Origin of the sequence: Gilvimarinus chinensis DSM 19667 (genome assembly GCF_000377745.1) — a bacterium.
GTDB lineage: Bacteria > Pseudomonadota > Gammaproteobacteria > Pseudomonadales > Cellvibrionaceae > Gilvimarinus > Gilvimarinus chinensis.
The window spans coordinates 173,015-254,397 of the sequence record NZ_KB898711.1; the positions used below are offsets into that span (position 1 = coordinate 173,015).

At 52.7% G+C, this 81,383-nt stretch carries 72 protein-coding genes, 2 tRNA genes, 1 other RNA gene and 1 pseudogene (1 of these 76 cut by a window edge); 27 read left to right on the top strand and 49 right to left on the bottom strand.

Going from position 1 to position 81,383, the window contains the following annotated elements; translation table 11 throughout:
* The 6 genes from nadA to queE all read right to left on the bottom strand — a co-directional run.
* A protein-coding gene (gene nadA, locus D568_RS0115490) for a quinolinate synthase NadA (protein ID WP_020210517.1) crosses the window boundary here: on the bottom strand, window positions 1-697 show its 5' portion. 371 nt of this gene lie to the left of the window's left edge; only the first 697 of its 1,068 coding nucleotides appear in the window; its start codon is at window positions 695-697; its stop codon lies off the left edge, out of view.
* Window positions 698-861: 164 nt separating this feature from the next.
* A non-coding RNA gene (locus D568_RS21520) (RtT sRNA) lies at window positions 862-979 on the bottom strand.
* A gap of 12 nt (window positions 980-991) precedes the next feature.
* Window positions 992-1,067: transfer RNA gene (locus tag D568_RS0115495), tRNA-Lys, on the bottom strand.
* Between the two features lie 69 nt (window positions 1,068-1,136).
* A tRNA-Lys gene (locus D568_RS0115500) sits at window positions 1,137-1,212 on the bottom strand.
* Window positions 1,213-1,359: 147 nt separating this feature from the next.
* Window positions 1,360-2,037, bottom strand: a complete 678-nt coding sequence (gene queC / locus D568_RS0115505; protein ID WP_020210518.1) for a 7-cyano-7-deazaguanine synthase QueC — start codon at window positions 2,035-2,037, stop codon at window positions 1,360-1,362.
* A gap of 47 nt (window positions 2,038-2,084) precedes the next feature.
* Window positions 2,085-2,735 (bottom strand): 7-carboxy-7-deazaguanine synthase QueE, encoded by a 651-nt coding sequence (queE, locus tag D568_RS0115510; RefSeq protein ID WP_040516940.1) that lies wholly within the window; start codon window positions 2,733-2,735, stop codon window positions 2,085-2,087.
* Window positions 2,736-2,822: 87 nt separating this feature from the next.
* Here queE and D568_RS0115515 point away from each other — a divergent pair, with 87 nt between their 5' ends.
* Window positions 2,823-3,140, top strand: a complete 318-nt coding sequence (locus tag D568_RS0115515; RefSeq protein WP_020210520.1) for a hypothetical protein — start codon at window positions 2,823-2,825, stop codon at window positions 3,138-3,140.
* Between the two features lie 9 nt (window positions 3,141-3,149).
* On the opposite strand, the gene D568_RS0115520 is transcribed toward D568_RS0115515, so the two are convergent.
* The 4 genes from D568_RS0115520 to lpxL form a co-directional block, all read right to left on the bottom strand.
* On the bottom strand, window positions 3,150-4,253 hold the full coding sequence (locus D568_RS0115520) for a phosphoribosylaminoimidazolesuccinocarboxamide synthase (protein WP_020210521.1): 1,104 nt from the start codon (window positions 4,251-4,253) through the stop codon (window positions 3,150-3,152).
* Window positions 4,254-4,323: 70 nt separating this feature from the next.
* A complete protein-coding gene (locus D568_RS0115525) occupies window positions 4,324-5,031 on the bottom strand; it encodes an SDR family NAD(P)-dependent oxidoreductase (RefSeq protein WP_020210522.1) in 708 nt (235 codons plus the stop codon).
* Between the two features lie 56 nt (window positions 5,032-5,087).
* Window positions 5,088-6,041 (bottom strand): magnesium/cobalt transporter CorA, encoded by a 954-nt coding sequence (gene corA, locus D568_RS0115530; RefSeq protein ID WP_020210523.1) that lies wholly within the window; start codon window positions 6,039-6,041, stop codon window positions 5,088-5,090.
* Between the two features lie 71 nt (window positions 6,042-6,112).
* The gene (gene lpxL, locus D568_RS0115535; protein WP_020210524.1) at window positions 6,113-7,057 is read right to left on the bottom strand and encodes an LpxL/LpxP family Kdo(2)-lipid IV(A) lauroyl/palmitoleoyl acyltransferase; all 945 of its coding nucleotides are present in this window, start codon (window positions 7,055-7,057) and stop codon (window positions 6,113-6,115) included.
* A 111-nt stretch (window positions 7,058-7,168) separates the two neighbouring features.
* Between lpxL and D568_RS0115540 the strand changes: the two genes are divergently transcribed.
* Entirely contained in the window at window positions 7,169-7,513 is a 345-nt protein-coding gene (locus D568_RS0115540; protein WP_020210525.1) for a hypothetical protein, read from the top strand.
* A 142-nt stretch (window positions 7,514-7,655) separates the two neighbouring features.
* Here the strand turns inward: D568_RS0115540 and grxD are convergent, their stop codons facing one another.
* The 4 genes from grxD to D568_RS0115560 all read right to left on the bottom strand — a co-directional run bounded on the left by grxD (window position 7,656) and on the right by D568_RS0115560 (window position 14,389).
* Window positions 7,656-7,985: a Grx4 family monothiol glutaredoxin gene (grxD, locus tag D568_RS0115545; RefSeq protein WP_020210526.1), complete on the bottom strand. Its 330-nt coding sequence runs from the start codon at window positions 7,983-7,985 to the stop codon at window positions 7,656-7,658.
* A gap of 336 nt (window positions 7,986-8,321) precedes the next feature.
* On the bottom strand, window positions 8,322-10,340 hold the full coding sequence (locus D568_RS20375; RefSeq protein ID WP_020210527.1) for a TonB-dependent receptor family protein: 2,019 nt from the start codon (window positions 10,338-10,340) through the stop codon (window positions 8,322-8,324).
* Entirely contained in the window at window positions 10,340-12,805 is a 2,466-nt protein-coding gene (hrpB, locus tag D568_RS0115555; protein ID WP_020210528.1) for an ATP-dependent helicase HrpB, read from the bottom strand. Before hrpB ends, D568_RS20375 begins: the two co-directional genes overlap by 1 nt.
* A gap of 18 nt (window positions 12,806-12,823) precedes the next feature.
* Entirely contained in the window at window positions 12,824-14,389 is a 1,566-nt protein-coding gene (locus tag D568_RS0115560; protein ID WP_020210529.1) for a hydantoinase B/oxoprolinase family protein, read from the bottom strand.
* Window positions 14,390-14,786: 397 nt separating this feature from the next.
* Between D568_RS0115560 and D568_RS0115565 the strand changes: the two genes are divergently transcribed.
* From D568_RS0115565 to D568_RS0115580, 4 genes are read left to right on the top strand one after another with little or no spacing between them, the layout of a single operon-like run.
* The gene (locus D568_RS0115565; protein WP_020210530.1) at window positions 14,787-15,962 is read left to right on the top strand and encodes an aspartate aminotransferase family protein; all 1,176 of its coding nucleotides are present in this window, start codon (window positions 14,787-14,789) and stop codon (window positions 15,960-15,962) included.
* 18 nt (window positions 15,963-15,980) lie between these two features.
* Window positions 15,981-16,916 (top strand): ornithine carbamoyltransferase, encoded by a 936-nt coding sequence (argF, locus tag D568_RS0115570; protein WP_020210531.1) that lies wholly within the window; start codon window positions 15,981-15,983, stop codon window positions 16,914-16,916.
* Window positions 16,917-16,974: 58 nt separating this feature from the next.
* Window positions 16,975-18,000, top strand: coding sequence for a CAF17-like 4Fe-4S cluster assembly/insertion protein YgfZ (gene ygfZ / locus D568_RS20380; RefSeq protein ID WP_020210532.1), 1,026 nt, complete (start codon window positions 16,975-16,977; stop codon window positions 17,998-18,000).
* A 21-nt stretch (window positions 18,001-18,021) separates the two neighbouring features.
* Window positions 18,022-18,858, top strand: coding sequence for an HDOD domain-containing protein (locus D568_RS0115580; protein ID WP_020210533.1), 837 nt, complete (start codon window positions 18,022-18,024; stop codon window positions 18,856-18,858).
* A 70-nt stretch (window positions 18,859-18,928) separates the two neighbouring features.
* Here the strand turns inward: D568_RS0115580 and ung are convergent, their stop codons facing one another.
* The 3 genes from ung to D568_RS0115595 form a co-directional block, all read right to left on the bottom strand.
* The gene (gene ung / locus D568_RS0115585; RefSeq protein ID WP_020210534.1) at window positions 18,929-19,612 is read right to left on the bottom strand and encodes a uracil-DNA glycosylase; all 684 of its coding nucleotides are present in this window, start codon (window positions 19,610-19,612) and stop codon (window positions 18,929-18,931) included.
* Between the two features lie 38 nt (window positions 19,613-19,650).
* On the bottom strand, window positions 19,651-20,835 hold the full coding sequence (locus D568_RS0115590; protein WP_020210535.1) for a type III PLP-dependent enzyme: 1,185 nt from the start codon (window positions 20,833-20,835) through the stop codon (window positions 19,651-19,653).
* Window positions 20,836-21,116: 281 nt separating this feature from the next.
* A complete protein-coding gene (locus D568_RS0115595; protein WP_020210536.1) occupies window positions 21,117-21,719 on the bottom strand; it encodes a peroxiredoxin in 603 nt (200 codons plus the stop codon).
* A gap of 409 nt (window positions 21,720-22,128) precedes the next feature.
* Between D568_RS0115595 and D568_RS0115600 the strand changes: the two genes are divergently transcribed.
* Together D568_RS0115600 and bfr are read left to right on the top strand one after the other, a co-directional pair.
* Window positions 22,129-22,338 (top strand): bacterioferritin-associated ferredoxin, encoded by a 210-nt coding sequence (locus D568_RS0115600; protein ID WP_020210537.1) that lies wholly within the window; start codon window positions 22,129-22,131, stop codon window positions 22,336-22,338.
* Window positions 22,339-22,487: 149 nt separating this feature from the next.
* Window positions 22,488-22,964: a bacterioferritin gene (bfr, locus tag D568_RS0115605; protein WP_020210538.1), complete on the top strand. Its 477-nt coding sequence runs from the start codon at window positions 22,488-22,490 to the stop codon at window positions 22,962-22,964.
* A 79-nt stretch (window positions 22,965-23,043) separates the two neighbouring features.
* Here bfr and D568_RS0115610 read toward each other — a convergent pair whose 3' ends face one another.
* Both D568_RS0115610 and D568_RS21205 read right to left on the bottom strand, forming a co-directional pair.
* Window positions 23,044-23,811 carry a hypothetical protein gene (locus D568_RS0115610; RefSeq protein ID WP_020210539.1) on the bottom strand — a complete coding sequence of 256 codons (768 nt, stop codon included), beginning with the start codon at window positions 23,809-23,811 and terminating at the stop codon, window positions 23,044-23,046.
* A gap of 35 nt (window positions 23,812-23,846) precedes the next feature.
* Window positions 23,847-26,120, bottom strand: coding sequence for a serine/threonine-protein kinase (locus D568_RS21205; RefSeq protein WP_020210540.1), 2,274 nt, complete (start codon window positions 26,118-26,120; stop codon window positions 23,847-23,849).
* Between the two features lie 285 nt (window positions 26,121-26,405).
* On the opposite strand from D568_RS21205, the gene gcvP reads away from it, so the two are divergent.
* Window positions 26,406-29,309: an aminomethyl-transferring glycine dehydrogenase gene (gcvP, locus tag D568_RS0115620; RefSeq protein ID WP_020210541.1), complete on the top strand. Its 2,904-nt coding sequence runs from the start codon at window positions 26,406-26,408 to the stop codon at window positions 29,307-29,309.
* 204 nt (window positions 29,310-29,513) lie between these two features.
* Here gcvP and D568_RS20390 read toward each other — a convergent pair whose 3' ends face one another.
* Window positions 29,514-29,987 carry a tellurite resistance TerB family protein gene (locus D568_RS20390; protein WP_020210542.1) on the bottom strand — a complete coding sequence of 158 codons (474 nt, stop codon included), beginning with the start codon at window positions 29,985-29,987 and terminating at the stop codon, window positions 29,514-29,516.
* 834 nt (window positions 29,988-30,821) lie between these two features.
* Between D568_RS20390 and D568_RS21725 the strand changes: the two genes are divergently transcribed.
* Complete coding sequence (locus D568_RS21725) at window positions 30,822-32,543, top strand: polysaccharide lyase family 7 protein (protein WP_020210543.1); 1,722 nt, start codon at window positions 30,822-30,824, stop codon at window positions 32,541-32,543.
* A 105-nt stretch (window positions 32,544-32,648) separates the two neighbouring features.
* Here D568_RS21725 and D568_RS0115635 read toward each other — a convergent pair whose 3' ends face one another.
* Both D568_RS0115635 and D568_RS0115640 read right to left on the bottom strand, forming a co-directional pair.
* Window positions 32,649-33,638 carry an ion channel gene (locus tag D568_RS0115635; protein ID WP_020210544.1) on the bottom strand — a complete coding sequence of 330 codons (990 nt, stop codon included), beginning with the start codon at window positions 33,636-33,638 and terminating at the stop codon, window positions 32,649-32,651.
* Window positions 33,639-33,903: 265 nt separating this feature from the next.
* Window positions 33,904-34,881, bottom strand: coding sequence for a sugar phosphate isomerase/epimerase family protein (locus D568_RS0115640; RefSeq protein ID WP_020210545.1), 978 nt, complete (start codon window positions 34,879-34,881; stop codon window positions 33,904-33,906).
* Window positions 34,882-35,270: 389 nt separating this feature from the next.
* Here D568_RS0115640 and D568_RS0115650 point away from each other — a divergent pair, with 389 nt between their 5' ends.
* A complete protein-coding gene (locus D568_RS0115650; RefSeq protein ID WP_020210547.1) occupies window positions 35,271-35,756 on the top strand; it encodes a glutathione peroxidase in 486 nt (161 codons plus the stop codon).
* A gap of 38 nt (window positions 35,757-35,794) precedes the next feature.
* On the opposite strand, the gene hda is transcribed toward D568_RS0115650, so the two are convergent.
* Both hda and D568_RS0115660 read right to left on the bottom strand, forming a co-directional pair.
* Window positions 35,795-36,508 carry a DnaA regulatory inactivator Hda gene (gene hda / locus D568_RS0115655; RefSeq protein WP_020210548.1) on the bottom strand — a complete coding sequence of 238 codons (714 nt, stop codon included), beginning with the start codon at window positions 36,506-36,508 and terminating at the stop codon, window positions 35,795-35,797.
* On the bottom strand, window positions 36,505-37,572 hold the full coding sequence (locus tag D568_RS0115660) for a DUF2066 domain-containing protein (protein ID WP_020210549.1): 1,068 nt from the start codon (window positions 37,570-37,572) through the stop codon (window positions 36,505-36,507). Before D568_RS0115660 ends, hda begins: the two co-directional genes overlap by 4 nt.
* 215 nt (window positions 37,573-37,787) lie before the next feature.
* On the opposite strand from D568_RS0115660, the gene purM reads away from it, so the two are divergent.
* Genes purM through D568_RS0115680 form a run of 4 tightly spaced genes read left to right on the top strand, consistent with a single transcriptional unit; the run spans window position 37,788 to window position 40,803 of the window.
* Window positions 37,788-38,843: a phosphoribosylformylglycinamidine cyclo-ligase gene (purM, locus tag D568_RS0115665; RefSeq protein WP_020210550.1), complete on the top strand. Its 1,056-nt coding sequence runs from the start codon at window positions 37,788-37,790 to the stop codon at window positions 38,841-38,843.
* Window positions 38,840-39,499 carry a phosphoribosylglycinamide formyltransferase gene (purN, locus tag D568_RS0115670; RefSeq protein ID WP_020210551.1) on the top strand — a complete coding sequence of 220 codons (660 nt, stop codon included), beginning with the start codon at window positions 38,840-38,842 and terminating at the stop codon, window positions 39,497-39,499. Before purM ends, purN begins: the two co-directional genes overlap by 4 nt.
* Before the next feature lie 26 nt (window positions 39,500-39,525).
* Window positions 39,526-40,275 carry a DUF3108 domain-containing protein gene (locus D568_RS0115675; protein ID WP_020210552.1) on the top strand — a complete coding sequence of 250 codons (750 nt, stop codon included), beginning with the start codon at window positions 39,526-39,528 and terminating at the stop codon, window positions 40,273-40,275.
* A gap of 45 nt (window positions 40,276-40,320) precedes the next feature.
* Window positions 40,321-40,803, top strand: coding sequence for an FKBP-type peptidyl-prolyl cis-trans isomerase (locus D568_RS0115680; RefSeq protein WP_020210553.1), 483 nt, complete (start codon window positions 40,321-40,323; stop codon window positions 40,801-40,803).
* A 186-nt stretch (window positions 40,804-40,989) separates the two neighbouring features.
* Here the strand turns inward: D568_RS0115680 and D568_RS0115685 are convergent, their stop codons facing one another.
* Window positions 40,990-41,175: a hypothetical protein gene (locus D568_RS0115685; protein ID WP_020210554.1), complete on the bottom strand. Its 186-nt coding sequence runs from the start codon at window positions 41,173-41,175 to the stop codon at window positions 40,990-40,992.
* 109 nt (window positions 41,176-41,284) lie between these two features.
* Between D568_RS0115685 and D568_RS0115690 the strand changes: the two genes are divergently transcribed.
* Both D568_RS0115690 and D568_RS0115695 read left to right on the top strand, forming a co-directional pair.
* On the top strand, window positions 41,285-42,109 hold the full coding sequence (locus D568_RS0115690; RefSeq protein ID WP_020210555.1) for a polyphosphate kinase 2 family protein: 825 nt from the start codon (window positions 41,285-41,287) through the stop codon (window positions 42,107-42,109).
* Between the two features lie 157 nt (window positions 42,110-42,266).
* Window positions 42,267-43,727 carry a catalase gene (locus tag D568_RS0115695; RefSeq protein WP_020210556.1) on the top strand — a complete coding sequence of 487 codons (1,461 nt, stop codon included), beginning with the start codon at window positions 42,267-42,269 and terminating at the stop codon, window positions 43,725-43,727.
* Between the two features lie 44 nt (window positions 43,728-43,771).
* Here the strand turns inward: D568_RS0115695 and D568_RS0115700 are convergent, their stop codons facing one another.
* Together D568_RS0115700 and D568_RS0115705 are read right to left on the bottom strand one after the other, a co-directional pair.
* A complete protein-coding gene (locus D568_RS0115700; protein WP_020210557.1) occupies window positions 43,772-45,370 on the bottom strand; it encodes an inorganic phosphate transporter in 1,599 nt (532 codons plus the stop codon).
* Window positions 45,371-45,580: 210 nt separating this feature from the next.
* Complete coding sequence (locus D568_RS0115705) at window positions 45,581-46,462, bottom strand: chemotaxis protein (protein WP_020210558.1); 882 nt, start codon at window positions 46,460-46,462, stop codon at window positions 45,581-45,583.
* A 143-nt stretch (window positions 46,463-46,605) separates the two neighbouring features.
* On the opposite strand from D568_RS0115705, the gene D568_RS0115710 reads away from it, so the two are divergent.
* Entirely contained in the window at window positions 46,606-46,860 is a 255-nt protein-coding gene (locus D568_RS0115710) for a DUF7218 family protein (protein WP_020210559.1), read from the top strand.
* Between the two features lie 270 nt (window positions 46,861-47,130).
* On the opposite strand, the gene D568_RS0115715 is transcribed toward D568_RS0115710, so the two are convergent.
* From D568_RS0115715 to D568_RS0115740, 6 genes are all read right to left on the bottom strand, one after another.
* The gene (locus tag D568_RS0115715; RefSeq protein WP_020210560.1) at window positions 47,131-50,298 is read right to left on the bottom strand and encodes a hypothetical protein; all 3,168 of its coding nucleotides are present in this window, start codon (window positions 50,296-50,298) and stop codon (window positions 47,131-47,133) included.
* A gap of 236 nt (window positions 50,299-50,534) precedes the next feature.
* Entirely contained in the window at window positions 50,535-51,149 is a 615-nt protein-coding gene (locus tag D568_RS0115720; protein WP_026287091.1) for a dUTP diphosphatase, read from the bottom strand.
* Window positions 51,150-51,191: 42 nt separating this feature from the next.
* Window positions 51,192-51,983 carry a TatD family hydrolase gene (locus D568_RS0115725; RefSeq protein WP_020210562.1) on the bottom strand — a complete coding sequence of 264 codons (792 nt, stop codon included), beginning with the start codon at window positions 51,981-51,983 and terminating at the stop codon, window positions 51,192-51,194.
* A gap of 39 nt (window positions 51,984-52,022) precedes the next feature.
* Window positions 52,023-52,373 carry a PilZ domain-containing protein gene (locus tag D568_RS0115730; protein ID WP_020210563.1) on the bottom strand — a complete coding sequence of 117 codons (351 nt, stop codon included), beginning with the start codon at window positions 52,371-52,373 and terminating at the stop codon, window positions 52,023-52,025.
* A 64-nt stretch (window positions 52,374-52,437) separates the two neighbouring features.
* Window positions 52,438-53,481 (bottom strand): lytic murein transglycosylase, encoded by a 1,044-nt coding sequence (locus tag D568_RS0115735; protein WP_020210564.1) that lies wholly within the window; start codon window positions 53,479-53,481, stop codon window positions 52,438-52,440.
* Window positions 53,482-53,493: 12 nt separating this feature from the next.
* A complete protein-coding gene (locus D568_RS0115740) occupies window positions 53,494-54,495 on the bottom strand; it encodes a DNA polymerase III subunit delta' (RefSeq protein WP_020210565.1) in 1,002 nt (333 codons plus the stop codon).
* Window positions 54,496-54,588: 93 nt separating this feature from the next.
* Between D568_RS0115740 and D568_RS0115745 the strand changes: the two genes are divergently transcribed.
* Entirely contained in the window at window positions 54,589-55,221 is a 633-nt protein-coding gene (locus D568_RS0115745) for an RluA family pseudouridine synthase (protein WP_020210566.1), read from the top strand.
* Between the two features lie 87 nt (window positions 55,222-55,308).
* Window positions 55,309-56,460: a conjugal transfer protein TraF gene (traF, locus tag D568_RS0115750; RefSeq protein ID WP_020210567.1), complete on the top strand. Its 1,152-nt coding sequence runs from the start codon at window positions 55,309-55,311 to the stop codon at window positions 56,458-56,460.
* Between the two features lie 5 nt (window positions 56,461-56,465).
* Here the strand turns inward: traF and tmk are convergent, their stop codons facing one another.
* Complete coding sequence (gene tmk / locus D568_RS0115755) at window positions 56,466-57,089, bottom strand: dTMP kinase (protein ID WP_020210568.1); 624 nt, start codon at window positions 57,087-57,089, stop codon at window positions 56,466-56,468.
* Between the two features lie 218 nt (window positions 57,090-57,307).
* Between tmk and D568_RS0115760 the strand changes: the two genes are divergently transcribed.
* The 6 genes from D568_RS0115760 (at window position 57,308) to D568_RS0115785 (ending at window position 63,862) form a co-directional block, all read left to right on the top strand.
* Window positions 57,308-59,650 carry an efflux RND transporter permease subunit gene (locus D568_RS0115760; protein WP_020210569.1) on the top strand — a complete coding sequence of 781 codons (2,343 nt, stop codon included), beginning with the start codon at window positions 57,308-57,310 and terminating at the stop codon, window positions 59,648-59,650.
* Window positions 59,647-60,453 (top strand): outer membrane lipoprotein-sorting protein, encoded by an 807-nt coding sequence (locus D568_RS0115765; RefSeq protein ID WP_020210570.1) that lies wholly within the window; start codon window positions 59,647-59,649, stop codon window positions 60,451-60,453. Before D568_RS0115760 ends, D568_RS0115765 begins: the two co-directional genes overlap by 4 nt.
* Entirely contained in the window at window positions 60,450-61,799 is a 1,350-nt protein-coding gene (locus D568_RS0115770; RefSeq protein ID WP_020210571.1) for a DUF1302 family protein, read from the top strand. Before D568_RS0115765 ends, D568_RS0115770 begins: the two co-directional genes overlap by 4 nt.
* An 81-nt stretch (window positions 61,800-61,880) precedes the next feature.
* A complete protein-coding gene (locus D568_RS21215) occupies window positions 61,881-62,597 on the top strand; it encodes a TetR/AcrR family transcriptional regulator (RefSeq protein WP_020210572.1) in 717 nt (238 codons plus the stop codon).
* 45 nt (window positions 62,598-62,642) lie between these two features.
* Window positions 62,643-63,134: a peptidylprolyl isomerase gene (locus tag D568_RS0115780; protein ID WP_020210573.1), complete on the top strand. Its 492-nt coding sequence runs from the start codon at window positions 62,643-62,645 to the stop codon at window positions 63,132-63,134.
* Between the two features lie 5 nt (window positions 63,135-63,139).
* Window positions 63,140-63,862 (top strand): UDP-2,3-diacylglucosamine diphosphatase, encoded by a 723-nt coding sequence (locus tag D568_RS0115785; protein WP_020210574.1) that lies wholly within the window; start codon window positions 63,140-63,142, stop codon window positions 63,860-63,862.
* 10 nt (window positions 63,863-63,872) lie between these two features.
* Here D568_RS0115785 and hemN read toward each other — a convergent pair whose 3' ends face one another.
* The 7 genes from hemN to D568_RS0115820 all read right to left on the bottom strand — a co-directional run bounded on the left by hemN (window position 63,873) and on the right by D568_RS0115820 (window position 71,515).
* On the bottom strand, window positions 63,873-65,294 hold the full coding sequence (gene hemN, locus D568_RS0115790; RefSeq protein ID WP_020210575.1) for an oxygen-independent coproporphyrinogen III oxidase: 1,422 nt from the start codon (window positions 65,292-65,294) through the stop codon (window positions 63,873-63,875).
* Between the two features lie 22 nt (window positions 65,295-65,316).
* Window positions 65,317-66,501: a patatin-like phospholipase family protein gene (locus tag D568_RS0115795; protein ID WP_020210576.1), complete on the bottom strand. Its 1,185-nt coding sequence runs from the start codon at window positions 66,499-66,501 to the stop codon at window positions 65,317-65,319.
* Window positions 66,502-66,524: 23 nt separating this feature from the next.
* Entirely contained in the window at window positions 66,525-68,129 is a 1,605-nt protein-coding gene (locus D568_RS0115800; RefSeq protein ID WP_020210577.1) for a long-chain-fatty-acid--CoA ligase, read from the bottom strand.
* 78 nt (window positions 68,130-68,207) lie between these two features.
* Window positions 68,208-68,792 carry an NUDIX hydrolase gene (locus tag D568_RS20410; protein WP_083915381.1) on the bottom strand — a complete coding sequence of 195 codons (585 nt, stop codon included), beginning with the start codon at window positions 68,790-68,792 and terminating at the stop codon, window positions 68,208-68,210.
* Window positions 68,764-69,075, bottom strand: a complete 312-nt coding sequence (locus tag D568_RS0115810) for a YqfO family protein (RefSeq protein WP_020210579.1) — start codon at window positions 69,073-69,075, stop codon at window positions 68,764-68,766. Before D568_RS0115810 ends, D568_RS20410 begins: the two co-directional genes overlap by 29 nt.
* Window positions 69,076-69,151: 76 nt before the next feature.
* Window positions 69,152-70,327: a phosphoglycerate dehydrogenase gene (locus D568_RS0115815; RefSeq protein ID WP_020210580.1), complete on the bottom strand. Its 1,176-nt coding sequence runs from the start codon at window positions 70,325-70,327 to the stop codon at window positions 69,152-69,154.
* Between the two features lie 72 nt (window positions 70,328-70,399).
* Window positions 70,400-71,515 (bottom strand): phosphoserine transaminase, encoded by a 1,116-nt coding sequence (locus tag D568_RS0115820; protein ID WP_020210581.1) that lies wholly within the window; start codon window positions 71,513-71,515, stop codon window positions 70,400-70,402.
* A 195-nt stretch (window positions 71,516-71,710) separates the two neighbouring features.
* Between D568_RS0115820 and rrtA the strand changes: the two genes are divergently transcribed.
* On the top strand, window positions 71,711-72,322 hold the full coding sequence (gene rrtA / locus D568_RS21220; RefSeq protein ID WP_020210582.1) for a rhombosortase: 612 nt from the start codon (window positions 71,711-71,713) through the stop codon (window positions 72,320-72,322).
* Here rrtA and D568_RS0115830 read toward each other — a convergent pair.
* The 8 genes and pseudogenes from D568_RS0115830 to D568_RS0115870 form a co-directional block, all read right to left on the bottom strand.
* On the bottom strand, window positions 72,307-72,792 hold the full coding sequence (locus D568_RS0115830; protein WP_020210583.1) for a regulatory protein RecX: 486 nt from the start codon (window positions 72,790-72,792) through the stop codon (window positions 72,307-72,309). The genes rrtA and D568_RS0115830 overlap by 16 nt on opposite strands.
* Window position 72,793: 1 nt before the next feature.
* Window positions 72,794-73,819 (bottom strand): recombinase RecA, encoded by a 1,026-nt coding sequence (gene recA / locus D568_RS0115835; RefSeq protein WP_020210584.1) that lies wholly within the window; start codon window positions 73,817-73,819, stop codon window positions 72,794-72,796.
* Between the two features lie 163 nt (window positions 73,820-73,982).
* Window positions 73,983-74,486, bottom strand: a complete 504-nt coding sequence (locus D568_RS0115845; RefSeq protein WP_026287093.1) for a CinA family protein — start codon at window positions 74,484-74,486, stop codon at window positions 73,983-73,985.
* 97 nt (window positions 74,487-74,583) lie between these two features.
* The gene (locus tag D568_RS0115850) at window positions 74,584-76,773 is read right to left on the bottom strand and encodes an FdhF/YdeP family oxidoreductase (protein WP_020210586.1); all 2,190 of its coding nucleotides are present in this window, start codon (window positions 76,771-76,773) and stop codon (window positions 74,584-74,586) included.
* Window positions 76,774-76,875: 102 nt separating this feature from the next.
* On the bottom strand, window positions 76,876-79,257 hold the full coding sequence (locus tag D568_RS0115855) for a PVC-type heme-binding CxxCH protein (protein ID WP_020210587.1): 2,382 nt from the start codon (window positions 79,255-79,257) through the stop codon (window positions 76,876-76,878).
* 2 nt (window positions 79,258-79,259) lie between these two features.
* Entirely contained in the window at window positions 79,260-79,961 is a 702-nt protein-coding gene (locus tag D568_RS0115860; RefSeq protein ID WP_020210588.1) for a 3-keto-disaccharide hydrolase, read from the bottom strand.
* Window positions 79,962-80,044: 83 nt separating this feature from the next.
* Window positions 80,045-81,193: a galactokinase gene (galK, locus tag D568_RS0115865; RefSeq protein ID WP_020210589.1), complete on the bottom strand. Its 1,149-nt coding sequence runs from the start codon at window positions 81,191-81,193 to the stop codon at window positions 80,045-80,047.
* Between the two features lies 1 nt (window position 81,194).
* Window positions 81,195-81,383, bottom strand: a pseudogene (locus tag D568_RS0115870) (galactose-1-phosphate uridylyltransferase); the annotation flags it as partial.

The following is an 81,383-nucleotide window of genomic DNA, read 5'->3' on the forward strand; positions in this document are numbered from 1 at the left end:
CTGGGTATAGGGTTTTTAAATCTTCGATACCGCGCGCCTTAAATTCTTCATGCACAATACAAGCGCCGTCCCACATTAGAACATCCGCACCGGTTTGCTTTTGCACGTAAGCACCTAAATGTTTGTCCGGCGCCCACAGTATTTTTTCACCTTTTTTATCCAGGTAATCCACCACATCCAAAGCAATACTAGAGGTGACCACCCAGTCGGCGCGCGCTTTAACCGCTGCCGAAGTGTTGGCATAGACCACGACCGTGCGATCTGGGTGCTGATCGCAAAAATCAGAGAACTCGTCAGCCGGACAACCGATATCCAAAGAACAGGTAGCCTCAAGAGTTGGCATTAGCACGCGTTTATGAGGGGTGAGGATTTTTGCCGTCTCACCCATAAACTTTACCCCGGCCACGATCAGCGTCGAGGCTGGATGGTCGCGGCCAAAGCGGGCCATTTCCAAAGAATCAGACACACAGCCACCGGTCTCTTCAGCCAGCGCTTGAATAACAGGGTCTGTGTAATAGTGAGCCACCAGCACTGCGTCGCGCTCGATCAGCATTTGCTTGATCTGCGCTTTATAGGCGGCTTCTTGCTCAGGAGTTAACTCACCATGTCGGCCAATACCAGCCAAATGGTCTTTGACCACCTGCCGATCAGAGGCCAACGATTCTGTCTCGGTATTTTCGACAACTTCAACGGACATACTCAGGTACCACGGTTGGCGCTCAGCACTGGGTAATGGAGCGCTTTATAAAGGGCGCATTCTAACACAAGCGAGAAATATGGCGGGAGCGTGCAAACGCCGCAAACTGGCGGCTTAGGCGTAATAAAAAAGCGCCAAGTGATGTTCACTTGGCGCTTTTTGAATGGTGGGTCGTACTGGATTATTCGGCTTCGCCTCACCCTTCGGGTCGTCGCATTCGCGACGATGTCTCGCTTACGCTCGGCTCGAACCGGTTCTCATCCAGAACGACAACTTTGCCCAGCGGGCAATATATGGTGGGTCGTACTGGATTCGAACCAGTGACCAATTGGTTAAAAGCCAACTGCTCTACCAACTGAGCTAACGACCCATAAAACTGTTTGTCTGCCAAATCCTGTGGCGGGTGACCGGCGGCGCTCAGTAAACAGCCTGTCGAATATGGTGGGTCGTACTGGATTCGAACCAGTGACCAATTGGTTAAAAGCCAACTGCTCTACCAACTGAGCTAACGACCCGCTAACTTACGCACCTGCTTGCTAAGGCACCCAAATCAGAGGCGCACATAATAATGATTTGGGCGGAAAAAACAAGCGCTTTTTTGCATTTAATTGGCAATAATCGCCAAGTGATCAATAACTTACCAAAGTGTGCGTTTTACACACTCAAAATCGGTAACGGGTCGGGTCGCCCACCCCTGCCTGCTCAAATCCAATTTTGCGCAAGCGGCAGCTATCACAGCGACCGCAGGCGCGGCCATCGTCGTCAGCTTGATAGCAAGACACCGTAAGACTGTAATCCACACCAAGCGCCAACCCCTTGCGAATAATGTCAGCTTTGCTCAAATCAATCAGTGGAGTGCGAATAGACAGTTTTTGGCCTTCGGTGCCTGCGCGAGTGGCAAGGTTGGCCATAACTTCGTAAGCGGCAATATAATCCGGACGGCAGTCCGGGTAACCGGAATAATCAACGGCGTTAACCCCAATAAAAATATCCACCGCCCCCAAGACTTCAGCCCAGCCCAACGCGATCGACAAAAATACGGTGTTGCGGGCCGGCACATACGTCACAGGCACGCCCTGGGTTTCCTCTTCAGGCACATCAATGCCATCATCGGTCAGCGCTGAGCCACCAATGGTGCGTAAATCCAACTGAATCACTTTGTGCGCAGCACTGCCCAAAGCTTTGGCAGCGCGCTCGGCCGCCAACAGCTCGGCACGCATACGCTGACCGTAATCAAAGCTGATGGTGTAACACTCATAACCTTCGTTGCGAGCAATCGCTAGGGCCGTTGTTGAATCCAGCCCCCCGGAAACTAACACCACGGCTTTTTTATTCGCCATTACAATTCTCCCCTGATCGTTTTGCAGGATTACGGTGTGCGAAATCGCTAGTGCCCGGGAATATCGTCCCAGAGCAATTTATGCAGCTGCAACTGAAATCGCACCGGCAGATTATCCTCAATAACCCACTCAGCTAGCGCTCTCGGCTCAATTTCGCCAAAGCTGGGGGACAACAACACATCCGCCACTTTATCGGCCAACTGATACTCATCGATTTTCAACTTGGCCCATTGATAATCTTCACGTGAACAGACCACAAATTTAATCTGGTCGCGCTTGCCCAGCAGCGGTAAATTCTCCCAACGGTTGCGGTGTGACTCTCCCGAACCGGGTGTTTTCAAATCCATCACTTTCACTACCCGGCCATCCACATCATCCAATGCCATGGCGCCACTGGTTTCCAAGGACACCTCGTACCCCTGATCACACAGCGCTCGCAAGAGCTCAGGCGTATGCTTTTGCGCCATCGGTTCGCCACCGGTTACGCAAACATAAGTCGCCCCATACGCCGACACTTTATCCAGCACCTGCGCCAAGCTCATGCGCGTACCGCCGTAAAAAGCGTATTCGCTGTCACAATAGCCACAGCGCAGCGGGCAACCGGTCAAGCGCACAAACACGGTGGGCAAACCCACGGTATTTGACTCGCCTTGCAATGAGTAAAAAATTTCAGTGATTTTGACGTTTGCTTCTGTCATGTTTGTGCCAATTGCGGCCATAACTTCACGGTTAGCGGGCCAAGTGATATTCTAAACGGCTTTGCTATTGCCGCTTCGGATTGCAGTATGAAACCGATCAAATCCAAAAAGGAGCAACGCCAGGAGCTGGATGCCCAAATTCGCGAGTACCAATCCCGTGGTGGCGTCGTTGAACAGGTACCCCAAGGTATTTCCGGGCGCGAGGAAACGCGTCAACCCCTGCCCCATGTGTTTGAGAAAAAATCAGAAGGTGATACCCGCACCGCCGTCAACGATGTCATCGCCGCAATTGAACAGCGCCGTAAACCGGGTAAACCACCCACAGGTAAAAACAACAAAAAACCGCGCAAAAAAATCATTTACGATGAGTTTGGTGAACCTTTACGCTGGGAGTGGGACAGCTAAAGCCGCCCCTTAATCCACCAAGCCGTACTGATCTCGCAACACCTCAATAATTTCTTGCTTGGGATTTTTTGATAACTCAACCTTTTTACCGGTAATTTTCTCGGCGATACCGCAATAGGTTTGTGAAACCTGCATCAAGACCGACTCGGGCAAGGCGTTGTTTTTCGCCAGCGCGCTACGCTCATCCATACGCTGCTTGTTGAGCAGGATATCTGGATCGTCAAAATAGCCAAGCAGCAGCTGCCGGAAGGCCTCTTTGGACTGCTCCACCACCTCGCCTTGGCGATAGCTGGGGCCATCCCAAATGCGTGATGAATCCGGCGTACCCACCTCATCCATATAAATCAGCTTATCGTTACCAGCCGCGTCGGTGACGTAACCAAACTCAAACTTGGTATCCACAAACACCTGATCCAGACCTTCCAGCTCGCGGCTGATCAGCCTGAAACCGTCTTTCAACAGCGCTTCGTACCGATCAATATCGCTTTTTGACTGAAACTTAAAAGCCGCGAAATTGGCCTCTAAATTATGGCGGGTGACATTAACGTCATCCACCGCGGGCACACCGGGAATCCCCTTTAACACCCCTTTGGTGGAAGGTGTAATCAACAGCTCTGGCAACTTCTGATCTTTCTGCAAGCCGTCTGGCAACTTGATACCGCAAAACTCGCGCTCACCGCCGGCGTAAGCTCGCCACATGGAACCGGTAATATACTGCCGACAAATGGCCTCGATCATTACAGGGCGAGCCTTTTGGACAATCCACACTAAGGGGTGGGGAATATCGAGGATATGACTGTCAGCCAAACCGTGCTCACGGAACAAACCAAACCAGTGATTAGAAATCGCGTTCAATGCAGCGCCCTTGCCGGGAACACCGTTCATGCCGCCTTCACCATGCCAAATGCAGTCAAAGGCTGAAATGCGATCACTGATAACCATAATCGCCAAGGAGGCGTTTTCGGCCACATCGTAGCCTTTTTCTTTTATCAGGCGCTGACTGTCGGCATCGTTCAACCAGTACACAGAGCGCACTTTACCGCTGTGTACAGGCAACTCGGTACGAATCGGAAGATCGTCGTTAACGGCTAGAACTCTGTCGGCAAGCCCCATAAAAACACCCTATCAGCGGAGGTCGAAAAACCGGCGATATTAACACATTTACCGACCGCACCAAGACTCTTTACCAAGGCAGACGCTCACCACTCCAGTGATAAAACTGACCCGTATTTTCAGCATTCAGACCTTGCAGCACCGCAAACAAACGTGCCGCGGAGACATCGGGGCTGTACAGCCGGTGAGCGGGGATACGACCAGCAAAGGGTTTAGAGAGCGGCGAGCGGGTCGTTCCAGGGTGCAACGCGACAACACAAGACCCTTCGCAGCGGCGCGACAGCTCAATAGAGGCCGTTTTAATCAGCATATTGAGCGCCGCCTTACTGGCCCGATAACCATACCAACCACCCAACTGGTTATCGCCAATGCTGCCCACCTGCGCGCTTAAAAAAGCCACTTTCGGCGCTTCAACGCCCGTCAAAAGTCCTGGCAGGCGTTTCATAATCAGAGCTGGAATAACGGTGTTTACAGAAAAGTAATGCGCAAGCGCCTCGCCATTCAATTCTTCAAGCCGCTTTTCCGGGGTGGCCTGGTCATCGAGCAAAACGCCCACACAACACAGAATCACCCGAGGCGTCACATTGGCGTTTTTCAGTTGGTCCGTCAGCTCGGACAGGGCATTGTCGGTGTAATCACAGAGGTAGAAATCGTCGTAGATACCTCTTTCGACTTCCGTGCGCCCCACCCCCAGCACCCGATAGCCCGCGGCGGCGTAGCGTTTTGCAAGAGCGCAAGCCAAGGCGCTGCTCGCCCCAAAAATCAGAACTTCAGACATAAGACCTCCGGTTAGCTGGGCTTTAGGCCCATTAGCAGCCGGCGGCGGCCGGATGCTTATAACCAGTCTTTACGCTTGAAATACCAAAGTGGTGCAATCGCCGATGCCAACATAATTAATGTACCGGTCACATAACCCCACTCCCAGTGCAGCCCAGGAATAAACTCAAAGTTCATCCCATAAAAACTGGCGACCACAGTGGGCGGCAAGAAAATGACCGCGGCAATAGAAAAGGTTTTGATGATCTGGTTTTGCTCGATATTGATAAAACCCTGAGTAGAGTCCATCAAAAAGTTAATTTTATCGAACAAAAACGCCGTATGAGACATCAAGGTATCCACGTCACGCTTGATCTCTCGGGCGGTTTCCTGCAATTCAAAATGCTCGCGCAAATGCCGCTGCAAAAAAGAAATAGAGCGCTGGGTATCCATAAGACACAAGCGGATTTTCCCGTTGCTGTCTTCAAGCTTGGCCAGGCGGTCGATGGCATCTTCAAGGTCAGCATCGTCATCTTCCAATACGGTATGACTGACATCTTCGAGTTTGCGGTGAATATCCTCCAGCACGTCAGCGAGGTTTTCGACCTTTTGCTCGAACATGGTAATCAGCAAGTCTTGCGGCGAATGCGCCTGCACCTGCCCACGACGGGCCCGCATTCTCAACAGGCGAAAATCTGCCAGCTCGCCATCGCGCAAGGTGATTAAGCGTTTATCCTGCAAAATAAAAGCGACCGTAGTGGTGCTGTGCCGACCTTCGGTGGGAGCAAGAAACAAGGAGTGGACGTGAATGCCCGCCGAATCTAAAAAGTAGCGCGCAGAAAACTCAATCTCTTCAACATCGTCGGACTCAGGCAGCTCTGCCCGCAAAAAGGTATTAAGCTGGTCGCGCTCTTCATCCGTCGGCTCATGGGCGTCAATCCAGACAGCGTGATTCATGGCCTCGCGGACATTTTCCGGATCCACGTTCTGATCCCGCAACTTCGCGCCCTGAATTTCAAACATTCTCAGCATGCTTTACTCCCCTACTGCCAACCGTGTGATTACATCACTTCCAACTATATAAGTGTACTGGGTTATACGCTTTATTTCTTACGCCTGGGTGAATAAGGCGATACCTCCCCGTCTGGGCGAGTTTTAAAGCGCCGGTGAACCCATAAGTACTGTGTGGGATGACGCCGCACGACCGACTCCACCACCGCATTGGCAGCCGCCGCATCCGCAACGTCATCACCACTGGGAAAGTTCGCCAAAGGCTCTTTTAGCTCTACATGATATACGCCGTCTTCATCACGATAGTGCTCAAAAGGCACTACCGCAGCGCGCCCCATTTGCGCCATTCGCGCCGTCGCGGTCACAGTAGAGGCCTGAACACCGAAAAATGGGGCGAATACCGTATTCTGCACGCCGTAATCCTGATCGGGGGCGTACCAAATGCGGTGGCCTTTACGCAGATTCTTCACCAGCTGACGCACATCGTCACGGGGAATGGTGCTGCCCGAGTAACGCTCGCGGGCACGAGCCATAGCGGCGGCCAGCAAGGGGTTTCGGTCCACGCGATAAATCATGTCGCATTCAATATTGAGCCCCATTATGCGGCCAGCAACATCCAAGGTGGTGTAGTGCCCTCCCAGCAGCAACACCCCTTTCCCCTCATTTTGCAGACGATGAAGAATGTCCAGCCCTTTTAGGGTATAGCGATTATCAAACTTGCGGTCTGGCCCCCACAATGCAATCGCCGTCTCCACAAAGCTCAAGCCTACATTGCGCAAAATTTGCCGTACACGCTCTTCGGCTTGCTCCTCATTTAAATCGGGAAAACACAAATTGACGTTAACCCGTGTGATATCTCGCCGGGACTTGGCGTAGCGATAAAACAAAGCGCCCAACCACTCACCGAGTTTGCGTGACACGCACCAAGGTAAATGCGCAACAAGAACAAACACCCCCAGCGCCATCCATGTGGTCCAATAACGGGGGTGCGTGTAGCCTTTTAAACTGGTGCGTGAGTCGTCCATCTGAGGTGCCATTAGCGATGCCAAAACCGTGAATGAAAAAACGGCGAGATTATAACAGGCACACGGCTTAGCGGTGGTGAATCTGATATGGTTACCACTTACCATCCTTAAACGAGGCCAACCTTGCAATCAAATACAGACCCCCGGCTTGCACAGCTGAGTGAACGCATCGACAAAACCCTCGTCGCGCTAAACCAAAAACTGGATGAGCTGTACCGTTTGCGCGAAGCATCCAGCGGTGAGCAGTGGCGCCACTATGAAGAGCAGATCCGGGCGCTCAAAGAGCAAGAAATTCGACTTCTGAAATCCAAAAACACCGCCTGGATGGCGCACTGGTTACGCCGCGATGGCGAAGTGGAAATAGTGGAACGGCCCCATCGAACCCTGGGCTTAAGCTTAATTGCTATCAGCGCAACCGGACTGGCATTGCTCGGATACTTAGCCTGGAAAGTAAATTCCGGAAGCTAAACCTCATTGAAAGAATTGTCTTCGGAAATAAATGATGGGCAATGGAATAAGGAATGGAGGTACAAAATGGAGGCACAACAGGGAGAGCTAAAAAGAAACGGGCAGCGCCCGGGACCGGGAGCTGCCCCAACAGGAGCATGAATCAATCAGAAGAATCTTCTGAGGCGGCAGACTCAATCAATGTCTTGAGTTCACCATTTTCGTACATCTCGGTCACAATATCGCAACCGCCTACTAACTCGCCGTTAACCCATAATTGCGGGTAGGTCGGCCAATTAGCGTACTGCTTGAGTCCTTCGCGCAGCTCTGGATTGGATAAAATATCCACATAAGCGAACCGCTGACCACACGCCATCACAGCCTGTGATGTGCGCTGCGAAAATCCGCACTGAGGGGCGTTAGGAGAACCCTTCATGTACAAAATAACCGGATTTTCAGAAAGCTGTTGTTTGATGGTTTCCATCACGTCCATAGACAATGTATACCTCTGTGGCTTTTGGATGACCTACCGGAATAGGTTCAGATGAATCAATTGAATAAAAACCGTATAACCTAGTGGTTTACTCAGGTATTTTATTCTACCTCACACTGCCATCCGTTCCAAATAGCAACTTGCCAGCCTAATGGACGTCCTGATTGCAAATAAACAAGCATTGCGTCACAGGTAGTTTGCATATCATACCCGATTCGGTTGACAAATGGGACTATAAATTGGCAGCAATTTGCCATTTTCGGCTATTTTTTGCGCTTTTTTACCTATCAAAATGACAATTTTATGAGAACCGTTAAAAACGCCTGTATGACAGCGTTACCACGACCGACTGATTTCCACCCCCACATTAATTTGCCGCGGAGGTGCGGGCTCCAGGGTTCGGCCACGGCTTTGATTGACAATCACAGCACCTACGTATTTCTCATCGAGGGCATTCTCCAGCTTAAGCCATGAGCTCAAAGAGATTTCACCAAAACGATGTTCCGTCTGCGCGGAAAAATCCAACACCAAAGAGTCCGGCGCCCACTCTTCATTGTTATCGCCCGTTGCCACTTCACCTCGGTACTGAGCAGCTGCACTCAAACGCAACCAAACCCGCCCCTGCCAATCCAATTGTGAATAAAGGTTTTCTCGGGCTACACCTGGCAATCTATTGCCTTGGAATGGCCCTGCAGAATATTCGGCATTTAACCACGTCGCCCCCAAACGCCACGATAAAACGTCACTCAATCGCCACACCCCTTGCAGCTCTAAGCCCGAGCGTTGGGTGTCAGCCCCATTGCGATAAGTGGTTCGCCCACCCTCTGAAACATCCACCACCAATTCATCCCGACTTTGCATGGCAAATACCACAGCACTGGCCTCGCAAACCCCATCGGTCAGACGCCACCCTACTTCACCTTGGCGATTGCGCGCGCTTTGCAAATCCAAATTCAGCCCAGTGCCTTGATTTTGATAGGCCATCTCAGTCAAGGTAGGCGTTTCAAACCCTTCTCCCACACTGCCAAACAGACGCCAGTTGCGCTCGCCGTAACTCACCCCAAGGCCATAAGAAGGCTCACGGTAACCCATTCGGCCAGAATCATCGGGATTAGTCCCCTGCACATAATAATCACTGACTTTAAAATCTATGTCGTTTTGCCGAGCCCCAAACTGTAAACGCCAATGCTCATCGGGCGTCCAGGTCAAAGCCGTGTAGAGATCGGTGTTTCGCACCTCACCCAGCTCGGAACGTTTAAGCTCCCCCTGCTCTCCCCGGTTATTAACATAACCTTTACGCCGATCCCGCATCTGCCCAAATTCAGCCCCCAAAGACCACTCAAGAGCACCAAACTGACGGGCCAGCGTGAGATTACTACCCGCGAAATCTCGTGCCAAATCTATTACCGCGCCGTTGTCGTTTTCACCATCCCCTGGAAAACTCAAAAACTGCTGAATTTCGCGCTGCCCTGCCCAGCCGGCCCATTGCCAGCGCCCCCAGTCGGTGTTTTGTTTAAGTGATACTGAGGCCTGCTGATGATCAATAGACTTACGCGGATCAAATATCAGCGCCACCGGGTGCACCTGGGTGGGATCTTCTTGCCATTGATCGTAGGTAAGGCCCTGTGGGTCTTCAGTGTGAGGGTCCCGGCTGATATCTATCCGCGCCACCGCATGTACCCCAGACGCCGAGCGATAAAACCATTGCGCCGTAAATTGGTTGCGCTCTGCACTTGAGTGCTCACGAAAACCATCGGTTGTAAACTGACTGGCTTGTACACGCAATGCCGCCTGCTCTCCCGCCCATTCGCTGCGCAGGCGGTAACGCCTTTGACGCGCATCGCCAAAAGCCCCCAGCAAATCAACCGAGTTTTGCTCAGGAACCTCTGTGTGAAACAAGATAGTTCCACCTGCCGCATTGCCATACAATGTCGCCAGAGGGCCGCGCATAACTTCAACTCGGTCAATGGTATCCAGGGCGATACTCGATGTCTGGCTTTGACCGTCCGGCATGGTCAAGGGTATGTCATCGACCCGTAAATTAATGCCGCGCACCCCGAACGCCGAGCGCGCGCCAAAACCGCGCAAACTAATACGTGTGTCTTGAGCGAAATTAGAACGGCTGTCAGCTTGAAGCCCCGGCAACCCCGCTAACAGCTCAGCACTGTCAAAACGAAAACCCGGCAATTGCTCACTCATTTTTACGGTATCCACCGTTGCCGTGCTGCTCAACCAGGTTTCAGGCATGCGACTTGCGGTGACTATTATCGTCTCTTCAAGCTCACGCTCCTGCCCCAGCGCAGGGGAGGAAAATACGGTAATACCCAATAACACCAAAAGACAGAAATTACGCATTAAGACTCCAATCGTTTTTTGGTAAAACCCGTAGCCACATGATCGAGAGGGTTTTCCGGCCAGGGATGTTTCGGATAACGTCCTCGCATTTCTTTGCGAACCTCTGGGTAAACGTCGGACCAAAAAAAAGCGAGATCACGAGTAATCGCCAGCGGCCTGCCAGCGGGAGAGAGCAGCTCGATGCTTAAAGGCACCCCATCGGCAGGCAGGGTAAAAGCTCGCGCACCAAAAAACTCCTGCAACTTGCCTCGAATGGTGGGTTTACAGGGCTCAGGGTCGGCAAGCAGTGCCGCGGATTCCATTTCTCCAAGATAATCGACGACTACACGACGCCCACTAGGCAAGGTTAATGAGGCAGGCAACAACTGATCTAGCTGGGCCACCGCCTCAAACCCCAGGTGGTAGGCCAAAGCCTCCCAAAGTGGCATAAGCTCAAGTTGAGTTTCGGCACTAATAAAAGCGCCCAACCACTGATCAAGGCAATCGGTCAGCGCCTGCTCATTCAGATCCGGCAAGTTGATTAAGTTGGCATTTTGCGCCAGCCGCGCCCGGCGCAACAAGGTTAAAGCAGGCTCCGCCCAAGGGACACTCGCCAAGCCTCGTTGCCGTATATAGGCCACCACCGCAGCAGGAATTTCTTGCGTACTCAGTGTTCGGCGCACCTCATCAACTACCTGCCCTCCCATACGGTAACGGCGTGTCTCTACCCAGCGCTGTCGGTTCCCACTGCCAGCCGCTTCGACGGCTGTTTCGACCTCAGCCAAAGTGTGCTTTTGCTCATCGGTCAGTTCAATATCAAGCCCAACGCCCATTAGGGCTTTACCCCGGCTGCTTATATGAAACACCATGGCCCAGTTTGTACGGCAATCGAGAGTAACTGTTGCCCCCGTATTTAAACGGTATTGGTTGAGACTTGTCATCCGTCCAATGCGGTCGGCAAAAACACTAGCCAATACACCGCTCAACGCTGGAGGCAAACTAAGCTCTGTTGCTTTAGGGGTAAGGGTTACCCCCAAAACTCGACACCAACGAGCCCATTGCTGCTGCCAGCGCCTATCGCGGTGTAAACACTGCTGCGCCTCTCGTAACCAAGCGGTGAAGTCTCTCTCTGGCATCAAATCAAAATGCAGTGCCAAGGCAAGTAGCGCCAGCCAACTTTGCCGCTGTAAATCAACGTTCGGGTTTTGAAACAGGTGCAATAAAAGAGCGGCAATGCGCGGATGCGTACCCAGTGCAGCGACACTACGCCCCACATCGGTGATTTTTTTCTGCTCGTCCAACAACCCCCAGCGCTGCAAATGTTTTTGCGCATAACCTAACGCCAGGCTACCAGGAGGTTCGAGCCAGGGTAAATCCGCCACAGGCGTTCCCCAGTGAGCCAGACGCAAGGCCAAAGGCAGATAATCCGTGCGGCGAATTTCCGGCAATGTTTGTGGCACTAAAGGTTCAGACTCCGGCCACAGCCGAATGCAGTGCCCTGCTTGTACGCGCCCGGCGCGCCCGCGGCGCTGTTCGGCGCTCGCCGCCGAAACACGGCGGGTACTTAGCCGGGTAACGCCCGTGCGCTGCTCATAATCCGGCTCACGGGTCAAACCAGAGTCCACCACCAGAGTGACATCGGCAATCGTCAAAGAAGTTTCGGCGATATTAGTGGAGAGAATCAGCCGCGGGCCAAGAGCGGGATTAAGCGCGGCTACCTGTTCAGAGCGCTCAACCCGACTGTGTAGGCAGTAAATTTTGTGCTCAGGATAATGCTGTGCAATGTGCCGCTGGCAACGCTCAATATCCCGCCAGCCGGGTAAAAACACCAACACTGTACGCTCGCACCAGTCATTCACCTTATGCAGCGCGCGCAGCAGATGCTCTTCGAGTGCTTCCGCCCGGCCCGCAGTCCCTGCGGCGGGACAATAATGCAATGTCACTGGAAAGCAACGGCCGGGACTGAACAGCGAGCGCTCAACCTGAGTACGCAGCCCGGCGTCGGCGGTTGCCGACATTAAAACCAGCTTTAAATCGTCGCGCATTAGCGCAGTTTCTTGTACGAGAGCCCAGGCGGTGTCCTGGTTAACCGAGCGCTCGTGGATTTCATCTAACATAACCACAGCGACACCAGCTAAGCCAGGATCCGCCAACAAGCGTTGCAAAAAGACCCCCGGTGTCATTAACAATAAGCGGGTTTGTTCTGAGTCGGCGCGATCAAATGGCACCTGATAACCCACACCTTGCCCCACCTGCCCGCCCTCAAGCTCAGCCAGTCGTTCAGCCAGTGCTACAGCGGATAAGACTCTTGGCTGAATAAGCCAAACTTGCTGCCCGGGCGGTGCCCACTTTAAAGCCCACAAAGGTGCCAGAGTTGACTTACCCGCTCCGGGTTCAGCTTCCAGCAGCAGGCTTGTAACGGAATCCAACGCAGTGGTGAATGCCTCGTGAAGCGATGTTAATGGCAATACGGGGTACCTTGTCATAACCCAGGCTCCAACAGCTTACTTTTCATCTAAAAGAGGTTTTCCCCAACCACCGCCCCCGGCGGTAGCCAGCGTGAGGCAATCTCCCGGTTTTACACACAAGGCCACTTTGGCGGGCAGAGCCTTATTATTTAACCAGTTTTCCCCTGGGGCCGCCGGTTCACCTCCGGCTAACCCCCAGGGTCGATGTGAGCGCCTCTCCGTCAATAGAGTCACTTGCGCCGGGGCTAAAAATTCGTATTCACGCAACAAACCGTCCCCACCAGAGTTAAGTCCGGCACCGCCGCTACCTCGGCGCACCTGATAACGCCTGATTCGAAGCGGGTAATGAGTTTCCAGACTTTCTACGGGTGTGTTTAATGTGTTGGTCATGTGTGTCTGGACGGCCGACCAGCCACCGCCCCGTTTTCCCGCCCCCATACCCCCGCCGTTCGTTTCGTAATAATCCCAGCGAGGGTGCGTAGTATTGGCCTCCGCCCCCATAGCCACGTTATTCATCGACCCAGAGCTGGCGGCCGGTATACGTTCAGGTAAAGCTTGGGACAAAGCCCCCAGAACAACATCCACTATGCGTGTAGAGGTCTCAACATTGCCCGCCGCAACAGCAGCGGGACGACGGGCATTGACCAAACTACCTTCTTGAGCGTGCAGTTCAATGGGCCGAAACGTTCCCGCACACGCGGGTGTCTGTGGGGGCATCAAACAACGCAAAGCGTAAAATACGGCCGCAGCTGCCACTGCCAAGGGACAGTTGATGTTGCCCGCAACCTGATGACTGGTGCCAGCAAAATGAGCAGTAACACGGCCATCAAGAACCGTTAGCGACACACTGATAACTATGTCTTTATTCTCTAGTCCATCATCATCCATAACATCCGAAAACACATACCTCCCGCCGGGAATCGTGCGTAATGCCTCACGAGCCAGGCACTCGGCATAATCATTTAGCTTTAATAGGGCTTGCTGGTACTTCTGTACCCCCATCGATTCCACCTGAGTGCTGAGCCGCTCAGCACCGAGTCGGCAGGCACTGATTTGCGCTGAAAAATCTCCGCGAGCCTGAATCGTATGCGTGGCGCTAGCATCTTCACCACACAATTGGCGTAATACCGACTCTACCACTTTGCCGTCACGAACAATCGGAGTGGGAGCAATGACAACCCCCTCTTCGGCCAAGGTTCGGGAAATCGGCATCGAGCCAGGAGACGTCGCACCGATATTGGCATGGTGAGCACGGTTAGCGGCAAAGCCCACCAACTGGCCACCGTGCCACACCGGAGCGATGACCGTGACATCCGGCAAGTGGGTACCGCCCAGGTAGGGATCGTTGACAACCAGCATATCGCCCTCCCCCCACTCGACGCCGTTAACGATGTCCGCCATGGCGTAGGCCATACTGCCTAAATGAACGGGTATATGCGCGGCCTGGGCAGCAAGCCTGCCTTGCGCATCGAAAAGTGCGCAGGAAAAGTCCAATCGGTCCTTAATATTGGGAGAGAAAGCCGAACACTTCAGCACTGCGCCCATTTCATCGCAAACTGCCGCCATGCGACTGGCAAAGACGCTCAGTTCTATCGCGTTCATTACGCCCCCAATGTTATCGGCAAACGGATTAAACGCGGCATCTTACCAGCCTGCGAATGGACCGTCAGGCGGCTATTTGCCAAGCCTCAGGATTCCATATACTATCGGTCGTTTGGTGTTTGGTCTGTTGACTACCCTTTGAGCCCGCCGCAATAAAGGTGGCGAGACTAGCGCAGGCAAGCGAGCTATCGCTAACAAAGCTGCCATTAACGCCTTCGGCGCTGTGGCGGCTTTTTCGTTTGCACTGCTACCAATGCAACAGACTTACACTCCCGTCCGGGATCAGCAACCGAGCAGGTTCGCCAACCCAGCAAGACGCGAGAACCAGATTCCCTAAAATTGATGACAGCCAGAGCCCCTGAACGGGTTCGGGTTTTATTTTTGTTGGAGAAAGCTCATGTCAACCTTAATGAACACCTACGGTGCCAGAACCCTTACCCTAACCAAGGGCTTGGGCAGCCGAGTGTGGGACGATGCGGGCCACAGCTACCTTGATGGCATTAGCGGTATCGCGGTATGCGGCCTGGGCCACTCACACGCGGCCGTTACCCGCGCCATTAACGAGCAGGCAGACACCCTTTTACACGTGTCAAACCTGTACAACATTCCCGCGCAAATAGCGCTGGGCGACAAGCTGTGCCATACAGCGCAGATGGACAAAGCGTTTTTCTCCAACTCCGGCGCGGAAGCGAATGAAGCGGCCATCAAGCTGGCCCGCAAATACGGCAACGACAAAGGCATAGAAAACCCCGCTATAGTGGTCATGAAAAGTGCCTTTCACGGCCGCACCATGGCCACCTTAACCGCCACTGGTAACGCGAAAATCCAGCAGGGCTTTGAACCCCTGCTCCCCGGATTTGTGCGCGCCCCTTTTAACGACATTGCCGCCATCGAAGTCTTGGCCGCCGAGCACAAAAACATTGTCGCGGTGCTGGTCGAGCCCGTTCAAGGTGAAGGCGGCGTACGCATTCCCGACGCAGATTACTTACCCAAACTGCGGGAGCTGTGCGATCGCCACCAGTGGCTGATGATGCTGGACGAAATTCAAACCGGTAACGGCCGCACCGGTAAATACTTTGCCTACCAGCACACCAACACCCTTCCCGATGTGGTCACCACCGCCAAAGGCCTGGGCAACGGCGTGCCTATCGGCGCCTGCCTGGCGCGCGGGGCGGCGGCAGAGGTGTTTGGCCCCGGCAATCACGGCTCCACTTTTGGCGGCAATCCGCTGGCCTGTCACGCGGCGGAGGCAGTCGTGGACACCTTGATCGGTGGCGATTTGATTGATCGGGTAGCAGCGCGCGGGGCGCAAATGCTACAGGCGTTTAAAGACAAGCTGGGCGATAACCCCAAAGTGGCCGATATTCGTGGCCATGGCTTGATGCTTGGCATCGAGCTTGAAGCGCCATGCCTGGAGCTGGTGGCCAAGGCACGGGAAATCGGCTTACTGATTAACGTAACAGCGGGCAACACCATCCGCTTACTTCCTACCTTCATCATGACCGATGAAGAAACCGACGAACTGGTCAACGGCGTTGTCCAGCTTGTTGAGCAATTTGAACCAACCGAATAAAACAGTAAAGGCATTACTATGGTTGCAATCAAAGCACCACAGACAACACACAAAGTGCGGCATTTTCTGACCCTTAACGACATCAGCAAAGATGAGCTGAAGTCGATCATCGACCGTGCCATCGAAATGAAACAAGCACTGTACGAGGGCCGCGCCCAACCTTTACTGGAGCGCAAAGTAATGGGGATGATTTTTGAAAAGTCCTCTACCCGTACCCGCGCATCATTTGAAGCGGGCATGGCGCAACTGGGCGGCCACGCGCTGTTTTTATCCCCGCGCGACACCCAACTTGGCCGCGGTGAGCCTATTGAAGACTCGGCCCGTGTGCTCTCGCGAATGGTCGATATTGTGATGATTCGAACCTTTGGTCACGACAAAATTGAGCGCTTTGCCGAGTTCTCCCGCGTACCGGTAATCAACGCTCTGACCGATGACTTCCACCCCTGTCAGCTACTGGCCGACATTCAAACATTTGTTGAGCTGCGCGGCTCCATGGCGGGCAAGTCGGTCGCTTGGGTGGGCGACGGCAACAATATGTGCAACTCATACATTAACGCCGCCGCCATGTGCGACTTTGAGCTGCGCATCGCCTGCCCCGAGGGTTTCAACCCTTCCAGCGACTTGATCAACGCCCACAGCGACAGAGTTAAACTGTGCGCAACACCCCAAGAAGCGGTACAAGGAACCGATTTAGTCGTCACGGATACCTGGGCCTCTATGGGGCAGGAAGACGAGAAAAACGAGCGCGAACGCGCTTTTGCAGATTATCAGGTAAACGCCGAGTTAATGAGTTACGCTGCCAGCGATGCGCTGTTTATGCACTGCCTGCCCGCCTACCGCGGCAAAGAAGTGAGCGCCGAGCTGTTGGATGCACCAGACTCAGCCGTGTGGCAAGAGGCAGAAAACCGCTTGCACGCACAAAAAGCGTTGATCGAGTTTTTACTGACGCAATAAAGCGTCAGTAACTCACGCTCTCAGCCGTATAAAACGTTTTATCCTCTAAGGAGTCAGCATGAGCCTGTGGCATGGTCTTTTCGCCGATCAAGGCGCCAAGCGCCGCGACGATGGCGGCTTTGCTTTCCCCCCAAATGTCTCTGCCCCGGCAGATACCGACACCCGTCTAAGCCCGCTGAGTCATCAGGCTTTTATTACCTTAACCGGGCCCGATGCGCGTAAGTTTTTGCAGGGCCAGGTTACCTGCGACGTACGTGAACTGGAACAAAGCCATTGGCTGTTAGGGGCGCAGTGCAACCTTAAAGGTCGGGTGATCGCCAGCTTTACTTTGGCAGCCCTCAGTGATGAAACTTTGCTGTTAAAAACCAGCGGCGATCTGGTTGAAACCTTGTTATCCAACCTGAAGAAATACGCCGTGTTCTCTAAAGTCACACCTGAAGCCGAGGGCGAGTGGATCGCCTTTGGTTTAAGTGGCTCCGGTGCAAGCAGGCTAATCGAGCAAAACACGGGGCTCAATCTTGCCGATCTGACCGATAATCACTTTCTCGCTACAGACTCCACGATCGTACTACAGCGAGGGAAAGACCGCTTTGAGCTATGGGTTAACGCCGATCACGCAGCGACACTCTGGAGCCAGTTGGCGGCGCAATGTCAACTGGCGGACACGGCCTTGTGGCAACTTGCCGATACCGAGGCGGGAATTGCCGAAATTCGCGCCGACACCAGCGAACACTTCACGCCGCAGGATATAAACTATCCACTCATCGGTGCGGTTAGCTTTAAAAAAGGCTGCTATACCGGTCAGGAAGTGGTCGCGCGCTTACACTATAAAGCCAAGTTAAAAAAGCACTTGTACCGTATTGAAGGCTTAGGCGCGCCACCGGCACGCCTGGCCTCGATTGTGGACAAACAAGGGAAAAACCGAGGGGAAATCGTTCAGGCCAGCGCGACCGATAAAGGCTTTGAAGCCCTGGCGGTACTGCCTGCAACAGACGATACCTCTTTACAAATGAGCGAAACCGGCGGGCACATTACCCGATTAAGCTTGCCCTATAGCATTCCCTCAGCCGACAATAGCGATTGAAATACAAAAACGGGACAACCGATGAGTCAAGTAGTAGACACCGTCCGCCAGGACATTATCGCCGCCATTAAATCCGACCGACTGGTGCTGCCCACCTTGCCCGAAGCGGCATTGAGGGTGCGAGAAGTAGCGGAAGACCCTGACGCGAACATGGACCAGCTGACCAGCGTTATTGGCAATGACGCCGCCTTGTCTGCACGCATTGTTCGTGTGGCCAACAGCCCTCTGATGCGCGCCAGTAAAGCCATCGAAGATTTAAAAGCTGCCGTCATGCGATTGGGCATCCAATACACCTGCAATATCGCCACCGGCCTTGCCATGCAACAGATGTTTCAGGCCACCTCAGACTTAGTGGACTCACGTTTGCGAGACACCTGGAACCGCTCCAGTGAAATCGCCGGCATCTGCCACGTGCTATGTCGCCATTACACCAAGCTGCGTCCGGACCAGGCTACCTTGGCGGGCTTGATTCACCGTATCGGCGTACTGCCCATCCTCACCTACGCCGAAGAGCACCCCTCGCTCCTGAAAGACAGCCTGACGCTGGACCGAGTGATCTTCCAGCTGCAAGGCGCTATCGGCGATTTGATTTTAAAAACCTGGGACTTTCCCGCCGAAATCGCCAACGTACCCTCCCAGCACATGAAGTTTAATCGCGAGGTCGAGAAAGCCGATTACGCCGACATTGTTACCGTCGCTATGCTGCAAAGCTACCTGGGCACAGATACCGCGCTAGGCCGTGTGGATTACCACAAAGTCACCGCCTTTAGCCGCTTGGGGATGGACCCTGACATGCAAATGGCCGAGGCCGAAGACCTGTCGGCTGAAATGGAAGCGGCGATGACCCTTTTACAGTAACCCCCGCTTCATCCTATAAAAAAGCAGCCCACGGGCTGCTTTTTTTAACACCTAAAACTCACTCAGAACATTACAAACGCCAGTCAATCTCGGTCACACCACGGCTGCGCAAATACGCATTCGCCTTGCCAAAATGCCCGTTCCCCAAAAATCCGCGATGGGCAGACAGAGGAGACGGATGGGGCGACGTTAACACCAAGTGTTTGCGGGTATCGATCAAGCGCCCTTTTTTCTGTGCGTAACTGCCCCACAACAAAAACACCAATCCTTCGCGGCCGCGATTGAGTGCATCAATAGCCGCATCTGTGAATTGCTCCCAGCCCTGATTTTGGTGCGAACCGGCTTTGCCCTGCTCTACGCTGAGAGTGGCATTTAACAGTAGCACCCCCTGCTCCGCCCATTTTTGCAAACAACCATGGGGCGGTCTGGCAAACCCTAAATCGCGCTCAATTTCCTTAAACATATTTTGCAGCGACGGTGGCGGACGCACGCCCTCGGGCACCGAAAAACTCAAGCCGTGTGCCTGGCCTGGGCCGTGGTAAGGGTCTTGCCCCAAGATGACCACCTTTACTTGATCGAAAGGTGTGGAATTAAACGCGTTAAACATGAGTGCCGAGGGCGGGTAAATTTCTTTACCCGCCTGCTTTTCGCGCTTTAGAAAGGCTTTTAACGCCTGCATGTGGGGCTTTTCAAACTCGCCCTCGAGCTCGGCCAACCAGCCGGGCTCTAATTGAATGGATCTTGCCTCGCTCACATCTGGACTCCTTTGCAAGCGAGGCAATGTACCACCCTTTACTCGTCGATGCAGTACTCGGCAAGGGGCGGAAAACCGTTAAACTCAACCGCGCTGTAGCTGGTGGTGTAAGCACCGGTTGAAAGCCAGTACAACCTGTCACCCGAACTCAAATCCAGTGGCAGCGGGTATTTGAAATTTTCATACATAATATCCGCACTGTCGCAGGTAGGCCCCGCCAACACAGCGCCCTCCAGCTCGCCATTTTTCTCCGTATACACCGGGTACTTGATGGACTCATCCAGAGTTTCAATCAGCCCCGAGAATTTACCCACATCGGTAAACACCCAGCGGTGCAAAGCGGTGCGCGATTTACGCGAAATCAATACCACCTCGCTGACCAGCACACCGGCATTGGCAATCAGCGAGCGGCCCGGCTCCAGAATAATGCGCGGAAATTCATCGCCAAAATCTTCCTGAAGAAAGCGTGTAATTTCTTCCGCGTAGGTTGCCAGATCGTTAGTGCGGCTGATGTAATTGGCCGGAAAGCCACCGCCCATATTGATCATTTTCAGGGTGATTCCCTGCTCTTCAAACAAGCGCTCGAAAATCACCTTAACTTTTGCCAAAGCCGCATCCCAACTACCGATTTCACGCTGCTGCGAACCCACGTGGAAGGAAACGCCGTAGGGCTTCAGCTCCAGCTCGCGCGCCAGGGTCAGCAGCTCTACCGCCATTTCAGTTTCACAGCCGAATTTACGCGACAATGGCCAATCGGCTGTTTGCGAACCGTCGGTCAGCACCCGTACGTACACCTGCGAACCGGGTGCCTCGCGGGCGATGGTGTTCAAATCGTCTTCAGAGTCTGTCGCAAACAAACGCACACCGCGCTCATAAAAATAGCGAATGTCGACGGCCTTTTTGATCGTGTTGCCGTAGCTGATGCGCGAAGGTTCAACCCCCAGCGCCATCACTTTGTCCAGCTCGTAGCGCGAGGCGATATCAAAATTGGCACCGCGATCACGCAGCAGTTTTAAAATCGCTTCTGCCGGGTTCGCTTTTACCGCGTAGTAAATATCCGCATAGGAAAAATTGCTCACCAGCTCATCGTAAGCGCTGGCAATGGTCGGCAAGTCGATGACCACAAACGGGGTTTCGCGCTGATCGGCAAACGCTTTAATACGCGCAAAAGTCTCTGCACGATAGTAATCAGCTATGTCGGTCACGCCATTAAATACATTCATTACTTGCCTCCTGGGCTTTTTTGTTGCGGCAAAAAAGAAGGGGCAACCCGCCGCAACGAATCACCCCAAAACCGTTGGAGCCAACCGAATCAGCCGCTCCTAAAACGCGCGCATTAAAAGGCCAAACCCAGCGCTTGGCAATGAGTTTATTAGGTTAATTTCTTCTAGCTACAGGCAGGAATACTTCAAAGACGAAACTTTAGTTATAAGCAAAACCAACGGGCACAAAAAACCCGGCTTACGCCGGGTTTTCGCGGAATAAACCGAGGTGAAAGCTAGGCTTACAGTTTGCCAGAGTTCTCTGACAGGTAAGAAGCAACGCCAGAGGCCGATGCGTCCATACCTTTATCACCTTCCTGCCAGCCAGCGGGACACACTTCACCGTGCTCCTGATGGAACGCCAGAGCGTCAACCATGCGCAGCATTTCGTCTACGTTACGGCCCAGAGGCAGGTCGTTAACCACTTGGTGACGAACCACACCGTCTTCGTCGATCAAGAAAGAGCCGCGGAAGGCAACGCCACCTTCAGACTCCACGTCAAAGGCCTGGCAAATTTCGTGTTTAACATCGGCAACCATGGTGTATTTAACCTGGCCGATACCGCCTTCGTTCACGGGAGTGTTGCGCCATGCGCTGTGGGTAAACTGAGAATCGATAGAAACTGCGATCACTTCAACGCCGCGATCCTGGAAGGCCTGGAAGCGGTTGTCGAAAGCAATCAGCTCAGATGGGCATACAAAGGTGAAATCCAGCGGGTAGAAGAATACCACTGCTTTTTTGCCTTTAATGGCTTCAGACAGCTTGTACTCATCAACGATTTCGCCGTTGCCCAGAACAGCTGCTGCAGTAAAATCCGGTACTTGTTTTCCTACTAATACGCCCATGTCTTAATCTCCTAAGTTAACGGACTGAGAATTTGACTCCATGCAAAGGTGGGGCTGGTTTGTGTAAAAACAACCCTGATGCGCAAAGAGTATGTAAAACTTGTGTGACAATGTTGCGGGCACTCCCTAAGCGGTAACGCTTTGACAATAAACCACCCATTGCCCGATTGCGGGGCACTATATTACACCCTCTTTTTGGGGTCATATTGATTTTCTATATAGGCATCATTGCTAATTTTTGACCTCTGCTCGGCAGAGCACCAATTTGATCGAGATCTCCTCAAATCGGCTTATAACCACACCGCCAAACCCAAACAACAATTATTCTCACAAATTATTGACATATATTCTCATTAGCAATACCATCGCGGAAGTTCGATTATGGTCGCTAACAGGTTGCTTCAATCTTATGTACGTTTGCCTTTGCCAAGGAATTACTGATCGCCAAATTCAAGCCGCCGTGCACGATGGTGCCCACAGCCTGGGTAAGCTGCGCAAAAGTCTGGGTGTAGCAAGCCAGTGTGGAAAGTGTGCCTCGCTGACTCGTGAAATTCTCGATGAAACTCTGCAAGAGATTCCGGAAATTGGAGGTTTACCGCAATTTTTCGCGGTTGCCTGATGCTGTTTATCAGGTGTAAACGAGAATAAGAACACCTCTCCCAATCATTCAAAAACCCCTTTCATATCAATGAGTTACGCTTGACAAGGGCGCAATTCAGGCCCACACTTATTGTCTGTTTTCCACCGCGTAAGGGTAAGGAGTCGATCATGAAAGGCGATCCGAAAGTAATTGCACATTTAAATAAAGCACTGGGTAACGAGCTGGTTGCCATTAATCAATACTTCTTGCACGCCCGCATGTACAAGGACTGGGGCTTGAAAGAGCTGGCAGACCACGAATATCACGAATCTATTGATGAAATGAAACATGCGGATATGCTGGTTGAGCGCATTTTGTTTTTAGAAGGTATTCCCAACTTGCAAGACCTGGGCAAGCTCTTGATTGGTGAAAACACGCAAGAAATGCTGGAATCTGACCTGAAGCTGGAGCTAAAAGCGATTCCCGATTTGCGTGAGGGCATGGCGTATTGCGAAGAGGTACAGGACTATGTCAGCCGAGACCTGCTTAAAAACATTCTGGAATCAGAGGAAGAGCATGTAGACTGGCTGGAAACGCAGCTGTCTTTAATTGAGAAAGTGGGCATCCAAAACTACTTGCAATCCAAAATGGCTGGCGACGAATAAGCATAACTCGCTAAACCAGTAACGGGCTGAATGGCAAAAATCAGCCCGTTTTCATTTCCCGCTTTTTCATACCGCTGATTCAGTTCAACAGCCCGTACACCCCTACTGAATAGGCCCGTTTTTCGCTGCTGCCTTCGAGCGAGCGAACTTTTATAGATTGCCCCAGTTTAGGAACGTCGCTGATGTAGCGAGTATTACCTGTTCCTTCATCAAAACTCACCACACCCGGCTGGTGAAACACATAACCAATCACATCTCCCTTTTCAACACCGACGCTGATCGGAAAGTTAACCTGGGAAACTCCTGAATTAGTCGCGGTTAGCGTTGAACTTGTCCAAATAACCAGCAGGTGCTCTTGTACCGGGCGCAGTACCTGTACGGTAAAAGTTCCAGGCTTAATAAAATGTGCCCCCACACCGGTTAAGGTTCCAGAGGCAGGCATCGGATTTGCCAAATCCACCAACAGCATCGACTGATGATCAATACTATTGCGTTGCACCAGCTCTCCGCCCACAAAATCCAGTAAGTCGCTTTGCACCATAAACGCCTTTAGCTCGTCGATTTCCTTTTGCACATAACGCCGCACTTGGCTTCGTAATTCGGAGGACTCCTGAACCCGGACGGTTTTTTCTGTATCCAACACCGCCATGACCCGGTTAAGTTCATTGATGTGACTTTGCAGTTGCCGCTCCTGCTGTTGCAAAGCCACAACTTTAGCTTTGGATTGAGTAAGCTCAGCCTTGAGCTGGGCGTTTTCATCCTGCATTTGTTTGATGTTTGGCGGGGTTTGGCATCCGGCTAAGGTGCCGGTGACGAATAAAAATACCGCTAAGGAGTAAATCTTCATGGGTCGCCTCTTACTGAATCCGGCTCAGTATACCTTTATTGCCCAACCTTAAAAGCCACACTGTGTAGGCGAACCCCATCCAATAGTAAATCGACGTGATAACTCCCTTCGCTAAAACCTGATACCGGTCGCTCGATGCGAAAGAACGTTGTACCGCTGCTTCCACTGACAATTACCGGCACTTGAGCAATTTGCACACTTCGCGCCCCATCCATCAATACCGCTTGAATGACGCTGGCATCCTTCCCGTTAAAGTTGGCGTAACTAAAGCCAAGGTAAATTACCCGATCTGGCGTTACGACTTCGGGCTGTGCCTGGTCTAGCGTATTAAACGCTACCGCCGAGACCTTTAAATTTGACACTTTTGGCTGCTGCGATTCGACCAGCTGGTCCAACTCCAAACGACGAGCCAAAAGCGCCTGACTTTGCGGGTAGTGATCGCGGGCTGAGGCCAATTGCAAAGAGGCCTCTTCCAGTGCCCCACCACGAATCATACTGTCGATACGCCCCAACAACCCCTGCTCCACATTCACCAGCCCTTCAATGGCTTCAGTACTAGTCGGGTATTGCGCAAGTATTTCCTGGTAGGTATCAAATGCATTGTCACCCGCCGGGGCTATCAGTTTATCGGCGGCCAGCTGTCGAGTGGCACGCGTCAATGTAAGCTGCAATTGTCGCGCTCTGCTTTTCTGAGCAGACTCCAGCTGTGCCACCAGTGCTTGGGTATCCGGGCTGTCAGGGCTAATTTCCTGTGCCCGCTCAAGCGCTTTTGTCGCCAGCGCCAAATCGTCTGACTCCAGCGCCGCCCGGGCGCGACGCTGGTAGCGAGCAGAAATGCGTTCAATACCTTCAGCGGCAATTCTGTTGTCTGGCCAGCGTTGCAAAATACGTTGATACATTTCTAAAGCATTAGCGCCAACCGGCTCATCCACAGCGCCTTGATCCAAATACAACTGTGCTTGCAGCAAGCGAGTATCAAGCTCGGGATCAAAATTAGGCGGTGACTTCTCGGTGTCGGCAACACCATCAAGTGCGGGCACCACGGGTTGTGCCTGGCTTACAGAGTCAAGTGATGAGCTAGCGGAGGCGACAGCGGTGGACTGGAGGGACGAGACACTAACCGCTGATTGGCTTTCTGAACTTACAGAGCTGTCACTGCTTACCGTAATGGCAGGGGGCTCGGGCGCAATAACCGCTGTGGTCGTCGGGCGTATCTGTTGCCAATAAAAGCCAGCCACCACACTCAACAGGATCAGTGCTATTATCACCATCTGCCCTCCCCGGCTTTTGTTACCGGATGTACCGATGGTCGTATCGGCTCGGCCAATGCTATCGGCGTGGCTGACACTAAAGCTACTGCCACTCGCTATACCCTCTTCATTGTCACCTGTGGCCTGGGCTACGGCCTTAGTGTCAAGCTGAGCGGCCTGAAACTTCGCTGATCCCACCGTGGTAGCCGTTACATCTACCTCTTCTGGTAGGGGCTGAGTCACCATTTGAGCAGCTATCTGTTCAACCTCTTTCGCATCAATCGCATCCAAATCAACGATCAGTTCACTGCCGTTCTGGTAACGCTGAACCGGTTTTTTCGCCAGTACCTTATCGATAATCGGCTGAAAGGCGGCCAGATGTTCTGGCAGGCGCGGAACGGGCTCAGAAACGTGCATAATGCCCACCGCCACCGGTGAATCGGCATCAAAAGGCACATGACCGCAAAGCAGCTGAAACAAGACCACACCCAGGCTGTAAATGTCACTGCAGGGGGACAGTTGCGCACCTTTAGCCTGCTCTGGACTCATGTAATGCGGGGTGCCCATGGTGGTGCCGGTTTGAGTCATGCCCGAGGCCACATCCGTTGCGCGAGCAATGCCAAAGTCCATCAGTACCGCACGGCCGTCATCCGCGTGCAGCATGATGTTTTCAGGTTTCACATCGCGGTGGATATACCCTTTGCGCCCCGCGTAATCCAACGCACGGGCAACGTCTTTAATCACCGCCAAGGCATTACCCAGCGGCAAGTCGTAGCGCTGCGCCTTTAAGTCCTCTCCAGGAATGTACTCCATAGAAAGGTAGTGATGCCCGTCGTGCACACCGACGTCATACACCGTGACAATATTAGGGTGCATCAAACGTGACACGATTCGGGCCTCGCGAATAAACCGCTCACCAAAGCTCGGATCTTTACTCAACTGGGGCGACATAACCTTGAGCGCCACCTCGCGCTCAAAGCTCTCCTGGATGGCCAGATAAACCGTTGCCATACCGCCTTCGCCAAGCGTGTCGATGATTTTGTAGCCAGGTATTTCCATTTACATGCTCAAAGGTGAGAGTTGTTGCGGCTTGCAGCCGATACACTTGAGTTCGGCGCGGCATTATACGCTCAACGCCTGCCATTTATTATCCTTCCTCAGCACAATATAGGCCAATCCCAATGTTGGCAACATACGGCTGAAAGCGGCATTCTCAATTGCTCAAAAGGCCACCAATTGCTACCATTGCGCCCTTTTGCAGGGCCTGGTTTTTACGCCCGCTGCGATTATCAACTCCAGATACACTAATCCAGACACACTGAATCCCAACACAAGAGACTTTCTATGACCCAGGACTTTCGTCGTGCCCCCCTGGCAGAACTTGCTTATCACGATGCCTTTATCGGCCGTCATGTCGGACCGGATGCGTCCCAGGCCGAGGCCATGCTCAAGACACTGGGACTTGAGTCTATGGAAAGCCTGATTGAGAAAACCGTACCAGCGAAAATTCGCCTAAATGAAGCACTGGAGCTGGAAGCGGCAAAGTCAGAAATCGAAGCTTTGGCAGAATTAAAAACCATTGCCGGCAAAAACAAAGTGTTCAAAAACTTTATCGGCATGGGGTACTACGACACCCACGTACCTAACGTTATTTTGCGCAACGTACTTGAAAACCCCGGGTGGTACACCGCCTACACCCCCTACCAGCCCGAAATTGCCCAAGGTCGCCTGGAAGGTTTGCTGAACTTTCAGCAAATGATCATCGACCTGACCGGCATGGACTTAGCCAACGCCTCCATGCTGGATGAAGGCACCGCCGCCGCCGAAGCCATGGCCATGTGCAAGCGACAAAACAAAAAGAATCGCTCTGATGCATTCTTTGTTGCCGCCGACACTCACCCCCAAACCATCGCCGTGGTAAAAACCCGCGCCGAGCATTTCGGCTTTGAGGTGATTGTCGATAAAGCCGAAAAACTGGCTGATACCGACTGCTTTGGCGCCCTGCTGCAATACCCGGGCACCACCGGTCAGGTGCGTGATTTAACGGACATCATCGGCGCAGCACACGAGCAAAACACGCTGGTGACCGTGGCCTCCGATTTACTGGCGCTGATGCTACTAAAATCGCCGGGCGAGATGGGCGCCGATGTCGTGATCGGCACCAATCAGCGTTTTGGCGTACCTATGGGGTTTGGCGGCCCGCACGCCGCGTTTTTTGCCTTCCGCGATGCCTATAAGCGCAGCGCGCCTGGCCGTATTATCGGTGTGTCGGTAGACAGCCGCGGCAAAACCGCGCTGCGTATGGCCATGCAAACCCGCGAGCAACACATCCGCCGCGAAAAAGCCAACTCCAACATTTGCACCTCGCAAGTACTGCTTGCGGTAATGAGCGTGTTCTACGCGATTTATCACGGCCCCGAAGGTTTGACCCGCATCGCCGAGCGTGTGGCGCGCCTCAGCAACCTGCTGGCATTGGGCTTGAACAAGCACGGCTTTAACCTGCTGCACGATGCTTTTTTTGACACCTTGTGCATTAAGGTTGGCGACGCTCAGCGCGCCATTTACCAAACCGCACTGGCCAATCAGATCAACCTGCGCTTAGTGGGCGATGACTGCATTGGCATCAGCCTGGATGAAACCACCACACTCAACGATGTAAGCCAGCTACTCAATGTATTTTGTGCCGGTGACCATGGTCTCAATCTGCAAACGCTGGAAGACGAGCTGGCAGAAGTCGATGCGACCGGATTACCGCACACCCAGCGCCGAGCCGATGCCGTCTTAACACACCCGGTGTTCAACACCCATCAGTCCGAAACCGAAATGTTGCGCTACTTAAAACAACTGGAAAGCCGCGACATCGCCCTTAACCACTCGATGATTCCGCTGGGCTCTTGCACCATGAAGCTCAACGCCACCGCCGAGATGATTCCCGTTACCTGGCCCGAGTTTGGCAAATTGCACCCCTTTGCCCCTATTGATCAGGCCCAGGGCTATGCGCTTATGTTCCAACAACTGCAGCAAATGCTAGAGGCGTGCACCGGCTACGACGCCGTTAGCTTACAGCCCAACGCGGGCAGCCAAGGTGAGTACGCGGGGTTGGTGGCCATCAAGAAATACTTTGAAAGTAAAGGTGAATTTGAGCGCGATATTTGCCTTATTCCTGCGTCGGCCCACGGTACCAACCCCGCATCAGCACAAATGGTGGGAATGAAAGTGGTAGTGGTCAATTGCGACAGCAAAGGCAATGTAGACCTTGAAGACCTGAACGCGAAAATTAGTGAATACACCAGCCGCATTGCTTGCATTATGGTGACCTACCCCTCCACCCACGGGGTGTTTGAAGAGGGTATTACCGAGTTGTGCGCCGCAGTACACAATGTCGGTGGCCAGGTTTACATCGACGGCGCCAACATGAACGCCCTGGTAGGCGTCGCGGCACCGGGTAAATTCGGGGGCGATGTCTCTCACTTAAACCTGCATAAAACCTTTTGTATTCCGCACGGTGGCGGCGGCCCCGGTATGGGCCCCATCGGTGTGGCAGAACACCTAAAACCCTTTTTACCCGCGCACCCGGTTCAGCCCGTGCCCGATACCGACGTCGCCAACGGCACCATTTCAGCGGCGCCTTGGGGCTCAGCGAGCATTTTGCCCATCAGCTGGATGTACATAAAAATGATGGGGCGTGAGGGCATGGTGCAAGCCACGAAAATGGCCATTCTTAACGCCAATTATGTAGCGAAAAAATTAGGCGATCACTTCCCTATTTTGTACAAAGGCTCAGAGGGTTTCGTCGCGCACGAATGCCTGCTGGACTTGCGTCCATTAAAAGAGGCGAGCGGCGTCACCGAAGAAGACATCGCCAAACGCTTAATGGATTTTGGTTTTCACGCGCCGACTATGTCCTTCCCGGTAGCCGGTACCTTGATGATTGAACCCACCGAATCGGAAAGTCAGGAAGAGCTGGACCGTTTTATTGAAGCGATGATCACCATCCGTAAAGAAATCGCACAAATCGAAAACGGCGAAGCGGACTACAACGCAAGCGCCCTGCACAATGCGCCGCACACGCAAGACGATGTACTCACCGACGACTGGCAGCGCCCCTACACCCGAGAACAAGCCGGCCGGCCGGCCAGCTGGTTAAAAACTCACAAAGTATGGCCCTCGGTGAACCGTATCGACAATGTGTACGGCGATCGCAACCTCGTTTGCTCTTGCCCTACTATCGATGAATACCGTAACTAACGTTTTAGATAGGCAGACACACCGACGCAGGCTTAAAAAGCGGCCTGGGTCGGCCCGGTCCAGCTATCATCAGGGCATGGAATAAGTGAAAGAGGCAAACCGAAGCCACAGCCTCTCAAACGGCCTCTGAATTCAACCCGAAGGTGGGGTGTGGCGTGCTTTGCGCCTAGCCACGCAACCTCCAAAAGCTGTGCTACCACCCCCTCACTGGTTCTCCACTTGTCGCTCCAACGCCTTCTTCACCTCCGAAGGTAAACCCAAGGCACCGGCTAATTGATCTAACCAGGCCCTTTCCATAGGGTTTTGGTCGTCAACAATTATAGCGCTAACCAAATAAATCTCCCGCGCGGCTTGAGGAGAGTCGGCCGTTTGTGCCAAAGCCTGAGCATCCAGAGGGGCCTCGAACTGACGTTCAATCCAAGTGTGAAGTTCGTCGTCTGACCCAAGAGCTTCAATTTCCTGGGTAAGCCTAACGCGTTCTTTAGCGTCGATATGGCCATCGGCTCGTGCAGCCATAATCATGGCTTGTAAAATTTCCTGGCCGCGTCTTTCTTGCGCCTGCCCCTGCAAATCTTCAATGGGCAACCCCTGTTGCTCAGTCGGATGAGCTGAGTTGTTGGCACCGCCGGCTTGTGAATTTTGGTAGGCCTTCCAGGCAAGGTAACCCCCCCCCTGCAATGGCCCCGTACTTTAGTGCCTTTCCACCCATTTTGCGGCCACGTTTTGAGCCGATCATCAAGCCCAAAGCCCCGCCACCGAGTAGACTTTTTAAGTCGACACCGCTTGAACCTTTTCCACCAGTAAGCTGCGACGTTAGCCCGCCCATCATTTTATTCAAATCCATGCCACCGCTTGTGCCTGAAGACTGACCACCGGCTTGTTGCATTAACTGTTTTAAAATCGATGAAGCATTCATAGGGTTATTCCATATAAGGGTTAACGCGAAGTCGTGTGTACAAGCCACACCACTATAAAACTCACACCGTCATAGTGCAGACAGACAACCATAAATACGGTTCCTGGTAGCGGATAAGGTTACGCCCATACCCAGCAACACATGCTCGTCACGCCTAAACTCTGCTGGACGCGCTGCAAAACAAACGGCAAAGCCGGTACTTTACGTCTTACCCCAGCAATACCTATCAATTAGCGATACTAGTTGGTGTGTTTATGCGCCACTCGACTTCTAAAGCCGATAAACCTGCGATTGGTCACAATATTGGAAGTAAAATAGGTTTACAAATTGGAAGCAAATGAAATATCGTTACTCACCGGTTGACGCCAGCCTGTTTGCGCGGACAACCAAAGTCATGCACTGCAAATACAACTGCCAGCCTGGGTGTATGACAACGCTGATGTGAAGTAAACCAATAAATCAAACTCACGCAGTCATTAAAGGTTCTGGTTTAGTCGTTTCGATTTCCTTCAGCAGCTCTGGCTTTGGCCGTGGCAGACACGTTTTTACGTGGCCGTGCCCAAAGCGATACCTATAAAAATTAGGAGACTTAACCCATGAATACATCTATGCATTTTCCCTCAACTTTTAAACTGTTAGCCTCAGTAGTGGCCGTGTCTGCTGCCAGTGCGAGCTTTGCCGCCACACCAGTGAGCGTAAGCGCTTCGGCCAACGATGGTAACGGCCCGCAGAACACCCTGGATGACAACTTATCCACCCGTTGGAGCGCCCAGGGCGATGGCCAGTGGATTGAGTACGACCTGGGTACGGTGTACTCAGTGGATGCGCTCGAGATTGCGCTCTACAAAGGGGACCAGCGAACATCAACTCTGGACATTCAGACCTCTGCCGATGGCAACAGCTGGCAAACCGTTTTTTCAGGCGACCAACCCTCCAGCACCAACGGCCAGCAAACTTTTGATGTCACCAATTCAGACGCCCGTTATGTACGTATTGTCGGTTATGGCAATACTTCGAACGACTGGAACAGCATTACCGAGGTCGACATTCAAACCTCAAGTGCCAGCAGCTCATCTTCTTCGTCTTCATCCAGCAGTTCGACCAGTGGCGGCAGCATAAGTGCAAGCGCCAGTACCGATGACGGTAATGTGGCTGCAAATGTGATTGATGGTGATTTGGACACCCGCTGGTCGGGCAACGGCGACGGTGCCTGGCTGGAGCTGGACTTAGGCAGCACTCAAACCGTGGGCAGCGTAAACATCGCCTTTTTTAAGGGCGACCAGCGCAACTCCATGTTTGACATTCAAACCAGTACCGACGGCTCCAACTGGGATACCGTACTATTCGGTGCCGCCAGCAGCGGTAACACCACCGCCTTAGAAACCTTTGCCGTAACCGAAAGCGACGCCCGCTATGTTCGCTACGTTGGCTACGGCAACACGGCTAACACTTGGAATTCGCTGACTGAAATGAGCGTGAGCGCCGAAGGCGGTACCGACGGTGGTGGCGATAATGGCGGCGGTGATAACGGCGGTGGCGACAATGGTGGTGGAAATAACGGCGGCGGCAACAATGGCAACGCCCAAATCCCCTCTGACTTAATGAGCAACTGCAACCAGTGGAAAATTACCTACCCAGACGGCGTAGAAGATAAAACCCTGTGCGGCGAAGACAATAATGAGTATTTTTATGTTAACGCCGAAGGCAACGGCCTAGTGTTTTTTGCTCCAGTGCGCGATGGCAATGGTACCACTCCTAACTCCAGCTACATTCGTTCTGAGCTGCGCGAGCGCGAAGCCGATGGCAGCAAAGACATTTACTGGACCACCTCGGGCCAGCACACCGTGTACGTTAAGCAGGCTATTACTCATTTGCCCATCGTCAAAAGTCACCTAGTGGCCACGCAAATTCACGGCAATAAATCCGAAGGCATTGACGATGCTCTGGTACTGCGCCTTGAAGACAACCACCTGTTCCTGAGTTTTAACGGCGGTAAGCTGCGCAGTGACGTGACGGTATCGAACGATTACAGCCTTGGTACAACACACGAGGTTATCTTCGATGTCATTGACGGTAAGCACTATGTTTATTACAGCGAGGACGGCAACTTAGGTAGCGCCTACGCCTCGGGCAACGCCAGCCAATATCTGGTACGCGACGGCTCGGCGGATTACGTAATGGACCGCAGTTACGGTGATGCCTACTTCAAAATTGGTAATTACACGCAAAGTAACGCCGATAAAGAAGGCAGTGAAACCGGCGACCCTGATAACTATGGTGAAGTAGTGGTTTACGACTACTGGGTTGATCACCAGTAACTCTACGAGTAATTGCATTTTATCTGGGTAGTTTCCCCCTCAGAGGTTTCCTCTGAGGGGGTTAAACAGAGCCCGTAAAGAGCCACCAGCTAAACGCTAAGAATCTTAATTATCTCTCCAACCATCGTATAAACACGCCAGCACCAATTTATGGCGCAGCAGTGCATACTCACTCCACGTAAATTGACTGCATTGCATGGATAAAAACTCAGCAGGAGCGTCGAGATGGTTATCCGGGCTCATGCCATCCAGCACATCAATATCCACTACCGCCTCCATATTCGCCACGTGCGTTTTCAATAAACGCTTCCATGTCTCCACCCCAGCATAAGTGGGGCGATCTTTACGGCTTGGATGATTAACTACATAAAACATTGTATCTGCAGCTTTTAAGTAAGCCATGGGGTAAGCAGAGCGGCTATCGGCGGCATGGAAGTATGCCGCGATAGGGTAAGCGCCATATTTGGTTGAAAACTTAGTGCCATCCAACTGCAGTGAAAATAATTGCTGCCAAATAAAGTTCACATCATCCGGGTTGGTTAAGTCCTTTAATTTTCCGCTCCAATCTTCCACCACTGCATTATTTTGCTGTGCTAATTGTCGTTTTTGCAAAACAACAGGCACCACACCAATAATATACGACAGGCTCAGAGAGGTAAGTAAGGTTGTGCTAAACACCGCCACTGTACTCAACATTGTCCAGGGAAATGCACGCGGCACAAAATCGCCATAACCTAACCCACTAATGGTTACGCCCGTAAAGTACAGCTTTTCCAGACTTTGAGCTTCCGCTAAGGTTGAGCTGGAAACAATATTCCCAGAAAATGCACTGAACACTAAAAACCAGCCTAAATACATCAACGCGTACCATGCAAGAACCACAGCTAGCATCAATACCGGCCCGGTTACCGATAGAAGCTTATGGCTTTTACGAACTTGATGAATTTTAAGCATACCGCCCCAAATCTTTCGCGACACAAAAGCCGTCAGGGGGCCACCTCCGCGTACACTTAAAATCGTAATGAGTGCGTCTGCTAACGTTAAAAGAAGCACCACGCTTCCTGCGCCCGCAAGAATTACCTCGCCTACTGGCATACCTCCTCCATCGTATTCAAAGCCTGATATTCAAATAACTGTGAAGCAGATTCCACGCCAAGGCGTTGTTAGAAGGTTAAGACGCCCCTGGAAGCTACGGTCAGATTGACTTGACTGTGAACAATAAATAAGAGGGGGGATAGATAAAGTGGGAGAAATAAATTAAGGGATTGGTGAATCTGTTATGTTGCCTGATAAGGCTTACGAGCTCTCTTTCCATGCGCAAGCGCCAGAGCCACTAGGCCCGGCGCTTGAGTCTTTAGGTTTATAATATTTCCATTAACCCATCTTTAGAGGCCTTAACCGCCTGCATGGGTGTCATATCGGCCGGATAAACCTCTTGTTCAATCACCAGCCACGTGGATTTAGGGGTTTTCTTAAAGGCTTCGATAATCTCGGCCCAATCGACCAAATCCTCGCCAACAATGGCGCTCACACCATTGTCAGCGGCGGTAGCTTTGTTCAATTCAGCGAATACCAGACCCATTTTTTCACCCCAGCTGCCTGGGTTGGCTTTGTTAATCTCGGGCATTACGGCGGTCGCGGTGGTCATTTGCGACTTAATATGAGCAGCGCGTACACGATCACCGTACTTTTTGATCAGGGCTGCCGAATCAACACCGGCGAAATACGCCCAGCTGACATCCAACTGTAACACCACATCGCTACTGGTGTTATCCGCCATGTACTCCCAGTATGTGGTATCGCCATAGGCATTAAACTCGTCCTGGTGATTGTGGTATCCGATTTTCATACCATGAGGCTTCAAACGCTTTGCCATAGTATTGAGGTCTGCTACGATCTCTTCGATGCCATCGTCGCTCCATGCACGGCCGTCGGCTGGCACGATAAGCCATTCAACGTCCAACGCTTTATAAAATTTAACGGTCGCATCAAAGTTTTCGTCGCTAAGTTGATCAAACCCAACATGAGCGCCAGAAATTTCCAAACCCAAAGAATCAACATACGATTTAAAGGCTTCGGCATCTTTATCGAATTCGCCCAAATTGCCCGCAAGCTCGACACCGTCAAACCCCCAGTCGGCCAGCTGCTTTAAAGTGCCTTTTACGTCTTCGGTAACGTTATCCTTCACCGACCACAATTGCACCGATACACCTTCAAAAATACGCTCATCGCCATGATCGTGCTGTTCATGCGCTTGAACAGCCAATGAAGATACACTGAGACACAAAGCCGCCAATATTGGCATAGCTGCTCGTTTAATTGTGTTGAGTACTCTCATAACCACTCCAGTTATTGTTGTTGATAAAGGCCGCAAGAATAGTACTGTTTATCCGCCTTGGACAGCCCAGCACTGGTATTTAAAACCGCTTTACCGTCAATTTTGCCACGGATTGCTTGGGAGAGCCCGCCATCTGGCCACTTACCACGGGTGAGACCCACGTCAAAATTTGTGAATAAACGTTGGCGCCGTTAACAAAGCTGGTAACCCGCATCGTTTCAAACGCAATCTGCGTTGCACGATTCATCATCTACTCTTGCGCGCTATCAGAGCGAAGCTTTTATAGCTGGCATAAACCACTGCCAAGCTCATTTTAGTATCGCGCCTGTGACTTTGATCCACTCACCCACCAACGCTATGATAAGACTCTTCGATTTGAGGAAACCGCCATGGCCAAAATTCATACCTTTTCAATCAACAGCCTTAACGGCGATACCATCCATTTTGCCGACTTTGAAAACAAAGTGCTGCTGTTGGTTAATACCGCCAGCAAATGTGGCTTTACACCACAGTACGAAGAGCTGGAAGAGCTGCACAAGCAATACAACACAGAGGGTTTGGTAATCATTGGTTTTCCTTGCAACCAATTTGGTGAGCAGGAACCAGGCGACGCCAATGAAATTAAAAATGGCTGTCTAGTCAACTATGGTGTCGACTTTCTAATCACTGAAAAAATAGACGTCAACGGCCCTGACACCCATCCTGTTTTTGCTTTTATCAAAGAGGCCTGCCCAGGACTGATGGGAAATGAAATCAAGTGGAATTTTACGAAATTTCTAGTAGCCCGCGACGGCACCCCGCAGAGACGTTACGCTCCCATCACAAAACCTAAAAAGCTAGAGGGGAAAATTAAACGCTTGCTGGCAAATCAATAGCCGCCAACAAAATTACTGCAGATCGTTCACCTCACCCTTCATAAGCCCAATACTTTTTTTACGAAGGGTATGGTCAGTTTTCGCTGTTCAGCAAGAGAGGCGTGATCTAAACGATGCAAATAACAAAACAGCTGGTTCATATCACGAGGCACACGTTGCACAATAAACGTTGCCACTTCTTCATTGAGCTCTAAACCACGCTCGCGGGCGCGCACTCGCAAAGCCCTGACTTTATCTTCGTCCGATAAGCTATGCACCTGAAAAGTCGCCCCCCACATTAGGCGCGAGCGCAAATCGGGCAGTTCAACCGGTAATGAGCGGGGGTTGCCGGTGGCCGCCACCAGCAGCAAGTGGCCGCTGTCACGTAACGCATTGTACAAATTAAACAGCGCTCGCTCCCAGTCAGGCTTGCCCGCAATAGCATCCAAGCCGTCAAGGCAGACCATGCTCAGCTGATCCATACCGTCGAGCAAAGCATCAGGGGCAAAGCCTGTTACATCGTACAGCGGTAAATACTGAACACTTAATTGACGCGATTCGGCGTAGTGACAGCTGGCCTGCAGCAAGTGAGTCAAGCCCGCACCAGAACCACCCCATAAATAAATAAACTGCTCGCCCGTGCCCTCTACCTGCTGGTTTAAGGCGGCAATCACCTGAGCGTTGGCTGAACCGTCGGGGGCGTAGAAATTGTCAAACGTAGCGTCATCTTTAAGGCTGACCCCTAACGATAGCTGCTGAGGAATGGAACTCACCGAGCACCCTCCCCTGCCAGCCGATAACGCAACGGACGCTGCATGGAACCACGAACCTGATACCGGTTATCCGACAAGCTGACGCTGTCAGAAACAGGCTGTAGAGTGTCATCCAAAGCCAAAGTATTCTCCAGACGGATCACATCGCCCTCAGTAAAAAGCTTTAGCACCAAACCCTGCTCATTCACACTGTGCATTTGTACACGTCGTACTAAGGCTAGTGACGTCAAATAATTTTCAACGCGCTTATAAGCCGCAAAACTGTCGACGTTATCTACCCACAAAGCGATATTAGCCGCACCGGATTCGCTGGGGTTAATCGCATACAGGCCAGCAAAACGATCCGCGACATCGTTAACAGCGTTTTCCAGTAGCGAGTCAGCCTTGTCGGCCACCCCATCAAAGGATGCATCGCCTTCGGAGTGCAGTAGCGTCCAATCACCGCGCAACTGACCGTCGGATAACGTACTGTAACGAATAACTAAAATAGCGTCTGTGCGGTAGCGCTCCGAAGCTTCGCGAATTTGCGCCTCATCCAGCTGCCAAAGACTCTCAGCCGGCATTGCCAAGTGGTCTTCCAGATCAAACAGTGGCGAGCTGATCGGTAAGCCGCGCAGCTCAGCGGCCTGACGCAAGCTTTGCCACGCGTCGGCGTCGCTCACCAACTGCACTCGGCCAGAGTCATTATTCACCACCCAAATCAGCACCAGAGGCCGGTTGGCAGGCCAAAAGGTTAAGGCGCTGTCGCGCAGTAATTGCTCGATGAGGGCCGAGGAGAATTTCAGCTTTATAAGTGAGGCGGGAACCGGCTCGCCGTCAATGCCCGGCAGTGTCTCGTCGCTATTGGCATAGCTGTATTCGTAGACGTAATCTTGGGCGCGAGCTAAAGCCTTCTTAACAGGCTCAGCGTCCAGCGCTTGTTGCGACCCGGACACACGTACAATAACCCTTGCCAAGGCGTGTTTAGCGGCCGCTTCACGCTGCGCCTGAGACTGGCTTTTAACCAGTTCTTGAGCGTCATAAAGCGCGATAACTTGATCGGCCTGCACAGCAACGGCCGACATTAGCCAAAGTGTCAATAGTAGCCAGATTCGAGTAATCAGGGTTCTCTCTCCCAGTCAGGCAAGGACTCATCGAAGGCGGCATTGTAGCAGGCAAATTTACGCTTTGCTCACACAGCATCAAGACAGCGGAATTTGTCGTGATTTTCCGGTAGAATACGCGCCTTTGAGATCAACCTGTCCGGTTCCCGGGCACAACGACGGAAACAGCAAGCGCTATGAGCGAAAACACCCCCACCTCGTTAAGCTATAAAGACGCCGGTGTCGATATCGATGCAGGTAACGCCCTGGTAGAACGTATTAAGGGTGTGGCTAAACGCACCCGCCGCCCCGAAGTAATGGCGGGCCTGGGTGGTTTTGGCGCTCTGTGCGAACTGCCCACTGGCTACCGCGAACCTGTATTGGTATCGGGCACCGACGGCGTGGGCACCAAGCTGCGTTTGGCCATAAATTTAGGCAAGCACGACACCATCGGCATTGATCTGGTGGGCATGTGCGTCAACGATTTGGTGGTGGCGGGCGCCGAGCCTCTGTTCTTTCTCGACTACTACGCCACCGGCAAGCTGAACGTTGATGTGGCGGCTGATGTGGTTACCGGCATTGGTGAAGGCTGCAGTCAGGCAGGCTGTGCGCTGGTAGGCGGTGAAACCGCCGAAATGCCCGGCATGTACGAAGGCGACGATTACGACTTGGCAGGCTTTTGTGTTGGCGTTGCCGAGAAAAGCGAGCTGATTGATGGCAGTAAAGTTGCCGCGGGCGATGTGCTGATTGGCCTGGCATCCACCGGCCCACACTCGAATGGCTACTCACTGATTCGCAAAGTCATTGAAGTGGCTAACGCGGATTTACAGCAAGATTGCGGCGGCGTAAGCCTTGCCGATGCACTGATGGCCCCCACTAAAATTTACGTAAAACCATTGCTTGAGCTGATCAAAACCCTGCCGGTGCATGCCTTATCGCACATTACCGGTGGCGGCCTGTTAGAGAACATTCCCCGGGTTCTGCCAGAATACGCTAAAGCCGTTATTGACACCAATGCCTGGGCATTGCCTCCTGTGTTCCAGTGGCTGCAACAGGCGGGCAATATTCAATCCCGCGAAATGTACCGCACCTTTAACTGTGGTGTAGGCATGATTATCGCCGTGCCCGCCGACCGCGCCGACGACGCCATTGAGCAGCTGAACAAAGCCGGTGAGACCGCCTTTAAAGTGGGCACCATCGCCACGGCCGCCAGCGGTGAAGAACAAGTGGAACTGCAAGGCTTAACTCCATGAGCAATCGCACCCGTGTTGCGGTGCTGATTTCCGGCAGCGGCAGCAATTTACAAGCACTGATTGACGCTGAAAAAGCCGGCAACCTGCCCATCGAGATTGTCTGTGTTATCAGTAACCGTCCCGACGTGCGCGGCCTTGAGCGCGCCCGCGAGGCGGGTATTGAGGCTGTCACGCTGGATCACAAAAACTTTGCCTCACGCGAAGAGTTTGATCAGGCCCTGGCCGCGAAAATCGACAGCTACCGGCCCGACTTAGTGGTACTGGCTGGTTTTATGCGCATCCTCACACCAGAATTTACCGGCCACTACCTGGGCCGCATGCTCAATATCCACCCGTCCTTACTGCCTAAGTATCAGGGGTTACACACCCACCAGCGTGCGCTGGATGCGGGCGATAGTGAACACGGCGTCACCGTACACTTTGTGACCGCCGAACTCGACGGGGGCCCGGCTGCCGTTCAAGCGGTTGTACCTGTGTTGGCAGACGATGACGCCACCACTCTGGCCGCCCGGGTGCAGCAGCAAGAACATATTATTTATCCCTTGGCGGTAGGATGGTTTGCCGAAGGCCGTTTGACCATGGCGGGCAATCAAGTTCAGCTCGACGGTGAACCTTTACCCTCTTGTGGTTACCAAGTAAGGTCTTCATCCGCGTAATCATTCATGCGTGTCATAAGGATTTTATGAGCCGACTACTTAGATTCATCTGCCCCTCTGTAATCGCCTTGCTGATCGGCCTGAACGCTCAGGCCGATACTCAGACTGAGGCACCCAAGCCCCAAGCAAAAACTCCGGAAACCTTTAAAAACATTTATAAAGCCTCATATTACGGCTTCAGCATTACCGTAACCCATGAGTTGAGTAATACGGCCAAGGGCAAAAAGCTGCGCTTTTTTGCCGACTCGATGCTCGCCAGCATTGAAGAAATAAGCTATTTCAGCTGGCCCACGCAAGAGCAGCTGCAGCCAACAAAATACATATACAAACGTCGCGGCTTAGGTCGTGACCGGGATGCAAAACTCGATTTTAATTGGGAGACGGGCAAGGTCACCAATAACGTCGAAGACAAGCCCTGGAAAATGAACATTCATCCGGGCGTTATGGACAAGATGGGGTTTCAGATGCAGCTGCAGCGCGATTTAATCGCCGGCAAGCACGAAAACCTGGTGTACGACATCGCCGATGGCGGCCGTATTAAGCAGTACACCTTTGCCATCGTTGGCGAGGAAGTCTTAGACACTCCGCTCGGCGAGGTAAAAACCGTTAAAGTCGAGCGCACCCGCAAGGACGACGACCGCGTGACCTACGCCTGGATGGCGCCAGAGTATCAGTACCTGTTAGTGCGTATGCAACAGCAGGAAGGTGACGACGAGTACACCATTTATATTCATGAATCCGAGATCGATGGTGAAAAGATCTCGAGTTTTGAGTGACACTCACTCATTTTTAATACACTCACCAAACCAAAGGCATTCACTATGATTATTTCCGACAACTGCATCGCCAGTTTTCACTACACCCTTACCGATAAGGACGGCAAGGTGCTCGACTCTTCCGACGGTCGCGAGCCTCTAGCGTACCTGCACGGTGCCAGCAATATTATTCCAGGCCTGGAAAAAGAGCTGGCGGGCAAGCAAGCTGGGGACAAACTGCAAGTTGCCGTACCCGCTGCCGAAGCCTATGGTGAGCGCAATGAAGCCATGATGCAGGAATTACCTGCCAACATGTTTACCGGTGTAGATAAAATTGAAGTGGGCATGGAGTTTCACGCTCAAACCGAGAATGGCACTCAGGTAGTCAGCGTTGCCGCTGTTGATGGCGACACCGTTACCGTTGACGCCAATCACCCGCTGGCAGGCGTAGACCTGAACTTTGATGTGGAAATCACCGAAGTGCGAGAAGCCACTGAAGAAGAGCAGCAGCACGGCCACGCCCATGGCGCAGGCGGTCATGAGCACTAAAACAGTGATCGGGGCGACCTCTCGGTCGCCCTTATGTATTTTCTAATTCCGCCTTACCGGTCTCTTTTCCCTGTCTTAAAATCTCCCGTCCCCACCGTCTCAAAGAAACCGTTTTAGCCATCAGGCCCCGCTAACACAATTCAGCACTCGCAACGCTCTGATGCAATGCGTTGAGCGAGTAAGCTATCACCTTGCCTCCACCTTTTCTTCACCGCAGCGCCGACACCGATAGCGAGTAACCAGCCTGCCCTGTTTAACATCAAACTGTTGGCTGGTAACCACTTCCCACTTATGAAACCCGCTGCGACACAGAGTTTTACCTTTGTGCTTTTGAGCGGGACTTGGGCGTTTAAACGGAACAACGTTGGACATAAACTAACCTATGACCTAAAAGGACGATTATTGGCATACTTAAGGCTTGTGAAAGCTAACAGCCGAGTGAGTATATTACGCTGGCCACATCATCACGCAAGGAGCTTCAATGTATACCCCATCTGATATTGAGTTGCGCAACAGGAATATCGACATTCGCGATTTTGACAATAAGCGCCCTGCTATCAAGGAAAAAGACACCTACAAAGCAGAACTCAAGAAGTGGCAAAAGAAATTGTTGCATGTGCAGCAGGCGTATTACCACAGCGGCAGGCGCGCCATTATTGTTTTTGAAGGCTGGGATGCCGCGGGTAAAGGCGGTGCGATTCGCAGGGTTACCGAAAAACTCGACCCACGCGGCTGCACGGTTCACCCTATTGGTGCACCCAAACTGGAAAACCAACAAAAGCACTACCTTTACCGTTTTTACACCAAGCTCCCCGAGGCCGGCTGCCTAGCCATTTTTGACCGCAGCTATTACGGCCGAGTGCTGGTCGAGCGAGTGGAAGGTTTTGCTAAACCCAGCGAATGGCAGCGAGCTTACCAAGAGATAAACGAGTTTGAACGTTTATTAACCGACGATGGCGCACGTATTGTTAAGCTGTTTATTCATATCGACAAAGAGCGACAATTGGAACGTTTCGTTCAGCGTTTACACGCTCCCTATAAACGCTGGAAACTGACCATGGAGGACGTGCGCAATCGTGAAAAGTGGCCAGATTACGAACTCGCCATCAACGACATGGTCCGCTATACCGATACCCTAGCCTGTCCCTGGCACATCATTTCAGGTCATAACAAACGCCATGCACGCGTTGAAGTCTTAAAAACTCTGGTACACAGCCTGAGCAAAGGTGTCGATATCAAGCCACCCCCCTTTGACCCAGAGCTTGTGAGGCTCGCGAAAAAACAATTAGGCCTAACTATAGAGTAAGTTAATCAAAGGAATAAAAAAACACTATCAAGCTTTTCATCTGGCTGGAACACCGTTTGCCAACTATGGTTAGTTAAGCCCGCCAAGGGGCTTAACGGCGAATATGCAATGCAATGTTTGCAATACGATGTAACTTTTTCTGGCCAAGGAGAACACGATGAGCAACGATAAGTACACCACTACGGATGCCGGTATTCCCGTCAACAGCGATGAACACTCCCTAACGGTTGGTCCGGATGGCCCAATTGTGATGCACGACCACCAACTGGTTGAACAAATGGCCAGCTTTAACCGCGAACGCATTCCTGAGCGCCAACCTCATGCTAAGGGCAGCGGCGCCTTCGGTCATTTTGAAGTCACTCACGATGTCAGTGCTTACACCAAAGCGGCTGTCTTTCAACCCGGCACCAAAACGGATGTACTCATGCGTTTCTCTACCGTGGCAGGCGAGCGTGGCAGCCCTGACACTTGGCGCGACCCACGCGGCTTTGCCGTAAAATTTTATACCAGTGAAGGTAACTATGATTTAGTCGGTAATAATACCCCGGTATTTTTTATCCGCGACCCCATGAAATTCCAACACTTTATTCGCTCGCAGAAGCGTCGCGCCGATAACAATATGCGTGATCATGACATGCAATGGGACTTCTGGACTCTCTCGCCCGAATCGGCCCATCAGGTCACCTGGCTAATGGGTGACCGCGGCATTCCACGAAACTGGCGTCACATGAACGGCTATTCTTCGCACACATACATGTGGGTAAACGCTCAAGGTGAAAGATTCTGGGTCAAATACCATTTTAAATCTGACCAAGGCGTTGAGTGCATGACTCAGGAAGAAGCCGATAAAATGGCGGGCATGGACGGTGATTACCACACTCGCGATCTGTTCCAGTCCATAGAAAAAGGCGACCACCCTAGCTGGACTTTGCAAATGCAAATTATGCCCTTTAAGGACGCTGAGACTTACCGCTTTAATCCGTTCGACTTAACAAAAGTGTGGCCTCACAAAGATTACCCACTTATTGAAGTGGGTAAATTAACCCTGAACCGTAACCCCACCGACCACCACACTGAAATTGAACAAGCCGCTTTTGAGCCCAACAACATGGTGCCAGGCGTAGGCATCAGCCCAGATAAAATGCTATTGGGTCGTATGTTCGCTTACGCCGATGCCCATCGCGCCCGCCTGGGCGTTAACTACAAACAGATTCCGGTAAATAAGCCCCAGTGCCCAGTACACAGTTACACTAAAGACGGCGCCATGCGCACCGAAAACGTCACCGATCCCGTTTACGCCCCCAACTCTAAAGGTGGCCCGCACGCTGACCCTGAGCGCGCACCTAACATGGAAACCTTTGGTGCCAGCGGTGACATGGTGCGCGAAGCTTACACCCTGCATCGCGACGACAATGACTATGTACAGCCTCGAGCCCTGATTAACGATGTTATGGACGATGCCGCTCGAGAGCGCTTAGTCTCTAACGTCACCGGTCACTTGTGCGACGGTGTTTCCGAACCCGTACTGCAGCGCGCCTTTGAGTACTGGAAAAATATCGATCAAAACATTGGCGAGAGAATCGAAAGCGCTGTGCGCAAAGAGTTGAGCCAAGGGTAATCAATAGACCGACCAGGCACTCCGGCCGGGGTGCCACCCCAGCGTCAAAAGAGCTGTCTTAACACTAAAAAACACCCTGCCGATAAAAGACCTGCCGCAGGCAAGGTGATGATCCAGGCTAAACCGATGGGCTTCATCAGTGACCAGTTCGTCTGCCGATTCACCAAGCCAATACCAAGCACTGCACCGATTAGAATATGGGTACTGGAGACCGGCAGCCCCAGCAATGACGCCAACATAACAACGGCCGCAGCGGCCAGTTCCGCCGCAAAACCCGACGCCGGGTGCATCTGAGTTAGATTATGCCCGACGGTTTGAATCACTTCTTTACCCACAAACCATAAACCACCCACCAAAGCGACGCCAAAAGTAATCATCACCACCGAAGGAACCGCTGCTTCAGCACCCACCACACCTGTACGCAAAACATCGAGAATAGCCGCAAATGGCCCAATCGCATTCGCAATGTCATTAGAGCCGTGACTAAAGGCAAACCCCGAGGCGGTGAAAACCTGCATCCAACTGAACATTAAAAACGTAGAGCGACTCAAAGAGGTATTTTTTAACGTGCGTGCATAAATGTAAGTCGCCATCCAGATACTTGCGGACACCATTCCCACAATTAAAAAGTTATTCAGCGTACTTAAATGTAAATCAATATTTTTTAGGCCTTTGAACAGCAGCATAGAGCTGATAACGGCGCCACCTAGCGCCGCAATAACAGGGACCCAGGTTTCCAAAGCACGTGTTGCTTCAAGGTTATTTTTACGTTCGTTCACTTCATAAAGTTTGCGGTAATAATCCGTTTCAATATCTTCTTCACTAAAATCAGAGTCCACAAAGATATGGGAATCTCTCGCCATGGCACTGTTATACGAGATTTTCTGAATCTCGCTTAAACGTTCAAAATCTTTTTTATGTTGTTTTTTTATTTCTCGCTTTTCCTCTCGAATAACCTCTAACTCAGACTCGGCCTGTTCGTTGTAGCGTAGAATATGCTGCTTAATCAGAGAAAGGAGTGCATAGGAAACCAAACCACCCAACAGTGGCGACAAAACCCAAGAGATGGCAATAGAGCCGATCTGCCCCCAGTGAACCAGTGATAACGCCGAGTCACTGCCACCGAGTATGGTCCCAAGAGCAATGGAACTACCGACGATGCCACCGATAATGGAATGCGTCGTGGACACCGGCAACCCCCTGCGACTGGCAAACAATAGCCAAAGCGCAGCGGCCAAGAGCGCCGCCATCATAATAAAAATAAAATCCAGCGGTTTTACGGTAAAGCCGGATAAATCTACAATGCCTTTGCGAATTGTCTGAGTAACTTCACCACCGGCAATCACCGCGCCACTCACCTCAAATACCGCTGCAACCAGCAAGGCCTGCTTAACGGTTAAAGTACCCGCGCCTACACTGGTGCCAAAAGCATTCGCTACATCATTGCCGCCTATGTTGAATGCCATAAACAATCCAAAGGCCGATGCAGCGAGGAAAATAGGCAGGTGATGATCTGCGGTGTAATCTATCCCCCAAATTAAAAAGTAACCGCCAACCAGCGCCAATAACCCTACGAAAAACAGATTGAAGGGTTTATCGGATGATGACTTAAGTGCGGGATCAATCTGAGATGGGTGTGACATAGGTTGTCTCTGCAGCAGCGATTGAACCGGGGAAAGCGTTTGGCTTTCCCGCCAAATTCAATGCTGGCAAAGAATTATTGCAATATAAGGAAATGATTGAGACAGAAGACCGCTAAAGGTCTTGGGCATTCAAGCCGATAAGGTAATGGCAAAGGAGGCCTAAGTAATATCGGCCCCTGGCGGAAGAGTCCGACGTGGATACCGAGCTGATCAAGCCTCGCCCGAACCACGCAACATGGCCTGCACCAGCTCATTCACATCAAATTTGGTCAGCGCTTCATTAGCCCCCACCTGATGTGCCTGACTGACACTGATTTCACTGGAAATGGAGGTATGCAAGATAATATAAGCCTTGGCGAGTGCCGGTTCATCTCGCACGGCAAATGCCAACTCGTAACCGTCTAGCCCAGGCATTTCAATATCGCTTACCAGTAAATCGATGGGGCTACCGCTGGCGGCGCTCTCGCGCATGATATCCAGCGCCGTCTGGCCGTTAGCCGTCATGCGATATCCAATACCCAAATAGTCAAGCGCATCGGACAACTGCTTACGGGCTACCGATGAATCATCCACCACCAGTATGTTTAACGCTTGCAGACGCGCCGCTTGCTCGGGGCGTAAATTCTCACTTGCCTGAACTTCCTCAGCCCCATAAATCACTGAGAATATATGCTCTACATCAATAACCTGAACCAGTTGATCCTCTACCCGGGTAACTCCCGTCACACAGGCGTTACGCCCCAGGCTTTTAGGCGGAGCCTCGATTTCACGCCAGCTTTTTTCCGAAATACGATCTAATGCCCGCACTAAAAACCCAACGGTTTTGCGCTGACAATCGGTAATAACAATGTAACCTGCTTTAGCTTCATCGCCGCTTAAGCCACGCGCCCCTACCGCTGCGGCCATATCAATAACCGGCATAGTGGTGCCCCGAATATTCGCTGCACCGATAATCGATGGCGCCGAATCAGGCATTGGCGTCAGCTTGGTAAAAGGTACAATTTCACGAATTTTTAAGGTACCTAAGGCAAACTTCTGGGTTGGTGTTAACCAAAATAATAAGAGCCCCTGACTGCTGTTTTCAGTTTTCATTACGGTACTACCTTCTCCTAGATCGCATTTATTCTAGCAGCGCCAGCCCCCGAATAACCAGAGGCCTTACCCGCCTTTACCGACGGAACACAACTTGCTTGATGACACAAACAGCTGATATGCGGACACAGAGGAGAAACCCCGTGAGTAAAAACGCTAGATCCAGCATCAAAGACAAGGAGCAATACGAGGCTTTACGGGACCAGGGGGCAAGCAAAGAAAAAGCTGCCCGTATCGCCAATACACCGCGCCATAAAGCCGCCAAGCGAGGCGGAAAAGCGGCTGCGTATGAGCACTGGAATAAAAACGAACTGTACCAACGGGCACAGGAAATTGGAATTACAGGGCGCTCAAAGCTAAACAAACAAGAGCTTATCAAGGCATTAAGGGAACATTAGTGGTAAAAGGTCCACTCATTACCATGCTGCAAGTTTAGGTAATAACAGCTTTGCCATGCAGCCTCTGAGTTCAGCTCGCCGAGTGCACAAATGGCTAAAGAGTTGTACAGAGCCTGTCATGGGTAGGCGTTTGCGCATGGGTCTATTTAGCACAATCCTGTCTAGCACAGCCCTGTGCGCAATCTACTGGCCAGGCAACTGTCGCTGATGGCTTACCCATTACCATCGCAACAGACCTTCGCGCTTCGCGGTAAATAGGACTGACAGAGACTAAGGTGTCACTCTAGCCTCAGCAGTATTTAATTTAAATTTCCATTGCTCAAGTACAGTCTCGTTTAAATCTAAGCGGCTGGCCAAATAATGTAAACGTTGAGTTGCCTCTCCTTCAGGAGCCAGGTCAAACCGTTGCTTCAGCCAGTACGGAGGAATCGCTTGGTAATACATTGTCGCAGTGACTGTCAGGGGTTTATCTCGATAATGATCCGCCAAGGGTATACGATATTGCAGTGAATCCTTACCCACAAACCCCATGCCTTGATCACGATAGTCCGGATCGTCGGCAACGAAGTGTGGGTCAGTCGCCTCCATAAATTGAGTCATGACTTCACCTTGGGGCTTGAAGTAAGAGGACGATCGCCAACCATCGGGCAGCAGACGATTATCTTTTACCACATGCACGCGGTGCACAAAGCTGGTGGTAAATGCCTGGGCCCTGTCGCGGTTAAGCTCTTCGTAGATTTGCACTTGCTGGTCGCTCGTAATCACCTGATGATGGGCCTGATAGCAACCCGCAGGCTTATTATTTGGGTGACCACAGGTGCCATCGGGTAAAAACTCGGTTGGCAGTGGCTTGCCAGAATGATCAATGATGACACCGGCATCGTTGGTGCGCCCCGAGCTCCATATAAGTTGATCTCCGTCTTTGACCAGCAGCTCTATAAACCCTCGACGAAATGCAACACCACTGGGAAATCGGTGCCCTACTTTATTCTTTGCTGTGACATCGACAACAAGGTGGTTCGCCTCGAACTCCAGCCGATCGATAGTCATAGCCACAGTAGCTTCACGCGCCTGGCGTTTCATACTGTCCAAGGCCACATCAATCCCAAGATTGGACGCGCCGGTCATGTAGCTTTGCGGCGCCACCCCCAAAACCGGCTGAAATTGTTTAAACATACTTAATAAAAAGGCATTCAGCCCCACATGCGTATGACGCTTGTACTCTTTACGTAGCGGCACATCGAGCTCAGCATTTGGCAAGCCGTGATCAGCTTCTGGATAACGGTTGTCTTCTATCGTCGCAATTTTAGTAATCAGTTGCTCAATGTTTATATCATCATTGGTGAAACCCGAAGGCATGTGACAATCCTGACAACTTTGGGCGTTGTCACCCCGAGCAAATGCACTGTTCTGCCACTCGAGGAAAGTGGCCTGCTCAATAGAGTGCGGGTATTCAGAAAACACAGGATTGGTCTCAGCCGCTTGCAATACCGGAAGGTGGGTATCGGTAGAGCCAATATTCGGCAAGTTGATGGTATGGCAGGTACCACACAACTCTGACTTCTTAATAAAATCGCTTTTCGTCGGGGTTAGATTGAGCGCGTGCTCCATAGGCTTTTTTGCCACCGCAAATGGGCCATAAAGGGTATCGGCTGGCGCGGTATTAAAACGTCCGGTAGAGTTATGAAACAGCAAATAAGCCAGTTCTTTGTCAGCGGTGTGGGCATTAACCCAACCCTTTGGAGGCATCCAGCTTGAGACGGCTTGTGAATTGGGCGCGTCAATCCGGTGGCACACCATGCAACTGATACCTTCGCGAGCAAGCGCCCCGTATTTTTGGTACTGCTTTTCTTTTTCGCTGGTTTTTTCAGCCTTCGACAATTGCTCGGTGTAATAGAAATAATCAGTGTCGAAATTTTTATCCAACCCTGAGTTTTGATGTGCGTCCATCGTCAACTGACGTTGCCCCATGGCACCGTGGCAACTCAGGCAAGTATTGGTTACGGCTTGCTGAGTTTCTTTTAAAGGCCCTTTTAAGCCAGAGTCCTCGGGATGCTTGGCGTCTTCCACCAATATTGCCATCTCGCTTTCCAACTGAGCGTGAAAGATGGGATCTCGTCCAGCCAGCCCCATGGGCGAATAACGCCACTCACCGTACTCGGACAAGTCAAAACCGTCACCGTACCCTGGCCCGGCAGCGACAAACATAGCTGTGCCAAACGTGTCAGCGCTCAAGCCTCCATGACAGCCGATGCAGTTATCCGAGGTGACATATTCTCTGGGCTTACCGGTTTTCTGCACCACATGGTCCAGCCACTGTTGAGGAAACTTTTTTACTTGAGAGAGCTTTAATTCAGGTATTTGCGGAAACGTCTGAAGAAATGCTGAATTCACATAGTCATTAGGCGCATTTTTTGAAAAACCCGTTGCGCCTGCGCTTGCTACGGTATCCACCATAGCGTCACGGTCATGTTCGTTAAAAGATGCATCAGCCTGCGCACGTCGGATCTTTTCCTGGGTCGACCACGTCAATTGTTGCAATGGAATGTCAAACACAGCTTTCAACTCAGGGTCTTGCAACAACAATGACAGTGGATAGTTTGAAAAGTGGCTGGCATTGCGCCAGGAATTATCGTCCAGAAACCGCAGCGGGTCACCATTTGCGTCAAAACCATTAATATTACGCAGGCTGGAAAACGTTAATTCATTATCGGCAGAGGCGTGGCAACGCAGACACGGCATGCCAAAACCCGATAAGCGAACACCGTTGTTGGCCACATAGGAATTATTCTTGTCATTATTCTCGCGAGTATCCAGCTGGGCGTTAATCGCCTCAGATTTTGTTTGCAGCTTGCCGTTAACTATTGTCGGAGCGGATACGCTCCCCCAAAACCAACCATCATGAGACGCACCCGAGTCTTTTACCATGACCGTCCAGTCCGCTAACTGCTGCAAGCGTATAGATTCATATTCCTCAGAGCTTTTAAGCCTGCGAATATCACGATAAATTTGCGCTGGCGCACCGTACATTTCTTTAATAATGATGGCACCATCGGGAATTTCAGCGTGTCTATCACGCTCGCGCTCCAGCAACCAGGTCATTATTTCGGGCGAGTAATAAATTAAAACGGCAGGGTGGGTACCGTGATACTGGCCGTTAATAAAAGGTCCCGTATCGCGCACCTCTTTGTCGTGACACCAACCCAGCTCAGCGTATTTCCGATCAATGATCCACGAATACAGAGCTTTTTCGTAATCCACTAGCGGCAGAGAACTCGGTAAAGGCAGAGCGGATGCCCCGAGCTTGGCCGATTGTGTACAGTCAACGGCCTCTAAGTCCACGTTTATGGAGCCGCCACTCATACTTTGAGAGGCAAGCACCGACAAGGGCGCAAGCACAAAAGTAACGAATATCAGCAGAAGAGTTCGACAAAGCATCACAGTGACTCCATGTTATCGGGCTTTAAACCCGCTTTTCCTTAGGGAGATTCACTGAGTGTAATCGAAAGAACGAGAAAAAACGTTATCCTGTAATCGAGTGTAATGAGCTTCTTAATTTGAAATTGGCATCTCTGTAGCTGAAATACTTACCCGTTACAAAAAAACATAACGGGTAAGCGATACATCCGCTCATCGAAGGTGATGCTTTAAAATGGTTCTTACAGCGCTCGAATTTACTTGGCGTACCGCTGCGCAAGCGCCTGATACACCGCCTGGGAAAAACCCTCTGCAGCAGCATCCAATGTGTCTACCACTTCAACCAAGTGCTCATTATCTTCGCGCCCGTCAAACCACTGTTTGCGGTAGCTGCCATCTTTATAGCCGTTATCCTGACGGAAAAAATTAAGTACGTTTTTGCCTACATATCGGCGGTACAATTCAGCATAACTCATATCCACGCCCGCCATTAAACGGCCGAACAACTGCAAATGGAATTGCTTGTCGGCCAAAGTAGCGGCGGTGAACGCTTCAACATCCACACGAAAGTCCGCTTCATCGGTGGCGATGGTTAAGGTGCTGGCCACTTGCTCGGCGATATCGTCCGCGCTGGCGCCAGATTCGAGCAAAATACTCAAACCAAAATGCCAAATATCCACTAATTCCAAGGCCACTTGCTCGGTATCGGGGCTTTGGTGCTTCCACCATTTCCAGCCGTAGTGGTCCATCAACTCGCCGCATTCAATCCAAATAGCCCGGTACCAGGCGTTGCCCTGCTCACGCCACTGGGGATGCACTTTACTGTTCATGTCGTCCTGCAATTGCAGCATGGTGCGGGTTTGTTGCTTGATGGTTTCCAATGACACGGGGCGATCCTCGATCGGTATTAAAATTTATTGGGGGCGATGCTGTTGCGCGCGGGAGAATAAGCGGTAGAAATTCTCGGTGGTGATTGCCGCTAATTCATCAAAGCTGATGCCTTTCAAATCGGCAATAAACTGCGCAACTTCATACACGTTTTTAGGCTCGTTGGGTTTACCGCGATAGGGCACGGGTGCTAAGTAGGGTGAATCGGTTTCCACCAACAGTCTATCCAACGGCATTTTGCGAGCAACGTCTTGCAGCTCTTTGGCATTTTTAAAAGTGACAATGCCGGACAGCGAAATGTAGTAATTCATATCCATCGCCGCCTGAGCCATTTCCCAGCTCTCGGTAAAGCAATGCAGCACACCGGCATGTTCGGGGTTGCCATGGGCCTTGATTAAATCCAGGGTATCCTGCCGCGCCTCGCGAGTGTGCACCACCACGGGCAAACCCTCCTGCCCCGCTACCTCAAGGTGTAAGGCAAAGCTTTGCTTTTGCTCCTCTACCGAGTCGGTTTCGTGGTAATAGTCCAAACCCGTTTCGCCAATGGCGACCACTTTATCGCGCTTTGCCCAGGCTGTAAGTTGGTCTCGGGTAGCGGTGCCGGCACTGACATCGCAAGGGTGCACACCCACCGATGCCAGCACGGTGGGGTTTTGTTGGGCGATATCCAATACCGTTTCAACATTATCCAGACTGATACTGATGCACAGCATCTGTCCAATGCCGCGCTCGTGGGCAGCGTCTAAGGCGCCCTGAAGTTTGCCATCGTAGGGCTCAAGTTTGAGACGATCGAGATGGCAATGGGAATCCACTAGCATAATCTTGCCATTAGGTTGGTGCGTGAGAGTGGCGGCCGGTTACATGGTGTGAGTCGGGCGATCCGACTCCAGCGACCCGGCCAGATAGTTTTCAATTTTGGTGACAGCAGTGTTGTCTTCATCGGTAAACTGTACGCCGATACCGGCAGCACGGTTGCCCTGGGCCCCCTTAGGGGTTACCCACACCACTTTACCCGCCACCGGAATTTTCTCTGGTTCATCCATCAGATTGAGCAGCATAAACACTTCATCCCCCAGCTTATAGGGCTTGCCGGTGGGGATAAACAAACCGCCGTTTTGCACAAAGGGCATGTACGCGGCATAGAGCACCGCCTTGTCCTTAATGGTCAGCGAAAGTATGCCGTTACGGGCGCCGCCAAGTGCTTGCATAGGTGTCAATCCGATGTGAATGTGGCCGTTAACAGTAATGGATAAGCGTTATAGTGTCCAGCGATCAGGGCTTGACCGCGTCAGAGAGCAAACCAATGGAAAGCGCATACTTAAACGCCGGGTTGTAACTCATGATGGTGCAAAAGTTGCGATAGACAATATACGCCTGGTTGTCGCCTTTATCCGCCAGTACTAAAGCCGCCGGAATGGATACATCCGGTAAGTCCGAGCCATCGGCGCGGCGCACGCCCAGCTTTTGCCAGTCGCGCAAATCACGCCACACCCCCAGACTCTTGAAGCGCTTGCAGTCCGCATCCGGGGTCAAGCCTTCGCTTTGTTCAGCGGGCAAGTTTTGCTCACCGCCGTCAGGTAATTGAACCGCACGCCCCCAGGTTTGGTCAGCGCGCCAACCACGTACTTGGAAATAGTGGGCGATAGAAGCAAACACATCCGCTTCGTTATCCCAGATGTCTTTTTTGCCGTCGCCGTCAAAATCTTGCGCGTAGGCCAGGTAGCTGTCGGGCATAAACTGCGGTTGCCCCATGGCCCCGGCCCAAGAGCTTTTCATCAGGTCGTAGGTGGGGAAGCCGGTGTCCATCATGTCCAGAGCCGAGAGAAACTGCTTACGAAAGTAAGCGCCGCGGCGTTTATCGTAGGCCAGCGTTGCCAGCACATTAAACATCGACTCTTTCAACTTAAACGTGCCGTAGTTGGTTTCCATACCCCAGATCGCCACAATAAAACGCGGCTGCACCCCGTAACGCTCGGCCACCTGCTGTAAAACGTCCTGGTGTTCTCGCATCAGCTTGCGACCGGATTCTTTTTTCCAGTCGCTTAAGCGCCGACCCAGATACATATCGTAGGTTTCTACCACCTCAGCTTGCGAGCGGTCTTGTTTGATCACACGCTTAACAGGGGGGGTAATCTCCGAAAACGCCTGATCGACCGTAGCCTGGCTGATGCCCTTAGCCAAAGCCTCACTTTTTAGCTCGTCTAACCACTGGTAAAAAGCCGCATCGTCATCACTCTGCTCGGCATGGGCAGCACCGACAAGCAACACTAACACTGAAAAATATTTAATAACGGCGCGGGTTAAAGAATACATCATGACTCATTCCGGTTAGGCTCGGCGCTTTATCAGAACACCCCAATCCAGCAGGATTTCTTCAAGCAACAACTGTTTATTCGGGTTGGCACCACTGGCCAGGCGTTTTTTACAATCTAACAACTTTTCTTGGTACCGATGCAACAGGTTTGGCTGCACGGCCTTTAGTACTTCGGCCGCACCAGCGTCCAATTGCTGCATGGGTGCCACAGGCACTCCCAATTGCCAGCGGGCCAAATCGTGCAGCCAGCCAATCAGCCAATTCACCGAGGCGGCTGCATCCCCCCCTTGCCACTTTGCCGCTAAGGCAATGGCGTCGGTTTGACCCAGGCTTAATTGCAGCAAGTCATCCTGCCACTGCCTACGAGTGTCCAGTTCATCACCCTGCATTAAATTTCGCGCCGCCAAAGGCGCGCCTCGGGCGATATCCAACAACTCTTTGGCATTGTAATCGGTGCCGGACACCAGCGGTGTGAGCCAGTGCAGGCTTTGCTCGGCAGGAGGAATGGCCAGAGTACGAATTTGGCAACGGCTGCGAATAGTGGGTAAAACCTCACTGGGCGAATCGCTGACCAGCAATAACAAGGTCCGTGCGGCTGGCTCTTCCAGAGTTTTCAACAGCGCATTAGCAGCATTAATATTCATGGCCTCGGCCGGTTGCAAAATAACCACTTTATAGCCGGACTGCTGCGCCGTTTTTCCTTGTGTTTCTGCAAGTCGGCGCACATCGTCTACGCGAATGGCTTTACCGGCCTCTTCTGGCTCAACCACGACAAAATCCGGGTGAGTACCGGCGCGATTTAACTCGCAAGATTTGCACTGCCCGCAAGCGGACTCCGCACGCGGCGAACTACACAACAGAAACTGCGCCAACACACGGGCCAAATGCCTTTTGCCCAGCCCGGCAGGGCCGGCCAGCATAATGGCGTGGGGCAAACGATCATCCTGCAGTTGCTGGTAAAAGCTGCGCCAGATATTTTGCTGCCATGGATATGGCAAAGCGGGAACATCCATCATGAAATCAATCTACATCATTTTGTAAGCAGCTTACCAAGGCACCACCGCTTTTGCGATAATGCGCGGCTTTAATTTTTGTAACGGGGCAATTTTATGCAGGCGGTAGATATTCTCTGGCAGGACGAACACCTGTTAGTGGTTAATAAACCATCAGGTTTATTGACGGTACCCGGTCGCGGCCCAGACAAACAGGATTGTTTAATCAATCGCCTGCTGGTCAGTCACCCCAATAGCCGCATCGTTCACCGCCTGGATCAGCCCACTTCGGGTCTTGTAATTGTGCCGCAAAGTTATGAGGCGCTAAAACACATCGGCCGCCAGTTTGAAACCCGCCAGGTCAGTAAACAATACGTTGCGGTAGTTGCGGGGCTGCTCGAACAAGACAATGGCGAAATTGAGCTACCGCTGATTTGCGACTGGCCCAACAGGCCGCGACAAATGGTAGACCATGAGAATGGCAAACACGCCCTCACCCGCTACCGGGCGCTGCAGCGCGACACCGAGCAGCAAACCACCCGAGTAGAGTTAACCCCAGTCACCGGGCGCTCCCACCAATTGCGGGTACATATGTTGTCGTTGGGCCATCCCATTGTGGGCGATACGCTTTACGCCCCCGATACCATAGCCGCCGCGTCTGAGCGTCTGTTACTGCACGCGCAATGGATTGAGTTCACCCACCCAACACACCAAAAACCGGTGTCAGTAGAATGCATTTCTAAGTTTTAACCCCTAACATTCACTATTCCCTGCCACTCCACTTTACCGTAGCATCGCACTCTTTTTTGAACTGCATCACAAAATGGAGTACTGCGAATGAAAAATAAACTGATTGCACTATTAATCGCCAGTGGCGCAACGGGAGCTTACGCCTCGGACAATAATGCCCGCACCGAGGGCAGAGCGGGAAGTGCCTATAGCACAGGCGATTTTATTGACGGCGCTCAACTTAACCCGAGCCTTGCGGCAAATTTTAAAGACGACGATGACTTTGCTTTTCATTTCAACTTTGGCGTCTTTGCTACAGACCCCGACGAGCTTATCGACAACGGCAGTGATTTAGTCGACCTTCTGGATGAGTACGAATACAACAAACCCTTATACGAAGATGACGCTTATGAAATGATCCAGCTGCTGGATGATATTTCAGGCGCTAACGCCTATGTTAGCGGCGGGGCCAGCCTCGCCTTTGCGATACCCAACAACACCCTCGCCGCCACTGTTTTTACCCGTGCGAATGTAAACGCCAGCATCGTTCCACTCATTGACGAAAGCGATTTTGACACCCTGGCCACAAGCGCCGGCAATGAGTTTGACTCCTCCGACCTGAACTCCGAAGTAGCCATTCGCGGCTCTGTCATTACCGAGGTCGGCGTCGCTCTGGCCAAAGAAATTAATATTACCGAAACTGGTCAATGGTTATGGGGCGTTACGCCTAAACAGGTCGAAGCAGAAACCTTTTTCTACATAGATAGCATTGGGGATTTCGATGAAGACAATATCGACGAAGACGAACAAAGTATCAGCGAGACCTTTTTCAATGTGGACGCCGGGGTAACCTATATTAACGGCAATCTACGCTACGCCATGGTAGTTAATAACTTGCTCGAACAAGAAGTTGAAAGCGTCGCGCTGGGCGAAAAACTATCAATCAAACCTCAAGCGATTGCCTCCGTAGGTTACTCACTGAACTGGGTCAACCTGGATGCATCTGTCGAGCTTAACAGTGCGAAGAATTACGCCTTGATTGATGACACTCAGATCGCTCGAGTGGGTGTTGAATTTGGCAGCCATACCTGGGCACGCTTGCGGTTAGGCTATAAAACCGATATCAAAAGCTCACTCGAAGATACCTTCAGCCTGGGGTTGGGCCTGGCACCTTTCGATGTGGTTAACTTCGACTGGGCGTTGACCGCAGGAGATAAAAACACTTTCGGCACATCCCTACAACTAGGCTTTCGTTTTTAATGCGTTTACAGCATAGACGCTAGTACACGCTCAATATCCCCCTGCACCGCGTCCAACGTTTGCCCTGCATCAATTAAAGCATAACGTTCGGGCGCGGCCTTGATCCGCTGGCGATACCCTTGGCGTACCCGCTGAAAAAACGCCAGGCTCTCCTGCTCAAAACGATCCAGCTCCGCCCGTGCACTGGCACGGGCAAGGCCCACTTCAGGCTCAATATCCAGCACGAGGGTTAAATCCGGACGCACATCGCCTTGTACCTGCTGCTCAAGGTTGGCGATCAGCTGCGTGTCCAGTCCCCGGCCGCTGCCCTGATAAGCAAAAGTGGCATCGGTAAAGCGGTCGCACAAGACCCACTCGCCGCGCGCCAACGCGGGCTTGATAACGCGGTTAAGGTGCTGAGCACGGGCCGCAAACACCAGCAGCAATTCCGCCGTAGGGTCAACGGACTCATCGCGCTTGGCGAGCAAAAGCTCACGCACCTGCTCTGCCAAAGGGGTCCCCCCCGGCTCGCGGGTAACCGTCACTTTATGCCCTGCCGCTTCTATCCAACGCTGCACAAACACCAAGTTGGTGCTTTTACCGACACCCTCAGTGCCCTCGATGGTGATAAATCTTCCGCGCTTTACCACGCTTTTTAACCCCTATTACTTGATCTAACCGCAACGACAAGCCGCACGCTTGCGCTCATCCGTTTCGCCGAAGTCTACACAGACTCGCCCGCTAGCACGACCGCTGCGTCACAAAAAAATCATCCAAAACAACTTTACACCGTTAACTTAACAGTGATAACTTTACACCGTTAAGCGATCACCATCGTGGTCGCCACAAGGAAAAGGAGGTACACGACGTGCGCCGTTTTACTCAACTCTGGGCCACTGCCGTGGTCAGGGGCCGCTGGCTTGTGATGGCTCTGGCCCTCGCCGCGCTGGGCGCGTCCATCATCCCCATGGGCAATTTGTATTACGACAATGCCAACGAACGCTTTTTTGTCAAAGGCGACCCCAACCTCAAAGCGTTCAACCAGCTACTGGAGCGCTTTGGTGACATTGAATACCTCTCTGTAGGGGTTGTTGCGCCTGTAGGGCAAGACGTTTTTTCCGAATCCAGCCTGGCCGTCATCGACGAGTTAACGCGCTTTTTTGAGGAGCAGCCTCAAGTGACTCAGGTGCGCTCGTTAAGCAAGTACGAGTACACCCACTCCGAAGGCGCCATGATGGCCACCGACGATCTGCTTGAGGATATTAGCGACCCAGCCAGCCGGGCCGCTGCCCGAGAGATCATTCGCGAGCAACCGATGGCACTCGGCAGTCTGGTCACCGAGGATTTACAGCACACGCGGGTGGTCGCGCGCCTGCGCTATCAGGTAGGTAGCAACGAAAACAAAATGGCACTGATGGCGCAGCTGCGCCAACACCTTGAACAGGCGCAATACGCCGAGCGCGGCTTTGACTTGCGTCTTAGTGGCCAGCCGGTGTTTGACGAGCAGTTTGAGGTACTCACTAAACGCGACCAGAGCTGGATCAATCCCACCATGGCCGTGGTGATGATTGTGATTTTGTTTTTCAGCTTTCGCTCACTGACCGCCATGCTGCTGCCCTGGCTCGTTATTGGCACCAGTATCCTGTACGTCACGGGCATTCAGGGCGTCATGGTTTGGCCCCATTCCGTGGTGGAGTCGGCGCTGGTGCCGGCCTTGATTATTATCGGCATCGGCATTTCTATACACGTACTGGTGGAGTTTTACCACGCCCGGGCCGAGGGGCTTGAGCCGCAGGCGGCGGCGGAAAAAACCGTCACCCACTTATGGGTTCCGGCTTTTTACACCGCGCTGACCACCGCCGCCGGTTTTCTCGCGCTAGGAGTCACCGAGCTGCTGCCGGTCAAGCAGTTTGCCTGGCTGGGTGCCATTGGCGCAATGACACTTTTTACCGTGGCCCTGACGCTCCTGCCAGCGGTGCTGAGTTTTATTAAGCCTTTTTCAGCGCGCACACAGCAAGCGGTCAGCAGCGGCTTGATTGGGCGGCTGACCCAGCGGCTGCCAGAGCTTACGCGTCGTTACCAAAAGCCTCTGCTGCTCGGCGGCGCGGCGCTGCTGGCCATCAGTCTGGTGCTGGTGCCGCGGCTTGAAATCGACTCTAATTTCATTACCTATTTCAAAGCCGATAACCCGACGCGGCAGGATCTGGAGTATTTCGATCGTCAGTACAACGGCCTGCAGAATATTGATGTCATGATCGACAGCGGCAACGAAGGCGGCATTCACGACCCGGCCTTTTTACGCGAGGTGGATCAATTACAGCAGTGGCTCGAAGCGCTGCCGCAAACCGGCGCCGTTAACTCACTGGTGGACTTTCACAAAGAGATTAATCAGGCCCTGCACTACGATGAGCGCCAGTGGTACCAACTGCCCGAAGACCGGCAGATGGCCGCGCAGTTTCTTTTACTCTACGACAACACCGGCCCCGAGGAAGACCTCACCGACGTCAAGGATTTTTACGAGCGCTATGTGCGCCTGGCCGTGCCGGTCACCAATATGGCGGCGAGCGACACGCGCCAGCTGCTCGATACCATTGAACAACATCTGCGCCAGCAGCACCCTCAGTTGGCAGTGCAGCTGACCGGCTCACTGGCGATGTACAACGCTCAGGATATTTACATTAACAACGGCATGTCCCGTTCTTTTGCCATTGCTCTCGGCATTATTGGCCTGAGCTTTATCCTGCTGTTTCGCTCGGTCAAATACGGGCTGATTGCGCTGATACCGAGCGTCGTGCCCATACTCATCACCGGTGCCCTGCTGGTGGTGTTGGGCATTCCGCTCAACCTCGGCACCATGATCGTTGGCGCCATGACCATGGGCATTGCCGTGGATGACGCCATTCACGTAATGAACCGCTACCTCAGCGCCAAGCGCGCCGGGTACACCACCGACCAGGCCGTCGTTCGCGCCATGAACGAGTCGGGCCGCGCGGTGATATTCACCTCCATTGTTCTGGTTAGCGGTTTTAGCGTCATGCTGCTGGGCTCGTTTATTCCCTACATTTACACCGGCCTGTTCGCCGCCACCATTATGGCGCTGGCCCTGCTGGGCGACCTGCTCTTTTTACCCGCGCTGCTGTTCTGGATTGACGGTAAAGGCACAGCCCCCCTTGCCGTTCACAAACCACTCACCGAGGAGTTGTCATCATGAAATCGCTGATCATTACTGCATTGATTTTCGCGGCGTTTAGCGCGCCGATGAACGCTGAAACTTTAACGGCGCGGGACATCGTCGAGAAAATGGACACCCGCTACACAGGCGATTCTTCGCGCTCAGACGCACAACTGATACTGATTGACCGCAAAGGCCGCGAGCGAGTGCGCGATATTCGTCTCTACACCCTGGAAAACGACGAAGTGGAAAAATCCATTTCCTTTTTTCTGTCGCCCACAGATGTGGCCGGCACCACCTACATGAACTACGACTACGAAGACGGTCGCGACGATGACTCCTGGCTCTATCTGCCCGCGCTCAAACAAGTGCGCCGCGTAGCCGCTGGTGATCGGTCAGGCTCGTTTATGGGCAGCGACTTTACCTACTCGGACATTAACGGCGTCAACACCGACTGGTACCACTACGAACTGCTCGATGACAATGCCAACGTGGACGGCGCCGACACCTGGCTGATTGAGTCCACCCCCAAAACCGAATTCGCCGACAAAGTCTCCAGCGAAACCGGCTATAAAAAATCCCACCTGTGGATACGCAAAGACAACTTTGTTCAGGTACAGGGAAAAATCTGGCTCGAGCGCGGCGGGCGCATGAAATACTTCAGCGCGACACAGCTGGAGCTGATCGACGACATCTGGACGCCCATGCGTTTGCAAATGGTGAGCGTGCGCGGAGGAGAAAAAGAACACGCCAGTGTCTTTCAATTCAGCAATACGGTGTACAACGAACACACCAACGAAGCCCTGTTTACCACCCAGAGCATGCAGCGTGGTATTCAATGAAGCCGCTTGGTATCACTCTTTTTGCTCTGGCGGCCACCCAGATTGTACCGGTACAGGCAGAGGATTTTTTCTCCAGCGTTACGACCAGCGCACCTCGCGGGCTGAACCTGCAAAGCCCCTGGAGCCACCGGGCCTGGCTGCAGCAAAAAACCGGCTACGGCTGGCACACACCGGCGGTGGCAGTGAGCCGCGACCAAGCAGCGCTCACACGCACCGAAACCCAGCTGTTCGGTGAACTCGGCTGGCGCGAGGGGCAATGGCGAGCCCAGCTGTCGGGCTCGCTGGTACACGACTGGCTGCCAGATCTCGAGCGCGCAGGAGTCTGGTCCGCTTACGAGTTTAACGCTGAACAAATCCACCAACGCCGCTGGCGGCTCGAGTTAGCGGACAGCTTTGTCTCCTGGGAGGGCGACGACTGGTGGCTTAAGGCCGGCTATCAAACCCTGCCCTGGGGTGAAGCCGAATCTCTCAAGATCACCGATGTACTGGCCCGACGCGACCAGCGCTGGCCGGGCCAGGAGGATCTGGAAAAGCTGCGCCTGCCGGTAGCCTCGGTGCGAATCAGCTGGCAAAACCGCCTGGATCTGGTCACCCTGATTGAGCCACTGCCGGACCGACTACCCGCCGCCTACGACGAGTTTGACCCTTACCTCGCGCTGCGAACCGGCGAGCCCACGCAAGACCCGGCGCTGATTCGACAGTCGGATTCCAACCCCGGCTTTGCCCTGCGCTACCGCCACCACTGGCAGGGTATGGACGCCCAACTGATGCTGGCCGATGTAACCAGTTACGAGCTGGCGCCCACGGGCATCGACGACACCGGCGCCCAACCGCAGGTTTTTCTCGAGCCCTGGCGTCAACAAGTCGCGGGCTTAGGCCTGCAGGCGGTGCGCGGTAACCTGCTGCTGCGCAGCGAACAGGCCTGGCACCACAATACCAAAGTCGCCCAGGCCAACCCTTTGGCCCCCTGGCGCAGCATCGACCAATGGCGAGGCATGCTCGGCGCCGACTACAGCGGCATTAACAACCTGACCCTGACCGCCGAGCTAAGCTGGCTGTACATTCACCACTGGGACTCGAACTTAGACGGTAAACGCTGGCAACCGGGCGCATCGGCGCGCGCCAGCTACAACCTCTACAACGAGCGCCTGACTCTGCAAGCCTTTGCCATGATGATCACGGGCAACCAGGGCTCACTGATCCGGCTGTCCGCCGACTGGGCGGTCTCTGATGAGTTCAGCATTGGCATCACTGCCATCGAATACGACGGCCATGATCCGCAAGCGCTGATTTACCCCTATCGGCATAACGACACCTTACTGGTGACCCTGCGCTGGGGACTGTAGCAGATCGCCGGGCCCCTGCCGGTTCAGCAAACCACTGGCAACCCGCATCTGGTAAACTGGCCCTTTTTGCTGGAAGGCGCTATGGCGAAAGACTCCTCCAAAGCCGGGTCGGGCAATCAACCCGCCCCCACCAAAAACCGCTACCATCACGGCAACCTGCGCGAGTCGCTGCTCGATGCGGCCCTCGCCTACCTGAAAACCGACACCCTGGATAACCTCAGCCTGCGCTCGCTGGCCAAAACCGTGGGCGTCAGCGCCACAGCGGTTTACAGCCATTTTGCCGACAAAACCGACCTGCTGATCGACTTGCGCACGCTGGGATTTCGCCTGCTCACCGAGCACCTGACCCGGGCACTTGAGGCGCAACCTGACAGCAGCGGCGAAATAAAAGTGCGCCTGCTCGGTCACGCCTATATGAGCTTCGCCGCCGAAAATCCCAACCTGTTCGACAATCTGTTTTCCTGGGCACCGGAGCGCGAGCGCATAAAATCCGAGTGCATTGAAGCGGGTATTGATAGCGTTGATTTGCTGCGCAACGCCATTTTGCAGTTGTTTCGCGACAACAACCTGCCCACAGGTGACTATCAAAGCTCGGTGGCAACCCTCAGCGCCTGGTCGTTAGTACACGGCCTGACCATGTTGATAAAAACCGGCAGCATTGAAGGCGCGGTTTACTGCGGTCACTGGCCCGATACCTTCTCGGCCGCACACCCCAAGGCCCAAGAGCGGGCTTTTGATCACTTATTGACCATAGAAATTGAAGGCCTGAAAGCAGCGGTGGCCAAACTCACCCCCTGACCGTATCATTACGCCTTTTTGCCAAAGCACAACCGAGGAATGCCCATGATTACCCTGCACACCAACTACGGCGATATTGCCCTAGAGCTGGATTTTGACAATGCCCCCAACACCGCCGCCAACTTTAAAGAATACGCCGAAAGCGGTTTCTACAATGGCACCATTTTTCACCGCGTTATCGACGGCTTTATGATTCAGGGCGGCGGCATGGATGAAAACATGCAACAAAAAGAAACCCGCGCCGCCATCGAGAACGAAGCGGATAACGGCCTGAAAAACGACCAAGGCACCGTAGCCATGGCTCGCACCAACGATCCACACAGTGCTACCGCCCAGTTCTTTATCAACGTTAAAGACAACGACTTTTTGAACCACAGCGGCAAAAACGCCCAGGGCTGGGGTTACTGCGTGTTCGGTAAAGTGACCAACGGTATGGACGTGGTAGAAAAAATCAAAAACGTTCCTACCGGCAGCCGCGGCTTCCACCAAGACGTACCGGTTGATGCGGTTATTATCGAAAAGGTCACTGTTGCTTAAACCCTATGGCAACACAGTTTATTTCTGACCTACACCTGCACGCCTCACGCCCCGAGGCGGCGCAGGCGTTCTACCGGTTTCTTGAGCAGCACGCTCAAAACATCGACGCCCTATACATATTGGGCGATTTTTTCGATGCCTGGATCGGTGACGATGACGATGACCCGTTTATCAAAGAGGTTGCCGCACAGCTTAGCGCCACCGCTGCCAGTGGCACGCCCATTTGGCTGATGCACGGTAACCGGGATTTTTTAATCGGCGAAGATTTTGCCCGCCGCGCCGGCCTTACTTTATTGCCCGACCCCACTCTGATTAATTTGTACGGCCGCCCCACCGTGTTGCTGCACGGTGACAGCCTTTGCACAAAAGACGCCGAGTATATGGCACTGCGTCAGCAACTGCGCTCGACACAATGGCAGGCACAAATTCTCGCGCAGCCGCTTCCTGTTAGAAGAGCCCTGGCCGCTGAGCTGCGCAGTAAAAGCAAAACCATGAACAGCTCAAAGGCCGAAGACATTATGGATGTCACCCCGGATGCGGTGACAGAATTAATGCAGGAGCAAGACGTCACTTTAATGATTCACGGCCACACACACCGCCCTGCACGCCACGCGCTTGATTTACCCAAAGGCCCTGGCGAAAGGATTGTGCTGGGGGACTGGCACGATCACGGCTGGAGCTTATACGCCGACGACGAAGCATTAGAGCTGCGGCACTGGAAAATTTAAATCGCGCCGCCTAAATAACTTTTGAATAGCGATGGGCATCAGGCTTATCGCGCTTCAGGTACACATCAAAAACCATCGCCAGGCGACGGATCAGCAGCTTACCCACCTCGGTTGCCACAACATGGCTATCGCTAAGTGTCACTAAACCCTGGCTTTGCAAAGCCCTTAGTTCGTCCAACTCAGCCGAAAAATATTCGCCAGGTGCAATGGCAAAGCGCTTCGCCAAGGCCTGCAAATTTAACCGGTAATGACACATTAGCTCATTGATTATCCAGCGGCGTATTTCATCATCGCGGTTTAACGCCACACCGCGCTCTACCGGCAGCGTCCAATCTGACAACGCCTGCTGATACTCTTTGATGGATTTACTGTTCTGCCAATAAGCCTTCCCCACTGAACTTATTGAAGACACGCCCAAACCCAATAAATCATAATCGCGCCCTGTTGCATAACCCTGGAAGTTGCGCTGCAAACGGCCTTCACGCTGCGCCCTGACCAGGTCATCGTCAGCCAGGGCAAAATGATCCATCCCAATATGAACGTAGCCCACTGCCTTAAGCCGCTCCATCGCAAAGCTGAATATTTGCAGCTTCGCCTCGGCCGCCGGTAAATCTACCGAGTGAATCAAGCGCTGACTTTTTATTTTTGCGGGCATGTGCGCATAGCTGAACAAGCTGAGTCGATTGGGACGCAACTCAATAACGCTGTCTAAGGTTTGCGCAAAAGTTGCCAGAGTCTGATGGGGCAAACCGTAAATTAAATCCATATTAATGGATTGAAAACCACCGCTTCGCGCACGCGCCACCAAAGCACGAACCTCTGCCTCACTGTTATAGCGATTAACCGCCGCCTGTACCTGTGGGTTGAAATCCTGCACGCCAATACTTAAGCGGTTAAAACCCAGGCGGCTTAAAACATCGAGGGTCTCTGGCGATGTTTGCCCCGGATGCACTTCAACGGCACGCTCACTAAGGCCATCCTCTATCACATTAAAGTTCTGCCGCGTGATGTCCATTAAACGCTGCATTTGCGTGTGGCTTAAATAGGTTGGCGTACCGCCACCCCAGTGCAGCTGACGCACCTCGCGGCCTGCCCCCAGAAGTTCGCGGTAAAGCGCCATTTCACGCTCTACATGCTTCAGGTAAACATCCACCCGCTGCCGGTTTTGAGTGACAACCTTATTGCAGCCACAGTAGTAGCAGAGACTTTGGCAAAAAGGCAGATGGATATACAACGACAGTGCTTTTTGCTGGCGCTGGTTTTGCACCAACGCATTCAGTAAAGGTGCTATGGAGAAATCATCGCGAAACTGTAACGCCGTAGGATAAGACGTATAGCGAGGCCCGGATAAATCATATCGCCCCACTAAATCGCGCCAGTTATGCGTGGCCTGGTTGAGTTCGCAAACCTGCGTGGATGTATCTGCCATCATAGTTAACCCTCTTGAAGGTTAACTATACGCCGCCGATAGGTTCTGCCTTTTGATGTGAATCAAGCCTGGACTCAGCAAAGAATTGGTTTATTGCGCTCGCCTCCCACATGGTGTCCTGATAACCGAGCTCAATCAGCTCGGTGATAAACGGGTTGGCAAACAATAAATAACTGGCCGCCGTGGCACCGCCACCTTTGGCAGTAGCACCGGTAGCGCGCAAAAAATAACGCACACTCGCGGGTAAGTAACGCACCTTGCGCCCGGCAATAGCGTCCACGGCTTTGCTGGGGGATACCACCAGGCTCTGTACAGGCCGTAAGCCAATGCCTTCGGCCTCTAGCTGCTCGGGTGGGATCAATTTCAGCAGCCGGTTAAGACGCTCCATGTGCTCGATGTCGTTTTCCAAAGCATCAATAAACGCGCTGTTTAACAAGTGACCAACTATTTGCGCCATAGAAGGCGAATGGCGCACTGGTACACGTTTACCCCAGTGTTTGGGGTTTCGGTTGCCACTCACACCAATCACAAACAGCGAGTCGGCCCCCAAGTGAAGCGCCGGGCTTAATGGAGCCAGTTGACGCAAGGCGCCATCACCAAAATACTCACGATTGATGCGCACCGTTGGGAAGATGGTGGGAATCGCTGAGGAGGCAAGTAAATGCTCTAAACGAATAGGAGCAGCGACACCTTCGCGGCGAAAGCGACGCCAGCCGGTGAGTTCGGCATCGCCCTGAAAAAAACTGACCGATCGGCCCGAGGTGTACCCCATGGCCGTAATGCTTACGGCACGCAACTTTTTCGCGTGAATGTTTTTTTCTATATTGGAGAATTGGATTTTATCCGCTAACAGCTCCCACAAGGGGCCATTATCAAGCATGGACAAGGGGCGGTGACGGCCAATGCCGTCGTTAAACAAGGACAATCCCAGCCGGCTTAGACTCTTGCCGATATCCCACCAGCCATGTCGGTATACCTGACCCACAGACAGCTGCAACCACAGCGCCGATAAATGATGGACCGCCTGACGGAAATTGCCCGGATGCGCTGCGAGCGCAATGGCATTAATCGCACCTGCCGAGGTACCGCAGATAATAGGGAATGGGTTTTCAACACCTTCAGGTAAAATGTCGGCAATGGCCTGTAAGACGCCAACCTGATAAGCGGCGCGGGCGCCACCGCCGGATAACACTAACGCTGTTTGGCCCAATGACGCCACCTTTACTGCAATTATTATTCTTTAAGTTTACGTCGCAACACTTTGCCCACATTGGTTTTTGGCAACTCATCACGAAACTCAACGCTGCTGGGCACTTTATAGGCGGTGAGCGACTGACGGGCAAAATCTCGCACATCCTGTTCGCTCAGGTTGGGGTTACTGACCACCACAAAGGCTTTTACCAACTCGCCGCTTTCTTCGTCATCAGTGCCTACGACGGCCGCTTCGACAATATCCGGATGTGCGGTCAGGGCATCTTCCACCTCGTTGGGGAACACCTTAAACCCCGAGACATTGATCATGTCTTTTTTCCGATCGACAATTTTAACGTAACCTTCTGCGTCTATGACGGCGATATCGCCGGTTTTTAACCAGCCGTCATCGGTGAGTATTTCTTTTGTCGCGTCCTCTCGGTGCCAGTAGCCTTTCATTACTTGAGGGCCACGAACACACAGCTCACCGGCCTCGCCTACTGGCAAATCCGAGCCATCTTCGTCGATGGATTTCACTTCGGTTTGCGGCACGGGTAAACCCACCGTACCCAGCTTTATTCCCGAGCGCGGATTAATACACACCACAGGCGAGGTTTCGGTTAAACCGTACCCCTCGCACACCGGAGTGCCGGTCACCTCTTCCCAGCGCTTGGCCGCATCATGAGTGAGCGCCATGCCGCCAGAAGAGGATAAGCGCATGTGTGAAAAATCCAGATTGCGGAAGTCTTCGTTGCGGCACAGAGCATTGAACAAGGTATTTAACCCAACAAAACAGGAAAACGGCTTACCTTTTAACTCTTTAACAAAACCCGGAATATCCCTTGGGTTGGGAATCAGAAGGTTTTCATTACCCAATGAAAACGCACACATGCAATGAATGGTGTAGGCGTAAATGTGATAAAGAGGCAGGGGTGCGACGAATAAATCCTGATTTTTGCGAAAGCAGTCCTGCATGTGCAGGTTAACCTGCAGCATGTTCGCTACCAGGTTTTTGTGAGTGAGCATCGCCCCCTTGGCAACCCCGGTGGTGCCACCGGTGTATTGCAAAACCGCCACATCGTCTGGCGTAGCAGTGTAATTGTTAGGTGCTTGATTTGCAGCCTTAATAACCTGAGTAAAAGGCTCCGATTTGGCAAACGAAAAATCCGGCACCATTTTTTTAATATGCTTAACCACAAAATTAACCAGAGTCCGCTTTAACGGCGGGTGCAAGTCAGCAAGCTCGGTGACAATGACATGCTTTACGTCCGTCTCATCGATAACCTCGGCAGCGGCAGCGGCCACATTTGCCAGTACCACCAAGGCTTTGGCACCCGAGTCGGTCAGCTGGTGCTTAAGCTCAGAGGCGGTATAGAGCGGGTTGGTGTTCACCACGACCATACCGGCGCGGATTGCCCCGAATACCACTACCGGGTACTGCAACACATTGGGAAGCTGTACCGCGATACGATCGCCAGGTTCAAGGGATGTACACTGCTGTAAATAGGCCGCAAATTGTCCGCTTAGGCGTTCCACATCGCGGAATGTGAGGGTGTGCCCAAGGCAGGTAAATGCGGGGCTGTCAGAGAACTCTTCACAGGCTTCAGTAAATACATCGACAATGGTGCGATTGCAGTCCAGAGTCATACCGCTCTCTCCTTTTTGTACTTATTGATGTACCAGATCATAACGTAAGTCACGCCCTTGCAGGTATATATTCTGAGCTTAGCAGATAAGCGATGACAGATATGCGATTATCGCCGCCGTCAGCCCCCAAATGGTATGTCCCTGAGATTCAAACACAGGCACGGTTACTGTGGTTGCGCCGCGGGCAAAGGTGTCATGGCGCACCGCGCACTCAGGCTGCAGCTGACGTAAAGGAACGTGAAAAATCAAATCTAGCTCGGCCGGGTCTGGGGTAAGTCGCACCGGCTCACAGACCAAGCCCACCACTGGCGTCACTCTGACACCACGGCGAGTTTGAAAAGCGGGCATTCGCCCAAGCAGGCGTACCGCATCGGATGCCAGCCCTGTTTCTTCGAAGGCTTCACGCAGCGCCGTGTGGGCGAGGTTTTTATCTTCCGCCTCCCACATGCCACCGGCAAAGGCAATTTCGCCTGGGTGGTGCTGTAAATGTTGGGCGCGGCGGGTAAGAATAAGCTCGGGCTCACCGGCCGTGGTATCAATAGCCACCAGCACCGCTGCCTCACCTCGTGCAGGCGGCTCGGTGCGGCCAAAGGCTGCTGGCAATAACTGACTGGATAGATGAGACCAGAGCGCCTCAGACATCGGCAAGGCGCCAGATATCATACGCCGGCTCTTCAAACGGGTGGGCTTTTAGCAGCGCCAGCTTCGCGGCTTTGATGTGTTCGTCAGCGCACACAAGCTCAACGCGCCATTCTGGATCGCGGCTCAACTTGCCCTGGCTGCCACTGAAAGGATCGCTGCCTTCAAGGGGCCGAAACTGCCCCTGCCCCAACACCTGCCAGCAGCATTGATCGTACTGGCCAATGTACCCGGCACCGGCCGCAAACACGGCTTGCTTTACCGGCTCGAGGTGACTGTCAGGCACAAAGAAAACGAATTTGTACATAAACGCCTCCGTCTGGGGTCGGAGGTCGGATGTCAAACGCAAGGGGCGTCCAACATCCGCCATGGACTTACGAGATTTAAATAACCCGTACCGAAATCACATGCTCAACCGCTTTGATCGCGGTAACCACATCCTCGGAGGGATTTTGCTCTACATCGATAATGTTATAGGCAATTTCACCACGGCTCTTATTGACCATGTCGATAACATTAACGTTGTTGTCCGCCAATACCGACAGCACATGGCCCAATACGCCTGATACATTCTCATTGCAAAAGGTAATGCGCGAGCTATCGCTGCCGGCGCGCTCCATCTGTACCGCCGGGAAATTCACCGAATTTTTAATGTTACCGTTTTGCAGATAATCCATCAGCTGATCGGCCGCCATAATCGCGCAGTTCTCTTCGGCCTCAGCGGTGCTGGCACCAATGTGCGGCATGGCGTAAACATCGTCGCGGTTGAGCAAAATGGGCTCGGGGAAATCGCAGATGTACATGCGCAACTGTTTGGCATCCAGGCTTGCGACAACAGCCTCGGCATCCACAATCGCTTCGCGGGCAAAGTTAAGCAGCACCGCACCGGTTTTCACGGATTTTAACGACTCTTCGTTGATCAGGTGATGCGTCGCCTCAATAGCGGGCACGTGCAAGGTCACGTAATCGCAGCGAGACAGTAAAGACTGCAGGTTTTCCGCGCGCATTACCTGGCTTGGCAAGCGCCAGGCAGCCTCAACAGACAGAGCCGGGTCATAACCCACGACATTCATGCCCAGCGCCAAGGCCATTTCCGCCACCAGTGAACCAATAGCCCCAAGGCCAACCACCCCGAGGGTTTTACCCATCAACTCGCTGCCCGCAAACTGTGACTTCTGTTTTTCCATCAGCTTGCTCATTTCACCGGCGTCGGTCATATCGGTCAGCGAATTGGACCAGTTCATACCGGGAATAATACCGCGTGATGCCAACAGCATTCCGGTCAGCACCAGCTCTTTTACCGCGTTGGCATTGGCGCCAGGAGCGTTAAATACCACCACACCTTTTTTGCTGTAGTCTTCCACCGGCACATTGTTGGTACCGGCACCGGCGCGGGCCACGGCTTTTACGGATGCAGGCAGAGCTTCATCGTGCAGCTTATGACTGCGCAAAATATAACCATCTGGGTTATTGATATCGCTGGCCACTTCGTACTGAGCGCGGTCAAAACGGTCGAGCCCCTTCACAGAAATTTTGTTGTAGGTCTTGATCTTGTACATGTTGATTTCCCAGTGTTTTAAACAAAAGCGCGCTCTAAAGAGCGCGCTAAACGGATTACTTGGTGTGCGCTATCAGGCGGTAACCTGCTCGTACGCCCAGCTTAACCAGGGCAGCAACGCTTTAAGGTCGGCCGTTTCAACCGTAGCGCCGCACCAAATGCGTAAGCCCGGAGGCGCATCGCGGTAAGCGCCGATGTCATAGGCGACACCTTCGGTATCCAGTAACTTCACCATGGCTTTAACTTGCTCGGGCGTCGCGTCGAGCTTAAAGCACACGCTGGTGTTTGAACGGGTGGCCTTGTCGGCGGCAAGAAACTCAATCCAGTTGTTCTCGGCCACAAACGTTTCCAGCACCTCGAGGTTCGCTTCGCTGCGCTTAATGGTTTCGGCCACACCGCCAATGGATTCAACCCAGTTCAGGGCGTCCAGGTAATCGGCCACGCAGAGCATCGATGGGGTATTGATGGTGGCGCCTTCAAAGATGCCCTCCACCAGCTTGCCGCCTTTGGTCATGCGAAACAGCTTAGGCATAGGCCATGGTGGCTCGTAGCTTTCCAGACGCTCTACCGCGCGTGGGCCCAAAATCAATACACCGTGAGCGCCTTCGCCGCCCAGCACCTTTTGCCAGCTGAAGGTTACAACGTCCAGCTTCTCCCAGGGCAGATCCATGGCGAACACGGCAGAGGTTGCATCGCAGATGGTCAGCCCCTCACGATCATCCGCGATCCAGTCGCCGTTTGGCACCATCACACCTGAGGTCGTGCCATTCCAGGTAAAGATAACGTCGTGATCAAAGTTCACTTTGCCAAGGTCTGGCAACTCGCCGTAGTCCGCTTCCAAAGCGGTAACATTATCCAGCTTCAACTGTTTTGTGATATCGGTAAGCCAACCCTTACCAAAAGACTCCCACTGCAACACATCCACCGGACGCTGACCCAGCATGGACCACATGGCCATCTCTACCGCGCCAGTATCCGAACCCGCCACGATACCCACACGGTAACCTTCGGGCAGACCCAACAACTGCTTGGTTTGCTCACAGGCTTTACCCAGAGCATTTTTACCAATGCTCGAGCGGTGCGAACGGCCGAGGGTAGACACATCCAGATTATTGACGTCGTAGCCCGGACGCTTGCTGCAGGGGCCGGATGAAAAGTTGGGGTTTTGCGGTTTTACCGAAGGTTGCATGGCATTCCTCTGAACAGTCCAGTAAGGGTGCACTACATAAGCGCCGAATGCGCTGCGTAGGTTAAAAATCGGGCGCTGATTATGCCAGCTGACGGCGATTCGGTCTATGGTGCGCCACGGGGCAATTTGTACCAAACACCGACAACCGCAACTCTGACAGTGCTCTGTCAGTCATTTGGGTTATAGTAACTCCCCATGAGACACTTGGCCCACCACGTATTTATTGCTCTTATACTGGCGCTGCCCTTGCTATTGCTGGGGTGGAATGCCGAGCACATCAATCCTCTGCTGGAGTACCAACGTGCGGCCGTGGATGAGCACCAACCATGGCGTTTACTGACAGCCCATATCGTCCACTTGAATTTTATTCACGCGGTTATGAACGCCGCAGCTCTGTTGTTAATTTTGTTTTGGACCGGGGCCGAGCGCCAACCACTGTCCATTGGCATCGCCGCACTTGGTTGTGGCTTAGTAATCAGCACCTGCCTTTATATATGGCAACCCCAGGTGACTTACTACGTCGGGTTATCGGGCGTGCTGCATGGGCTGTTGGTGTTTTTGCTCGCACCTGTGTGCACCCGCAACGACCCTGTAGGCTGGGCGGTTATTTTCGCCTTAGGCGTCAAGCTTTGTTACGAGCGGATTATTCCCGGCGGCCACAGTGCTACCGAGGTATTGATTGCCGGGCCCGTGTTGTCGGTCGCGCACTTATACGGGGCATTGGCGGGCGTGGGGCTGTCGTTTATTTGGATACTCAGCGAAAAGCTCGCGGGGCTGTTGAAACCTAACGCTCAGCGCTCAAACTGACAAAAAATATGATCGGGACGGAACCCCCGATACTGCAAATACCGCACTTGGCGGGCTTTTTCTTTCGCATCGGCAGGCGCAGTAGAAAACTTCCGGGCAAGGACTTCCGCCGCCAACTCCATCCAATCCACCTCACACTCATCCAAGGCCTGCTCAATTTGCACGCTGGCCACGCCCTTTTGGCGTAACTCGTGGGCAATTCGAATGGGGCCGCGACCACTGCTGACTGAACTGCGGATAAACATTTCCGTAAAACGCGTGTCATCCAAATACCCCAAGTCAGACAGCCAATCGAGGGTTTCCTCAATTAATTCGGGGGTGTTTAGCTGCGAGGCGGAATGAAAACGCTGATTCAACTTTTGCGCTAATTCAGCTCTGGCGTGCTCTCGACGGGTTAACGAAGCGAGCGCGCTATTGCGCACTCGCTCTCGGATTTGCTCGGGGCTTTCGGCATCCATGTCTTTAGCCACCTCAGGCCTCTTCTTCCTCGGTGGCCTCAGCGGGTTTTACCGTACCCAGTAACTCGCCGCGAACCCGACCTTCAAGCTCTTGGGCAATGTCCGGGTTTTCTTGCAAAAACTTCATCACATTGTTTTTACCCTGGCCAATTTTGTCGCCATTGTAGCTGTACCAGGCACCGGCTTTATCCACCATACCCAGTTTCACACCATAGTCGACAACCTCGCCCATGCGATTAATGCCCTGGCCGTACAGAATCTGAAACTCGGTTTGCTTAAAGGGTGGTGCTACTTTGTTTTTAACCACTTTCACTCGAGTTTCCGAGCCAATCACTTCATCACCTTCTTTCACTGCACCTATACGGCGAATATCCAAGCGTACAGACGAGTAGAATTTCAGTGCGTTACCGCCTGTAGTCGTTTCGGGATTGCCGAACATCACGCCGATTTTCATCCGAATCTGGTTAATAAAAATCACCAGGCAGTTGGCATTTTTGATATTGCCGGTGATTTTACGCAGTGCCTGCGACATTAAACGCGCTTGCAAACCCACGTGGTGGTCGCCCATCTCGCCTTCAATTTCGGCCTTAGGGGTCAGCGCCGCTACCGAGTCCACCACCAGCACGTCTACAGCTCCAGAGCGCACCAGCATGTCTGAAACCTCCAGCGCTTGCTCGCCGGTATCCGGCTGGGAGATGATCAAATCGTCAACATTTACGCCCAGCTTTTCGGCGTAAATGGGGTCCAGTGCGTGCTCGGCATCAATAAAGGCGCAGTTGCCACCGGCGCGCTGAGCTTCAGCGATTACCTGCAAAGTCAACGTCGTTTTACCGGACGACTCTGGGCCATAAATTTCAACAATACGACCTTTAGGCAAGCCACCTATGCCCAAGGCGACGTCCAGCCCCAGTGAACCTGTAGAAATAGCGGGAATGGCGACATGTTCACGGTCGCCCATACGCATGACCGTGCCTTTACCGAACTGGCGCTCAATTTGACCCAGTGCTGCCTGCAAAGCCTTTTCTTTATTTGCGTCCATAATCACCTCAACTGAAAAAACGAAAATTTGCTGTTTTTTTGCTCAATGCGCCACAACGATTTCAACCGCACATCAGCTTTTGGATTCAGCATACAGGAAAAACCTGTATATGAAAACAGTACTATGAATTTATACAGTAGTAGAGTGTTAACTGCCCTGCCACTTAATGCTTACAGAGTTTGATCAGCTCTTGCAGCGCAGTCACACAGGCCTGAGCGCGGACCTGCTGGCGATCACCCTGGTAAACATAGCACTCAGACACCAGTTTATCGCCGGGCCCAGCCCAGGCGAGCCAAACCGTGCCCACGGGTTTATCGCGACTGCCCCCATCGGGCCCGGCAATACCGCTTACGGCAACGGCCAAGTCGGCCCCGCTGTGTACTCTGGCACCCTCGGCCATCTGCTCAACAACCACCCGGCTGACGGCGCCATGCTCATCCAGCGCGGTCTGCTGCACGCCCAGCAACTTTACCTTGGCACTGTTGGAATAGGTTAACCACCCCATTTCAAACCAACCAGAGCTGCCCGGCACCTCGGTAATGGCGGCGCCGATCAAACCGCCCGTACACGACTCAGCGGTACTGACTCGCCACCCTTTCTCAGCCAGGCAGGCACCCAGTTCTCGGGTCAGGTGTAAACGGGTTAACTCCGTATCTTTGCTCGTCACAATGGCCTCCTGTTGACCGTCTGTTGCGGGCATTTTAGAAGCGTCTGAAATAAAGCGATAGCCCGCACGCGAATGCGGCGGGCTTGAGGGGGGGGGATTACTCTGGGCGAAGCGATACCGCTACCGACTTAAAGGCGGGGGTTTTACTGCGGGGGTCATGCTCGGTGCCGATTAATACATTCGCTTCCGGGTAATAAGCCATCAGACTGCCCGAAGGCAGATCGAAAGGCACCACTTCAAGATTTTGCATTTTTCCATACCGTGAAACCAAGGTCACTTTGTCACCTTTTGCCAGGCTAAGCGCCTGACAATCATGGTGAGACACCAGCACACTCCAGCGGTGCACCGTACCGCGATAACTGTCGGACTCTTCGTAAATAATGGAATTGAATTGCCCCTCACTGCGAATACTGGCCAAGCTAAATGGATAGTCGCTATCTTTTGTTGTTTGTACTTGATGAAGCTTAAAATTGGCCCGCTGATGTTGGGTGTTGAAAACCGGCTCATGCATGACGCGGTTTTGCACCGAAAACTCTTGTTTTGTATCACCAATAGCGGCGAGCTTAGACATACCCGGTATGGTCGCCGCAATCGCTTTGCGAACCTTATCGTGCTTTTTAAACGCACCAAAGTCCAGTACGCCATCGGGCAAAAGCTGTTCGCCAAGCTGCGCCAGTACGGTGACTTCAGAGCGCACATTGGTTAATCGGGTAATACCGCCATCGCTTAAGCGCACGTAATTAAACATGGACTCTTGAGTGGTGCTTTCAGGCTCTTCATCACGGGCACACACGGGCAAGATCAGCGCTTCGCTGTTTTCCATACCGTTAAAGTGACCGCGGTTTAACGTGGTGGTTAAGTACAACTTAAAACCGACGTTATCCAAAGCCCGACGGGCAAACTCTGTGTCTGGTGTGGCGGCGAATAAATTGCCCCCCATGATGAGCGCGTTGTGCATTTGCCCCGCCTCGGCAGCGCGCAGACAAGCCAGCGTATCCATCCCCTGCTGGCGTGGCAGACTAACCCTTAAATGCTGCTCCATGGCCTGCAACACATCATCGGCCAACACGGGCTTAACCCCGATGGTACCAATACCCTGAACGTTACTGTGCCCTCGCAGCGGCAACAAACCCGCGCCGGGTTTACCAATCATGCCTCGCAGCAAAGCTAAATTGGCGATAGCTTCAACGTTATCGACGCCATTAAGGTGATGAGTGATGCCCATGCCCCAGGCAAAAATAACCTTATCGGCTCGAGCATAATCGTCCGCCAGGGCGCGAATATCGCTTTCACCGATACCGCACTGGCGAGATAAATCCGCAAGGCTCAGATCATTCAGATAGGCCTCGTACTCAGCAAAGCCCTGAGTATAATTCGCAACAAACGACCCATTGACACCATCGCTTTCCACAATCACTTTTGCAACCGCCGTTAACAGCGCCAGGTCAGAGCCAATGTGAGGCTGCAAAAATGTAGACGCAATCTCGGTGCCCCCCACCAACATGGATTTTGGGCTTTTGGGCACGGCAAATTTCACCAAACCCGGCTCTTTTGCCGGGTTAATAACCATTACCTTTCCCCCGCGATCGCGACAATTTTTCAACTGATGAATAAAACGCGGATGGTTAGACGCCGGGTTGGCACCAATCACAAACACCATATCCGCCAGCGCTAAATCTTCCAGCTGCACTGTCGCGGTACCGGTACCTACCGTGCCCTGCAAGCCCACCCCCGTCGCCTGGTGGCAATAGTAAGAGCAATTGGTCACATTGTTACTGCCGTACAATCGCGCCATCAGCTGCAACAAAAAGCCCGCCTCATTCGAGGAGCGACCCGACGCGTAAAAGAAACTTTGCTCGGCGGGCTGTTCGCGAAAACGCGCAGCGGCCATGCTTAACGCATCATCCCAACTGATGGGTTGATACTTATTGCTGCCCGCGGCTTTATACACAGGCGTATTCAAACGGCCCATGGTTTCCAGCTCGCGGTCGCTCAACTCGTTAAATTCGGCCAGCGTATGATCGAAAAGCTCGGCGGGAATGGGTGGCTGAATATCGGTGGACTGTGCCTGAATACTCTTATTGCACACAGACGGAAATTCGTCTTTCTCGTTGGTCATTCCGCCGCGCTGCCCACCCATGCCCAAACCACAGGCTTTACAGGCGTTATGACTTTTCAGGGCTTTGGCCGAATCGAGCAGACCGATTCGTTTGATCGTTTGCAAAGTGTAAAGAACTTTTTTCGGCCCACCGCCGACGATTTTTACCGGGGTTTTATTCGCGCTCACCTGAACCTCTCATACCACTCGCGATGACATTATGTACAAATCAGTTCGTCAGTGTACGCCGAAAGTATGAAAGGCAACATCCGTCAAATACCCCAAGCGGACTTATAGCTCACGCTCGGTGTAGGGCGTGTTGCGCGACGCGGTAGCGCTCCGGGTATTGGCAATGTCCTCGGCGGTGAAAACGCTGTCGGGGCTGACGGAATTACCCCAGCTATTGCGAATGTAAACGGCAATAGCGGCCAAATCGCCATCGCTCATATCCTCACGGGTGGCGAAGCCCGGCATCACCGCTGCGGTGTTCCAGTATTCCTGCCCCACCCAAATCGGACCACGCAGTCCATGCAACAACACCTTCGCCAGTTTTTCTTTGTTAGCCAACCACTGGCTTCCCCAGAATGTGGGGCCTAAACCCGGCACACCTTTGCCATGCGCACCATGGCATCCCGCGCACGCGGCGCGACCGTGATACAGAGCTTTGCCCGCATCATAGAATGCCTGACCAGAGGCGGTGAGATTCTCGCGGTTGCTGGCATCTTGGCGTTTTTTACCCAAGCCAGCCAAGATGTCCATTATTTCCTGATCTGGATATTGGCCATCAATACTGGCTAAAAACGCCTTGGACTCGGCGCCTAACCCACTGATGACGGCTTCACGAACGTAAGGCAATTGGCGATACTGATCCAGTACGTATCGCGACACCTTATGCCCGCCATCAACGGCCGCCACCGAGATCGCCGCCTGCAGCGCTTGCGGATAACCTGTTTTCGCCAGTGTCAGCAACAGATTTTTGTACGCTTTGTGATCTTTTGCGGGTAAGGCTTCCCCCACCGCTGCAGCCGTCATAGCAACTTGAGGGCTGGGCGCTTCGATAAACCGCTTTACCGTGGCTAAATCAACAGCGTTCAAACCATAAAGCGTCCACAGCAATGAGGTCTGGGCGTAGGCTTGCGCCATATCGCTGGGGTCGCTTTTCATTAACAATTTGCGAATGTCAGAGGCAGTATTTACAGCCTGAGTTTGCACCAGCAATCGTCGAGCTGTATCTCTGTGCCATGCATTTTTATGCGTGAGCAAGGGCACCAGATCCTTATCGCTGAGTTCGAGCAAGTTCGCAATGGGCGCAAGCGTTCTCTCTTGCCAGCGCAGGCGGTAAATACGCCCCATAGTGTTATTGTTTTCATCCAGTTTGCGGTCTTTTATTTGCTCGGCCAAATAGCTGGTAAGAAAATCTTTATGCTGCAAAATACCGTGGTACATATCCACAATGTACACACTGCCATCGGGTGCATTGGCCAATGCGACAGGACGGAAACGTTCATCGGTGCTTGCCAATAACTCTTGTTGATCAAACAAATTTTCGCCATTCAGCTCGCCATGGCCTTCAATGATTTGTCGCGCACTGATTAAGTTAGCCGCAGGCTCAGGGGTAAGCCCTGCACCGTAAAAACGTGCAGGAAGATTGCTACCGCGGTAAACCACACTGGCGCTAGCAGCGGTAAAATTCACCAGTTTACCTTTGTTGTCGCCGTCGCTAATTAACACGCCGTCCATGTAACCGCGATTCACGCCAGGAGTCATTCTCGCGGGGTACACGCGATTATCGCCAATACTGTGAGCGGGCATATCGGGCCAGAAACCGGGGTTTCTTAACAATGATCCTGGCAGTAAATATTCACCATGAATGGGAGAGCTGTTGCCATTGTGATACAACCGGCCATAGTCGTCGTGAGTAATACCCCACTGACCGCGATAATCGGTGGCGGCGCGCACCAGTTTCCAATAACGATTACGGTAAATTTCTTCCGCACCCGCTGGCACCTCGGCCTGCAGCGATAAGGTTTTGTAACGTTGATCGCTTTTGGCGTTGTAATACCAGCCATCCATGTTATAAAGCATGCCGTTTGCTTTGTGCTCAACACTGCCGCTTTGCGCGTAGGAAGGGTCAACTTTGTCGTGTACCCCCAAACGAATGTTTCCGTCCTGCCGTAACACTTCGGCAAAGTACAACGAGTTGTGATCCGCATAAAATATGCCGCCGTGTACGACACTCACTGTGCGGGGCAACAGTAAGTTATCAAGCAACACCTGTCTGCGGTCGACCTTGCCGTCACCATCCGTGTCTTCCAGTAACGCAATACTACCTTTTGCTTGCATCTCTCCTGTGCCACGTACATCCGGCATGTACGTCGTCATTTCGGCAACCCATATACCGCCTTTCGCGTCAAACGCTATCGCCACGGGGCTGAACACTTGCGGCTCATTCGCTACCACGTCGATGGTAAAGCCAGGTTGTAGCAGAAAGCTCTTAACCGCTTGCTCAGGTGACAACACCGGCGCGGGCGGTATATCACTTTTAGCCACCACATCCACCATTTTGTGGCCATCGCGGTCACCGTTAAAACTCTGAGCAACGACGGCGGTTGCCGCGCCAAGCAACAACTTGGCGAGTAACAACGCGGCGAATACGCCCTTTATTTTTATCATGTTTACAGCTCGCGGATTTTAATATGGCGAAACTTTGCGGTGTTGCGAGTATCACCGCTTTGCGCAAAGCTGGTGCTACCGTGGTGCTGAATACCAATAAAGCCTTCACTGAGATGGGTGTCTTTTACGTGAGTAGTCAGCACGCCATTAACCCATATTTTGATCACTGGGCCTTCAGCGCGAATTTTATAGTGATTCCATTCCCCGTTTTTAAACGCCGCCGATTTTTCATCGGTCCACTCGGGAGAGTAGTTTTGCTTCAAATGTTCACCAGGGTTGGAGCGTTCATCGTGCAGCGGAAATAACCACTGGCGCTTGGTTGCCTGCTCATACAGGCCGCCGCTCCAGCGCCGCTCACTGGGGTCCACCTCGGCCTGATAGCCGTAGGCGTACTGGCTGTTTATGTCATCCGAATAAGCCGTTTGCGCACGAAAAATAATGCCGGAGTTTACATATTCATCCTGCAACTGCGGCACCTTGACGTCTAGCTCCAACTCAAAATCGCTGTAGCGCTTTTTGGTGAGTAAAAACCAGTTATCTGTGGACAGTAGGTGAATCTCGCTGCCCAGCCAGTGGGCTTCGCCAAAGGATGAAACGTTCATCCATAAATTGGCGTTTGCGCCAATATCCGTTGGTTCATCGGCTGCCATGGTATAGGCACAGGGAAAGACAAGTGTGCCGAGTAGAGACAATATTTTTATCATTAGAAGCTCCTATAAAAAAGCCGATTCAGGCTACCCCAAACCGGCTTCAAATCCCATTATTGTTAAGCGCCAAAAACAAAACCTTACGTTAATATAGCCCGCGCACCGTCTTTTGCTTTGCAGTGATATACGTTGGGCTCTTTGGCAAACTTCTCGGCATATTTTGCTTTAACCTCTGCCTCAATGGCATGCGCTTTATCGTTGGGCACCAAAGCCACCACGCAGCCACCAAAGCCGCCACCGGTCATACGTACACCGCCATCGTTATCCAGCTGAGCATCAACCGTCTCTACGATAAAATCGATCTCCGGCACGGTAACTTCAAAGTCATCGCGCATGGATAAGTGCGAGTCGTGCATGGTTTGATACACCCTTGGCATATCGCCCGCTTTAAGCGCTTCGGCGCAGCTGAGGGTGCGTACATTTTCGGTCAACACGTGTCGTGCACGGCGATAGGCCAGGTCATCCAGCTGCGCACGATTTTGCTTTAACGCTTCCAGGGTCGCATCGCGCAAGCTGTTAACCCCCATAATACGGGCGGCGCGCTCACAGTCGGCGCGGCGGTCATTGTACTCACTGCCCACCAAATTGCGTTCCACCCGCGAATCGATGATGAGAATATCCAAGTGATCCGGGATGGTGACCAAATCAAAGGACAAATCGCGGCAATCCAACAGCAGCGCGTGGCCGTCTTTCCCTCCGGCCGAGGCCAGTTGATCCATAATGCCGCAGCTACAACCGGCAAAATCGTTTTCAGCCGATTGCGCAATGCGGGCAAGGTCGCTGACGGTCAAACCCAGATCGTTGATGTCGCTTAAGGCCTTGGCAAAGGCAACCGATAAAGACGCCGACGAGCTAAGGCCAGCACCGCGGGGCACATTGCCTTCGATGTAGACATCCAGGCCTTTTAACGTGTGGCCCTGAGCCAATAATATGGCGCACACGCCGCGCAGGTAATTGGACCACAGGCAGGCTTCGTCAGTGGTTACATCAGCATTGAGGGTCCATTCGTTGAACTCGTCACCAAAGTTACCGGCACAAACCCGTATGACGTTGTCACCGCGCACCGAGGTGGCCACGTAGGTGCCAAACTCCAGCGCACAGGGAAACACAAAGCCGTCGTTGTAGTCGGTGTGTTCGCCAATCAAATTGACCCGCCCTGGGGCGAAGTACAAGCCGGTGGCATTTTTGCTGAAAACCGATACAAAACGGTCAGTGATCTGCTGTTGCATGTCAGTCGTTCTCTAAATAGTGCTGAGTGCTGCAGGCGCGCAAACGTTCGGCGGCCTGCTCTGGGGTGATATCGCGCTGGGCTTCGGCCAGCATTTCGTACCCCACCATAAATTTCTTGACGCTGGCACTGCGCAGCAAGGGCGGAAAGAAGCTCGCGTGCAGTTGCCAGTGGTCATTTGGCTCGCCATT

Bases quoted from the DNA above. Each gene is read 5' to 3' on its own strand.
- queC (WP_020210518.1), bottom strand. From the start codon at position 2,037: ATGGCGAATAAAAAAGCCGTGGTGTTAGTTTCCGGGGGGCTGGATTCA.
- queE (WP_040516940.1), bottom strand. From the start codon at position 2,735: ATGACAGAAGCAAACGTCAAAATCACTGAAATTTTTTACTCATTGCAA.
- D568_RS0115515 (WP_020210520.1), top strand. From the start codon at position 2,823: ATGAAACCGATCAAATCCAAAAAGGAGCAACGCCAGGAGCTGGATGCC.
- D568_RS0115520 (WP_020210521.1), bottom strand. From the start codon at position 4,253: ATGGGGCTTGCCGACAGAGTTCTAGCCGTTAACGACGATCTTCCGATT.
- D568_RS0115525 (WP_020210522.1), bottom strand. From the start codon at position 5,031: ATGTCTGAAGTTCTGATTTTTGGGGCGAGCAGCGCCTTGGCTTGCGCT.
- corA (WP_020210523.1), bottom strand. From the start codon at position 6,041: ATGCTGAGAATGTTTGAAATTCAGGGCGCGAAGTTGCGGGATCAGAAC.
- lpxL (WP_020210524.1), bottom strand. From the start codon at position 7,057: ATGGCACCTCAGATGGACGACTCACGCACCAGTTTAAAAGGCTACACG.
- grxD (WP_020210526.1), bottom strand. From the start codon at position 7,985: ATGGACGTGATGGAAACCATCAAACAACAGCTTTCTGAAAATCCGGTT.
- D568_RS20375 (WP_020210527.1), bottom strand. From the start codon at position 10,340: ATGCGTAATTTCTGTCTTTTGGTGTTATTGGGTATTACCGTATTTTCC.
- hrpB (WP_020210528.1), bottom strand. From the start codon at position 12,805: ATGACAAGGTACCCCGTATTGCCATTAACATCGCTTCACGAGGCATTC.
- D568_RS0115560 (WP_020210529.1), bottom strand. From the start codon at position 14,389: ATGAACGCGATAGAACTGAGCGTCTTTGCCAGTCGCATGGCGGCAGTT.
- D568_RS0115565 (WP_020210530.1), top strand. From the start codon at position 14,787: ATGTCAACCTTAATGAACACCTACGGTGCCAGAACCCTTACCCTAACC.
- argF (WP_020210531.1), top strand. From the start codon at position 15,981: ATGGTTGCAATCAAAGCACCACAGACAACACACAAAGTGCGGCATTTT.
- ygfZ (WP_020210532.1), top strand. From the start codon at position 16,975: ATGAGCCTGTGGCATGGTCTTTTCGCCGATCAAGGCGCCAAGCGCCGC.
- D568_RS0115580 (WP_020210533.1), top strand. From the start codon at position 18,022: ATGAGTCAAGTAGTAGACACCGTCCGCCAGGACATTATCGCCGCCATT.
- D568_RS0115590 (WP_020210535.1), bottom strand. From the start codon at position 20,835: ATGAATGTATTTAATGGCGTGACCGACATAGCTGATTACTATCGTGCA.
- D568_RS0115595 (WP_020210536.1), bottom strand. From the start codon at position 21,719: ATGGGCGTATTAGTAGGAAAACAAGTACCGGATTTTACTGCAGCAGCT.
- D568_RS0115600 (WP_020210537.1), top strand. From the start codon at position 22,129: ATGTACGTTTGCCTTTGCCAAGGAATTACTGATCGCCAAATTCAAGCC.
- bfr (WP_020210538.1), top strand. From the start codon at position 22,488: ATGAAAGGCGATCCGAAAGTAATTGCACATTTAAATAAAGCACTGGGT.
- D568_RS0115610 (WP_020210539.1), bottom strand. From the start codon at position 23,811: ATGAAGATTTACTCCTTAGCGGTATTTTTATTCGTCACCGGCACCTTA.
- D568_RS21205 (WP_020210540.1), bottom strand. From the start codon at position 26,120: ATGGAAATACCTGGCTACAAAATCATCGACACGCTTGGCGAAGGCGGT.
- gcvP (WP_020210541.1), top strand. From the start codon at position 26,406: ATGACCCAGGACTTTCGTCGTGCCCCCCTGGCAGAACTTGCTTATCAC.
- D568_RS21725 (WP_020210543.1), top strand. From the start codon at position 30,822: ATGAATACATCTATGCATTTTCCCTCAACTTTTAAACTGTTAGCCTCA.
- D568_RS0115635 (WP_020210544.1), bottom strand. From the start codon at position 33,638: ATGCCAGTAGGCGAGGTAATTCTTGCGGGCGCAGGAAGCGTGGTGCTT.
- D568_RS0115640 (WP_020210545.1), bottom strand. From the start codon at position 34,881: ATGAGAGTACTCAACACAATTAAACGAGCAGCTATGCCAATATTGGCG.
- D568_RS0115650 (WP_020210547.1), top strand. From the start codon at position 35,271: ATGGCCAAAATTCATACCTTTTCAATCAACAGCCTTAACGGCGATACC.
- D568_RS0115660 (WP_020210549.1), bottom strand. From the start codon at position 37,572: ATGTCGGCCGTTGCTGTGCAGGCCGATCAAGTTATCGCGCTTTATGAC.
- purM (WP_020210550.1), top strand. From the start codon at position 37,788: ATGAGCGAAAACACCCCCACCTCGTTAAGCTATAAAGACGCCGGTGTC.
- purN (WP_020210551.1), top strand. From the start codon at position 38,840: ATGAGCAATCGCACCCGTGTTGCGGTGCTGATTTCCGGCAGCGGCAGC.
- D568_RS0115675 (WP_020210552.1), top strand. From the start codon at position 39,526: ATGAGCCGACTACTTAGATTCATCTGCCCCTCTGTAATCGCCTTGCTG.
- D568_RS0115680 (WP_020210553.1), top strand. From the start codon at position 40,321: ATGATTATTTCCGACAACTGCATCGCCAGTTTTCACTACACCCTTACC.
- D568_RS0115685 (WP_020210554.1), bottom strand. From the start codon at position 41,175: ATGTCCAACGTTGTTCCGTTTAAACGCCCAAGTCCCGCTCAAAAGCAC.
- D568_RS0115690 (WP_020210555.1), top strand. From the start codon at position 41,285: ATGTATACCCCATCTGATATTGAGTTGCGCAACAGGAATATCGACATT.
- D568_RS0115695 (WP_020210556.1), top strand. From the start codon at position 42,267: ATGAGCAACGATAAGTACACCACTACGGATGCCGGTATTCCCGTCAAC.
- D568_RS0115700 (WP_020210557.1), bottom strand. From the start codon at position 45,370: ATGTCACACCCATCTCAGATTGATCCCGCACTTAAGTCATCATCCGAT.
- D568_RS0115705 (WP_020210558.1), bottom strand. From the start codon at position 46,462: ATGAAAACTGAAAACAGCAGTCAGGGGCTCTTATTATTTTGGTTAACA.
- D568_RS0115715 (WP_020210560.1), bottom strand. From the start codon at position 50,298: ATGCTTTGTCGAACTCTTCTGCTGATATTCGTTACTTTTGTGCTTGCG.
- D568_RS0115725 (WP_020210562.1), bottom strand. From the start codon at position 51,983: ATGCTAGTGGATTCCCATTGCCATCTCGATCGTCTCAAACTTGAGCCC.
- D568_RS0115730 (WP_020210563.1), bottom strand. From the start codon at position 52,373: ATGCAAGCACTTGGCGGCGCCCGTAACGGCATACTTTCGCTGACCATT.
- D568_RS0115735 (WP_020210564.1), bottom strand. From the start codon at position 53,481: ATGATGTATTCTTTAACCCGCGCCGTTATTAAATATTTTTCAGTGTTA.
- D568_RS0115740 (WP_020210565.1), bottom strand. From the start codon at position 54,495: ATGATGGATGTTCCCGCTTTGCCATATCCATGGCAGCAAAATATCTGG.
- D568_RS0115745 (WP_020210566.1), top strand. From the start codon at position 54,589: ATGCAGGCGGTAGATATTCTCTGGCAGGACGAACACCTGTTAGTGGTT.
- traF (WP_020210567.1), top strand. From the start codon at position 55,309: ATGAAAAATAAACTGATTGCACTATTAATCGCCAGTGGCGCAACGGGA.
- D568_RS0115765 (WP_020210570.1), top strand. From the start codon at position 59,647: ATGAAATCGCTGATCATTACTGCATTGATTTTCGCGGCGTTTAGCGCG.
- D568_RS0115770 (WP_020210571.1), top strand. From the start codon at position 60,450: ATGAAGCCGCTTGGTATCACTCTTTTTGCTCTGGCGGCCACCCAGATT.
- D568_RS21215 (WP_020210572.1), top strand. From the start codon at position 61,881: ATGGCGAAAGACTCCTCCAAAGCCGGGTCGGGCAATCAACCCGCCCCC.
- D568_RS0115780 (WP_020210573.1), top strand. From the start codon at position 62,643: ATGATTACCCTGCACACCAACTACGGCGATATTGCCCTAGAGCTGGAT.
- D568_RS0115785 (WP_020210574.1), top strand. From the start codon at position 63,140: ATGGCAACACAGTTTATTTCTGACCTACACCTGCACGCCTCACGCCCC.
- hemN (WP_020210575.1), bottom strand. From the start codon at position 65,294: ATGATGGCAGATACATCCACGCAGGTTTGCGAACTCAACCAGGCCACG.
- D568_RS0115800 (WP_020210577.1), bottom strand. From the start codon at position 68,129: ATGACTCTGGACTGCAATCGCACCATTGTCGATGTATTTACTGAAGCC.
- D568_RS20410 (WP_083915381.1), bottom strand. From the start codon at position 68,792: ATGATATCTGGCGCCTTGCCGATGTCTGAGGCGCTCTGGTCTCATCTA.
- D568_RS0115810 (WP_020210579.1), bottom strand. From the start codon at position 69,075: ATGTACAAATTCGTTTTCTTTGTGCCTGACAGTCACCTCGAGCCGGTA.
- D568_RS0115815 (WP_020210580.1), bottom strand. From the start codon at position 70,327: ATGTACAAGATCAAGACCTACAACAAAATTTCTGTGAAGGGGCTCGAC.
- D568_RS0115820 (WP_020210581.1), bottom strand. From the start codon at position 71,515: ATGCAACCTTCGGTAAAACCGCAAAACCCCAACTTTTCATCCGGCCCC.
- rrtA (WP_020210582.1), top strand. From the start codon at position 71,711: ATGAGACACTTGGCCCACCACGTATTTATTGCTCTTATACTGGCGCTG.
- recA (WP_020210584.1), bottom strand. From the start codon at position 73,819: ATGGACGCAAATAAAGAAAAGGCTTTGCAGGCAGCACTGGGTCAAATT.
- D568_RS0115855 (WP_020210587.1), bottom strand. From the start codon at position 79,257: ATGATAAAAATAAAGGGCGTATTCGCCGCGTTGTTACTCGCCAAGTTG.
- D568_RS0115860 (WP_020210588.1), bottom strand. From the start codon at position 79,961: ATGATAAAAATATTGTCTCTACTCGGCACACTTGTCTTTCCCTGTGCC.
- galK (WP_020210589.1), bottom strand. From the start codon at position 81,193: ATGCAACAGCAGATCACTGACCGTTTTGTATCGGTTTTCAGCAAAAAT.